The 111,998-nt window shown below is 60.2% G+C and carries 105 protein-coding genes and 3 pseudogenes; 47 read left to right on the top strand and 61 right to left on the bottom strand.

Annotated features, from left to right (window positions below; translation table 11 throughout):
* The first annotated feature begins 189 nt into the window (after positions 1–189).
* Entirely contained in the window at positions 190–2,256 is a 2,067-nt protein-coding gene (paaZ, locus tag ACJ8IN_RS02170; RefSeq protein WP_060422375.1) for a phenylacetic acid degradation bifunctional protein PaaZ, read from the top strand.
* A 41-nt stretch (positions 2,257–2,297) separates the two neighbouring features.
* Here paaZ and ACJ8IN_RS02165 read toward each other — a convergent pair whose 3' ends face one another.
* Together ACJ8IN_RS02165 and ACJ8IN_RS02160 are read right to left on the bottom strand one after the other, a co-directional pair.
* A complete protein-coding gene (locus tag ACJ8IN_RS02165) occupies positions 2,298–3,191 on the bottom strand; it encodes a Kdo hydroxylase family protein (protein WP_060422372.1) in 894 nt (297 codons plus the stop codon).
* Positions 3,192–3,669: 478 nt separating this feature from the next.
* Entirely contained in the window at positions 3,670–5,223 is a 1,554-nt protein-coding gene (locus ACJ8IN_RS02160; protein ID WP_060422369.1) for a sensor domain-containing diguanylate cyclase, read from the bottom strand.
* Between the two features lie 160 nt (positions 5,224–5,383).
* Here ACJ8IN_RS02160 and ACJ8IN_RS02155 point away from each other — a divergent pair, with 160 nt between their 5' ends.
* Complete coding sequence (locus ACJ8IN_RS02155; protein ID WP_060427371.1) at positions 5,384–5,578, top strand: hypothetical protein; 195 nt, start codon at positions 5,384–5,386, stop codon at positions 5,576–5,578.
* A 15-nt stretch (positions 5,579–5,593) separates the two neighbouring features.
* On the opposite strand, the gene ACJ8IN_RS02150 is transcribed toward ACJ8IN_RS02155, so the two are convergent.
* A complete protein-coding gene (locus tag ACJ8IN_RS02150; RefSeq protein WP_060427372.1) occupies positions 5,594–6,013 on the bottom strand; it encodes a VOC family protein in 420 nt (139 codons plus the stop codon).
* 178 nt (positions 6,014–6,191) lie between these two features.
* Positions 6,192–7,112 (bottom strand): Kdo(2)-lipid IV(A) acyltransferase, encoded by a 921-nt coding sequence (locus ACJ8IN_RS02145; protein WP_033635088.1) that lies wholly within the window; start codon positions 7,110–7,112, stop codon positions 6,192–6,194.
* A gap of 628 nt (positions 7,113–7,740) precedes the next feature.
* Between ACJ8IN_RS02145 and ACJ8IN_RS02140 the strand changes: the two genes are divergently transcribed.
* From ACJ8IN_RS02140 to ACJ8IN_RS02130, 3 genes are all read left to right on the top strand, one after another.
* The gene (locus ACJ8IN_RS02140; protein ID WP_033635087.1) at positions 7,741–7,938 is read left to right on the top strand and encodes a DUF883 family protein; all 198 of its coding nucleotides are present in this window, start codon (positions 7,741–7,743) and stop codon (positions 7,936–7,938) included.
* A 14-nt stretch (positions 7,939–7,952) separates the two neighbouring features.
* A complete protein-coding gene (locus tag ACJ8IN_RS02135; protein ID WP_033635086.1) occupies positions 7,953–8,201 on the top strand; it encodes a GlsB/YeaQ/YmgE family stress response membrane protein in 249 nt (82 codons plus the stop codon).
* 95 nt (positions 8,202–8,296) lie between these two features.
* Entirely contained in the window at positions 8,297–8,686 is a 390-nt protein-coding gene (locus ACJ8IN_RS02130; RefSeq protein ID WP_197818823.1) for a YidB family protein, read from the top strand.
* A 3-nt stretch (positions 8,687–8,689) separates the two neighbouring features.
* Here ACJ8IN_RS02130 and ACJ8IN_RS02125 read toward each other — a convergent pair whose 3' ends face one another.
* Positions 8,690–9,622, bottom strand: coding sequence for a LysR family transcriptional regulator (locus ACJ8IN_RS02125; RefSeq protein ID WP_308325854.1), 933 nt, complete (start codon positions 9,620–9,622; stop codon positions 8,690–8,692).
* Between the two features lie 110 nt (positions 9,623–9,732).
* On the opposite strand from ACJ8IN_RS02125, the gene ACJ8IN_RS02120 reads away from it, so the two are divergent.
* The gene (locus ACJ8IN_RS02120; RefSeq protein WP_308325853.1) at positions 9,733–10,785 is read left to right on the top strand and encodes an SDR family oxidoreductase; all 1,053 of its coding nucleotides are present in this window, start codon (positions 9,733–9,735) and stop codon (positions 10,783–10,785) included.
* A gap of 44 nt (positions 10,786–10,829) precedes the next feature.
* On the opposite strand, the gene ACJ8IN_RS02115 is transcribed toward ACJ8IN_RS02120, so the two are convergent.
* The 3 genes from ACJ8IN_RS02115 to ACJ8IN_RS02105 all read right to left on the bottom strand — a co-directional run bounded on the left by ACJ8IN_RS02115 (position 10,830) and on the right by ACJ8IN_RS02105 (position 13,084).
* Entirely contained in the window at positions 10,830–11,837 is a 1,008-nt protein-coding gene (locus ACJ8IN_RS02115) for an NAD(P)H-quinone oxidoreductase (protein WP_060422353.1), read from the bottom strand.
* Positions 11,838–11,990: 153 nt separating this feature from the next.
* Positions 11,991–12,200 (bottom strand): hypothetical protein, encoded by a 210-nt coding sequence (locus tag ACJ8IN_RS02110; RefSeq protein ID WP_033647847.1) that lies wholly within the window; start codon positions 12,198–12,200, stop codon positions 11,991–11,993.
* Between the two features lie 509 nt (positions 12,201–12,709).
* Complete coding sequence (locus ACJ8IN_RS02105; RefSeq protein ID WP_033635081.1) at positions 12,710–13,084, bottom strand: hypothetical protein; 375 nt, start codon at positions 13,082–13,084, stop codon at positions 12,710–12,712.
* Between the two features lie 376 nt (positions 13,085–13,460).
* Between ACJ8IN_RS02105 and cspE the strand changes: the two genes are divergently transcribed.
* A complete protein-coding gene (cspE, locus tag ACJ8IN_RS02100; protein ID WP_004935122.1) occupies positions 13,461–13,673 on the top strand; it encodes a transcription antiterminator/RNA stability regulator CspE in 213 nt (70 codons plus the stop codon).
* A gap of 319 nt (positions 13,674–13,992) precedes the next feature.
* Entirely contained in the window at positions 13,993–14,193 is a 201-nt protein-coding gene (dsrB, locus tag ACJ8IN_RS02095; protein ID WP_033635079.1) for a protein DsrB, read from the top strand.
* 217 nt (positions 14,194–14,410) lie between these two features.
* Here dsrB and rcsA read toward each other — a convergent pair whose 3' ends face one another.
* Complete coding sequence (rcsA, locus tag ACJ8IN_RS02090) at positions 14,411–15,040, bottom strand: transcriptional regulator RcsA (protein WP_033635078.1); 630 nt, start codon at positions 15,038–15,040, stop codon at positions 14,411–14,413.
* A 796-nt stretch (positions 15,041–15,836) separates the two neighbouring features.
* Between rcsA and ACJ8IN_RS02085 the strand changes: the two genes are divergently transcribed.
* Positions 15,837–16,478 carry a GNAT family N-acetyltransferase gene (locus tag ACJ8IN_RS02085; protein WP_077791457.1) on the top strand — a complete coding sequence of 214 codons (642 nt, stop codon included), beginning with the start codon at positions 15,837–15,839 and terminating at the stop codon, positions 16,476–16,478.
* A 13-nt stretch (positions 16,479–16,491) separates the two neighbouring features.
* Here the strand turns inward: ACJ8IN_RS02085 and ACJ8IN_RS02080 are convergent, their stop codons facing one another.
* Positions 16,492–17,907 (bottom strand): pyridoxal phosphate-dependent decarboxylase family protein, encoded by a 1,416-nt coding sequence (locus ACJ8IN_RS02080; protein ID WP_060422703.1) that lies wholly within the window; start codon positions 17,905–17,907, stop codon positions 16,492–16,494.
* A gap of 101 nt (positions 17,908–18,008) precedes the next feature.
* Between ACJ8IN_RS02080 and ACJ8IN_RS02075 the strand changes: the two genes are divergently transcribed.
* Positions 18,009–18,884: a LysR substrate-binding domain-containing protein gene (locus ACJ8IN_RS02075; protein WP_308325852.1), complete on the top strand. Its 876-nt coding sequence runs from the start codon at positions 18,009–18,011 to the stop codon at positions 18,882–18,884.
* Here ACJ8IN_RS02075 and ACJ8IN_RS02070 read toward each other — a convergent pair.
* Positions 18,881–20,266: a CoA transferase gene (locus ACJ8IN_RS02070; RefSeq protein WP_308325851.1), complete on the bottom strand. Its 1,386-nt coding sequence runs from the start codon at positions 20,264–20,266 to the stop codon at positions 18,881–18,883. The genes ACJ8IN_RS02075 and ACJ8IN_RS02070 overlap by 4 nt on opposite strands.
* A 61-nt stretch (positions 20,267–20,327) precedes the next feature.
* Positions 20,328–22,511: a glycoside hydrolase gene (locus ACJ8IN_RS02065; RefSeq protein WP_308325850.1), complete on the bottom strand. Its 2,184-nt coding sequence runs from the start codon at positions 22,509–22,511 to the stop codon at positions 20,328–20,330.
* A gap of 501 nt (positions 22,512–23,012) precedes the next feature.
* On the opposite strand from ACJ8IN_RS02065, the gene ACJ8IN_RS02060 reads away from it, so the two are divergent.
* Positions 23,013–23,711: an MgtC family protein gene (locus ACJ8IN_RS02060; RefSeq protein WP_025303346.1), complete on the top strand. Its 699-nt coding sequence runs from the start codon at positions 23,013–23,015 to the stop codon at positions 23,709–23,711.
* Between the two features lie 242 nt (positions 23,712–23,953).
* Positions 23,954–26,653 carry a magnesium-translocating P-type ATPase gene (gene mgtA / locus ACJ8IN_RS02055; protein WP_033653591.1) on the top strand — a complete coding sequence of 900 codons (2,700 nt, stop codon included), beginning with the start codon at positions 23,954–23,956 and terminating at the stop codon, positions 26,651–26,653.
* Positions 26,654–26,701: 48 nt separating this feature from the next.
* Here the strand turns inward: mgtA and ACJ8IN_RS02050 are convergent, their stop codons facing one another.
* The 4 genes from ACJ8IN_RS02050 to ACJ8IN_RS02035 all read right to left on the bottom strand — a co-directional run bounded on the left by ACJ8IN_RS02050 (position 26,702) and on the right by ACJ8IN_RS02035 (position 29,668).
* The gene (locus ACJ8IN_RS02050) at positions 26,702–27,475 is read right to left on the bottom strand and encodes a DUF3307 domain-containing protein (RefSeq protein WP_033635070.1); all 774 of its coding nucleotides are present in this window, start codon (positions 27,473–27,475) and stop codon (positions 26,702–26,704) included.
* Between the two features lie 2 nt (positions 27,476–27,477).
* A complete protein-coding gene (locus tag ACJ8IN_RS02045; protein ID WP_033635069.1) occupies positions 27,478–28,074 on the bottom strand; it encodes a hypothetical protein in 597 nt (198 codons plus the stop codon).
* Positions 28,075–28,283: 209 nt separating this feature from the next.
* Positions 28,284–28,463 (bottom strand): hypothetical protein, encoded by a 180-nt coding sequence (locus tag ACJ8IN_RS02040; protein WP_004935085.1) that lies wholly within the window; start codon positions 28,461–28,463, stop codon positions 28,284–28,286.
* Positions 28,464–28,558: 95 nt separating this feature from the next.
* Positions 28,559–29,668, bottom strand: a complete 1,110-nt coding sequence (locus ACJ8IN_RS02035) for a YbdK family carboxylate-amine ligase (protein WP_308325849.1) — start codon at positions 29,666–29,668, stop codon at positions 28,559–28,561.
* Between the two features lie 150 nt (positions 29,669–29,818).
* On the opposite strand from ACJ8IN_RS02035, the gene ACJ8IN_RS02030 reads away from it, so the two are divergent.
* The 3 genes from ACJ8IN_RS02030 (at position 29,819) to arsC (ending at position 31,950) form a co-directional block, all read left to right on the top strand.
* Positions 29,819–30,145 (top strand): metalloregulator ArsR/SmtB family transcription factor, encoded by a 327-nt coding sequence (locus ACJ8IN_RS02030; RefSeq protein WP_060437775.1) that lies wholly within the window; start codon positions 29,819–29,821, stop codon positions 30,143–30,145.
* A gap of 69 nt (positions 30,146–30,214) precedes the next feature.
* Positions 30,215–31,498: an arsenic transporter gene (locus ACJ8IN_RS02025; protein WP_060437776.1), complete on the top strand. Its 1,284-nt coding sequence runs from the start codon at positions 30,215–30,217 to the stop codon at positions 31,496–31,498.
* Positions 31,499–31,518: 20 nt separating this feature from the next.
* Positions 31,519–31,950, top strand: a complete 432-nt coding sequence (arsC, locus tag ACJ8IN_RS02020; protein WP_060430490.1) for a glutaredoxin-dependent arsenate reductase — start codon at positions 31,519–31,521, stop codon at positions 31,948–31,950.
* Between the two features lie 27 nt (positions 31,951–31,977).
* On the opposite strand, the gene ACJ8IN_RS02015 is transcribed toward arsC, so the two are convergent.
* Genes ACJ8IN_RS02015 through fdhD form a run of 3 tightly spaced genes read right to left on the bottom strand, consistent with a single transcriptional unit; the run spans position 31,978 to position 34,793 of the window.
* Entirely contained in the window at positions 31,978–32,940 is a 963-nt protein-coding gene (locus ACJ8IN_RS02015; RefSeq protein WP_033635063.1) for a Dyp-type peroxidase, read from the bottom strand.
* A gap of 34 nt (positions 32,941–32,974) precedes the next feature.
* Positions 32,975–33,892, bottom strand: a complete 918-nt coding sequence (locus tag ACJ8IN_RS02010; RefSeq protein WP_033635062.1) for a bestrophin family protein — start codon at positions 33,890–33,892, stop codon at positions 32,975–32,977.
* Between the two features lie 58 nt (positions 33,893–33,950).
* On the bottom strand, positions 33,951–34,793 hold the full coding sequence (fdhD, locus tag ACJ8IN_RS02005; protein ID WP_373275759.1) for a formate dehydrogenase accessory sulfurtransferase FdhD: 843 nt from the start codon (positions 34,791–34,793) through the stop codon (positions 33,951–33,953).
* A 306-nt stretch (positions 34,794–35,099) separates the two neighbouring features.
* On the opposite strand from fdhD, the pseudogene ACJ8IN_RS02000 reads away from it, so the two are divergent.
* From ACJ8IN_RS02000 to umuC, 9 genes and pseudogenes are all read left to right on the top strand, one after another.
* Positions 35,100–35,291 (top strand): annotated as a pseudogene (locus tag ACJ8IN_RS02000) (DNA polymerase V); the annotation flags it as partial.
* Between the two features lie 212 nt (positions 35,292–35,503).
* The gene (locus tag ACJ8IN_RS01995) at positions 35,504–35,875 is read left to right on the top strand and encodes a hypothetical protein (protein ID WP_126171699.1); all 372 of its coding nucleotides are present in this window, start codon (positions 35,504–35,506) and stop codon (positions 35,873–35,875) included.
* A gap of 302 nt (positions 35,876–36,177) precedes the next feature.
* A pseudogene (locus ACJ8IN_RS01990) lies at positions 36,178–36,357 on the top strand (SOS response-associated peptidase family protein); the annotation flags it as partial.
* Positions 36,358–36,545: 188 nt separating this feature from the next.
* Positions 36,546–36,980 (top strand): translesion error-prone DNA polymerase V autoproteolytic subunit, encoded by a 435-nt coding sequence (gene umuD, locus ACJ8IN_RS01985; protein ID WP_060423770.1) that lies wholly within the window; start codon positions 36,546–36,548, stop codon positions 36,978–36,980.
* Between the two features lie 95 nt (positions 36,981–37,075).
* The gene (locus tag ACJ8IN_RS01980; RefSeq protein WP_060423767.1) at positions 37,076–39,613 is read left to right on the top strand and encodes a TonB-dependent receptor; all 2,538 of its coding nucleotides are present in this window, start codon (positions 37,076–37,078) and stop codon (positions 39,611–39,613) included.
* 167 nt (positions 39,614–39,780) lie between these two features.
* Positions 39,781–40,293, top strand: coding sequence for a sigma-70 family RNA polymerase sigma factor (locus ACJ8IN_RS01975; RefSeq protein ID WP_047571520.1), 513 nt, complete (start codon positions 39,781–39,783; stop codon positions 40,291–40,293).
* Between the two features lie 17 nt (positions 40,294–40,310).
* Entirely contained in the window at positions 40,311–41,228 is a 918-nt protein-coding gene (locus ACJ8IN_RS01970; RefSeq protein ID WP_041035695.1) for a FecR domain-containing protein, read from the top strand.
* Between the two features lie 219 nt (positions 41,229–41,447).
* Positions 41,448–42,209: an energy transducer TonB gene (locus tag ACJ8IN_RS01965; RefSeq protein ID WP_052133511.1), complete on the top strand. Its 762-nt coding sequence runs from the start codon at positions 41,448–41,450 to the stop codon at positions 42,207–42,209.
* Between the two features lie 180 nt (positions 42,210–42,389).
* Positions 42,390–43,676: a translesion error-prone DNA polymerase V subunit UmuC gene (gene umuC / locus ACJ8IN_RS01960; RefSeq protein ID WP_308325848.1), complete on the top strand. Its 1,287-nt coding sequence runs from the start codon at positions 42,390–42,392 to the stop codon at positions 43,674–43,676.
* Between the two features lie 8 nt (positions 43,677–43,684).
* Here the strand turns inward: umuC and ACJ8IN_RS01955 are convergent, their stop codons facing one another.
* The 5 genes from ACJ8IN_RS01955 to ACJ8IN_RS01935 all read right to left on the bottom strand — a co-directional run bounded on the left by ACJ8IN_RS01955 (position 43,685) and on the right by ACJ8IN_RS01935 (position 48,512).
* The gene (locus tag ACJ8IN_RS01955) at positions 43,685–44,101 is read right to left on the bottom strand and encodes an RbsD/FucU domain-containing protein (RefSeq protein WP_047571523.1); all 417 of its coding nucleotides are present in this window, start codon (positions 44,099–44,101) and stop codon (positions 43,685–43,687) included.
* Between the two features lie 48 nt (positions 44,102–44,149).
* Entirely contained in the window at positions 44,150–44,911 is a 762-nt protein-coding gene (locus ACJ8IN_RS01950) for an SDR family NAD(P)-dependent oxidoreductase (RefSeq protein ID WP_308325847.1), read from the bottom strand.
* Positions 44,912–44,932: 21 nt separating this feature from the next.
* Positions 44,933–46,168, bottom strand: a complete 1,236-nt coding sequence (locus tag ACJ8IN_RS01945) for an MFS transporter (RefSeq protein ID WP_180555164.1) — start codon at positions 46,166–46,168, stop codon at positions 44,933–44,935.
* 271 nt (positions 46,169–46,439) lie between these two features.
* The gene (locus ACJ8IN_RS01940) at positions 46,440–47,477 is read right to left on the bottom strand and encodes a LacI family DNA-binding transcriptional regulator (protein ID WP_060423751.1); all 1,038 of its coding nucleotides are present in this window, start codon (positions 47,475–47,477) and stop codon (positions 46,440–46,442) included.
* Between the two features lie 159 nt (positions 47,478–47,636).
* The gene (locus ACJ8IN_RS01935; RefSeq protein ID WP_048321737.1) at positions 47,637–48,512 is read right to left on the bottom strand and encodes a cupin domain-containing protein; all 876 of its coding nucleotides are present in this window, start codon (positions 48,510–48,512) and stop codon (positions 47,637–47,639) included.
* 137 nt (positions 48,513–48,649) lie between these two features.
* Here ACJ8IN_RS01935 and rclC point away from each other — a divergent pair, with 137 nt between their 5' ends.
* The 5 genes from rclC to sbmC all read left to right on the top strand — a co-directional run bounded on the left by rclC (position 48,650) and on the right by sbmC (position 52,529).
* Positions 48,650–49,222: a reactive chlorine resistance membrane protein RclC gene (rclC, locus tag ACJ8IN_RS01930; protein ID WP_089185404.1), complete on the top strand. Its 573-nt coding sequence runs from the start codon at positions 48,650–48,652 to the stop codon at positions 49,220–49,222.
* Between the two features lie 35 nt (positions 49,223–49,257).
* Positions 49,258–49,674 carry a DUF302 domain-containing protein gene (locus ACJ8IN_RS01925; RefSeq protein ID WP_049211955.1) on the top strand — a complete coding sequence of 139 codons (417 nt, stop codon included), beginning with the start codon at positions 49,258–49,260 and terminating at the stop codon, positions 49,672–49,674.
* A 37-nt stretch (positions 49,675–49,711) separates the two neighbouring features.
* Complete coding sequence (rclA, locus tag ACJ8IN_RS01920) at positions 49,712–51,049, top strand: reactive chlorine resistance oxidoreductase RclA (RefSeq protein ID WP_060423748.1); 1,338 nt, start codon at positions 49,712–49,714, stop codon at positions 51,047–51,049.
* A gap of 147 nt (positions 51,050–51,196) precedes the next feature.
* The gene (gene kynA, locus ACJ8IN_RS01915) at positions 51,197–52,039 is read left to right on the top strand and encodes a tryptophan 2,3-dioxygenase (protein WP_033635042.1); all 843 of its coding nucleotides are present in this window, start codon (positions 51,197–51,199) and stop codon (positions 52,037–52,039) included.
* 22 nt (positions 52,040–52,061) lie between these two features.
* Positions 52,062–52,529: a DNA gyrase inhibitor SbmC gene (gene sbmC / locus ACJ8IN_RS01910; RefSeq protein WP_060423746.1), complete on the top strand. Its 468-nt coding sequence runs from the start codon at positions 52,062–52,064 to the stop codon at positions 52,527–52,529.
* A 191-nt stretch (positions 52,530–52,720) separates the two neighbouring features.
* On the opposite strand, the gene ACJ8IN_RS01905 is transcribed toward sbmC, so the two are convergent.
* The 37 genes and pseudogenes from ACJ8IN_RS01905 to ACJ8IN_RS01725 all read right to left on the bottom strand — a co-directional run bounded on the left by ACJ8IN_RS01905 (position 52,721) and on the right by ACJ8IN_RS01725 (position 92,961).
* A complete protein-coding gene (locus ACJ8IN_RS01905; protein ID WP_060423743.1) occupies positions 52,721–54,649 on the bottom strand; it encodes a type VI secretion system Vgr family protein in 1,929 nt (642 codons plus the stop codon).
* Positions 54,650–54,791: 142 nt separating this feature from the next.
* Positions 54,792–56,228 (bottom strand): serine/threonine protein kinase, encoded by a 1,437-nt coding sequence (locus ACJ8IN_RS01900; protein WP_060423740.1) that lies wholly within the window; start codon positions 56,226–56,228, stop codon positions 54,792–54,794.
* 49 nt (positions 56,229–56,277) lie between these two features.
* Positions 56,278–58,932, bottom strand: coding sequence for a type VI secretion system ATPase TssH (tssH, locus tag ACJ8IN_RS01895; RefSeq protein ID WP_060423737.1), 2,655 nt, complete (start codon positions 58,930–58,932; stop codon positions 56,278–56,280).
* Positions 58,933–58,988: 56 nt separating this feature from the next.
* Positions 58,989–60,059, bottom strand: a complete 1,071-nt coding sequence (gene tssG / locus ACJ8IN_RS01890) for a type VI secretion system baseplate subunit TssG (RefSeq protein ID WP_033647813.1) — start codon at positions 60,057–60,059, stop codon at positions 58,989–58,991.
* Positions 60,056–61,942: a type VI secretion system baseplate subunit TssF gene (gene tssF / locus ACJ8IN_RS01885; protein ID WP_308325844.1), complete on the bottom strand. Its 1,887-nt coding sequence runs from the start codon at positions 61,940–61,942 to the stop codon at positions 60,056–60,058. The genes tssG and tssF overlap by 4 nt, the downstream gene beginning before the upstream one ends.
* 4 nt (positions 61,943–61,946) lie before the next feature.
* On the bottom strand, positions 61,947–62,522 hold the full coding sequence (locus tag ACJ8IN_RS01880) for a type VI secretion system baseplate subunit TssE (protein ID WP_047571529.1): 576 nt from the start codon (positions 62,520–62,522) through the stop codon (positions 61,947–61,949).
* Positions 62,523–62,524: 2 nt separating this feature from the next.
* A complete protein-coding gene (locus ACJ8IN_RS01875; protein WP_308325843.1) occupies positions 62,525–63,346 on the bottom strand; it encodes a type VI secretion system accessory protein TagJ in 822 nt (273 codons plus the stop codon).
* Positions 63,347–63,361: 15 nt separating this feature from the next.
* Complete coding sequence (locus ACJ8IN_RS01870; RefSeq protein WP_308325842.1) at positions 63,362–64,348, bottom strand: type VI secretion system-associated protein; 987 nt, start codon at positions 64,346–64,348, stop codon at positions 63,362–63,364.
* Between the two features lie 28 nt (positions 64,349–64,376).
* A complete protein-coding gene (locus ACJ8IN_RS01865) occupies positions 64,377–65,150 on the bottom strand; it encodes a PP2C family protein-serine/threonine phosphatase (RefSeq protein ID WP_308325841.1) in 774 nt (257 codons plus the stop codon).
* On the bottom strand, positions 65,150–66,892 hold the full coding sequence (gene tagH, locus ACJ8IN_RS01860) for a type VI secretion system-associated FHA domain protein TagH (protein ID WP_308325840.1): 1,743 nt from the start codon (positions 66,890–66,892) through the stop codon (positions 65,150–65,152). Before tagH ends, ACJ8IN_RS01865 begins: the two co-directional genes overlap by 1 nt.
* Before the next feature lie 233 nt (positions 66,893–67,125).
* Complete coding sequence (locus ACJ8IN_RS01855) at positions 67,126–67,464, bottom strand: T6SS amidase immunity protein Tai4 family protein (RefSeq protein WP_223181965.1); 339 nt, start codon at positions 67,462–67,464, stop codon at positions 67,126–67,128.
* A gap of 69 nt (positions 67,465–67,533) precedes the next feature.
* Entirely contained in the window at positions 67,534–67,887 is a 354-nt protein-coding gene (locus tag ACJ8IN_RS01850) for a T6SS amidase immunity protein Tai4 family protein (RefSeq protein ID WP_223307189.1), read from the bottom strand.
* Positions 67,888–67,899: 12 nt separating this feature from the next.
* Positions 67,900–68,358 (bottom strand): T6SS amidase immunity protein Tai4 family protein, encoded by a 459-nt coding sequence (locus tag ACJ8IN_RS01845; protein WP_033653617.1) that lies wholly within the window; start codon positions 68,356–68,358, stop codon positions 67,900–67,902.
* A complete protein-coding gene (locus tag ACJ8IN_RS01840; RefSeq protein ID WP_071883819.1) occupies positions 68,355–68,858 on the bottom strand; it encodes a type VI secretion system amidase effector protein Tae4 in 504 nt (167 codons plus the stop codon). The genes ACJ8IN_RS01845 and ACJ8IN_RS01840 overlap by 4 nt, the downstream gene beginning before the upstream one ends.
* Positions 68,859–68,907: 49 nt before the next feature.
* A complete protein-coding gene (locus ACJ8IN_RS01835; protein ID WP_004961372.1) occupies positions 68,908–69,390 on the bottom strand; it encodes an Hcp family type VI secretion system effector in 483 nt (160 codons plus the stop codon).
* A gap of 298 nt (positions 69,391–69,688) precedes the next feature.
* Entirely contained in the window at positions 69,689–70,180 is a 492-nt protein-coding gene (locus tag ACJ8IN_RS01830; protein WP_033653618.1) for a T6SS effector amidase Tae4 family protein, read from the bottom strand.
* Positions 70,177–70,560: a Rap1a/Tai family immunity protein gene (locus ACJ8IN_RS01825; protein ID WP_025303292.1), complete on the bottom strand. Its 384-nt coding sequence runs from the start codon at positions 70,558–70,560 to the stop codon at positions 70,177–70,179. The genes ACJ8IN_RS01830 and ACJ8IN_RS01825 overlap by 4 nt, the downstream gene beginning before the upstream one ends.
* Before the next feature lie 67 nt (positions 70,561–70,627).
* The gene (gene tssC, locus ACJ8IN_RS01820; RefSeq protein WP_016927259.1) at positions 70,628–72,133 is read right to left on the bottom strand and encodes a type VI secretion system contractile sheath large subunit; all 1,506 of its coding nucleotides are present in this window, start codon (positions 72,131–72,133) and stop codon (positions 70,628–70,630) included.
* A 3-nt stretch (positions 72,134–72,136) separates the two neighbouring features.
* Complete coding sequence (tssB, locus tag ACJ8IN_RS01815) at positions 72,137–72,673, bottom strand: type VI secretion system contractile sheath small subunit (RefSeq protein WP_033635026.1); 537 nt, start codon at positions 72,671–72,673, stop codon at positions 72,137–72,139.
* Between the two features lie 121 nt (positions 72,674–72,794).
* Entirely contained in the window at positions 72,795–73,826 is a 1,032-nt protein-coding gene (gene tssA, locus ACJ8IN_RS01810) for a type VI secretion system protein TssA (RefSeq protein ID WP_308325839.1), read from the bottom strand.
* A 23-nt stretch (positions 73,827–73,849) separates the two neighbouring features.
* On the bottom strand, positions 73,850–74,569 hold the full coding sequence (gene tagF, locus ACJ8IN_RS01805) for a type VI secretion system-associated protein TagF (protein WP_033647808.1): 720 nt from the start codon (positions 74,567–74,569) through the stop codon (positions 73,850–73,852).
* Between the two features lie 18 nt (positions 74,570–74,587).
* A pseudogene (tssM, locus tag ACJ8IN_RS01800) lies at positions 74,588–77,980 on the bottom strand (type VI secretion system membrane subunit TssM); the annotation flags it as partial.
* Positions 77,884–79,062, bottom strand: coding sequence for a DotU family type VI secretion system protein (locus ACJ8IN_RS01795; protein WP_442519478.1), 1,179 nt, complete (start codon positions 79,060–79,062; stop codon positions 77,884–77,886). The gene ACJ8IN_RS01795 and the pseudogene tssM, both read right to left, overlap by 97 nt.
* 21 nt (positions 79,063–79,083) lie before the next feature.
* The gene (gene tssK, locus ACJ8IN_RS01790) at positions 79,084–80,430 is read right to left on the bottom strand and encodes a type VI secretion system baseplate subunit TssK (protein ID WP_033638522.1); all 1,347 of its coding nucleotides are present in this window, start codon (positions 80,428–80,430) and stop codon (positions 79,084–79,086) included.
* 40 nt (positions 80,431–80,470) lie between these two features.
* Positions 80,471–81,001 carry a type VI secretion system lipoprotein TssJ gene (gene tssJ / locus ACJ8IN_RS01785; RefSeq protein ID WP_060423719.1) on the bottom strand — a complete coding sequence of 177 codons (531 nt, stop codon included), beginning with the start codon at positions 80,999–81,001 and terminating at the stop codon, positions 80,471–80,473.
* Positions 81,002–81,030: 29 nt separating this feature from the next.
* Positions 81,031–81,531 carry a type VI secretion system accessory protein TagV gene (gene tagV, locus ACJ8IN_RS01780; protein WP_033648134.1) on the bottom strand — a complete coding sequence of 167 codons (501 nt, stop codon included), beginning with the start codon at positions 81,529–81,531 and terminating at the stop codon, positions 81,031–81,033.
* 47 nt (positions 81,532–81,578) lie between these two features.
* A complete protein-coding gene (locus ACJ8IN_RS01775) occupies positions 81,579–81,971 on the bottom strand; it encodes a DUF4150 domain-containing protein (protein ID WP_004934933.1) in 393 nt (130 codons plus the stop codon).
* A gap of 16 nt (positions 81,972–81,987) precedes the next feature.
* Positions 81,988–82,623, bottom strand: coding sequence for a DUF3540 domain-containing protein (locus ACJ8IN_RS01770; protein ID WP_308325837.1), 636 nt, complete (start codon positions 82,621–82,623; stop codon positions 81,988–81,990).
* Between the two features lie 30 nt (positions 82,624–82,653).
* Positions 82,654–83,721 carry a pentapeptide repeat-containing protein gene (locus tag ACJ8IN_RS01765; RefSeq protein ID WP_308325836.1) on the bottom strand — a complete coding sequence of 356 codons (1,068 nt, stop codon included), beginning with the start codon at positions 83,719–83,721 and terminating at the stop codon, positions 82,654–82,656.
* Positions 83,718–86,270: a DUF2169 family type VI secretion system accessory protein gene (locus ACJ8IN_RS01760; RefSeq protein ID WP_308325835.1), complete on the bottom strand. Its 2,553-nt coding sequence runs from the start codon at positions 86,268–86,270 to the stop codon at positions 83,718–83,720. The genes ACJ8IN_RS01765 and ACJ8IN_RS01760 overlap by 4 nt, the downstream gene beginning before the upstream one ends.
* Before the next feature lie 170 nt (positions 86,271–86,440).
* Positions 86,441–86,941 carry a hypothetical protein gene (locus ACJ8IN_RS01755; protein ID WP_047571538.1) on the bottom strand — a complete coding sequence of 167 codons (501 nt, stop codon included), beginning with the start codon at positions 86,939–86,941 and terminating at the stop codon, positions 86,441–86,443.
* Between the two features lie 101 nt (positions 86,942–87,042).
* Positions 87,043–87,432, bottom strand: coding sequence for a DUF3592 domain-containing protein (locus ACJ8IN_RS01750; protein ID WP_033647801.1), 390 nt, complete (start codon positions 87,430–87,432; stop codon positions 87,043–87,045).
* Between the two features lie 10 nt (positions 87,433–87,442).
* A complete protein-coding gene (locus tag ACJ8IN_RS01745; protein ID WP_033647800.1) occupies positions 87,443–89,782 on the bottom strand; it encodes a type VI secretion system Vgr family protein in 2,340 nt (779 codons plus the stop codon).
* 809 nt (positions 89,783–90,591) lie between these two features.
* Complete coding sequence (locus ACJ8IN_RS01740; RefSeq protein WP_308325834.1) at positions 90,592–91,626, bottom strand: NADP-dependent oxidoreductase; 1,035 nt, start codon at positions 91,624–91,626, stop codon at positions 90,592–90,594.
* Positions 91,627–91,711: 85 nt separating this feature from the next.
* Positions 91,712–92,131 (bottom strand): universal stress protein UspC, encoded by a 420-nt coding sequence (gene uspC / locus ACJ8IN_RS01735; RefSeq protein ID WP_033635011.1) that lies wholly within the window; start codon positions 92,129–92,131, stop codon positions 91,712–91,714.
* Between the two features lie 197 nt (positions 92,132–92,328).
* A complete protein-coding gene (ydgT, locus tag ACJ8IN_RS01730; RefSeq protein WP_033635010.1) occupies positions 92,329–92,544 on the bottom strand; it encodes a transcription modulator YdgT in 216 nt (71 codons plus the stop codon).
* 54 nt (positions 92,545–92,598) lie between these two features.
* The gene (locus ACJ8IN_RS01725) at positions 92,599–92,961 is read right to left on the bottom strand and encodes a hypothetical protein (RefSeq protein ID WP_047571540.1); all 363 of its coding nucleotides are present in this window, start codon (positions 92,959–92,961) and stop codon (positions 92,599–92,601) included.
* Positions 92,962–93,889: 928 nt separating this feature from the next.
* Between ACJ8IN_RS01725 and flhD the strand changes: the two genes are divergently transcribed.
* From flhD to ACJ8IN_RS01635, 18 genes are all read left to right on the top strand, one after another.
* Entirely contained in the window at positions 93,890–94,240 is a 351-nt protein-coding gene (flhD, locus tag ACJ8IN_RS01720) for a flagellar transcriptional regulator FlhD (RefSeq protein ID WP_033647796.1), read from the top strand.
* On the top strand, positions 94,240–94,824 hold the full coding sequence (flhC, locus tag ACJ8IN_RS01715; protein ID WP_016927281.1) for a flagellar transcriptional regulator FlhC: 585 nt from the start codon (positions 94,240–94,242) through the stop codon (positions 94,822–94,824). Before flhD ends, flhC begins: the two co-directional genes overlap by 1 nt.
* 145 nt (positions 94,825–94,969) lie before the next feature.
* Positions 94,970–95,860 (top strand): flagellar motor stator protein MotA, encoded by an 891-nt coding sequence (motA, locus tag ACJ8IN_RS01710; protein ID WP_047025446.1) that lies wholly within the window; start codon positions 94,970–94,972, stop codon positions 95,858–95,860.
* Entirely contained in the window at positions 95,857–96,927 is a 1,071-nt protein-coding gene (gene motB / locus ACJ8IN_RS01705; RefSeq protein WP_060423696.1) for a flagellar motor protein MotB, read from the top strand. Before motA ends, motB begins: the two co-directional genes overlap by 4 nt.
* Positions 96,924–98,945: a chemotaxis protein CheA gene (cheA, locus tag ACJ8IN_RS01700; RefSeq protein WP_308325833.1), complete on the top strand. Its 2,022-nt coding sequence runs from the start codon at positions 96,924–96,926 to the stop codon at positions 98,943–98,945. Before motB ends, cheA begins: the two co-directional genes overlap by 4 nt.
* A gap of 32 nt (positions 98,946–98,977) precedes the next feature.
* Positions 98,978–99,478, top strand: a complete 501-nt coding sequence (cheW, locus tag ACJ8IN_RS01695; RefSeq protein ID WP_025303271.1) for a chemotaxis protein CheW — start codon at positions 98,978–98,980, stop codon at positions 99,476–99,478.
* Between the two features lie 195 nt (positions 99,479–99,673).
* Positions 99,674–101,344, top strand: coding sequence for a methyl-accepting chemotaxis protein (gene tsr, locus ACJ8IN_RS01690; RefSeq protein WP_047571542.1), 1,671 nt, complete (start codon positions 99,674–99,676; stop codon positions 101,342–101,344).
* 76 nt (positions 101,345–101,420) lie between these two features.
* Positions 101,421–103,037, top strand: a complete 1,617-nt coding sequence (locus ACJ8IN_RS01685) for a methyl-accepting chemotaxis protein (RefSeq protein WP_033653630.1) — start codon at positions 101,421–101,423, stop codon at positions 103,035–103,037.
* Between the two features lie 37 nt (positions 103,038–103,074).
* Positions 103,075–103,947: a protein-glutamate O-methyltransferase CheR gene (gene cheR, locus ACJ8IN_RS01680; protein ID WP_025159837.1), complete on the top strand. Its 873-nt coding sequence runs from the start codon at positions 103,075–103,077 to the stop codon at positions 103,945–103,947.
* Positions 103,947–104,996, top strand: coding sequence for a protein-glutamate methylesterase/protein-glutamine glutaminase (locus ACJ8IN_RS01675; protein ID WP_033635003.1), 1,050 nt, complete (start codon positions 103,947–103,949; stop codon positions 104,994–104,996). Before cheR ends, ACJ8IN_RS01675 begins: the two co-directional genes overlap by 1 nt.
* A gap of 102 nt (positions 104,997–105,098) precedes the next feature.
* Positions 105,099–105,488 (top strand): chemotaxis response regulator CheY, encoded by a 390-nt coding sequence (cheY, locus tag ACJ8IN_RS01670; protein WP_004934862.1) that lies wholly within the window; start codon positions 105,099–105,101, stop codon positions 105,486–105,488.
* Between the two features lie 10 nt (positions 105,489–105,498).
* Positions 105,499–106,143 (top strand): protein phosphatase CheZ, encoded by a 645-nt coding sequence (gene cheZ / locus ACJ8IN_RS01665; RefSeq protein WP_004934858.1) that lies wholly within the window; start codon positions 105,499–105,501, stop codon positions 106,141–106,143.
* Between the two features lie 125 nt (positions 106,144–106,268).
* Positions 106,269–106,502, top strand: a complete 234-nt coding sequence (vapB, locus tag ACJ8IN_RS01660) for a type II toxin-antitoxin system VapB family antitoxin (protein WP_041035628.1) — start codon at positions 106,269–106,271, stop codon at positions 106,500–106,502.
* The gene (gene vapC, locus ACJ8IN_RS01655; RefSeq protein ID WP_033640020.1) at positions 106,502–106,900 is read left to right on the top strand and encodes a type II toxin-antitoxin system tRNA(fMet)-specific endonuclease VapC; all 399 of its coding nucleotides are present in this window, start codon (positions 106,502–106,504) and stop codon (positions 106,898–106,900) included. Before vapB ends, vapC begins: the two co-directional genes overlap by 1 nt.
* A 129-nt stretch (positions 106,901–107,029) precedes the next feature.
* On the top strand, positions 107,030–108,181 hold the full coding sequence (flhB, locus tag ACJ8IN_RS01650) for a flagellar biosynthesis protein FlhB (RefSeq protein WP_015378261.1): 1,152 nt from the start codon (positions 107,030–107,032) through the stop codon (positions 108,179–108,181).
* Complete coding sequence (gene flhA, locus ACJ8IN_RS01645) at positions 108,174–110,252, top strand: flagellar biosynthesis protein FlhA (protein WP_033635001.1); 2,079 nt, start codon at positions 108,174–108,176, stop codon at positions 110,250–110,252. The genes flhB and flhA overlap by 8 nt, the downstream gene beginning before the upstream one ends.
* Positions 110,252–110,656 carry a flagellar protein FlhE gene (locus tag ACJ8IN_RS01640; RefSeq protein WP_308325832.1) on the top strand — a complete coding sequence of 135 codons (405 nt, stop codon included), beginning with the start codon at positions 110,252–110,254 and terminating at the stop codon, positions 110,654–110,656. Before flhA ends, ACJ8IN_RS01640 begins: the two co-directional genes overlap by 1 nt.
* A gap of 328 nt (positions 110,657–110,984) precedes the next feature.
* Positions 110,985–111,800: a 5'-nucleotidase, lipoprotein e(P4) family gene (locus ACJ8IN_RS01635; RefSeq protein WP_060423688.1), complete on the top strand. Its 816-nt coding sequence runs from the start codon at positions 110,985–110,987 to the stop codon at positions 111,798–111,800.
* The last annotated feature ends 198 nt before the right edge of the window (positions 111,801–111,998 follow it).

The following is a 111,998-nucleotide window of genomic DNA, read 5'->3' as shown; positions in this document are numbered from 1 at the left end:
ACAAGGTTATTTGTTATTTTGTTGATTTCCTTTGATAAAGAAAGTGATTAATTACTTGTTTATGGCAGGTTAAGCGATCTGAAAACGCCTTTTGTTCTCTTTTTGTTAAAATTTGATTTGGCCTCGACTGGCATTTATATGATACGTAATTAAGCTGTATGGTGAAAATTTATGAATTTCGGAGGGCACATGCAGCAGTTACACAGTTATCTTTCTGGCGCCTGGGTGTACGGGCAGGGAGAGGCGCGCGAAATCCGCCACGCGGTGACCGGCGAAGCGCTGTACCAGGTCTGCTCCGACGGCCTGCCGTTGGCGGCGAGCCTGGACTATGCCCGCAGCCGCGGCGGCCCGGCGCTGGCGCACATGACGTTCCAGCAGCGCGCCCAGATGCTGAAAGCGGTAGCCAAACACCTGCTGGCGCATAAAGAGGCGCTGTATCAGATTTCCTATCAAACCGGGGCGACGCGCAGCGACGGCTGGGTCGATATCGAGGGCGGCATCGCCACGCTGTTCGCCTATGCCGGCATGGCCGGCCGCGAGCTGCCGGACGATACCCTGTGGCCGGAAGACGAGCTGATCCCATTGTCGAAACAGGCGCAGTTCGCCGCCCGCCACGTGCTCACTTCACGCCCCGGCGTGGCGCTGCACATCAACGCCTTCAACTTCCCGTGCTGGGGCATGCTGGAGAAACTGGCGCCGACCTGGCTGGCGGGCATGCCGGCCATCATCAAGCCGGCCACCGCCACCGCGCAGCTGACGCAGGCGATGGTCAGGCTGATCGTCGATAGCGGCCTGGTGCCGGAAGGGGCGCTGCAGCTGGTTTGCGGCGGCGTCGGCGACATGTTTGCGCACCTGGATTACCAGGATGCGGTGACTTTCACCGGTTCGGCGCAGACCGGGCAGCGGCTGCGGGCACACCCGCGCCTGCTGGATAAATCGATCGCGTTCACCATGGAGGCGGATTCGCTCAACTGCTGCGTGCTGGCGGAAGACGTGACGCCGGAAATGCCCGAGTTTGCGCTGTTCATCAAAGAAGTGTGCCGTGAAATGACCGCCAAGGCGGGGCAGAAATGCACCGCGATCCGCCGCATCATCGTGCCGGCGGCGCAGGTGGCGGCGGTGCGTCAGGCCTTGCTGCAGCGCCTGGCGGGGGTGACGGTGGGCGACCCACAGCTGGAGCAGGTGCGCATGGGGGCGTTGGTCAGCCACGAGCAGCGTGATGATGTGCAAAGCAAGGTGGAGTTCCTGCTGCGCAACGGCTGCGAACCGCTCTGTGGCGCGGCGCTGGATAAGCTGGAGGTGCTGGGCGACGGCGCGCGCGGCGGGGCGTTTTATCCGCCGACACTGCTGTATTGCGCCGATCCGTTCACCCATCAGGCGGTGCACGGCACCGAGGCCTTCGGCCCGGTGGCGACGCTGATGCCGTATGCGGATACCGAACAGGCGATCGCGCTGGCGTTGCTGGGGCAGGGCAGCCTGGCGGGCTCGCTGGTGACCGCCGATCCGGCATTGGCCACGCGCTTCATTCGCGCGGCGGCCTGCGCCCACGGCCGCATGTTGATTTTGGATGAGCGGGCGGCGGCGGAGTCCACCGGCCACGGTTCGCCGCTGCCGATGCTGGTACACGGCGGCCCGGGGCGCGCCGGCGGCGGTGAAGAGCTGGGCGGGCTGCGCGCGGTGAAACACTATATGCAGCGCACGGCGATCCAGGGCAGCCCGGCGATGCTGGCGGCCATCGGCGGCGAATGGGTGCGCGGCGCGCCGGTCGCCGAGCATCCGGTGCATCCGTTCCGGAAATACTTCGAGCAGCTGCAGCTGGGCGATAGCCTGTTGACCGCGCGCCGCACCGTGACCGAAGCGGATATCGTTAACTTCGCCTGCCTGAGCGGCGACCATTTCTACGCGCACATGGACAAGATCGGCGCCGCCGACTCGCTGTTCGGCGAGCGGGTGGCGCACGGTTACTTTGTGGTGTCCGCCGCGGCCGGGCTGTTTGTTGACGCCGCCGTCGGGCCGGTGATCGCCAACTACGGCATGGAAAATCTGCGCTTTATCGAGCCGGTGAAGATCGGCGATACCATTCAGGTGCGGTTGACCTGCAAAAAGAAAATCCGCAAGCCGCAGAAAACCGCCGAAGATCGCCCGCACGGCGTGGTGGTGTGGGATGTGCAGGTGTTGAATCAGCAACAGCAGCCGGTGGCGCTGTACAGCATTCTGACGCTGGTGGCGCGCCAACAGGGGGACTTCGAGGCGTGATGCGCGTTTGCCGCCGCCGGCTCCCGGCGGCGGTAAATCATTCAGATCAGCGGCTGACCGCGCAGCTGTTCAAGCACTTTCAGCGGTGAACGCTGCGGATCCTGCATCTTATTCACCGGCAGCAGGAAGGTCTGTTCCAGCATAAACTGGCCGCCCATCGCGGCATGCGGCGTTTGATCAGAGAAGCAAATCCAGCTGCTGCCCGGCGAGAACGTCAGCGCCAGCTGCGGCCCCCGTTGCTGATAATCACCGTCGGCCTTCATGGCGTCATGCAACTGCAGCATCAGGTGGTCATAATGGCTGCGGCGGGTTTTGGTGATGCGCACCTGGTGCTGCAGCCAACTGCCGAAGGCGGAGTAGCGAGCGAGACGCGGCATAAAGCGTGCCGCCAGCTCAGGGAACGGCTCGCCGACCCGCCATTGGCGATGCTCGCCGTGCGGGTTGATGTTGGTGAAAATGCGCAGAATGCGTTCGCCGTAGTTCGGGCGTGACGGGAAGGCGTCAATGTGCAGCCGGCTGTCGTCTTTGCGCCAGGAACTGGCCGCTCGCCAGGCGGAAACCGGATGTAAACGCAGGCTGCCGGTCGGGTGGTGCAGCGCCTCCTGATATTCGGGCAACAGCCCGGCGATCAGCTGGCGGCAGGATTGGTAATAGCGTTCCAGCAATTGCTGAACCTGCTGCCGGCGTTCCGCGACGGCGACGCCGCTCAGCTTGCCGGACAGCGGTTGGTAGCTGATGTTTTTGCGCTTCGGGTCGACCAATGTCGGATCCAGCAGCGGCATTTCCTGTTCAGACAGGGTGAAGGCCAGTTCGGGCAGAAACAGCACCTTGCCCTGTTCCAGTTCGTTGACCGCGCTGGATGCTTCCGCTGCCGCCCATTGTCGCAACGACAGCGTCAGGACGGCCTGTTCGTGCATAATATCGCCAGTAGGCATGAGATCTCCTTGCAAATCTATATCGCTTTATTCCTGCTTTTCAGGTTGCCGCGTGATTGGCTGCACTGGCTTGCGCAGTGGCTGGCTGGAGCGGCGTCAGCAGGCCGCCCAATGGCAACGTGAAATTTGTGGGTTCTATTATGGCTGTATCAGCAGGGCGCAATGCGCCGAAGCGTGCGATGGCTTCCTGATAGATAGAATAATCCTGATAAGGGTATCACCGGCAATGCCAATGAAAAGTAAACGGGGTATAAACGAGGCAAGGTATAGGCACGAATAATCAAAAAAGGCACAAATTGCCTGCTGAATAGCGTGTTTTATCTTATTGAATTGTAATGAAAATAAATATACTGCTTATTATTTCCGTTATTTTGTTCAGAGTGCAGGGTAAACCGGTGAAATAATGTTTCGTGAGGGAACTACTTCATTTTTCTGGCGAATAAATCGGGCCGCCAAATCTTGGTGACCCGATTATTGGTTAAGCGCCGTAAATGCAGTTTTTGCCTTTTTTCTTGGCCTGATACAACGCACTGTCCGCCTCATTGATAAAGCTGATCGGCGTATCGTTATACATATGCGGCACTTTGGCGCAGATGCCGATGCTGATGGTAACGATGCCGTGCGGGTTGCCCTGATGCGGAATTTTCAGATCGCGCACCGCGTTGATAACGCGCTCGGCGAAAATCAGTGCGCCTTGCACGTCGGTATCCGGCAGGATAATCCCCATCTCTTCGCCGCCGTAGCGCGCCAGGACGTCGTTGCTGCGGCAGGCCAACCCTTTGAGCGTTTGGCCGATCTGCTGCAGGCACTGGTCACCGGCGACGTGGCCGTAGCTGTCGTTGTACTGTTTGAAATAGTCGATATCCAGCATCAGCAGCGCCACGCTGCGGTAGTTGCGCGAAGCCCGCGCCAGCTCGTTCTTCAGCGCGATATCAAACTGGCGGCGGTTGGCCAGCCCGGTCAGGCCGTCCAGCAGCGCCAGCTCTTCGAGCATCTGGTTGATGCTGGTCAACTGATCGCGGGTGCGCATCAGCTCGGCTTCGGTTTGCATGCTGTGCTTGATTTGCCGCAGTAGCACCATGCCCATCGCCAACAGGATCATCAGCAGCGAGAGGCCGCCCGCGGCGAACAGACCGGCGTCGGTGCGCCAGTCCGCCAGCGCGTCGCGTTTCGACAACCCGGCGGCGATCACCAGCGGAAAGCGGTTGACCCGCGAATAGCCGTAGATGCGCTCCACTTTGTCGTACAGCGAGGTGATGGTGGCGTTGCCGAACTCCGAATGCGGTAAAATTTCGCTGAACAACACGCCCTTGGCGATGTTTTTACCGATCGACGCCGCCGAGTAAGGGCGGCGGTAAAGGATGGTGCCGTCCGCCAGCAGCAGGTTCAGTGAGGCGTCGGTGTTGAGGGCGAAGCTGTCGTAAAACTGGCGGAAATAATCGACGTACAGCGTCGCCAGCACCACGCCGCCAAAGCTGCCGTCCGAATTGTTGAAACGCCGCGAAACGGGAATGATCAGATCGCCGGTGGTGCGGCTGCGGATCACCTTGCCGATGTACAGGCCGCCGCCGTCGCGGTTTTGATGGTATTTGAAGTAATCGCGATCGGCGTTGTTGGCGTTCTTGATGAATTTGCCCGAGGAGGTCGCCAGCCAGCGGCCGCGCGCATCGTAGAGAAACAGCCCGTGCAGCTGCGGCAGGTTGCCGACCTGCGTCTGCATGACGCGCTGCAGCCGCGTTAGCTGCGATGGGCCCAACCCGTCGGTTTGGAGACGTTCGGTCAGATCGAGCAGGTTGCCGTCCACCTGCATGAAAGTATCGTCGGCATGCTGTGCCAGCGAGCGGGCGAGGTTGGCGGACTCATGCTCGGCGCTGCGCAGATCGCGCTGATGCGCGTTCCAGATTTGCCAGCTGTTAAAGAGGATCAGCGTGGCGGCAACGATGATGACAAACACGCCGGCCTGAAATAATAATGGGGAGCTTTTAGCGCTGCGCGCCGGCACGGCATCCTGTATGGGTTGCTGCTGAGTCATGTCACCCTTGTTGTTTGATTACTATTCAATTTGAGTTAAGAGCAATCTTATATTTTATGCATAAATGCGCCAGACCTCTAGCCCTTAACGTGGCGATAGCGAGAAAGGGCGTTTGCACCCCGTATCAGCGGCGGGGTGAATACTGCGGAGTGAAAGAGCCATGTCGGATTACATCATTATCGCTTTACTGACGCTGGCGGTGTATTACCCCCTTACGCTGGGGACGCTGGCGGTGATGATCTACTTCGCCTGGCGGCGGCGCCGGTCGCCCTATTGGCGGTTGGGATTGGCGCTGTTGGCGCTGCTGTTCGTGCTGTTCGCCAAGGCGGCGTATGACTGGCACCGCTATGGCTAGCGGCGCCATGACGGGTTATTCGACGTTGATCATCCAGTTGACGCCGAATTTGTCGGTCAGCATGCCAAAGCCTTTGGCCCAGAAGGTGGCTTGGTAAGGCATCGTCACCTGGCCGCCCTGCGCCAGATTGTCGAACAGTTTGCGTCCTTGCTCCGCATCGCTGGGGTTCAGCGACAGCGAGAAGCCTTTATGAGAAGCGCCGCTGCCGTCATCTTGCGGGCAGCCGTCGGAGGCCATCAGTACGCCGTCGCCGATCAGCAGGCGCGCATGCATGATCGCCTCCGGATTGACGTCCTGCGGCCCGTCTTGCCGGGCTTCTTCGGGCATGTCTTTATAGCGCATGACCATTTCAATTTTGGCATTCAACTGCTGTTCGTAGAAGTTAATCGCTTGCTCACAGTTACCGCTGAAAAACAGATAGGGTTGTACCAGCATGACATTGACCTCGGTTGTGGCTCGACAGGCAACGACCGGCCCTCGGGCAGGAAGAAATGGTTGCTGGCGGCAATAATTGCCGTCGGTGACTTATTAGTGTAGTTCCCCTGGCGCAGAATGCTTGTGCGAGGTGAGTGCGCCTTCGCCGCCGGCATGACGGGCGAAGGCGCAAGGGCGGTCAATACAGCGACGGCTCGCCGGCTGGGCGGGTTTTAAAGCGGCGGTGCAGCCACATGTACTGATCGGGGGCCAGCAGCACCTGTTCTTCCACCACGCGGTTCATCTTGGCCGCCGCGCGCGTTTCATCATCCAGCGGGAAGTCTGTCAACGGCGGCTGCACGATCAGCTCATAGCCCTGAGCATCTGGCAGGCGGCGCGGCACGAAAGGCACGATCGACGGCCGCCCCATGCGCGCCAGGATAAAGGTTCCGGTGGTCGTGGCGGCGTTTTCCACGGCGAAGAGCGGCGCGAACACGCTGCTTTGCGGCCCATAATCGTGATCCGGCGCGTACCACAGGATTTCGCCCTGTTTCAGGTTGCGGATCATGCCTTTGATATCTTTACGATCGAGCATGAATTTATTCGAGCGCAGCCGGCCGCGGGTCTGTACCCACTCCATCAGCCTGTTGTTGTGCGGGCGATGCACGCCGATGCCGGGGTTTTGCATGCCGAAAATGCGCGCGCCCAGTTCCAGCGTCAGAAAATGCAGGCCGATCAGCAGAACGCCTTTGCCGCCCTGACGCGCCAGCCGCATGTTTTCCATGCCGCTCACCTTGAACCAGCGGGCGATGCGCCAGTCGGGCCAGAACCAGGCCATGCCGACTTCGAACAGGCCCATACCGACGGACTCAAAATTTTTGACGATCAGCGCCTCGCGCTCGGCGGCGGGCATCGCGGGGAAGCAGAGCTCTAAATTGCGGCGCGCTATTTTTACCCGGCGTTTCATCAGGCGCATGGCTATTCTGCCAAGGCCGTGTCCGAGTCGATAAATGAGCGGGTAGGGCAGTAATACCAAGAGATAGAGTATTCCCAACCCTATCCACAGCAACCAATAACGAGGGCGCAAGAATTCGCGCTCAAAGCGTTGGTTAGAAAGCATTTTTCCTGTGATTCCTTGTCTTTTCCAATGGGACCTTAACCCAAATTTTCATAGGGCGAATGGTAGAACATTCTGAGCTAAATAGGATTTTCCATTAATGCTTTTTTTACGCTTTAGTTAAGCGCAGGCGAAAAACGGGGAGAGATAGGATTTTTACCGAGGGAATGGCAGATATTTGCCGCTATTTCAAACGACTGGCGAAATTGAAAAATAAAGACACAATTAAGCGCATCGCAAAAGTGACAACTGCTATGTAACCTTAATGAAACAATAACGCGGCGGAACCGTCCCAAACGGCGGCCAGTGCGTACAGTAGCGCGAGAATCAGGACAAAAGGGGCATTGAACATCGGCGTTTCCTCCAGGAGGATTTGTTTAAAGTTTAGCCTCGCGAGATGACAGCAGGATGAAATCAGATCGTTTTTTGTACGGTGAAATTCAGACGGACGGAAATGGGTAAACCGCTGATTTTTTACTATAGTCATAGTGTGAAGTTATGCGTTTGTCGCCGTACGCCTCTGCATTGAGCGGCAGCGGGCAGGTTGCCCAGAGCAAGATCGTGGAGCGGACGGCGCCTGGCGCGAAACATGTGACGAGATTCTCAGAGGGTTGGTCTGTAAGGATTTGACATGTCATATGAAAATGACGATCTAAACGGTGTTGAGCAACCGAGCGACTACGTGAAAACCACCGCCTGCGAAGTGCGCAGCGGCGTAAAGGCAGCGCTCGAGCAATCATGTGCCTGCATCAAGGATAACCCTTGGGCAGGGATAGGCGCCGGCGCCGTCGTGGGCCTGGTAATAGGATTTCTGTTAGGCAAAAGGTAATAGGGAGAGTAAAGATGGGCATCATTTCCTGGATCATTTTTGGTTTAATCGCCGGTATCCTGGCCAAGTGGATTATGCCGGGCAAAGACGGCGGCGGCTTTATTGTGACCGTTATATTGGGGGTCGTGGGCGCCGTAGTCGGCGGCTATATCAGCACCTTCTTCGGTATGGGCCGCGTTGACGGTTTTAACCTGGGCAGCTTTGTGGTGGCGGTAATCGGCGCCCTGGTGGTGCTTTTTGTCTACAGGAAGATCAAAGGCTAAGCAGCCATTGCTCAACAGGGTCGCCGCGGCGGCCCTTTTTCGTGAAATCAATCCGGCGGCGCGGCGCAGTCCGCACTCGCTGAAAGGGGAATATCATGGGTCTGTTCGATAGCGTATTGGGTAACATTCTGGGCGGCGGCGCCAACGGCAAAGGCATCGACTACATCGCCATTATGCAGTGGGTCGAGCAACAAGGCGGCCTGCAGGCTATTTTGGACAAATTCCGTCAGGGGCAGTTCGGCGATATCGTCGGTTCCTGGCTCGGCAATGGCGAAAATCAGCCGATTACCGGCGATCAAGTACAGCAGGCGTTGGGTAGCGACGCCATCAACCAACTGGCTGAAAAGCTGGGTATCGATCCGGCTCAGGCGTCCAGCACCATTGCACAGTTCTTGCCAACGGTCACCGATGCCGCCTCGCCAAACGGTGAAGTGCAGCAAGACAGCAACGAGCTGGGCGACATGGTCGGTAAACTGTTCAAATAATGATTAGGCTCCCGGCGTCTGGCCGGGGGCATTCACTCCGCTGATCCCCTCGATCGTCGTCAACGCCTGCTGCAGATGCGCCACCCAGGCGCGCACTTTCTCCGGAATAAAACGCAAGGCGGGATAGACCGCGTGCAGCGCCATGGGCGGGTAGCGGTATTCCGGCAAAACGGGCACCAATGCCCCCGTCGCCAGCTGTTCGGCGATTAAAGGCCGTTGAGCGCCGCCGATGCCGGCCCCAGCCTCAATGGCTGCCAGCAGCGATAGCGTATTGTTGGCGCGGAACGTGGGCCGCAGATCAACCGTCTCGGGGCCGTGCGGGCCGAACAGGGTGAGCGTATCGCCGTCGTTCAGGCCGCTGTAACGAATGTGCGCATGTTTCGCCAACTCCGCCGGGGAACGCGGCGCGCCATGCCTGGCCAGATAGGCCGGTGACGCCACCAGCAGGCGTTGCAGCTCGCCCAAACGTTTCGCCACCATGCCGGGCGCATGCAGTTCACCGAAACGCAGCGCTACGTCGATGCCTTCGCCGATCACGTCGGCGAGGCGATCGTCCAGCAGCAGCTCGATGGCGAGGTTCGGATGACGTCGCTGGAAAGCGATGGCCAGCGGTGTGACGTGCAACTGCCCGAACCCGGTCGGGGCGTGAATGCGCAGATTGCCCTGCAACTGGTGGCGCTGGCCGTGCAGCGCTTCTTCCGCTTCGTCGACCGCCGCCAGAATCGGTTTGAGGCGCTGATAATAACCGCTGCCGGCATCGGTCAGGGTGACCGCCCGGGTGCTGCGAAACAGCAGCTGGGCCCCCAGTCGCTGCTCCAGGCCGGCGATTTGCTGACTGACCGCCGGCTGCGTCAAACGCAGATCGCGAGCGGCGGCCGACAGGCTGCCCAGCTCCGCCACCCGCATAAAGGTTTTCATTGCGTTCAGTTTATCCATGTCGATCTTGCCTATAGATTTTTCTTATAAGTGTTAGTGCCAATACTGCTCTAACGCAAGCATCGCTAATCAATAACACTCAGGGCATCAACAACCCGAGGAGTGGCAAGATGAATGCAAAGCGACAGGCATTGGTGATCGGCGCCAATGGCGTGATTGGGCGCCGATTGATTGAGGAGCTGACCGGCCAGGGCTGGCAAGTGGTGGGCGTCTCGCGCCGGGGTGGGCAACCGGCGCCGGGGGTGCGCCACCTGCAGGTTGATCTGCTGGATGCGGCGGCGACGCGCGACGCGCTGCGGCCGCTGAGCGCGATTAGCCACGTTTTCTATGCCGCCTATCAGGATGCGCCGGACTGGGCGGGGCTGGTGGTGCCGAACCTGCAGATGTTGCAACACGTCGTCGAAGGGCTGGAGCCGGCCGCACCGGCGTTGGAGCACATCAGTCTGATGCAGGGCTATAAGGTGTATGGCGCGCATTTGGGGCCGTTTAAAACGCCGGCGCGCGAAAGCGACGCCGGGCATATGCCGCCGGAGTTTAACGTGGCGCAGCAACAGTATCTGGCGCAGCGGCAGGTCGGCAAGCGCTGGCGCTGGAGCGCCATTCGCCCGAGCGTGGTGGGGGGCTTCTCCCTCGGCAATCCGATGAATCTGGCGTTAAGCATCGCGGTTTACGCGTCGATCAGCAAAGCGCTCGGGTTGCCGCTGCGCTTCCCCGGTAAACCGGGCGCTTACCACAGCCTGCTGGAAATGACCGACGCCGGGCTGTTGGCGCGCGCCACGCTGTGGGCGGCGACCGAGCCGACGGCGGCCAATCAGGCGTTTAATATCAACAACGGCGATCTGTTTCGCTGGAGCGAGATGTGGCCGAAAATCGCCGCTTACTTTGGGCTGGAATGTGCGCCGCCGCTGCCGATGCCGCTGGAGAGCATGATGGCGGACAAAGCGCCGCTGTGGCGCGAGCTGGTGCAGCGGCACCAATTGGCCGAACCGGACTATCACGCGGTGGCCGGCTGGCGCTTCGCCGATTTCGTCTTTTCCTGGGACTATGACATGTTCGCGGACGGCAGCAAGGCGCGGCGCTTCGGTTTCCATCAGTTCGTCGAAACCGAAGCCATGTTTTTCTCGCTGTTCGATGAGTTCCGCCGTCGCGGCATCATCCCCTGAGCGTGGCATCGGTTTCCCCGCAGCACCGGCCGCGGGGAATGGGGTCAGAACGTCAGCATGATCTTGCCGATGTGCTCGCTGGACTCCATCAGCGCATGCGCGGCGGCGGCCTGCTCAAGCGGGAAGGTTTTAAAAATTTGCGGCTTCAGCACGCCGCGCTCCAGCAGCGGCCAAACCTTCTCGCGCAGCTCGGCGGCGATCTGCGCTTTGTCCGCCACGCTGCGCGAACGCAGCGTCGAACCGGTATGGGTCAGGCGTTTCAACAGCAGCGGCATCAGATTGAGCTCTTTCACCACGCCGTTTTGCGTGCCGATTTGCACGATGCGGCCTTCCATCGCCGCGGCCTGATAGTTTTTGGCTACATAATCGCCGGCGATCAGGTCGACGATCACGTCGGCGCCTTTACCGTTGGTGGCGTCTTTGGTGCGTGCGACAAAGTCTTCGCTGCGGTAATTAATCGCCACGTCGGCGCCCAGCGCCAGGCTGGCCTGACGTTTCTCTTCGGAGCCGACGGTGGTGATCACCTGAGCGCAGAAGGCCTTCGCCAGCATGGTGGCGACCGTGCCGATGCCGGAGGTGCCGCCATGGATCAACACGGTCTCGCCGGCTTTGAGGTGACCGCGCTGGAACACGTTGACCCAGACGGTAAAGAAGGTTTCCGGCAGCGCGGCGGCCTCGGTCAGGCTCAGGCCCGTAGGAACGGGCAGCGCATTGCTTTCATGCACGGTGCAGTATTCGGCATAGCCGCCGCCGGCGATGAGGGCGCAAACCCGATCGCCGGGCGCGAAGCGGGTCACGCCTTCCCCAGTGGCCACCACTTCGCCGGCAATTTCCAGGCCGGGGATATCCGAGGCGCCGGGCGGCGGCGCATAGTTCCCCTGGCGCTGCAGCACGTCGGGGCGGTTAACGCCGGCGGCGGCGATTTTCACCAGAAGTTGGCCCGCTTGCGGAACCGGCACCGGGCGTTCAGCGACGACCAGAACCTCGGGGGCGCCCGGCTGGCTGATTTCAATCGCTTTCATCGTGCCGGGCAGCGCTGCATTTGTTGACATGGTCACTCTCCTCATCGTGGCGGACGTGGCTATCGGGCGAAACGTCCGCAATAAAGTCTGCTGTTAGCTTAGCGAAATCGAATGAGGCGCGCGTGGTCGAATAGAGCGGTTTTGCGAGGAAGGGGCGAAGCCGCCGCGATGGGCGGCAGGGCATCAATCGTTAGGTGGGATGCGGAACCCTTTCAACGAGACGATGAAGTGGTCTTTTCCTTTGGAGATCTTGGCGCCTTTATCGCACCACAGGCTGGCAAGCTGGAAGAAGTCGTCGCTGCCGATATCGTAGGCCAGTTCGATTTTCTTGGCGGTGCCGGCGCGGATGAGTTTTTCTGCTTCCTGATGGTTTGCAGCTTTAATTATGGTCATGGGCGAAATCCTTGGTGTTAAGCCAGAGCGGATAAACGCGAATTATCATATGGCCATAGTGTGACAATTTTGTGATGAAAGCATGACAGCCCGCGAAGGCGCGGCGTGCGTTGTGCCGGGCCTTCGCGGTGAAAGCGCGTTGTTGGTTACCGATCGTACGGGCGGATGAGTGTGCTTTTTTTCTGAGATTTTAAATGTTTATAGAGGGCGAAGCCCGCAATGCCGGCCAAGACGGCCAGGAGGGCAAGGGATCCTGTGGCCATGAACGTTACCTCCGAATAAGAATGGCAAGGAGGCGTATTTGTGACATTGATCACTCTGCGGGGCAATGAGAGCAATCTGTAATCGGGAAGACGCTGTGAGGGCGAGGCAAAAAAAAGCGCCTATAGGGAGGCGCATAAAGATTTGCAACACAGCTTGTTGTGTTCAACACCAGGAGGAGTGGTGAACTGACGCTATTCTATGCAGCGGCAAAGGCGGCTGATATAGGTATTACTCCGAAAGCGCCGCTACCACTCATAGCCCAACTGAATGTTGTAATCGGGATCCTGATTGGTGGAATAAGGATCGGACTGGCGGCGGCGATCGGTTTTCTTCACCGGGCCTTCATACGCGGGATAAGGTTTGGCGCGCGGTTTGCTGCAGCCTGGATGATCGCACTCGATATCGACGCGAAAACCGCTTTTATCTCTCGCCTCTGCCCAGGCAATCGGCGGTTTTTCTGCTTTGGGGGCCGGCCCCGGCTCCGGCGCAGTTTTGGGGGCGGGGGAGATACTGGGTTCAGGCGGATGATAATTCAGCTCCAGCGCGCCCAACGGGGCGCTGCAAGCGGCAAAGGCCAGCAGAATGGCACTGGCGGCCGGCAATGTAAGCCATCTCGGCATGGTGACTCTCCCTGAATGATTTCGTCAGGCAACTATAAAACAGCAGAACGAGAATTACTATCATTTGCCTTGGGCGTTACGGGCGAGCCAGGCGGCGATTCCATCGGCAGACGGGGTCAAATCCTGTGCGTTTAGCCGAGATTAGCGCCCCATCGCGGCGAAAAAGGTTGCTATTGCCGCGCGCTCGTGAGTTAATGATGTCGGCCTGTGGTACAGACCTATTTATGCACGACATTTTGAGTAAAGTAGTTCAAATTTAAAGCGTTATCCCGGATAGCCCTTCTCTGACGAATTTCCTTTCCAGTGCCTCCATAAGTAACTGATGACCGGCTACCTCGCCCATGGCGGCTTACATTTATTATTGAAGGAATTAGACATGTCTAACATGATCAAAGGTCAAGTGAAGTGGTTCAACGAAGCTAAAGGTTTTGGTTTCATCACCCCAGCAGACGGCAGCAAAGACGTATTCGTACACTTCTCTGCTATCCAGGATCAAGGCTTCAAGACCCTGGCTGAAGGCCAGAACGTACAGTTCTCTATCGAGAACGGTGCGAAAGGTCCATCTGCGGCTAACGTTACCGCTATCTAATTGGCGCCTGGCGCTGATTGAAAAAAACCCGCTGCGGCGGGTTTTTTTGTGTCTGAAATTCGGCGGTGCGAAAAAAAGCCCGCAAGTCTGCGGGCAAAAGTTCCTTGTTACTTCTTCATTTGCGAGCGCTTCTCTGGGGGGGGAAACGCCTGAAGACAGGCTACGCGAGACTGGTTTAAGATTCTGCGGCCAAACCGTTAAGAAAGTGAAAATCCAGGCGGCTGCTACGCTGATAGCAGAGGCCGGCAGGGCTAGGGCGGTGTCCATCGCCCTCGGTTTTGTAATACACTGACGGCAATCGCAAATAATGGGGAATGGTATGCAGGTTAACGATCGAGTGACGGTAAAAACAGACGGCGGCCCGCGGCGTGAAGGCATCATTTTGGCCGTAGAGGTGTTCAACGAAGGCACCATGTATCTGGTTTCTCTTGACGACTACCCGGCGGGCGTATGGTTTTTTAATGAAATCGACAGCCGTGACGGCACGTTTGTGGAGCCCTGTCGCGAGCATGGGCAGTAACTTCGGCTAATCTCATTAATTTGCTAATGAAATTGTCCGTTTTGAGATTATTTCATAGCGGTAAGATTCTTTTTATCGATGACAAAAAAATACCCGTTGCGCTAGCGGGGGATAACGCAGCAGGTATTCTTTTAAGGGCGCCAGCATCTGATATCCAGATGACATTATCACCAGGTATTTAACGGCTGGCAAACAGAGTGGGGGCGTTCTCTGTGGTTTAACGGCTATTGACAAATATTCCACTGGTCAAGGTATCGGTCAAACGAACAACGTGGTAAATGATCTGCTTGTTGTGCGTCTTTATTTTCCGCTTGATGTTTCCTTTGTGGGAAGAGACCGTTTTGGCCTTTATTTGCATCTGGTCTGATATCTGGATGGTGCCTTGACCGGACATCCACATGCGTAACATGTTCGATTCGGTCTGGCTCAGCGTTACCGGCGTTTGATCCAGAGAGGATTTCTCCGCCCGTAGGGACGTTCTCTCGAGATAGTGACTAAGTAGCTGATTCATAGTCTCTGGTTTGATGGATTTTGACGATATGATGACGTTCTTGCGAACATATAAATAATCGTCGAAATGTACGTTGGTAATGGCCATGAAGATGAAGAATAACGTATCCGGGTGCAGTGAAATCACCCGTTTTATTCGCTCGGTGGCGTTCGCTTCGTGGATGAAGCAGTCCTCGTTAATAAACACCAGGCTGGGATTCAACTTGCTGCATTTTTCGTGCAGGCTGTCAATGTCCTCGATGGCATTAATATGGCGTTTCTTCACGCCATGCGAAGTCAGATAGTCGGTTAATCCCAATCTGGTATAGCTACATGAATCCATGATGATCGTTGGCATATCGCACCCCCACTTAAATCCGTTTTACTGCGGTAATATGAGAAAAAGCCTAAAAAGCCGAAAGGCAAAATGGAGCAATAATTCAGTGTAGCGAGTGTTCTATCAATAAACACGACGTCACTCAATGATATTTTCATACTAAACTTATTAATTGCATGAATCTATAAGTTTGGCTTAAGTCAGGGCGATCTGCTGTTCGTCCAGCTTCGGCATGTTGAGCCTGATTTGCGCTTGGCGCCCGAGCCTGTCTGCATTGCTTGCCGTGAATCTGTTCATCATGTCACGAAACAAAATTTTAGTTTGCTAGGAAAAGTCTTAAAAAAAATTCATGTGTCGTTTTTTTGAGGTCTTTCAGTGCGTTTCTTGAACGGTGAAAAAACACTCGCCCTGAATGCTTTGGATTTTTACATATAAAAATCATTATTTTGCGGTGTTTTTTTCTTTTCACGCAAATGATAAGCACGCCTTTTTTTATCATAACAACAAACAGAAGTTAACATTCTGGCTGGAATGTGTAGCTTAATTGTTGCTATAAATCACCGTTTTACAATGAGTTATCTGGATATTTATTTCACATGAAATAGTTTTCGTGAATGTTTAACGGTGATTGAGTGATTTTTCTAAACTATCATCCTGCTGCCCGATCCCCGGGGAGGAATGGCAGGTCGGAGTTGTCTCTGGCCCGCGTTGGTTTTAACTTGCCTCTCCACCTTTCAAAAAACAGGATGCCGCGGTGAGACGGAATCAGTATGGGCAGCCGATAGGTGAAGCCCTCCCTCATTGGCAGCCGGCAGGCATGCCCGGCCACACGCCACTGCAAGGGCGGTTTTGCCGCCTGGAACCGCTTAACCTCGAGCGCTGGGGGGATGCGCTTTATCAGGCTTATCAAACCGCCGAGGACGATCGCGACTGGACCTATCTGTTTTGGGAACGCCCGCAGTCGCGCGCAGATTTCCAACGTTATCTCCAGGCGCAGGCGTCCAGCGCAGACAGAAACACGATGGTGGTGATCGATCGGGCGAACGGGCGCGCGGTAGGAACCTGCGCTTTTTTGCGCATCGATCCCGCCAACGGCGTGGCCGAACTGGGCACCATCAACTGGTCGCCGCTGATGAAGCGCAGTGCGCTGGGCAGCGAGGCGATCTTCCTGATGCTGCGGCACCTGTTCGACGATCTTGGTTACCGGCGTTGCGAATGGAAATGCGATAGCCTCAATCTGCCTTCACGTCAGGCCGCCGAGCGCCTGGGATTCCGCTATGAAGGCACGTTCCGCCAGGCCGTCGTCGTCAAAGGACGCACACGCGACACCGACTGGCTGTCGATCGTCGACGGGGAATGGCCGGCGCGGCGCGCGGCGTTTGCCGCCTGGCTATCGCCGGATAACATCGGCGATGACGGGCGGCAAGCACGGCAATTGCAGGCCTTCCGACGCGAGTAATGCGCCGCGTGCATTAGGCCGCTTCCGCCAGGCAATGGCGCAGCGAGTCCAGCGCCAGTTTGATGTCCTGTTCCTCTGTCATCCAGTTGACCAGCGCGGCGCGGATCCCCGGCTGATGGCGATAGCTCGTCGGGGTGCAACGCACCACGCCGTGCCGGTTAAGGCGATCGAGAAAGCGATCGCGCGCCGCTTCGCTGTCGCCTTGCGGGTGACTGAGCGCGAAACACACCACGTTCAAATTCACCGGCGCCAGCAGATGGAAGCCGTCGTCGGCCGCTAACGCCGCGCCCAGCGCCTGCGCCAATCGGACATTGCGCTCGACGATATCCCGTATGCCGCTGCGGCCATAGGCTTTCAGCGTCAGCCAAAGCGGCAGGGCGCGGAAGCGGCGCGAATTTTCCGGCGTCAGGTGCAGATAGTTGTCCGGCCGCGGCGTCGGCGCTTCCAGGTAAGCCGAATGGTTCTGAAATACCTGCATCTGCAGATCCAGGTGGCGGGTAAATTGGATCGCGCTGTCATAAGGCACGTTCAGCCATTTGTGCGCATCGACGGTGATGGAATCGGCATGCTGCCAGCCCTCGAGCCTTGGGGCGTATAGCGGCGAGCAGGCCGCCACGCCGCCGAATGCCGCATCGACATGCAGCCAGAACGGGTAGCGCTCCCGCAGCGCCAGCAGACGCGGCAGATCGTCGAAAGCGACGGTGTTGACCGTGCCGGCGCTGGCCAGCACCAGCGTGGGACGGCCTGCGCCGGCGGCGAGCTGTCGCTCCAGCGCCGCCATATCCATGGCTTCTGAGTCCGGCAGGCTGGCGACGGTCGTCAGCGCGTCGCGGCCGATGCCGAGCATGCTGAGCGCCTTCACGCTGCTGGAATGCGGGTTGGCCGCCAGCACCCGGATGGGGCCGAGCGCCGCCAGGCCCTGTTGGGCGATATCCACGCCGTGCTGTTGCCCCAGCCACTGCCGGCCAATGGCCAGCCCGGCGAAATTGGCCATGGTGGCGCCGCTGACCAGGCTGCCGCTGAACGCTTCCGGCAGGCCCAGCAGGGATTTCAACTGCGTCACCGCGGCCAGCTCGATCGCCGCAGCGATCGTATCATGGCTGAGCTGGCTATTTTGGTCTGTCACGCTAACCAGCCAGTCTGCCGCGATCGCCGCCGGCGTGCCCCCGCCGGTGACGAAGCCAAAATAACGCGGGCCGGCGCTGGCGGAAATGCCCGCCTGATAACGTTGCCAAAAGTCATCCAGCGCCGCCAGGGCGCCTTCGCCGTTTTCCGCCAGCCGATCGTCACCGGGTTGCAGCTGCTGTTGCGCGAGCGGTGGGCAGACTGAGCGTTGCTGCAGCCCGGCCAGAAAATCTTCCGCCAACTGGCGGGTGTGATCGAGGATCTGCGGAAACTGTGCAAGATCCTGTTGTAAACGTGGGTGCATGGCGGCTCCGAAAGCGTCAGGGATGATGGGGTAAACATAGAACATTTGCCTGCGGGCCAAAATCGATGAAAAATAGCCTTTTTGGCTAGCCTGGTTAACCAATGATGAATGAACGTCTCCCGCTGCATGTCTTGCCGACCTTTGCTATCGCCGCCAGGTTGGAGAATTTGCGCGCCACGGCGCAGCAGGTGCATTTGACGCATGGCGCGGTCAGTCAGCAAATTCAGCTGCTGGAGCAGGCGGTGGGCTACCCGCTGTTTGAACGGCGCGGGCGCGGTGTGCGCCTGAATGCCGCCGGGAAAGAGTTGCTGGCGGCGGTAGAGCCGGCGCTGCAGGCGCTGCAGCAGGGCGTCGCCCGCGCCCGGCGCTCGGCGGCGAGCCAGACGCTGCGCATCAGCGTGCTGCCGTCTTTTGCCCATTACTGGCTGTTGCCGCGTTTGCCGGCATTTCATGCAGCCTGCGCCGATATTGCGCTGGATATCGATGCCTCGCTGGCGTTGCAGGATCTGTCGCAGCGCGGGTTCGATGCGGCGATCCGCATCGGCAGCGGCCAGTGGGCGGGGCTGAAGGCGCAGCGCATCGCGTCGGGCGACGTGCTGCCGGTCGCCTCGCCGGATATGGCGCGTCAGTGGGGAACGGCATTCGAGAACGGCGGCGACGTTCCCTTGCTGGAGCACGACGTCAGCCCGTGGCGCGACTGGTTCAATGCGCAAGGGCGCTCGCGGTGCGGGCGGCAACAGGCGGTGTTCAACGATGCCGGGTTGTTGATTCGCGCCGCGGAGCAGGGGTTCGGCATCGCGCTGGCGAAAAAGCTGCTGGTGCAGGATGCGATCGACGCGGGGCGGCTGGTGGCGCTGGCTGCGCCCTGTCGCCTGAGCGAGGACGACGTTTATCTGGTGTGGCCGCAGACCGCCGGGCTGACGCCGGCGGTCACACGCTTGCTGCAGTGGCTGCAGCAACAGTTGGCGGCGGTTTAACGGCGTAGCCACTCCGGCTGTGAGGTGCTGAGCGTGGTCGCCGGCAACGCCCATTGCAGCGCCGTACCCTGCAGGCTTAACGGGGCGCGCAGGCGTTGCGCGGCGCCCCAGTAAGTCAGTTCCGTTTCCGGGTTCTCGTCGGCGGTTCCGGCCGGCGCCAGCGGCTCCGGCCGATAATCTGCCGAACAGGGATGCGCCAGCAGCAGTTGCGCCGTGCGCGCCAGCGACAGCCGCGCGTGGTAGCCGGTGCCGCGGCTCAGGCGCTGCCCCATACCGGTCAGCACCGCCGCCGCCATCAAATAGCCGGTGGCGTGGTCCAGCGCCTGTACCGGCAGCGGTACCGGCAAACTGGCGCTGCGCCAAACCATGCCCGCCTCCGCCAGCCCGCAGCTCATCTGCACCAGGCTGTCGAAACCGCGCCGGGTGCGCCACGGTCCGCTCCAGCCGTAGGCATTCAGGCAGACGTCTATCAGGCCCGGCGCCAGCGCGCGCCTTTCCTCCGCGCCATAGCCCAACTTCTCCAGCGCACCGGCACGGTAGCCGTGCACGATCACGTCGGCGTTCCTCAGCAGATGTTCAAACGTGTGGCGATCGTGCGCATTGGTCAGGTTGAGGCGCGCGCTGCGTTTGCCCAGCATTACCTCGTGCTCGACGCCGGGCTCATCCCAACCGTAGGGATCGATGCGCAGCACGTCGGCGCCCAAACCGGCGAGAAAACGGGTGGCGATCGGCCCGGCGAGAATGCGCGTCAGATCCAGCACCCGCACGCCGTGCAGCGGCCGGGCGACGGGCAACGTCCAGCCCGGCGGCGGTGCTTCCGGCTGCAGCGAGGCGTGGATCAGCGGTTCGAGCGCCACGCTCTTGCCCTGAATATGTTGTCGCCACGCGGCCGCCGAGCGCATTTGAGCCGCGCAGCCGCCGGCCTCGATCACCGCTTCCTCCAGCTCGCTTTTTTTCCAGCCCAGCACGCGTTCCGCCAGCGCGCCTTTGTCCGATGCCGGGCCCAGCACCTGTTCCACCGCCCGCCGATGGTGCGGTGCATTGGTGTGCAGGCGTATCCAGCCGTCCGCCGTCGCGTAGTCGCCGGCCAGGGCGTCCCAGGCCGCAGGCAGCGTCCAACCCAGCGGGCGCAGCGTCCAGCCGAACCAGAGCGAGGCCAGGCGTTGATCGATCCAGACCTGCGGCGCATCGGCAGCCTCGCGGCGAAGCAACTCGGCGCAGGCCAAACCGGCGGCGCTCCAGGCGGCGGTAGCCAATTCGGTCACGGGAAAAGCCGAAGGCAATGCGCCGGTACCGCTTACGGTTAACCGGTCGCAGGGCGCGGGGCGTTGCCCCAGGCTTTGCCAAATCTCGTCGAGCAGAGTGTGGATCAGAGGCGTCATCAGCCACTCCTTGCGGGTCGTCGGAAATATAGCCTAGCGTAGCCCATCGCCGGCGACCTTGCTAAGGCGCAACGTCGAACGTGCGGCCGTCGGCCAGTTTGGCGCGCAGGCTGTGGGCCGCTACGCCGGCGAACGGCTGCGCGCTGAAGTTGGCGGTCAGCGTCGAACCGTCGCTGAAGGTCGTCTGCTGCACCCAGCCGTCCCGATCGAGCCAGCGGAAGTCGGTCAGCGCTTTGTCCCAGAGGGCCTGATGCAACGGCCGGAAGGCGGCGTCGGCGCGTTTGATCGCCGGCAGGCGGGCCGCCAGGGTGGCGCGGCTCAGATGGAACATCGGCGCGGTGTTGTACAGCTGGCTGAGCAGACTGCGGGTGGTCTGAACGTCGCTGAACTTCAGATTGTCGTAATTCCAGTGGTGGCTGCTGACGATCGCATCGTGGAAAACGGCTTGGTACAGCGGCAGGCGATAGCGCGGATCGAATTCGACGGTGCGGTAGGGCTGCTTCACCTTGGCGGGGTGGAAGAAAAACGCCGGTTGAGCGTTGGGCCACCAGGCGCCGAGATAATAGGGCGAGGATTTATCCTGATTCATCTGCTTGTCGCCCCAGCCGAATCCCCAGGTTTCCATGCCGTGGGCGAACATCAGGCTGCGGGCGGTCACCGCATTGCCGTCCTCCGAGCCGAGCGGCAGCTTAAGGGTGGCGCTGAACCAGGCCAGCCGGGCGTTGCGCGCCTCGGCCATCTGCGCCGCGCCGGTCGGGTGGCCGGGCTGATAGTCGTCGGAGACCATGCCGGTGCCGTCCACGTCGAGGAACAGGCTGTTCAACCCGGCCAGTTGCACCAGCTCGCGCATGCGCCGTTGAGAATAGGGCAGGACGCAGCCCGGGTTGAGGTAGTAACCCTGTTTGCCGAAGCCGGGTTTCTTGCTGCCGTCGGCGCGCACGATGGCGCAACTTTCCCGCAGCGCCGTCGGCAGTTGCGCAGTGAGCCAGCTGTCGTTCACGCCGCGCGCAATGGCGGTATCGTAGGAGTCGTAGCTGGCGATCAGATAGCCGGCCGCTTTGGCTGCGCCCACCGCCTGCGGGTGCAGGAAGGCGGCGGTCCAGTTATCGGTGCCTAACCACAGGCGCGGCAAGCCGGCCTGGCGCAGCGCGTCGATCACCGGTTCGGCCAGCCCTTGCCCCCAACGGTCTGCCGGGGTTAGCCAGCGCCCCAGTTCCTGTTGCGCCCGCTCCTGAACCGCAGCGGCCTGGCGCTGCTGCGCCTGCAGAAAGTCGGCGTCATCCGGCGTGGCGCCCAGCGGAATTTGCGCCGTCAACGCCTGGTTGATGCCGTCGATCAGGGGCTGTTGCTGCCAGCCCTCCGGTGTTTTGCCCGCCAGCTGCAGCAGGAGCTTTCTGCTCTCGGCATCCATCTTCTGCCGCAGCCCTTCGGCGGCGGGAGAGGCGAGGTAGTGCAGCAACCCCGGCCAATCTTTGACATCTTCCGCCGCCAGCAATTTATCGCCCCACAGGTAGACATGGGTGGCGCCGATCAGCTTTTCGCCTTCGGACGCCTGCTTTATCTTCTCGCGCAGGCTGCTGAACTGGCCGCTTTGTTGCAAATAGTCGCGGTAGCGGCGGGCGCCGGACAGCGGGGTGTCGCCGACGTGCAGCAGCACCTCGAATGCCTGCTGTTGGTTGAAGCGGTTGAACTGATGCTCGGCGCGCATCTCCAGCTTTTCCTGCGCGGCGACGAAGGTGATCCTGTTGCTGAACGGCGTCAACATCAGCCAGCTGTAGACCTTGCCCTGGTATTGCTGGCTCCACAGCGGCAGCTTCAGATCCCAGTTGGTATCCAGCGGCGTCATTTCCGCCGTCAGGTAATGGCGCCAGACGGCGTTGTCGAGCGGAATGCGGCTGCCTTCGCCGATCGGCAACAGCAGCGTTTCTGTTTGTGGCGGCAGGCGATACCAGTTCAGAAGCTGTGGCCGGTCGCTGCTGAAGCTCAGGCGCAGATCGCCGCCTTCCAGACGGGCGCTAACCTTGACCGCGCTCTGCGGCCAGCGCCAACTGGCGCGTTGTGGCGACGCGGTGAGATCTTCCACCTGTTGCGCGGGCTGCGCCAGATTGACCGGCACAGCGCCGGCGGCAATGCGCAGCGTGGCGGGATCGAGTTCAAACTGCGCGTCGCCTTGCTGCAGCAGCAGGGCATCGGCGGGATAGCTGACGAGCAGCGCGAGCGCGAGCGGGGAAAGCCGGTGTTTCATCGGGGGCGTCCTTGAAAGATGAAGGGGAGCAGTTTACCGATAAGCGCACTGCCGCCCAACGCTGTCGCTGCCGATTTGTGACATCGAAATATCATCGCGGTATTTCAGTTTATTTTTCGTTTAATAAATTAGCCTTTACTTCATTACCCGACGTCACTATACTCAGCCAAAATTTCAGTGGAGAAACCCAATTGGACAGTTGTAGTTGTAATAAAACAAATAAGGCAAGCTGACCAATTCTCTTCTGATTTGTTGCTTGCCGTTATCGGCGGGCAGCACCCCTCTCCAGTTATTCCTGAGCTGTGCATACCCGAATATAAAACGTTTCCTGAGGCCTGATGGTTTCAGGTGAATTGAGTTGGACGTTATTATGGTATTCTGCAGCCACAGCCTTTTCCCTCCAGGCACAGTACGCTGATTCGCTGATTTATTTTCGGCGCAATTTTGCGTGTGCTAAACAGCACATGATTTTATCTCCTGAGGTTAATTAAGGGGACAGTCATGGCTATGACTCCTTTCGTTTTAAATTTATTGCTGGCGATGTGCCTGGGCGCGGTAATTGGCGCCGAGCGCCAGTGGCGCCAACGCATGGCCGGCCTGCGCACCAATGCGCTGGTGGCGACCGGCGCGGCGGTCTTTATTCTCAGCTCCATGTCCACCGATCCGGCCAGCGCCGGCCGCGTGGCTGCGCAGATCGTATCCGGTATCGGCTTCCTCGGCGCCGGGGTTATCATGCGTGAAGGGCTGAACATTCGCGGCCTCAACACCGCCGCCACGCTGTGGTGTTCGGCGGGGATCGGCGTCCTGTGCGGCCTGGGCCAGCATTGGGATGCGGTGGTCGCCACGCTGGTGATCCTGTGCGCCAATATCCTGCTGCGCGAGGCCGCCCAGCGCATCAATCTGCAGCCGCACCAGCAGGCGACCGATCTGGAACTGTGCTATCGCATTCAGGTGACCTGTGGCGAGCAGGATGAAATTCTGGTGCGTACCCTCATTCTGCAGGCGCTGAACGGCGTCGCCTTGCGGCTGCAATCTTTGCGCAGCGCCGATATTTCCAGCCCGGGGCAATTGGAAGTGTGCGCGGAAATTACCGCCACGCCGGCCGCACAAAAAGAAATTGAGGGTATTGTCTGCCGCGTCAGCCTGGAAAAAAGCGTGAGCGCCGTTCGTTGGCGCGTTGCGTCCGAATTACCGGTCTGAGTAATGATATAAATATTTATTAACTTGATTATATGTTCGTGTTTATTCAGGTAGGCCTGAATAACGCGAGCATTAAGGAGGCGTTATGGACGATGACCCCGGAAGGGAAATGATTCTTGCGTGGCTGACAGGGTAATCACGCTATTCAGTCACGCTAATTAGAAAATTCCACTCTGCGCAGAGTCACCTGTTTATCGGGCGGGATATCCCTGTGCGCAGAACGAAAATAAGAGAATAGCGTTATGACTCAGATTAATGAAAGAACGCGTCGCCGTGATAAAGACGCGGTGACCTACGCCATTGCGGAAGAAGCGACCAACAGCATCGCCCAAACGCTGGCGAACCTGAAGTGCAACCGCAACGGTTTGACCCAGGACGACGCCGATGAGCGGCTGGAGCAGTTCGGCGCCAATCAGGTCGCCCACGACAAGGCGCCGCATGCCTTGATCCAGCTGATCAAGGCTTTCAACAACCCGTTTATCTTCGTGCTGATGGTGCTGGCTGCGATCAGTTTCTTTACCGATTATTGGCTGCCGCGCCAGAGCGGTGAAGAAACTGAACTCACCGGCGTCATTATCATTCTCATCATGGTCACGCTGAGCGGGCTGCTGCGTTTCTGGCAGGAATACCGCACCAACAAAGCGGCGGAAGCGCTGAAGTCGATGGTGCGCACCACCGCCACGGTGCTGCGCCGCAGCAGCTACAGCGCGCATCCGCTGACGCTGGAAGTGCCGATCCGCGAACTGGTGCCGGGGGATATCATTCAGCTCTCCGCCGGCGACATGGTGCCGGCCGACGTGCGCCTTATCGCCTCGCGCGATCTGTTCATCAGCCAGGCGATATTGACCGGCGAAGCGATCCCTATCGAAAAATACGATGCCATGGGCAGCGTGGCGCAGAAGTCGAGCGAAGGGGAAGTGTCCAGCGAGAACGCGCTGCTTGAGCTCTCCAACGTCTGCCTGATGGGCACCAACGTCGCCAGCGGCACCGCCACGGCGGTGGTGGTGGCGACCGGCGGGCGCACCTACTTCGGCTCGTTGGCCAAGTCGATCGTCGGTTCGCGGGCGCAAACCGCATTCGATCGCGGGGTGAACAGCGTCAGCTGGCTGCTGATTCGCTTCATGCTGGTGATGGTGCCGGTGGTGTTGCTGATCAACGGTTTCACCAAAGGCGACTGGAGCGAGGCGGCGCTGTTCGCACTGGCGGTGGCGGTCGGCCTGACGCCGGAAATGCTGCCGATGATCGTCAGCTCCAACCTGGCGAAAGGGGCGATCGCCATGTCGCGCCGCAAGGTGGTGGTGAAGCGCCTGAACGCCATTCAGAACTTCGGCGCCATGGACGTGCTCTGCACCGACAAGACCGGCACGCTGACCCAGGACCGCATCATTCTCGAGCACCATATCGACGTCAACGGCGCCAGGGATAACGAGGTGCTGCACCTGGCCTGGCTGAACAGCTTCCATCAGAGCGGCATGAAGAACCTGATGGATCAGGCGGTGATCCGCTTCGGGCGCGGCAAACCGGGGATCGAAGCCCTGGGGCGTTTCAGCAAGGTGGATGAGCTGCCGTTCGATTTCGTGCGCCGCCGCTTGTCGATCGTGGTGGCGGACGAAAATGGCAAGCAGCAGCTGATCTGTAAGGGCGCGGTAGAGGAGATGCTGGAGATCGCCACTCACGTGCGTGAAGGCGACAAGACGCTGGAACTGGACGACGCGCGCCGTGCGGCGCTGCAGGCGCTGGCCCGCGAGTATAACGAAGACGGTTTCCGCGTGCTGGTGCTGGCGACGCGCGAGCTGGATGCGCAACGCCCGGCCGACCCGCTGAGCGTGGCCGACGAGCGCGACATGGTGGTGCAAGGGTTGCTGACCTTCCTCGATCCGCCGAAGGAGAGCGCGCAGCAGGCGATCGCCGCACTGCAGGAAAACGGCGTGACGGTGAAGGTGCTGACCGGCGACAACCCGGTGATCACCTGCAAGATTTGCCGCGACGTCGGGCTGGAGCCGGGTGAACCGCTCTCCGGGTTGCAGATTGAACAGATGGATGATGAAACGCTGGCGCGCGAAGTGGAGCAGCGCACGGTCTTCACCAAGCTGACACCGCTGCAAAAATCGCGGGTGCTGAAAATGCTGCAGGCCAACGGCCATACCGTCGGCTTCCTCGGCGACGGCATCAACGATGCGCCGGCGCTGCGCGATGCCGACGTCGGCATTTCGGTCGACACCGGCACCGACATCGCCAAGGAGTCGGCGGACATCATCCTGTTGGAAAAGAACCTGATGGTGCTGGAAGAGGGGGTGATCAAAGGGCGCGAGACCTTCGGCAATATCATCAAGTACCTGAACATGACCGCCAGCTCCAACTTCGGCAACGTGTTCTCGGTGCTGGTGGCCAGCGCCTTCATTCCGTTCCTGCCGATGCTGGCGATCCACCTGTTGATTCAAAACCTGATGTACGATATTTCCCAGCTGTCGCTGCCGTGGGACAAGATGGACAAAGAGTTCCTGCGCAAGCCGCGCAAGTGGGACTCCAAAAACATCGGGCGCTTTATGCTGTGGATTGGGCCGACCTCGTCAATCTTCGATATCACGACGTATGCGCTGATGTGGTACGTGTTCGCTGCCAACAGCGTGGAACACCAGGCGCTGTTCCAGTCCGGCTGGTTCATTGAGGGGCTGCTGTCGCAAACGCTGGTGGTGCATATGCTGCGCACCCAGAAGATCCCGTTCATTCAGAGCACCGCGGCGCTGCCGGTGTTGCTGACCACCGGGTTGGTGATGGCGCTCGGCATCTACATTCCGTTCTCGCCGCTCGGCGCCCTGGTTGGCCTGCAGCCGCTGCCGTGGGAATACTTCCCGTGGTTGGCCGCTACGCTGGTCAGCTACTGCGTGGTCGCGCAGTTGATGAAGCGTTTCTACATCCGCCGCTTCGGCGAGTGGCTGTAAGCCGCTTCGGCACTCACTTCGGGGGCGAAATTCTTCGCCCCCGCTCCGCTACAGCAGTTTGTTGACCAGCAGGCCGAGCATGATGGTCAGCGTGAAGGAAAACAGCGTGCCGAGCAGCACATACTCGGTGCGCATCTTATCGTCGCTCTGGCGCAGATCGCCGAAACGGAAGATAGATTTGGCCGCCAGCAAAAAGCCGATCGCCGGGATTTGCCCCAGCAGCACAAAGGTCAGGATCAGCGTTCTCTCCAGATAGCCAATCTGTTTGCCCGCGCGCAGCAGCGAGTCGTTGTCGGCCTTGGCCGAAGGCGGCATTTGCGGCGTCCAGTGCGCCAGCAGTTGCCCGATCAGCAGGCTCATCGGCAGATAAATCAGGCTGTAGGCCACCAGCACCAGGCCGGTTTGCCAACGCCCCAGTTGCCGCCCCAGCGCGGCGAGCAGTTCACCGGCATTCGGCGTCAGCCCCAGCCACAGCAAGGCGATTACCGCCAGATGCAATCCCTGATCGAGCAGGAAACTGCGGGCCGGGCTCAGGCGGTTCATCGCGGTGACCTTCAGTAAATCGATCAGGTAGTGGCTGACGGCGATGATCAGCAGGCTGGCCAGCACCTGAAGTGAAGAAAGCCCGCCGTGCAGCAGGCCGAAACCGGCCACCACCCAGGCGGCCAGCACCCCGTGCAGCAACGCGTGCAACACCAGAAAACGTGAACGCGCGCGATGCTGGATTTTATCTTCCACCCAACTCAGCGGCTGCAGCGGAAAATCCGCCAGCAGATGGACGAGTAACAGCCAGGCCAGCAAAGGCGCATAGGTCAGATCCATAGTCAGACGATCCTGTTAATGGCGTGAATAAACCGCATGATTTCCTCGTAGGCCGCGCGTTTCAGCGCGGCGGAGACCGTGGAGGCGGCTTTTTGCAGCTGATCCGCCACGGCAGCGCCGCTGTCGGCGAACATTCTCGCCTGGACGATGCGCGCTTCGGTCTGCGACAGGCGGCCAATCACATGATCTAACATCGGCAGCAGATCGCTGACAATGGCGTTTGTCCGATCGTTGTCGGTTTTCAGAGCCAGCCGGCAATTTTTCGCCATGGCGTCCAACGCGCTGCCGGAATTGATAAAGGCGCTGCCATAGCCGGCGGCGTCGGGCCGTTGGCTGCCCAGCCCGACGGCGACGCGCGCATCCCAGTGCGCGGCGCCCGTCGCCCGCAGCGCGAGGCGAATATACACCGCCAGCAGCAGCCCGTCCTCCGGGGCGGCCTGCGCCTGGAAGGCGTCGCCGCGAAAGATTTCCACCTGATGCAGCCGCCCGTCGCGCCGCAGCCGATCGAGCAGGCTGTGCAGCTCATTGAGGTAGTTGACGGTGTCTGATCGGCGGGAATCGACCAGATCGCCGCTGATTACGCTGATTGGCGTCGGCATGACATGTTCCGATGTTTATAGAGGGATGACTATAAATTCGCACCTGGATACGAATATGTCAATAATTCGCCTTTAGGGGCGAATTTATCGAATTTTCGCCTGTGAGGACGAATTGAGGCAGGGTGAGGAGGGGAATGAATGGCCGGGAATGCGCGGGCTGCAGGCTCGCCACCGGCGGCGTAAACGGAAAGTGGCCGGCAACCGGCCGTTCAGAAGCTTTTAACCAGCACGTCACGCGGCATTTCGCTGCCGTGTTTCAGCAGGTGCTCAAACGATCGCTCGCTGCTTTTCAGCTGCTGCAAAAATTCCTGCGGCGACAGATCGTGTTTTTTGCCGCTCATGTAAGCCAGCGCCAGTTCTTTTGCCTGATAGCGGGAGAAGTTGTACATGGTGTCCTCGATACGATGAATGTCAGTGCTCACGATTGTAGCGAAAGAGCACATAATGAACAGCGGCTTTGGCGTATGGAATCGATAGCCGAAACTTAACTTGCCGGTTGCAACAGCTCATCGCACAGGCGCTTGATCACCTGAGCCTGCGGCAGGCCGTTGTGCAACATCTGGCGGATATGCTCCGAATCGCTGATGCCCTGGCGGACATGGCGCTCGACCGCCTGTAGCACGGCCCGATCCTCCCGTCGCTCGGCGAAACCGCTCAGCGCGTCGAGAGTGTGCAGGATATGGGCGGTCAGGCTGCTGCGGCGCAGCGTCGCGGGATCGACGTATTCGGCGGCGAAACCGCTGCGATAGGCGTTGATCTTGTTGTAATTGGTGAAGGCATCGTATTCCGGCGCGATCGGCGTGCGGTGTTGCAACAGGAAATCAGCCAGCAGACGGCAGTAACCGACCAGCAGCACGGCATGCGCGAGGCGCAGCGGCGTATCGCAGATGCGGATCTCCACCGTGCCCAGCTCCGGTTTGGGCCGCGCATCCCAGTAAATATCCTTGATGCTTTCAATCACGCCGGCGGCGTTCAGCCGTTCGTAGTAGGCGTTGAATTCGCGCCAGCTGTAGATGTGTTCCAGGCATCCGTAGTTGGGGAAGGAATTCTGCGCGCTGAAACGGGAGCTGGCAAAGCGCGTATCGACGCCCTGGTACAGCGGTGACGATGCGCTGAGTGCGATCAGCTGCGGAAAGTAGGGCGTCAGCGCATGGCACAGGTACATCGCTTCGTCCCCGTCGTTGACGCCGAGGTGGATGTGTTGGCCGAACACGCAGGCCAGCTTGGAAAGATAGCCAAAGCGGCTGGCCAGCTGCCTGTAGCGCGCGTTGTCGCTGATGACCTGCTTGCGCCAGTCGTTGCTCAGATGGCGGCCGCCGCCGCAGACGTCACAGCCCAGGCGCTGCGCGCTGCGCCGGACGGTATGGGTCAGGGCGCGCAGCTCGGCGTGCAGCTCATTGAGATCGCGGTGCACCGAGCTGTTCAGCTCCACCATCGATTTGGTGAGCTCATGTTTGACGCGCCGGCGGTCGCCGACCGCGCTGACCACCCGGTCGGCCCGATCCGTAAGATCGTAGTGCTTGTCATCGACCAGCTGCAGCTCTATTTCGGTGCCGATGGAGAGCCTTTCCGAACGTTTGAATGTGAGCGGCATGGTGCCTCCTTCCTGCAAGAACAGCATAAAGATAAGTATATGCCTCGGCGAGGGGGACAACGTTTTGTGTTTTATATTTGTTTTTCCGAATATGAAGATGGTATCTTCATGAGCGATTTGCGGAGACGATAAGGTTAACGGGAGTGCGACATGACGTCATTGACGCCGCTGAAGCTGTTTAAAAACCTGTCGGACGAGACGCGTCTGACGCTGGTGCTGTTGCTGCGCCACGCCGGCGAGCTGTGCGTGTGCGAGTTGTCGGGCGCATTGGTACTGCCGCAACCCAAAATCTCAAGGCATTTGGCGATGCTGCGTGAAAGCGGGCTGTTGCTCGATCGGCGCGATGGCAAGTGGATATATTATCGCCTGTCGCCGCATATGCCGGCTTGGGCGGCGGGGATTATTGAGCAAGCTTATCAGTGTCGGGCAGAACAGATGATGGAGTTGGGGCAACGTGTAGCGAAAGGCTGCCCGTAACGGTAAAAAATTTGCGCAAACACATACGAAAAATCGAATATGTAGATGTGAAGAGGCGGTGAGACGGCGATGATAGTGGCAGGAGCGATCTTTATTCTGACGTTGGCCTTGGTTATCTGGCAACCGAGAGGACTGGGCATTGGCTGGAGCGCGGCGTTCGGCGCGGGATTGGCATTACTGAGCGGCGTGGTGCACGTCGGCGATATTCCCGTGGTGTGGCAGATAGTCTGGAATGCGACCGCGACCTTTATCGCCGTCATCATCATCAGCCTGCTGCTGGATGAGAGCGGCTTCTTTGCCTGGACTGCTCTGCACGTCGCGCGCTGGGGCAACGGCAAAGGCCGATGGCTGTTTACCTACATGCTGCTGCTGGGGGCCGTGGTGGCGGCGCTGTTTGCGAACGACGGCGCTGCGTTAATCCTTACGCCAATCGTGATCGCCATGCTGTCGGCGCTCGGCTTTCGCCCTGCGGCGGTACTGGCTTTCGTGATGGCGGCGGGCTTTATCGCCGATGCCGCCAGCCTGCCGCTGGTGGTGTCCAATCTGGTGAATATCGTTTCGGCGGATTTCTTCCGGCTGGGCTTTACGGAGTATGCGGCGGTGATGGTGCCGGTCAACCTTGCCGCAGTGGCGGCGGCACTGGTGATGTTGCATCTGTTCTTTCGCAAGGATATTCCGCGGCGCTACGCGTTGACGCGTTTACCGATACCCCAAGAAGCGATTCGCGATCGTGCGACTTTCCGAGCCGGCTGGGCGGTATTGGCGCTGTTGCTGATTGGCTTCTTCGCTCTGGAGCCGCTCGGCGTGCCGGTGAGTTTGGTCGCTGCCTGCGGCGCGCTGGTTCTGCTGGCGGTGGCGAAACGTGGGCGCGCGATCGACACCGGCAAAGTGCTGCGCGGTGCGCCCTGGCAGATCGTGATTTTCTCGCTGGGCATGTATCTGGTGGTCTACGGGCTGCGCAATGCCGGCTTGACCGAGCTGCTTTCCGGCGTGTTGGACGCGCTGGCGCGGCAGGGGCTGTGGGCGGCGACGCTCGGCACCGGCTTCCTGAGCGCGTTTCTCTCTTCCGTCATGAATAATATGCCGACGGTACTGGTGGGGGCGTTGTCAATCGACGGCAGCGGCGCGGAAGGCGTCATCAAGCAGGCGATGATTTACGCCAACGTCATCGGCAGCGATCTCGGCCCCAAAATCACCCCGATCGGCAGCCTGGCCACGTTGCTGTGGCTGCATGTGTTGGCAAGGAAGAACATCGTCATTACCTGGGGCTATTATTTTCGCGTGGGGCTGGTGATGACGCTGCCGATCCTGTTCGTCACCTTGGCTGCGCTGGCGCTGCGGCTGTCCGTTTGATCCTGATAGGAGAAACCGTCATGAGCAGTATCAAGATTTATCACAACCCGGCTTGCGGCACGTCGCGCAATACGTTGGCGCTGATCCGCAACAGCGGCGTTGAGCCGGAGGTGATTTTGTATCTGGAAACACCGCCCAGCCGTGAACGGTTGATTGCGCTGCTGGCCGAAATGGGGATGACGCCGCGCGCGCTGCTGCGTAAAAACGTCGAGCCCTACGCCGAGCTGAAACTGGATGAGACCGGCTGGAACGATGAGCAACTGATTGACTTCATGCTGCAACAGCCGATTTTGATCAATCGACCCATTGTGGTGACACCGCTCGGCACGCGCCTGTGCCGGCCGTCGGAGGTGGTGTTGGATATTCTGCCGGATCCGCAGCGCGGGGCTTTCAGCAAAGAGGATGGGGAGCCGGTGATCGATGCGCAGGGCTGCAGGATAACCAAAGGTTGATCGCTGCGGCCCTGCGCCCAGGCAAAATCAGTGCAGTTCGGCGCCGCTGCGATCGGCCAGCGCTTCCAGCAGCGGGGCGGACGGCACGAAGAACAGGGTGCCGGTCACCGCGTGGCTGAAATCGAGCAGCCGATCGTAGTTGCCGGCCGGGCGGCCGATAAACATGTTTTCCAGCATCTGCTCGATTGGCTGCGGGGAGCGCGCATAGCCGATAAAGTAGGTGCCGAATTCGCGCAGGCCGGGGCGGCCGAACGGCATGTTGTCGCGCAGAATTTTCACCTCGTTGCCTTGCTCGTCGGTGATGGTGGTCAGCGAACTGTGCGATGACGACGGTTTGACCGCTTCATCCAGTTCGATGTTGGACTGCTTATGGCGGCCGATGATCTTCTCCTGCGTTTCCACGCTGAGCGAATTCCAGCCCTGCATATCGTGCAGGTATTTTTGCACCAGCACATAGCTGCCGCCGCTGAACGCCGCGTCTTCGTCGCCGATCACCGTGTAGTCGAAGGCTTCGTGCCCCTCCGGGTTCTCCGTGCCGTCGACGAAGCCGATCATGGCGCGCTGATCGAAGTAACGGAAGCCGTGCACCTCTTCGACCACCGTCACGGCATCGCCGAGCTTGCCGACCAACTGCGAGGCCAGTTCGAAACACAGATCCATTTCATCGGCGCGGATATGCAGCAGGATGTCGCCGGGCGTGGCGACGGCGACGCGTTCCCCGCTGCCGATCGGGCTGAACGGATGCAGCTGGCGAGGGCGCGGGGCGCCAAACAGCGTATCCCAGGCTTCGGAGCCGAAGCCGCAAACGCAGGTGAGGTTGCCTGCCGGCGCGCGTTTGCCGACCGAACGCACCACGGCGGCGATGTCGCCGCACCAGGCGCGCACCGCCGCCAGATGGGCGGGAACGGGCGACAGGGTGGCGACGATGAAGATGGCATGGCGCGTCACCGGCGTGAATACGGCTTGTGGCGGGTTGTTGTTTGCATTCATTGCATTCGGCTCCAGTGTGTTCGGGTGAAATCGATCAGATCAAATTAAAGTGCTCGTCGGGTTTCATCGGCGGCGGCAGCGGGCTTTGGTCGTTCATTTCCAGCAGGTTGCGCTCGATGGTGTTGCAGATGGCGTTTAACGGCAGATGGTTGGCCGACACGCCGAACGGATCTTCCAGCTCTTCGGCCAGTGAGTCCCAGGATAAGAAGGTATAGGAAATGAACACCGAAACAAACGGTGTCATGTAATGCAGATCGGTCACCAGGGCAAAAGGCAACAGGCTGCAGAACAGGTAAACGGTGCGCTGCAGGATCAGGGTATAGGCGAACGGCACCGGCGTGCTGGCGAGCCGTTCACAGCCGCCGAGGGCGTGGGACAGCTCGCTCAGCTTGTTGTCGAGCAGCTCGAAGGTGATGTCGCTCAGCAGCCCCCGTCGGCGCAGCTTGCCGATCTCCTGGCCCAGCATCAGCAGGATGCGGTTGGTCGGCATCGGGCTGGCGATCACCTCCGCCAGCTCTTTGCTGCTGAGGTTGTGGTACAGATCGGCGGTCGGATCGGTGGCGCGCAGCTGATGCTTCAGGCTCCAGCTGAAGGCGATCAGCAGCTTGGCGACCTTCTGGTGCACCGCCGGTTCGTCCGGCAGCAGGCTTTTGATCTGGCGCAGCAGGGAGCGCTCGGTAATCAGCAGCGAGCCCCACAGGTTGCGCGCTTCGACAAAGCGGCTGTAGCCGGCGTTATTGCGAAAGCCGAGAAAAATCGCGATGGCGATGCCCAGCAGGCTGAACGGCGCGATGGTCAGATGCACGCCGAGCTGTTCGTACCATTGATAGCTGATCACCGCCACTATCGACATCAGCACGTTCAGCGACAGGCGAAAGGTGATCTTTGACAGCACGGAACCGTGCCAGGCGAACAGGCGAAAAAACCAGTTCTGGTTCGGGCGAATTATCATGACGTGGGTGCTTCCTGGTGTCCTGCTATTGAGAATAGTCGATTCTTATCCGGCGGCGTTAGGCCGCCGTCGTCGTTTGCCAGAGCCGTTGCGGGTGCGTATAGACGGTGGCGCGCCCCGGTTTGCTGAAGCCCACCAGCGTCAGGTTGCTGCGCTCGGCCACCTCGACCGCCAGGCGGGTGGCGGCGGAAACGGCGAACAGGATCTCGACGCCGCACATGGCGGATTTTTGCACCATTTCATAGCTGGCGCGGCTCGACACCAGCGCCGCCCCCTGTAGCCACGCCTGTTGGCTGCGGTAGCCCAGCAGTTTGTCGAGCGCCACGTGGCGGCCGACGTCTTCACACCCGCCGCTGAGCGCGCCATCTGGCTGGATCCAGGCCGCCGCGTGGGTGCAGCCGGTCAGTTTCCCCACCGTTTGCACCTCCTGCAGCTGCGCCAACGCCCGGTCGAGCAGGGCCAAATCGAAGCGTTGCGTGAAGGGCAGCGGCGCGATGGGCTGGGCGACCTCCTGCAGCTGCTCCACCCCGCAGACGCCGCAGCCGGTGCGGCCGGCCAGGCTGCGGCGCTTCTCTTTCAGCTGCATAAAGCGGCGGCTAGAGAGTTCCACATGCACTTCAATGCCGTTGCAGGCCGGCTGTTGGCGGATGTCGTAGATATCGTCAGAGGAGGCGATGATGCCTTCGGACAGCGAAAAACCGATGGCGAAGGCCGCCAGATCTTTCGGCGTTGCCATCATCACCACGTGGGAAATGCCGTTGTACACCAGGGCGACCGGCACTTCTTCCGCCAGCCAATCCTGTTGCGCCTGGGCCAGATCGTTGCGCTGCCAGACCGCGTGGCGCGACAGGCATTCCTGTTCGATATCGTCGGTTTCTGCGAGGAGTAGGTGCTTATTCATAACGTTCTCGTGACCGTCGGTGACGAGGCGCCGACGGGGATGAATTCTTATTAGCAGGTGTGGGGATTATACAGGATTCTGATCCCGCTCGCGCAGGGAATGACGTCTGCCGGCGCCCCCTGCAGGTTATCCACAGTTTTAGTGGATAACGTGTGTGCAAGGGGCGGTGAAACGCTTAGCAGGCGTAAGAAAAAATCACTCAGAAAATTATTATATTACGCGGGAAAGCGCGATCCGCAGGGGGATTGGGGGTTGCACGCGTTCGCGTTTTGTTTATGCTATACTGTATAAATATACAGCTTGGTTATGATTATGCTGAGCAATTCAAGGTTGTATGCTTTTTCACCAGGTGAACCCCTAACGTTACCGCTGTTTGCCGATCGCGTGGCCTGCGGCTTTCCTTCCCCGGCGCAGGACTATGTCGAGAGCAGGCTGGATATCGGCAAGCTGCTGGTGCGGCACCCCAACGCCACCTACTTCGTGCGCGCCAGCGGCGAGATGGAGCGTGCAGGATGGATCAGGCACTACCGACAGATTAAGAAACTGAGCATCCGAGAAACAGCAGACGCGACAGGCTACAGTACTTCCCAAGTTTGTCGCATTCAGGCCTTCTATAAAGAAGTTGAGACTGATTAAAAAGCAGCCTTAATGTACAATAATTTTCGATATCCAAACTGACCCCATGAACAATCAATGAGTAGAGGTGAAAGATGATTTCATACAAAAAAACCATACCTGCTCTTGTCATATTCGCTTTATCTAATGCTGTGGCATATGCGAATGATTTCGACAAATCAAATGAAGCGATGGCAATTTCAGCAATAGGTTTTTCTGGCTCAAATGCTCGTGTTGCACATGATGTTTGTGGGGCAACCAATGAGAAAATTGATAAATATAAAAAACAAATAAAAGACTCATTAACTAGAACATTAAAGTATGAACAGTCAGGATTCGATACGCATTGGGATAATGGTTGGAAAAATGCTGATTTTTTGGTTAAGTCATTAAGTAATGATGAAGCCTATAAAAAAGAATATTGCCGAGAGGTTTTAGATGGAATTAATAATCCTGAAATGAATTAAGGATTATTCCTTATTCGGGGTTCTACGCCGGAACCCCAGATTTTTCCGTCCGCTAAAATTATCCCCGGTTGAGCAGCTTTATACCGTCAGCTCGCAGTGGACCATCAGGGGAAATGTGGCGGTACAGCGTTTGTCGGGTTATCCCAAGCTCCTGGCATAACGTACTGACTTTCGTCTCTGGCCGTCCCATTGATGCCATTGCCAGTCGCAATTTTATTGGCGTCATTTTGTAAGGCCGTCCGCCGTTCCTCCCGTGAGGCAAGGCCTGCCGCTGTTCTTTGCGGCGCTGTACGCAGCAGAGACCGACGACCGCGCGCGACGGGCTTGACACCCGCTTAGTCCCGCCCTCTGGTCAAATGCAGGCTGACGTGTACAGCCTGCAGGCAGAGGATTTCGTCTGGCAACCGGTATCGCCCGCCGTCGGCGCCGTTCGCAATGACAATCCCTCACTCATCCTGCCCATCGATACGCCAACGGTCTGAGTGCCGCATTATCCACAGTTTTGGTGGGTATCATGTGTGTAAACACACGCGAAGAACGCCAAAAGCTGCAGGAAAAATCACTCAGAAAATTATTATATTACGCGGGAAAGCGCGATCCGCAGGGGGATTGGGGGTTGCACGCGTTCGCGTTTTGTTTATGCTTTACTGTATAAATATACAGTTTGGTTATGATTATGCTGAGCAATTCAAGGTTGTATGCTTTTTCACCAGGTGAACCCCTAACGTTACCGCTGTTTGCCGATCGCGTGGCCTGCGGATTTCCTTCCCCGGCGCAGGACTATGTCGAGAGCAGGCTGGACATCGGCAAGCTGCTGGTGCAGCACCCCAACGCCACCTACTTCGTGCGCGCCAGCGGCGAGTCTATGATCGACGGCAATATCCAGGATGGCGATCTGCTGATCGTCGACAGCGCCCTGACGCCGGAGCACGGCAATATCGTGATCGCCGCGGTGGACGGCGAATTCACCGTCAAAAAACTGCAGCGCCACCCCGACGTGCGGCTGTTGCCGATGAATCCCGCCTACGCGCCGATCGTGTTCGACGACGAGGCGCAACTGGAGATCTTCGGCGTGGTGACCTTTATCGTCTACGCGGCGCGGTAACTTCGGCCCTTTTTTTCATTTTTTTCTGCCCGATCTTTTCGTTGGCGTGACCTCTCTACTGAGTTTCCAGTTCAATACACTCAGGGGAATCCTTCATGGCCATAAAAAACAAGAACGGCGCAGGGCGTACGTTCACATCAGCCAAACGCATTACCGGGAAACGCGTCGCTATCGGGATAGGATGCGCACTAACGGGCATGCTAACCTCCGCGATGGCGGCGCCCGGTGCGTCGGCACCCCCCTCGGCGGTCGAACAGCCCGCTATCCTTTCCTTCGCCATTCCCGCCGGTGATCTGGCGCCCGCCTTGCAGACGGCGGCCGCTAAGGCCGGCGTGATAGTGATTTTCACGCCCGAACAGACGCGTGGAAAAAGCACCGCGGGCCTGCAGGGACATTATCGCCTCACCGACGCGTTCAATACGCTGTTGGCGGGCAGCGGATTGCGCGCTCAACAAACCGCACAGGGATATCGGTTGGTCGACGCCGGGCCGGTTCAGCCGTTGACGATACCGGAGCTGTCGGTGGTCGGCGGTTTGTCCGACAGCGTCGCCGCCGGCCGTTCGGTGCTGGATAAAGAAGATATCGAACGCGTGCAGGCAGACAATATCGCCAGTTTGCTTGATCGCTTGCCCGGCGTAGGGATGGCGGGATCGCCGCGCCCGGGTGGCCAAAGCCTGAATATCTGGGGCATGGGCGACATGGAAGATGTGAAGGTGGTGCTGGACGGGGCGCCGAAGGGATTTGAGAAATATCGGCAGGGTTCGGTATTCATTGAACCCGAATTGCTGAAAAAGGTTGAGGTCGATAAGGGGCCGCACAATCTGTTGAACGGCAATGGCGGCTTTGGCGGAACCATTACGCTGGAGACCAAAGATGCCGGAGATATGCTGCTGCCGGGCGAAGATTTTGGCGGCTTGCTGAAATACAGCTACCACACCAACGATCGCCAGGGCATTTACAGCGGTGCGTTGTACGGCCGTACGCCGGAAGGATTCGCCGACGGTTTGATCTACATGAGCAAGCGTGACGGCGGCAACCTGAAGCGGCCGGACGGCACGCGCTTTGCCTATTCCGCCAACGATCAGGCTTCCTACCTGTTAAAAACCAATATTTATCTGAGCGAGGCGCAAACGCTGACGCTGTCGGCGATGCGCTCCGATTCCGATGGCTGGCAGCCTTTTGCCGCCAAGCGGGACGATATCGCCGCGCCCAGCCAGGCGGATATCGATAAATATGGCCGGGAAGAAGCGTGGCGCCGCATTCTGGTGTATCGCGACCAGACGGACACCAATTACTCGGTGAAATGGAATCTGGCGCCGGAAGCGCAGCCGTTGCTGAATCTGACGCTGTCTTATGCCTATTCGAAGACAGAGCAGCATGACAAGCGGCCGGATTCCGCTTCAAAGTTCAGCTATCTCGGTACGTTGGGCAATGAAAGCTGGGTGAACTATACCGATCGGCAGTTTGACGTCAGCAATGAAAGCCGTTTCGCCAGCGGGCCGCTGGAGCACAAGCTGTTGCTCGGCGCGCGTTGGCATAAACATCAGCGCGATACCCTGATGTATTACCCCTCGCAGGTGAAAAACGCCAGTTACAACTACGGCTATTTCCAGCCGTATTACATGCCGGCGGGCGAACAGGAAACCCGCAGCGTTTATCTGCAGGATGCGGTCAGTTTCGGCAGCCTGACCGTGACGCCGGGCGTGCGTTACGATCATGTGACCAATACCGGGCAACCGAACCGGGCGCCGCGCTATAACGACAGCGATCCGCTCGTGGGTCATGATTACAGCAGCGTGACCTATACCGGCTGGTCGCCGCATTTGGGCGTGATGTGGAAAGCGACGTCGAATCTGTCCCTGTTTGCCGACGTTAGCCGCACCTGGCGCGCCCCGGTGATCGACGAACAGTACGAAGTGCAATACGCCGCTTCCAGCGTGCCCGGCACCAGCCGCGGCCTGCAGGTGGAACGCATGACGGGCGTTCGTCTCGGCGCGGTGCTGGACTTCAACGATGTGTTGATGGCGCGAGACAGTCTGCAGATCCGCACTACGCTGTTCCGCAATCGCGGCAAGGACGAGATTTTCTATCGTCGCGGCGTAGTGTGCGACGCCGCACGGCATGGGGGCCAATGTGGGCAACCGTTGTCGAACTATCGCAACTTGCCGGGCTATACCATTGAGGGCGTGGAGCTCGAATCGTTTTATGACAGCGAAAGCCTGTTCGGCAGCCTGTCGTTCTCCTCGATTCGCGGCAAACGCGACGCTTCACCGCGCGATCCGTGGGGCAACGAAACCTGGATTGCCGAAATTCCACCCGTTACGGCACACGCGATGCTGGGCATGAAAGTACCGCAGTGGGACATGGCCTTCGGCTGGACCGGCGATTTTGTGCGTAAACAGGATCGTTCACCGGCCGACGGCGATCCGATGGCCGTTGTCTGGGCGCTGCCGAAAACGTCGGGTTATGCATTGCACGGCCTGTTCGCCTCGTGGCAGCCCAGCGGTTTGCAGGGCTTCGAAGCTCGCGTCGCGGTGGACAATCTGTTCAACCGCGATTATTACCCTTACCTGGGCGAATCGGTGTCCGGCGTAGGGCGCAACATCAAGTTTAGCGTCAGTCAACGTTTCTGAATATCCTGCTGACAGGGGCCATTTCGGCCCCTTTTCACGTTTTCTCTCCCGTATTTCCCTACTTTTTCGCCGTTTATAAATCATCAGCAATCGCTTGACACAGAAGTTACAATTTTAAAATAATAATAATTATCATTTTCAATCTCATTATCAATTGGTGTCACCGAATGGCAAGGAAAGAGGCCGCGGCAGCCAACGGGTTTGCTCAACAGCTTTACCTTGAGCACCACAGTTGGCTATGCCATTGGCTGAGACAGAAGGTCGGGTGCGCGCATCACGCCGAAGACCTGGCGCAGGATACGTTCATCAGTATTTTACTGAGCCCGCAGTTGCTCGCCATTCGGCAACCACGCCCCTTCCTGGCGACCGTGGCGCGCCGGCTGGTGGCGAATTATTACCGGCGTAAAACAATCGAAGAGAGCTATCTGCAGGCCTTGAGCGAGCTGCCGGCGATCGAGGCGCCCTCGCCGGAAGTTCGTCAACAAACCCTCGAAATGCTCGAACAGTTGGATCAGGCGTTGGACGGATTGCCGGCGCACGTCCGCGAGGCTTTCCTGTTGGCGCACCTGCAGGGCATGCGTTATTGCGACATCGCTGAACGTTTGCGAGTGTCGAGCAGCTCGGTGAAACAATATCTGCAGCGCGCCAATTTGCACTGTTTCTTTGCATTGGCGGCGTAACGGCAGGTGCGGAACCCATGATGGAATCGGATATCGATCGGCAGAGCGCGCGTGAGGCCGCCGCCTGGTTAACCCAGCTGATGTCGGAAGAGGCAAGCGACGCGGATAGGGAAAACTGGCGGCGTTGGTATCAGGCGAAACCGGAAAATGAACGCGCCTGGCGGCATATCGCCGCGTTTTCATCCCGTTTTTCTCTGCTTAACGGGGCGGCGGCGCAGCGTAGTCTGTCGCAGTTGCCAAACCCGCAACGCCGCCGGTTGCTGAGAAGCCTGGCGGCCATCGGCGTGGTAGGGTCGGTTGGCATCGGTTCTGGCGCGCTGCCATGGCGCCCCTGGCTGGCGGATTACCGCACGGCGGTGGGGGAGCAGCAAACCGTCGCGTTGGCGGATGGCGCGCAGTTGATGCTGAACACGCAAACGGCGGTCAACGTCAGCCGTCAGCAGGCCGCATTGCTGGAAGGTGAAATGATGGTGAATCTGCCGCCGGAAAGCGGCGCGTTGACGGTGAGGCTGCCGCAGGGCGAGATCGTGGCGCAGGCTGCTCGCTTCAGCGTTCGCCTGTGGGAAACCTACAGTGATATCGCCGTTTATCTTGGCAGGGTCACGATCCTTTCGCCGGCGCATCGGAACGCGGTGCTCAACGCCGGTCAGGGCGGCAGATTAAGCCGGCAAGGCATTGGCGATCCGTACCGCGTGACGCAAGAGCCCGGTTGGCGGCAAGGCATGCTGTTGGCCGACAACATGCGGCTGGACGACTTCCTGATGGAGCTGGGGCGTTATCGTCAGGGCGTTATTCGTTGCCGGCCGGAGGTCGCCGGCCTGCGGCTCTCCGGCGCGTTCCCGCTGGCTGACCCCGAACGCGTCATTGCGGCACTGCCCGGCGCGCTGCCGGTTAGGGTAAATATGCTGTCAAAATACTTCATTACCGTATCCTAAAGTTTTTTACTCTGCCATTAGGGTATTTCCTTTTCGTTTGGCCTGTTCTTTCTCGTTCCCTGCCCGGTGCCGCGTGCCTAAACGACCTTTCTGACATACCCCGACCGCCGTGACCGTTGCGTACGTTGGTCTGTTTCACGCTTAACCTGAGTATCGTTTTCCATGTTGAATCACAACGTATTACCTGCCGATTTATCTTCACCGCCTACAGGCGGGCGATTGCGCTGGGCTACCGCCAATGTGTTGGCGTTGGGTCTGCATGGTGCGTTGTTGCTTGGCCTTGGTTATCACCTGGTGCCACCGTTGCTGCCCGCGGCGCAACCGATGGTGTTGATGATGGTTGCCGAGCAGGCGGAATCGACCCCCAACGCAGAGCCGATGCCAACCGGCGTGCGCCAGGTGCAGGCGGTGGCGCAACGGCAGGCCAACCGGGAACCGGAGGCGGCGATGCCTCCGCTGATTCATGCACCGCGTGCGACGGAGCGGCAGAGCAAGGCCAAAGGGCAACGGAACGACCCCATCAGACCGAAGACGGAACCGCCGCGCCCAAGGCAAAAGGAACAGGAAAAAATAGCGTCTGCAAGCTCAATAGCATCAAGCACCAGCGCGCCGCCGTCTCTGGATGGAAAGCGTGTTGCCGCGCCGCAAACCAGCGTGGCGTCGCAGCCGAGCCAGGATGCCTCGGTCTGGAGCGGCCTGCTGTTGGCGCATTTGAGCCGTTTCAAACGCTACCCGGCCCTGGCGGTACGCCAACAGCGCCAGGGGGTTGTTCAGGTTGCCGTGACGTTGGATCGGCAGGGGAACGTGCTGGGCGTGAAGCTATTGAGATCGAGTGGGGTTGCTTCGCTGGATCGGGAGGCGCTTCAGTTACCGCAGCGCGCTTCTCCACTGCCCACGCCCGGCAACGAGATCGCAGCGGGGCAGGCGGAATTCAGCGTGACCATTCCGATTCGTTTCGATCTGCGGGAAGTTCGCCGTTAATGAAAAACTCGGCTCCAGGTAAACGGAGGCCGAGTTAAAAGCCAAAGCGCATCAAACGGATAGCAGCGATGGGGTGGTTTCTACTTGATCGTCGCCAGAAAAATACAAATACTGTATGCATGAACAGCAATCTGGTGCCGTTATGAATAACAACCCACTGACGATGAAAGGTCGGTAACCATGTTCGCCCTGGTAGACGTCAACAGCTTCTATGCCTCCTGCGAGACCATCTTTCGGCCCGATCTGCGCGGGCGGCCGGTGATCGTGCTGTCCAACAACGACGGCTGCGTGATCGCCCGCAGCGCCGAGGCGAAGGCGCTGGGCGTGCCGATGGGCGCGCCTTATTTCAAGATCAAAGAGGAGATGCGCCGCCGCAACGTCGCGGTGTTCTCCTCTAACTACGCGCTGTACGCCGATATGTCCCGTCGGGTGATGGACACGCTGGAAGAGATGGCGCCGGCGGTGGAGATCTACTCGCTGGACGAAGCCTTTCTGCGGCTGGACGGCGTGGCGCATTGCGAAGCGCTGGAGCCGTTCGGCCAGCGGGTGCGCGATCGCATCCGGCGCGAGCTGCATTTAACGGTCGGGGTCGGCATTGCGCCGAGCAAAACGCTGGCCAAACTGGCCAACTTCGCCGCCAAGAAATGGCGCGGCACCGGCGGCGTGGTGGATTTATCCGATCCGGCGCGCCAGCGCAAGCTGCTGGCGCTGATCCCGGTGGAAGAGGTATGGGGCGTGGGGCGCCGCCTGACTCGCCAGCTGCAGGCGATGGGCATTCACACCGCGCTGCAGCTGGCGGACTGCGATACCCGGCTGGCGCGTAAAACCTTCAGCGTGGTGCTGGAGCGCACGATACGCGAGCTGCGCGGCGAGTCGTGCCTGCAATGGGAAGATGAGGCGGCGGCGAAAGAACAGATCATCTGTTCCCGCTCGTTCGGCCAGCGGTTGACGCACTACCCGCACATGCGCGAGGCGATCTGCAGCTACGCCGAACGCGCCGCCGAAAAGCTGCGGCAGGAAAAGCGCTACTGCCGCAACGTGTCGGTGTTTATCAAAACCAGCCCGCATTCGGCGGGCGAAGGGTATTACAGCAATATGGGCACCGCCCGGCTGCAAACCCCGAGCAACGACAGCCGCGACATCATCGCCATGGCGGTGCGTGCGCTGGAAAGTATCTGGCAGGAAGGGCGACGTTACCTGAAGGGCGGCGTGGTGCTGGGGGATTTCAGCGCCGCCGCCATGGCGCAGATCGATCTGTTCGACGACTGCCCGCCGCGCCGCAACAGCGAGCGGTTGATGGCGACCCTCGATCGCCTGAATCAGGAAGGGCGCGGGCGCGTGTGGTTCGCCGGGCAGGGGATCGTCAAGCCGTGGCAAATGAAGCGCGAAATGCTGTCGCCGGCCTACACCACCCGGCTGGCAGACATACCGGTGGTGCGGCTGGGGGCGTTTTCAGATGGAAAATAATTCGCGTGTCACCCCCCCGGCGCCACCGTCAGCAGCAGGTTGGCGAAGCGGCGCTGTTCGCCGGAGGCGATCACCAGCAGCGTCCGATCCGATTTGACCGCGGCGTAAAACGCCTCGCGCGGCAGATGTTCGACCGGGCACTGCGCCGGCAGCAGCTGCCGGTATTCGGCTTCGATGGTGTTGGTGAAGTCCGGCGGGCAGGCCATCATCGTGGCGCTTTCCACGTTGATGCAGGCCAGCAGCTTTTCCAGGACCGGCGGGGCGGCGAGCGTGCCGGGCGCCAGGTTCAGATAGACCACGGTGGCGTCTTTCGGCGCGTGGGTCACGCAGGCATAGTTGCCGTCGGCGATCAGCACCTGGGTCTTATGCCCGCATTGCGCCAGCGCGGCGAGCAGCGGCGGGTGGGTGATGGCGGATTTAATCATAAAGCGATACCTGAATAGGGGGCGGCAGTCTTGCCGCCCGCGGTTGAACTACATGCGGTAGATGCCGCCGTTGATGTCGAGGGTAGCGCCGGAGATGAAGCCATCGTATTCCGCCGCCAGGAAGGCGATGGCGCGCGCCACGTCGTCCGGCGTGCCTGCACGGCCCAGCGGGATGGCGCGAACGGTTTCCTCCGCCGATTCTTGGGTGGTGTGGCGATTATGGAAACGGGTGCCGAGGATCAGGCCGGGCGCCACCGCGTTCACCCGGATGCCGTGCTCGCCCAGTTCCGCCGCCAGCGAGCGCGTCCAGGTGAGCACCGCACCCTTGGTGGCGGAATAGACCAGCGAGCCGGAGTGCCCGCCGGCGCGGCCGGCCTGCGAGGCCAGGTTGACGATGCTGGCGCCGTTTGCCGCCTTCAGGAACGGCAGTGCGCTCTGGGTCACGTTCAGCATGGTGGTCATGTTCACGTCGATCACGGTTTGCCAGAAGGCGCGGTCGATCTCGCCCAGCCATTTGCGCCCGACGATGCCGCCGACGTTATTGACCAGAATGTCGATGCCGCCGAGAAACTCGGCGCCGGCCGAAACGCAGCGCCGCGTTTCGTCGCTATCGATGAGATCGGCGTAGCCGTAAGCGGCCTTTTGCCCCAATGAATGGGCCAGTGCCACCAGCGCTTTGGGGCCGCTTTCGTCGCTGTGATAGTGAAAATAGATGTCGCAACCGGCCTTGATCAGCCGCTCTGCGGTGGCGCGGCCGATGCCCTGTTCCGCCCCGGTGATAAACACCTTTTTGCCCGCAAGATCGCCCATGATTGACTCCTTATTGGTTCGTTAAGTATTGATGACGCCTTCACGCTGTTTCGCGCAGTAGAAAATGCAGATCAACCCGGTGGCCAGCAGGCACGAGGCCAGGAAAAACAGCCCCGGCGCGCTGCTGCCGGTCAGATCGTTCAACACGCCCACCGCATAAGGCGCGACGAAGCCGCCGATATTGCCGATGCAGCTGACCACCGCCAGCCCGGCTGCCGCGGCCGCGCCGGTGGAAATATTGGCGGGCATGGATAAAAACGGCGGTACGGCGGTGTAGATGCCGATGGCGGCGATGCACAGGAACGACAGCGCGACGAGCGGATCGTATTTAAAAAATGTCACCGCCCCCATCAGGCCGATGGCGGCGAGCACCATGCTGAGGCCGGCGAACACGCCGAGCTTTTTGGTTTTGCTGGCCCACAGGCTCCACGGATACACCAGCAGCGCGGCCAGGCCGTAGGGAATGAGCGCCAGCAGGCTGACGCGGAAGATATCGCCGCCGGAGAGGGCGGTAATGATCGACGGCAGCCAGGTGCCGAAGCCGTAAATGCCGCACACCATGCCGAAGTTGAGCAGTGCGTAGAGCAGGTATTTCTTGTTTTTCATCCCTTTCAGGAAGTCGCCCAGCGTGATTTTAGAGCCGGATTTGGAGCGGCCGGCGTTGCTCATCAGCCAGGCCTTTTCCTCCACGTTCAGATAGCCGATGTCCTTGGGCGAGTTCTTGATCAGGAACGGGATCAGCAGGCCGATGACGATCGGCGGCAGCCCTTCGAGGATAAACAGCAGCTGCCAGGGAGCGAACCCGAACCAGTCATGCTGAATATTGAGAATAAAGCCGGAAATCGGCGAGCCGACGGCGTTGGACAGCGGCTGGACGATGATGAACATGCCGAGAATTTTGGTGCGGTATTTTTCCGGGAAGAACACCGTAAAGTAATACACCACCGAGGGAAAGAATCCGGCTTCGCATACGCCCAGCATAAAACGGCAGATATACAGCTCCAGCGGCGTGTGCGCAAAGCCGAGCAGGGTCGCGAAGATGCCCCAGGAAATTAATATTCTGGCGAACCAGATGCGCGGGCCGAATTTAATGGTGCCGGCGTTGCTGGGTATTTCAAACAGGAAATAGCCGATAAAGAAAATCCCGGAGGCGAAGCCGAAGGCCGAGGCGGTCAGGCCCAGGTTATCTTCCAGCGCTTTGGCGGCGTAGGCCATGTTATTGCGATCGAGAAACGCCAGGAAATACAATAAAATCATGAGGGGGACAATATGCAGCGTCAATTTCCTGATAGCGCTGCGTTCAATATCCTGCGGCTTGCTTATTTTCATTTTGATATTTCCAATGTGGTTAATCGGAATAATAGAGGCCCGGCCCATAATCCTGAGCTGAACGTTAAATAACGGCATGACGCTGATTCATTGAGGCGCGGGCATCCCTTAAGCGCGACGGCCTTTTCCTTTGTTTTTGGCTGACACCGATCCGGACGATGCCGCGGCGCATCGCCTGGGGAAGACGCTGTTATTTCATTTAGCCGGCGGCTTTGACCGAGCGCCGGCTGATGACCGTCGGCGGGAAGAGAAACTCGCCGGGCGGTTGCGCATCATCGTTGATGCGGCCGATCAGGCGCTCGACCATCAGCTGCGCCATCTCCGCCAGCGGCGGCCTGACGGACGTCAGCCCCGGTTCGGCCAGGCCGGCCAGCGCGATATTGTCGATGCCGATTACCGAGATGTCTGCGGGTACCTGGACGCCGGCGGCGCGCAGCCCCACCATCAGCCCGATGCCCAGCGCATCGTTAATCGCCACGATGCCGTCCGGGCGCGGCGTCAACGCGAGCACGCGCGGCGCCAGCGTCAGCCCCAACTCGAACATTTCCGTGTCGCCGTAGGCGCTGTTGGCTTTGCCTTCGATCACCCGTTGGCGTTCGCTCAGGCTGTGCCCCTGCGCACTTAGAAAACCGTCGATCTTGTGGCTGCGCCCGACGGTCAGCGTCGCTTCGGTGGCGAACACAATGTGTCGGCAGCCGCGTTCGAGCAGGTGCTGCGCGGCCAGGCGCCCGGCAGCGATATTATCCATCGATACGCTGTCGAACAGCCGGGTATCGGTGGCCATCTGCTCGGCGAACGGGCTGTCGTAGCTGACAATCTTCATGCCTCGCTCGGCGGCCCGAACAAAATGGGTCTGGCGAATGTCGCTCGCCGCCACGATGATGCCGCGCACGCCATGCAGGAACATATCGTCGATAAACGCGGCCTCTTCCTGTTCCTGGCGGTAGGCGTTGCCGAGCAGGACGCGGTAGCGATAAGCCCGCGCCGCGCCGTCGACCGCATGCGCCAGCGCTGAAAAGCTCGGGTTGACGATCGATGGCAGCAGCAGGCCGATGATCTTCGCCTGCGGCGCGGGCACCGCCGCCGTTCGGGCCGGCCGATACCCCAGGGTCGCCATCGCTTGTTCGATGCGCTCACGGGTCTGCGCGCTCATCTGGTGGCTGCGGTTATTCAGCAGGTTCGACACGCTGCTGATGGACACGCCGGCCAACCGCGCGACATCTCGAATATTTGCCATTTGCCGATACCTTGCTGCCTGCCGTTAGCCTGCAATCTATAAGGGAAGACAGGCGCAGGCAAGCCGCAACCGGGGCGAAACCCGCATGGGATCGCGCATTTGTGAGAGTTGTCAGGCGGCGGCCGAGTTGTTTACTAAACAGTAAGGCGGGGTGGGAGGTTACGCCGGGATCGGGCAAGCGTCCGGCGGCGCATCGGCGGCCTGCTGGCGGAATTTTCCCGGCGTCAGGCCGAAGTGGCGGGTGAAGGCTTTGTGCAGCGCCACCTCCGACGAATAGCCGGCCTGTTCGGCGATACGGCTCAGCGGCAACGCCTGGCGCGCCAGCAGCCGGGCCGCCAGCTGCATGCGGATGGCGGTAAGGGCCTGCAGCGGCGTTTGCTGCGTGACCTGACGAAAGACGCGGGCGAAGTTGGCGCGCGACATGTGGGCCTGTTTGCTCAGTTCAACCAGCGTCCAGGGATGTTGCGGGCGGCGCAGCATCTGTTCAACCACGTTGCCCAACTGCGGATGCAGCAACGCGGCGACCAGATTGCCGCTCTGATTTGGCTGGGCCAGCCAGGCGCGGATCGCCAGCGCGAACAGCAGCGCCATGGTCTGGCTGACAATGGCGTTGTGCCCCTGGCCCTGTTGGCTGAACTCATCGCTCAGCAGCTGGCCGGTCGCCTGCAGCAGCGCCAGCCGCCCCTGTTGGCGGCTGTTGAACAGCAAACATTCCGGCAGGCTCGCCAGCAGCGGCGACGCGCTGTGCGGCAAGATTTGCACGCCGCACAGCAGGTGCGTGGCGCTGTCGGCCCTCTCCGGCAGCAGGCGGTGGGCGGAGTTGTGCGGCAAGAACAGCAGGCTGCCTTGCTCCAGCGGCACCGGCCGGCCGCCGGGGATCTCCAGCCGACAGCTGCCCGCCAGCACCATGTGCCAGCGGATCTGACTCCACTCCCCGGCGGCATGCGGCGAGCGCCACTCGCCGCTGAAATGGCAATCGCGCGCCACATAACCGCGCATGTCGTTAAGCATCAACAGTTGGCTGAGCGGATCCATTTTGAGACTCCTGGCTAAGAAGTTGATTGTTTCGGCAATGGGCCGGCGTAATGCGAAACACTAAGATCGGTTCGATAGTGCAGCGATGCGGAGGGCGCCGCTGCGATGCATGAGTTATCAATGACATGGAGCCGGTAATGAAAATACTATTCTTTCTGAGCAAGGGCGACAAGCTGGGATTAACGCTGATTCGCCTCAGCATCGCCATCGTTTTCTTATGGATTGGCCTGCTCAAATTCATCCCTTACGAAGCGGACAGCATCACGCCGTTCGTCGCCAACAGCCCGCTGATGTCGTTTTTCTATGACATGCCGCAGGACTATCAGGCGCACCTGACGCACGAAGGCGAACTGAACCTCGCCGCCCGCGCCTGGCAGCAGGCCAACAATACCTATGGCTTCTCCAACGGCCTGGGCGTGGTGGAGGTGGCGATCGCGCTGCTGGTGCTGGCCAACCCGTTCTCCAAATGGCTGGGGCTATTGGGCGGCATGCTCTCCTTTTGCACGCCGCTGGTGACGCTGACCTTTTTGATCACCACCCCGGAGGCCTGGGTGCCCGCGCTGGGCGATGCGCATCACGGTTTCCCTTATCTCTCCGGCGCCGGGCGCCTGGTGCTGAAGGACACGCTGATGCTGGCGGGCGCGGTGATGATCATGGCGGATTCGGCGCGCAGTTTGCTCGAGAAACAGTGGCGGGGGAAGGTCGCATGAGCGTCATGAACCGGGCTGTGGCCGGCAGCCTGATGATGCTGGCCTGTTCTGCCGTGGCGGAGGGGACGATGGGGCAAGAAACCCGAACGGTAGAGAGCGCCTACGCTTATCAGCAAACGCGTCAGCGCATTATCAGCACGGCCGAGCAGAAGGGCGTGACGCTGTTCGCCGAGTTCGATCACGCGAAAGCGGCGCGTGAGCATCATCTGACGATGCCGCCCACCACGGTGCTGGTGCTGGGCAACCCGCTGGCGGGCACGCCGCTGATGCTGGCGCGGCCGGCGTTGGCGCTGGATCTGCCGTTCAGGGTGCTGATTGCGCAAGACGAACGGGGCAAAACGCAGGTCAGCTACCACCCGGCGGAAAGTCTGAAGCGGAGCGCCGGGGCCGACGAACGACAGATTGCGGCGCTGAGGCCGCTGGAGCGGTTAGTTGAGGCCGCAATACGCTGATTGACCGGCGATGAACATCACGAGACGAGGCGACACAATGTACGATTATCAGGCGATTATCATCGGTTTTGGCAAGGCCGGCAAAACGTTGGCGGCCTTTCTGGTCGGGCAGGGATGGCGCGTGGCGATGGTGGAGGCGTCGGCGCAGATGTATGGAGGCACCTGCATCAACATCGGCTGCATCCCGACCAAAACGCTGGTGCATGATGCCGAGCTTCACGGGCCGGGCGAACAGGCGTTCAGCCAGGCGATGGCGCGCAAGCGGCAGGTGACCGGCCTGCTGCGGGAGAAAAATTATCAAAACCTGGCAGGGCTTGAACAGGTCACGGTGATCGACGGACGGGCGGAGTTTATCGATTCGCATCGCATCAGCGTGCAGGGCGCGGCGGGAACGCAGGTGCTGAGCGGCGAGCGCATCTTCATCAACACCGGGGCCGTCAGCCGCTGGCCGGCGATCGACGGGTTGGATCGCTCGCAGCGGAGTTACGACAGCACCGGCCTGCTGCAGTTGACGCAGCGGCCCGCGCGGTTGGGCATTATTGGCGGCGGTTATATCGGGCTGGAGTTCGCTTCGATGTTCGCGCAGTTCGGCAGCGCCGTGACGGTATTCGAAGAGGCGGATGCGTTGCTCGGCCGGGAAGACCGCGATATGGCGCAGGCGATACAGCAAATCCTGAGCGACGCCGGGGTCAGCTTCACGTTTAACGCCGGCGTGAAGCAGGTGCGCGATGTGGAAGGGGGCGTTGAGGTAGTGCATCAGGGCGGCGTGCAGTCGTTCGATGCGCTGCTGGTGGCGGCCGGGCGCGCGCCGAACACCGCAGGTTTGCAGCTGGCGCGCGCCGGCGTTGAGACGGATGAGCGCGGCGCCGTGCGGGTGGACGCGCAGCTGCGCAGCAGCGTGCCGCATATTTGGGCGCTGGGGGACGTCAACGGCGGGCCGCAGTTTACCTATATCTCGCTGGACGATTTCCGCATTGTGCGCGACAGCCTGTTCGGCGCGGATAAACGCAGCACGGCCGATCGCGGCGCGGTGCCTTACTCGGTGTTCATCACCCCCAGCTTCTCGCGTATCGGCCTCAGCGAAGATCAGGCCCGGCAGCAGGGGCGCGACATTAAGGTCGCCACGCTGCCGGCGGCGGCGATCCCGCGCGCCCGCGTGCTGGGCGACACGCGCGGCCTGCTGAAGGCGGTGGTCGATGCGCAGACCGGGCAGATCCTCGGCGTGGCGCTGCTGTGCCGCGATGCCCACGAGATGATCAACATCGTCAAAACGGCGATGGACGCCGGGCTGCCCTATACCCGGCTGCGCGATCAGCTGTTCACCCACCCGACCATGAGCGAGTCGCTCAATGACCTGTTTGGGCTGATAGGGTAAAGCGGGGCGAGAGGGGCGGCGCAGATGAGTGAGATCTGCGAAGCACCTCTCGTTTATCGCCCTTCGGGGCGGCGGGTTCTGTACTATTGTTTTCTCTTTGCGGCACGTTCCAGGCCGATGGGGCGCTGGGCGCAACGGAGATCACAGATGAACAAACGGGAATTAGAAAGCGCGATTGTCACCGATTTTTCCAAACGCATGAGCTACGGCGACTACCTGTGCCTGGACCAACTGCTGGACTGCCAGCACCCGCTCTCCAACCCGCCGCATCATGATGAAATGCTGTTCGTGATACAGCACCAAACCTCCGAGCTGTGGATGAAGCTGATGCTGCATGAGCTGCAGGCGGCGCTGCGGCTGGTGCAGCAGGACAAACTCAGCCACTGCTTCAAAATCCTGGCGCGCGTCAAACAGATCCAGCGGCTGCTGTTCGAACAGTGGGCGGTGCTGGAAACGCTGACGCCGTCGGAGTACGTCGAGTTTCGCGACGTGCTGGGCAGCTCGTCGGGCTTCCAGTCGCACCAATATCGCTCGATCGAGTTCCTGCTCGGCAACAAGAATGCGGCGATGCTGGCGGTGTTCAGCAGCGACGCGGAAAAACACGCCGCGTTGAAGGCGATCCTCGAAGCGCCAAGCCTGTACGACGAATACTTGCTGTACCTGGCGCGCCACGGTTTGCCGATCCCGCAGGAGTGCCTCGAGCGCGACTGGACGCAGCCCTACCAACGCAACCCGGATCTGCTGCCGGCGTTCAAAGTGATCTACGACAACCCGCAAACCTACTGGGAAGCTTATGAAATGGCGGAGAAGCTGGTGGATATCGAAGAGAGCTTCCACCTGTGGCGCTTCCGCCATATGAAAACGGTGGAGCGGATCATCGGCTTTAAGTCGGGCACCGGCGGTTCCAGCGGCGTCAGCTTCCTGAAAAAGGCGTTGGATCTGACCTTTTTCCCCGAGCTGCTGGACGTGCGCACCGAAATCGGCGCCTGAGACAATGTGAGGGGGAAGGGCGATGAGCGTGAGGATTATCGATAAGGCGGCGGAGAAGGTGGTGGGGGTGAGAGTCGTGGGGCCGTATCCGCAGACGATCCCCCAGGGCTCGCGGCAACTGCTGGCATGGCGGCAGCGCCACGGCGTGCCGTTCGGCAAATGGCTGGTGCTGTATTGGGACGATCCGGCGGAAGTGGCGCCGGAAAAGCTGCGCGCCGACGTGGTGATGAGCGTGGCGGACGATTTCGCGCTGCCGGCGGGCAGCGAGGCCGTTACCGTGCAGACGCTGCCCGCCGGGCAGTACGCGGTTTACCACGTACGCATCAGCGATGGCGACTTCGAGCGGGTGTGGGGCGAGTTCTACCAGAAGCTGTTGCCGGCCAGCGGCTATCAGCCGGTTGAGGGGGTAAGCTATGAGCACTATCTCAACGACTGCGAAGCCGACGGCTATTTCGACCTCGATATTTACCAGACGGTGAAGAAGTGGTGAGGGGGCGTTGATGATAAGGAAGGCTGAAGCGATGAACGGGACAGCTTCAGCCCGTTGTTTTGGCTAAACGTCGGTGACCTTGCCGCCAGCGCATTCACCTCCTTGCCAAAAGGGGTTACAGCGGCAGCCGGTTTTGCCGGCGCCGCCGCCCGAAAGCCGGCGTTAACCGGCTTTCCCTGCGTGCCACTTGGCTACTCTTTAGGGAACAGCTGATCGACGGCGCTCTGGATCGCCGCCTGATGGCCGCCGCCCGGCGCGGCGGTGCGCGCGGCGCCGCCGGGCTGGTTGAGATCCAGCTGGCCGCCGGTATTGATCTCCCCGTCCTCTTTCACCGTGATATTGAAGCTGGTGCCGGTGATGTTGATTTGGCCGTTCGCCAGCAGCTCGATCACGCTTTCGCCGCACTCCAGCCGCAGCGATTCGCCGGAGCCGAGGGTAAAGGCGTTGACCACGGCGTCGCTGCGCGTTTTGCCGGTCAGCGCGGAGGCCTCGCCTTTGACGCCGCTGGCCTGATTGAACACCACCCGTTTGATCTGGTTGCCGCCCACCAGGTGGGTGTGGTCGTTAGCGATGCTGTGGCTCTCATCGTTTTTGACCTGGGTGTCCATGTTGCGTTCTGCCTGGATCCACACCTGTTCGGCGCCGGCCTTGTCTTCGAAACGCAGGGCGTTGGCGTTGTCGGCGGTGCCATCCTTGGAGCGGCTCATAAAGCCCATTTGGGTGGCGGCGGCCGGCAGCGCCCACGGCGGCATGCTGGCTTCGTTATAAACGCGTCCGGTGACGATCGGCCGATCCGGATCGCCGTTGATAAAGTCCACCACCACTTCGTCGTTGACGCGCGGGATCTGCACGCCGCCGTAGCCCTGGCCAGCCCAGGCGCTGGAGACGCGCACCCAGCAGGAGCTGCCGTCGTCCTTCGGCCCGAAGCGGTCCCAGTGGAATTTCACCTTGATGCGGCCGTATTTGTCGGTCCAGATTGACTCGCCGGCCGGGCCGACCACCCGGGCAGTCTGCGGCCCGTGGGTTTTCGGCCAGGTGGCCTGCTGCGGCGGGTGCCAGGGCACGTCCGCCGGCAGCACGGTGAAGTCGATACGGTGTTCGCTGCTCTGATCGTCGCCGCTGGCGTAGCGGTTCTCTTTCAGATGGTAGTTGGCCTGCAGCGTCAGGTACTCGCGGTTGTCGTCGGCGTGCGGGGCGTTATACAGCGTAAAGGTGCTGCCGGGAGCGATGCCCCTCGCGGTGGCGGTGCCCCGGATCTGCTGATGCTCTGCCTGCCAGGCTTCCTGGCGCACGCGGGCGTAGAACTCCCCCTGCTGATGCTCGGTGTAGCGGCCCGGCCAGTCGTAGACATCGATCTGCCCCGGCGTCGGCGAGACCGGGTTTTGCCGCGCCTGGAACAGCCAGGCGTTCGGCTTGCGGAAATCGTAGTCGTCCAGGCTGTAGATGCCCGGCGTGACGCGATCGGACAACGTCCACTGGCTGATGCCTTCCTCGCTGGTGCTGCCGCCGGACGGCGTCAGGTGGTAGGGGATCATCTCGTAGCCGGGATAGGGCTGGTGGTGGTGGGGCGCATCCCCGAGCACCAGCGTGTGTTTGCCCATCTCGTGTTTGAAATAGTAATAGATGCCCTCCAACTCCATCAGGCGGCTGATGAAGTTGAAGCTGCTTTCGTTGTACTGCACGCAGTAGCCCCACAGGCGATAGTCGCCGGTCAGCTGATCTTCCAACTGCACGTTGTGCTCCGCCAGCAGAGTCTTGACGATCTGCGGCACCGTTTGTTCCTGGAAGATGCGGAAGTTGCGATCCTTGGTCATTGGCCACAGATCCGGCTGTACGTGCAGGTTATACACCGCGTAGCGCGTACCGCCGATCTCTTCGCTGCTGACGGCGATGGCGGTGATCTTGCCATTCAGGTAGCGCGGGGCGCTGAGAAAGCCCTGAGTCGGGATCTCCAGCGTCAGCGGTTGGCCGAGCAGCGCTTTGCGATCGAGCCGCGCGTCGGTGCTCAGCAATTCAATAGAGAAGTCGAAAGGGGTGGAAAGCGCCTCGATACCGTCCAGCGAGCGGAACAGCAGCTGCTCCTGGCCCAGCGGCGTGTGCGCAATAATGCGATCCAACATGAGAACATCCTCTGTGATTGACGTCGTGCCCTGCATACCCCGACGTTGCAGCGGCCTTGCCGCGCGGCCAATGATGGTGGGCAGTGGTGCGTCAGTCTCATGAAAAAGGGGAACCCCCGCGGCGGCGGGGGGCAGAACGGGATTAACCGGCGGTGGCCGGATTGACCAGCCAGGTGCCGGCGTTGTCGATGCTGAGTTGCTGCTGGCGGAGCCGATCGTTGTGGCGGATCTCCAGCTGATAACGGCCCGGCGCCAGATTCAGGCTGGCGAAGCCGTTTTCGCCCGGCGTCACTTGTTGCGGCTTGCCGTCGAGGCTGACCTGTTCGCCCGGCTGCAGTTTGAAGTACACCAGCGCCACCGGCTGCGCCGCCTTTTGCGGTTCCACCGGCGCAGATGGCGCGATTTGCGGCGCGCTCGGCTGCTCCGTCAGGGTTTTCTGCGCCGGTGACGTCTCGGTGTTTTGCGCTACGGCCGGGGTATCATCCTGGCCGCCGCTCAGCCAGGCGACGGCGCCGATCGCCAGCAGCGCCGCGACGCCGGCGCCGGCCATCATCGGCCGCGAGAATTGGGTGCTGCGCGCGGTAACGGCGCCGGCGGCTGCGGCGGCGGCAGCCGGGTTGGCGGCCACCAGCAGGTTCTCCGGCGCGGCGGCCGGGGTGCTGATGATTTCGTTCTCATCGGCGATCGGCAGATGCAACAGCTCGGCCATTTCATCGATGGTCTGCGGGCGGTCTTCCGGTTTCAGCGCCAGCGCGCGGTCGACGGTGCGCAGCAGCTCCGGCGAGTAGCCGGCGGGGCGGCGCTCGGCCAGCGGCTGATAGCTGTCTTCGATGCTGCGCACCACGCTGACCGGCGGCGGCGAACCGACGATCAGCGTGTGCAGCACGGCGCCCAGCGCATAAATATCGGTCCAGGGCCCCTGTTCGCCGTCGCTGTTCTCGGTGTACTGCTCGATCGGCGCGAAACCCGGTTTCAGCATGATTTCCGTTTCGTCCGACAGGTTGCCGATCTCTTTGCGCGCCGACCCGAAGTCCAGCAGCACCGGCAGCTGGCTCTCCTGAATTTGGATGTTATCCAGCGAGATGTCGCGGTGCAGGTAGCCTTCCTGATGGATGGTGTTGATGGCGCTGAACAGCGGCGGCAGCAGCCGCCGGATCCACGCCTCGTCGATTTTCTCCGGCTGCTGCGCCTGCAGGTTCTTCAGCGTGGTGCCGCTGTAAAACTGGGTGCCCATGTAGGCGGTGCCGTTCTCTTCCCAGAAGCGCAGCACGTGCAGCAGGCCGGGGTGCGAGAAGCGCGCCAGCAGGCGCGCCTCCTGAATAAAGCTGTTCAGCCCGGCCTGGAAGGTTTTGCCGAAGCGCTCGCCGCGCAGCCCGATGCTGAGATCGTCGTTGCGTTTCGCCAGCGAGGTCGGCATGTATTCTTTGATGGCGATGGTGCGTTCCAGTTGGTGATCGTAGGCGCGGTAGACGATGCCGAAGCCGCCTTCGCCGATCGCTTCCTGGATCTCGAATTCGTTGAATCGATAGCCGCTCGGCAGGCTGTTCGAATTCGGTTTGGTTATCCCGGTTCCCGACATAGTGATGACTCTCTGTGTTCAAAGGGCCGCCGCCTCGGCGGCCGTGGCGTTATGCCTGAAATTGACAAATGAATTCGTTGTTGTGCAGCGCGATATGCAGCTGGCGATAGCGCTGGTCGTTGGCGCTGCCGGTCAGCAGGGTGTGGCTGATCTGCGGCAGCAGGGTGTTGGTCAGGATGGCGTCGACCATGCGGCCGCCGGACTCCACCTCGGTGCAGCGGCTGACGATCTGCTCGATGACCGCGTCGTCGAAGGTGCAGACGATGTCGTGATTCTCCGCCAGGCGACGCTGGATGCGGCCCAGCTGCAGGCGCACGATGTTGCCCAGCGTGGCGTCGGTCAGCGGGTAATACGGCACCACCAGCAGGCGGCCGAGCAAGGCGGCCGGGAACACCGACAGCAGCGGCTGGCGCAGCGCGCTGCTCAGCGCATCCGGCTCAGGCAGCAGCTCCGGATCGCTGCACAGTCCGGCGATCAGATCGGTGCCGACGTTGGAGGTCAGGATGATGATGGTGTTGCGGAAATCGATATGGCGGCCTTCGCCGTCCTCCATCCAGCCCTTGTCGAACACCTGGAAGAAGATTTCATGCACGTCCGGGTGCGCCTTCTCGATTTCGTCCAGCAGCACCACGCTGTAAGGACGGCGGCGCACCGCCTCGGTCAGCACGCCGCCTTCGCCGTAGCCGACATAGCCCGGGGGCGCGCCTTTCAGCGTCGAAACGGTGTGCGACTCCTGGAATTCGCTCATGTTGATGGTGATGACGTTCTGCTCGCCGCCGTACAGGGTTTCCGCCAGCGCCAGCGCGGTTTCGGTCTTGCCGACGCCGGACGGCCCGGCCAGCAGGAACACCCCGACCGGCTTGTTCGGATCGTCCAGCCGCGCCCGCGAAGTGCGCACCCGGCGGGCGATCAGATCCAGCGCATGGCGTTGGCCGATCACGCGCTGGTTCAGGGTGTCGGAGAGTTGCAGCACCGCCTCAATCTCGTTTTTCACCATGCGGCCCAGCGGGATGCCGGTCCAGTCGGCCACTACCGCCGCCACGATGTTGGCGTCGACGGCGGCGAAGATCAGCGGCGCTTCGCCCTGCAGCGCGCTCAACTGCTGCTGCAGTTCGCCCAACTGGGCACGCAGCGCGTCGGCGTCAGGGCCAGCCTGCGTCTCTTCGTCGGCAGGCTCCGCTTCCTGTTGGTGCAGCTGTGCGCGCAGTGTGATGATCTCTTGGATCAGCGCCAGCTCCTGCTGCCAGCGGTCGGTCAGCTGTTCCAATTCCTGGCGCAGCGCGGTCAGCTGGGCTTCAATCTCCTGCGGGCGCAGGGGATCGCCGATGCCGACCTTGGCCTCGCGGCGGGCGATATCCAACTCTATCTGCAGCGCATCGATGCGGTGGCGGCAGTCTTCGACCTGAGCAGGCTCGGCATGCTGGCTGACCGCCACGCGCGCGCAGGCGGTATCCAGCAGCGCCACCGCCTTGTCCGGCAACTGGCGGGCAGGAATATAGCGATGCGAAAGCCGCACCGCGGCGTCCACCGCTTCATCCAGCAGCAGCACGCGGTGGTGTTGCTCCAGCGGGCTGACGGTGCTGCGCAGCATCAGCAGCGCTTTGTCTTCGCTCGGTTCATGCACCTGCACCACCTGGAAACGGCGGGTGAGCGCCGGATCCTTCTCGATGTATTTCTTGTATTCCGACCAGGTGGTGGCGCCGAGGGTGCGCAGCTGGCCGCGCGCCAGCGCCGGTTTCAGCAGGTTGGCGGCGTCGCCGGTACCCTGGGCGCCGCCGGCGCCGATCAGGGTGTGAATTTCGTCGATAAACAGGATGATCGGCGTCGGGCTGGACTGCACTTCGTCGATCACCGCCTGCAGCCGTTTTTCAAACTCGCCTTTGACGCCGGCGCCGGCCTGCAGCATGCCGATGTCCAGCAGGCACAGTTTCACGTCGCGCAGCTGCGGCGGCACGTCGCCGGCCACGATGCGCAGCGCCAGGCCTTCCACCACCGCGGTTTTCCCGACGCCGGCCTCGCCGGTCAGCAGCGGGTTGTTCTGGCGGCGGCGCATCAGGATATCGATGATTTGCCGGATCTCCTCATCGCGGCCGGCCACCGGGTCGATCTCGCCGTTGCGCGCTCTGGCGGTCAGATCCTGGGCATACTGCGCCAGCACGCTTTCACCGCTGCGCGCCGCGCCGGATACGTTCTCGGCGCTGCTTTCCGCCGGCGCATCCTGGGCGTTTTCCGCCGAGTGAGCGGTGATGGCGGCGAACTGCTCCATCAACAGATCGGCGTTGATGCGCTCGAACTGCGGGGAAATGGCCTTCAGCAGATGGCGCAGGCTGTAGGTTTTCAGGATGCCGAGCAGCAGGTGGCCGCCGCGGATGCGCGCCGCGCCGAATTTCAATGAGCCATAGACCCAGGCGCGTTCTACCGCGCTGTCGATGTGCTCGGACAGATCGGAAATGGCGCTGGCGCCGCGGGGCAGGCGATCGAGCGCCTCGACGATATCGCGCGCCAGCTGCGCCTCGTCCAGCGCGAAGTGGCGGACGATCTGCTGCAGATCGCCGTCCGGCGATTGCATCAGCTGATGCAGCCAGTGCGCCAGTTCGACGTAGGGGTTACCGCGCAGCTTGCAAAACGCCGTCGCACTTTCCAGAGAGGTGAATAACAGGCTATCCAGTTTGCCAAATAATACCGAGCGGCTGATTTCAGACATGGTTTTCCTCAGGTCTCAGAGTGGCCTGGCGCCGCAGGGCGCCGGCCGAAATAGGGTCAGAACGGATTTTCCAGCGGTTCAGGGCTGAAGATCAGATCGTCGAGATCGCGTTGCCGCCGATCGTCGGCCAGCCAGCTGCTCAGGCCCAGTCGCTGCGCGCCGCCGAGCTGGATGCCGTGCGCCTGTTCCTTCGCCAGGATCAGGCGCACTTCCCAGACGAACTCGATGCCCAGATATTGGCGCACCCAGTCGCGCAGCTGCCGGCACAGGTCGGCGCCGGGCAGGAAGCGGTCATAGTCTTGCTGCGGCATCGGGCCCAGCTCGATGCGGAATTTGTGCTGAATATCGCGCACCGCGATGCCGAGAAAGGCCGACTCGCCGAGCCGCGGCGCACCGCGCCCGGCCTTGAGCCGAGCTTGTTCGCGCGGTTCCACCCGCAGCCAGTGCGGCACGTTTTCGACGATGCGCACCGGCACCTTGAAATACTGCTGCAAAATCTTGCTCAGGCCTTCCGGATCGCGGCTGTGGCGAATCAGATGACCGGCCATAAAATGTTTAGCGTGGGCGTTGATGCTGTCGCGTTCCTGCTGCGCCGGCTGGCCGATGCCGATCAGGCTCGACAGGTATTCGTCGAAGCGCCGGTTGTCCGGGCGATCCAGCGACACCGTCGGCTGCGCGTCGGCCCAGGCGCGGTAAAACAGCAGCGTCAGCCGGTGATGGAACAGGTTGGTGAACGCCAGCAGGGTGGTGTCCTGGTGGTGGTACACCCGTTCGCGCACGTATTCGGTCAGGTGCAGCGGCAGCGGCCCGTTGGGGCCGAACAGACCGAAGCTGAAGATCGAGACGTCGTGCAGCGGGCTGTTGGCGCGCGGCGCCACCTGCGCCAGCGTGGAGGGCGCGAACGACAGCGACGGCTCCTGGCCCAGGCGCAGCATCTCGTGGCGCGGCAGCGGCGCGCGCCCCAGCAGGTAAGGCTGGCCGCCCTGGGCGTCGATGCGGCGCAGCAGCTGAAACAGATCGTGCTTGTAAGGCGCGCTGCGCAGCCGCGGCCAGAAGTCGTCCGGCAGGCGATACAGCGCGTTGATCTGCGGCGGCGCCAGTTCGGTGGCAATCATCTCCGCACTCATATCAGCGTCCTTTTGCCCATGCGCGCCTGCCAGTGGGCGATTTCGCCGCGCTGCTGGCTGGAGAGCGTCATCTCGGTGAAGGTGTTCATCGCCACCAGGCGCGAGAACAGGCGCTCCAGCACGCTGCCGAGTAGATAAGGGCTGTTGCCGGAGAACGCCTGCTCATCGACCGTCAGATCGATGGCGATGCCGCGCGCGAACACGATGGGGCCCGGCTCCGGCACTCGCCGATAGACCGGCCGCAGGTTGCAGTGGCGCACGCCCTGGATCTGTTTGGCGATCGCCGGCTCGCTCAGGTTGCCGTACAGCCCCAGCAGCTGGCGCAGGCTGGCGGCGCCCTGTTCCGGATCGCCGTCCATCATGCTGAGGTAGTTCAGCTGCAGCTGGCTGATCAGCCGCCAGGTGATCATGCCTTCGGCCAGCGCCGGGCGCGGCGGGGTGGGGCCTTTGCGCAGCGAGACCTGCTTGATCGGGATCGAATCGGGCATCACGAAGTTGCCCTGATCCTGTTGCAGCAACATCAACGGCAGGTCGCGGCTGGTGCACAGCACGTCGGCGGTGAGGTATTTCAGATCGCTGTGCCACGGCGATTGCCGCTCGTCCACCAGCGACACGAACACTTCCGAACCGGCATAGCCGGTGCGGGTGCCGTAGCGGCGGGCGTGCTCCGACAGCGTGCGCTGTTCGCGCCGCAGCGAGAAGTAGGCGCCATAGTTGCCGTCGTCCGCGCTCAGGGTGCTGTAAAACGGCCGAAACTCTTGCTCGTAGCGTTTTTCGCTGGCGCTGCCGCCGAGCCGCTGCACCGAGAACACTTCGTAATCCAGCGGCCGGATATTGTCGACCACCAGATGGTATTCGTGGTTTTTTTCGTTGATCGCGATGCGTTCGGCGACCTTCGGAAACAGGTTGATCACCGGCGTGCAGTGCAGCGCCAAATGGGCGGCGTCGACCACTCGCTCCAGCGCGGCGTCGTGCCGATCCAGCAGCACCACGATTTCGAACTGGCGCAGCGCCTTTTTCCCTTCGCGCACGCTCTGCAGCAGCGGGCGCAGGCCGTTGACGCTGAAGAACTGGAAGCGCGCCGGGAAGGCGAAGTACTCCTGCAGCAGCCGGTAGCCTTCGAAGTTGCGCAGGTCGTTGGGCAGCAGCGCCTGTTCGGCGGCGAAGCCCTCCTGCCGCAGCCCGTCCAGCGCCAGCGCCCGCCGCTGCGGCTGCGCCTCCACCGTTTGGCAGACAAGCCCGACGCTGTGCTGCATCAGCAGTTCCAGCAGCTGCTGCGCCTGCATGTCCGGCCCGGCCAGGTAAAACATCAGCTGGTCTAGCTGCAGGTTGTTGAGCGTCACGCTTTCGTAGCACTCGAGACGAATGCGCAGCGCGCTGACGCAGCCGCTGTGCTGCAGCCCCAGCGAGGCCAACGGGATATCGGCCGGAATGCCGCCCAGCTCGACGCCGGCGATGCGCACCGGCTGCAGCGTGACGTCATGGGCGGTGGCGTAGCTGCAGGTGATGCCGCTTTTCTTCAGCGTCTGGCTGTCCATCATGGTGCCGCGCGGCACCACGAAACCGTTGCTGATGTCACCTTTGCTGCTGTCCGGCTGCAGTTCGGCGATCGCCATCGACGGCGTCGGCGACAGGTAGTTGGGGTAGATGATCTCCAGCAAGCGCTGAGAAAAGCGCGGGAACTCGGCGTCCATTTTCAGCTGCACGCGCGAGGTGAGGAAGGCGAAGCCCTCCATCAGGCGCTCGATATAAGGATCCGCCACGTCGATGCCGCGCATGCCGAGACGGCCCGCGACCTTCGGGTACTGTTCGGCGAACTCGGCGCCCATCTCGCGCAGATAGGCCAGCTCGCGGTTGTAATAGTCTAAAAGTTTACTGTCCATCGCCTTACCCTATGTCTTTCAGATCGAAGTGGCCGTTTTCCAGATCCACATCGGTACGGAACAGAAACTCCAGCGGATAGGGCACGCACCACAGGCGGCCCTTGATTTCGATCGACAACACGTTGTGCAGCTCCAGCGAGCCGGTGTCCGAGATGCAGCGCACCTGCAGCCCCTCGGGCAAAATGCGCGGCTCGAAATGGAGAATGGACTCGGTCAGCGCGCGCTGAATGTCGAGCCATTCGATGTCCGACATGCGCTTGCCCGCCAGCGAGGCGATGCCGTAATTCAGGGTGGAGCGCCGCACCTGCGGAAAATCGCCGAGATCCAGATTGGATTCGCTGTTGACGCAGTTGAACAGCCACTGCAGATCGCGCAGCACCCGGCGGCGCAGTTCGCTGTGCGACACCAGGTTGCGCACCTGCGCCTCCTGTTTTTTCTGCGGCTCGTCGTCGGTCAGCATGTCGAGCAGCACCGGCTGCATTTTGTCGCGCGACGTCAGGCGCTCGCTGTCCTGACGATAGCGATAGCCCTGGCGGTGCAGATCGCCGCCGTCGTAGTGGGGGGGGCGCTTGTCGTTCATGGTCAGGCGCTCGCGTCGAAGCTCAGCTGCCGCAGGCTGTGCAGCGGGAATTCGTCGCTTTCGCTGAGCCAGGTCTTCAAGCCCAGCCCCGTATAGTGGGTGCCGTCGCCCAGCGGTTGCCATTCGGTGCGTTTGCCCAGCAGCAGCGCGTCGTCGCTGTCTTCGGCCAGCGGGTAGCGGGCGGGCAGTTGGCACACCTGTTCGCGGCCGTCGGTCAGGCGCACCAGCGCATGGCTCCACACCAGATCGATGGCGCTCTGCGGCGCCTGGAACTGGATCGCGGCGATGTCGGCGAACGGCAGCCAGTAGTAAACGCCGTTCAGCGCCAGCTCGCACACCGGGCCGAGGCGGCCGTCACCGTCGGTCAGCCAGTCGAAACGCAGCTGCCGTTCTTGGTCGCCTTCGGCCAGCGTTAACCGCCCGGCGCCGGCCGGGGCGGCCTCCAGCGCTTCATCGCGCAGCGCCTGGGCCTGTTCGGTCGCCCCTTGCGCATCCTGATGCAGCGCCTGCACCATCAGTTTCAGCCAGGGCTGATCCTGCCGCAGCAGCGCCGGCGCGGCCGTGCCGGCGAACACCGCCTGGCGTTGCAGCTCGGCGTTGACCGACTGCATCAGCAGCAGCGTGGTCGGTTGAGCTATCGGTTTCAGCGCCTGCCAGGATTTCAGCTGCGCGTTGGCGCGCGTCCAGTTGCCGCTCAGGCACAGCAGTTGCACCAGCGCGGCGCGCAGGTCGGCATCCGCCGGTTTCGCCTTGATATCGTTTTCGACGGCGGTGATGGCCGCGCCGATCGACTGACCTTGCAGCATGCTTGCTAATGATTTCACAGGCTTTCCTTATAATCAGTGAGTGGCGCCGTTAACCGACAGGTAGCTGCCGCTAGCGGGATCGACCCGGTCTGCGGCCAGCTTTTCCACCAGCTTGAAGGTCAGCGGAGCGGGGGCGCTCAGCAGCGGTTGCCAGGCGGTTTGCGCCTGCTGCAGGCGCTGTTTGATCTTGTTCTCGTCTGCGGCGTCGACGCGCGGCATTTCAACGATCGCTTCGCCGTTGAACGCCCACGCGTGCAGCTTCGGTTCGAAGCTCAGCAGCAGGAAGCTGCCCGGTGCCTGCGGGTTGCCGCCCAGAACCAGCCGCTGGGCGTTGGCGCTGATGACGGTCAGCGCGCGATCGCCGCCGTTGATCTGCGCCAGCGGATAGCCTTGCAGGAACCACAGCGTCGGCGAGAGGGTTTGGCCGCCCTGTTGCAGCGTGACCGCGCCGCTGCCCTGCAGCCAGCCGTCCTCGCCGCAGCGCAGCGCGTCGCCGGCGGGAATGAACAGCGCGCCGCCGTTGGCTTCGTCACGCCAGAAGGTGCGGAAGTGGCAGCCCTGCGGCAGGCTGAAACGCTGAGCCGGCGCGGTGTCCGCTTGCGGAGAGGTCACGGCTACCGCCGCAGGGATCGCCGGCTGCGGCGGGGTCTGCGGCTGCTCGACGGCCTCCTGTTTGACCACCGGTTTCCAGCCGCGCGCTTTGGCGGCCTCGCCGCTGGCCAGCTTCTCACCGCGCTTGTCGGTCAGCGTCCAGGGCAGGTGGCCGGTTTTCGGGCACTGCTTTTCCAGCAGATTGCCGACGCGCGGCAGGAAGTCGTTCAGCACCGCCGGATCCTGGCTTTGCGCCGAGACGATGCGCAGCGGGATGCTTTTGCCGCACCAGCTTGCCGGATTGCTGTTTTTGACGTCATCGATAAACACTTCCAGCTTCTGGCTGGGGGAGTAAACCAGGCGATAGTTCATCGCCTGCGCGGTCGGCACCGCCATCAGGGCGACGAGCCCCGGCATCCAATATTTCATAGTGAACCTTGCTGTGAATGTGCGCTGCTCAGTCGCGGCTCAGAAACCGCTCCGCATCCGCCAGCGAATGCAGCAGGGTGGTTTCCTGCGGTGAGCCAATCCAGACGGCGATAGCGCTGTAGTTATCGCTGTTATTGTTTTTCTTCCATGCCTGCTGCATCAGAGCGATCCACTCGCTGGGGGAGTTGACCATGTGCAGCGACTGTTCCAGTTCGGCCTGGCTGAAGCTGTGCCAGAAGCCGTCGGTGCACAGCAGGAAAACGTCGCCGTCTTCCAGCTGCAGCACGTCGCTGTAGGTGGCGTCGCGCTCTTCATTGAGCCCCAGCGCGAAATACAGCAGGTTGCTGTTGATGCCGTTGGTCTGATAACCGGCGTCCTGCATCTGTTGGATCAGGCTGTGGTCGGTGGTAACGGCATGCATGTAGCCGCGGCGGAAGAGATACAGGCGGCTGTCGCCGGCGTGCGCCCAGTAGGCCAGCTGATAATCGCGATCGATAAACAGGCTGACCAGCGTGGTGCCCATCTTGCTGTATTCGTCCGACTGCCGCTGCTGCTGGTGGATGGCGGCGTTGGCGCGCGTAATGTGCTGGCGAATGCTCTGGGCGTTCAGGTGCTTTTCGCCGTCGAAGTTTTGCAAAATGGTGTCGCGCGCCAGTTTGGCGGCGATATCGCCGCCCGGAAAGCCGGCGATGCCGTCGCACACCACGAAGCAGGCGGCGCGGTTGCCGAGCACCTCGCCGGTCTGATCCTGGTTGGAGGCGCGGCCGCCCTGGTTGGAGGTAGAGGCTATGGTGATATTCATTACGCGTCCGGTTTGGTCTGTGAGTCTTTGTATTGATTCACTTCAACGTCATAGGCGTGCAGGAAGGCTTCGCCGAACAGGGTGTGGAAATCGTCCTCGATCTCGCCGGAGGTTTGCTGATAGTTCTTCACGAAGTAGTCCCACAGCGCAGCCTTGCGGTTGGCGGGCAGCGACAGGCGCGGCGCCACGCCTTCCTTGCGCGCTTCCTCTTCGAGGCGCTCTGGGTTGAACGACTGAAGCATGGCGGCGATGATGGCGCGGATGCCGGCGATCATCCCCAGCTGGTGCGCCTGCAGGTCGATCAGCGCGTCGCGCACCGCCTGCTCCGGCGGCATAAAGCCCGGCATCTGGCTGCCGAACATCTGCATCAGCACCGTTTTGCCCGAAGGGAGCAGCTTGAACGGGTTGTTGGCTTCGTCGAGGATCATGGTCATTTCGGCCTTCACGCCGCGCTTGAGGATAGAGCGGGATGAGAGCAGGGCGACGGTGCCTTGCGAGAACAGGCTCAGCAGGCGGCCGGCCTGGCGAATCTGTTGTTCGTCGAAGTGCGGCTGCGGCTGCAGATCGTCGAGGCCGATGCCTTGCAGCAGCGCCGCCAGCAACGGCCCTTCCAATGTGTCGCCATTCGGCGCGGCGGCATGTTGCCGCTGGGCGGACTGGTAGGCAACCGGATCGATGCCCAGGCGGTTGCCCTGGCGCGGGCGCGGCGGCTGCACGGGTGGTTCCTGCTGGCTGAACTGCGGCGTGGGTTGGGGCAGTGGCTCGGGGATTTGCACAGGTGGCGGCGTCGGCTGTGGGCGCGGCGCTTGCGGTTGTGCGGCGATCGGCGGCGGAGACGGCGGCGCGGGCGGCTGTACCGGTTCCTCCGGCTGGGCCAGCGGCACGGCGCCGCCCATCAGCAGCCCCAGCGGATCGTTGCTGTTCAACGCTTCTGGCGAAGCGGGCGCGGATGAACCGCCGAACAGCGCCAGCGGATCCAGCTCTTGCTCCGGTTGCTGCGTTTTTTGGGTGGGAGCCGCCGGGCGCGGCGGCGCAGCCTGCTCCGCCAGCAGCGCGCTGGGGGTGGTATCGGCCAGGATGTGTTCGCGCTCAAAGGTGGTGTCGGTGTTGAACAGCGCCGCCGGATCGGTTTGCTGCTGCTGCAGCTGGCGCAGATCGACATCGCCCGCGAGCTGAGCCAGCGGATCGGCCGGGTTCAGCTCGCGAGCGGGGGTATCCAGCAGCGGGTGGTTGCCTGGATTGGCGACCGGCGGCGGTGTGACTGTGGCGGCGGCCGGCGCATTCGGCGTGAATTCTTCCACCAGGCTGTCCCAGATTTCGTTGGGGATTGGCGCGGCGGATTTTTCTTTGGCGGCGGCTGCAGGGGCCGCAGCAGCGGCAACGGCGGCGGCCTTGGCCACCGGTTGAGCCTGTGGCGCGGCGTGCTGTTGCAGCGCGCTGACTTCAATCTGGTAATCGTCGATGCCGAGCACGTCGCCGTCCTGCAGTTCAACCTGGCGGCCACGTTCCAGCGGAATGTCGTTCAGCAGCACGCGGGTAACGTTGCCGCGGTTGGTGATGCGGCATTCGCCGTCAGCGGAAATATGCACGATCGCCTGCAGGCGAGAAATGGCGCGCTCTTCGTCCGGCAGCACCAGGTTGTTGTCCACGCTGCGGCCGATGGTGCCGCCCGGCGGCAGAAAATCGCAACTGCTCTGCGGCGGAACCTGGCCGCTTTTATTTTTTACAATGGAAAATCGCATAAGGCATTCCTGCTGATTAGGAGGTAGTGCAATAATTAATGATTCGATCTGTGGCTTGCCAAAATTGGCGGGTATTTTGGCAAGCCGTTAAGTTGTTTCTTAACTCGTTCACTAAGGCTTGTTGTGGTCTTAATTTTACGAAATGCTTTTGTTATTAATTGAAGGCTTGTTGATTAGAGAATTGAAATTAGATTTCTTGATTATCCCAAGGTAACTACCCTCTTATAACTAATTTACTGATTAGAGTAGCGAGAAAAGATGACGTTAGCTTCACTGGCGCTCTGCAGTGAAAGACAATCTAAAGTATGGTAAGTCCCTTGAACTGAGCCTTGGCTATTTTTATTTGCGTACTGTTCAGCCAGTTTTTCACCTTGTTCAAATGCATCCATCGGCAGTTTACTCAATTCTAAATAGGCGGAAGCGGAACGGAAGGCGTCTTGTTTGGTTCTTTCTGAGTCAGTGGATTTCCCAATGCAGCGGCTGGTTAACCAATTTTTATATAGTGCCTCTTGCGATAAAGCATTGAGCGAGTTTTCAGCAAGGACTACATGGCTTCCGAGCAGCAGAGACATTAAAAAGTACGTGTATCTTCTCATCCGAGATAACCTTTGATATGAGCCGTCGTTTGAGCAACTCTGATATCAGTTGTCGTCTTTCCCTTGGTACTTCTTGATGATGGCTTGCAACGCTTGGCTATGTACAAGATCGATGCACTTTGCCATCGTCATCGTCTCCCCAGACATGCTGTCATAGGGCTTTGCCAGAAATTCTTTTGCTAGCGCCCTGACAGCGGTATGCGCTTCCAGAGAATAATCGCCGAACTCCATGTAACCCCTGGCGGCAGCGGCGGCATCGTTTTTGACTTCTTTTGCTGAGTACCCCTCGGCAATACAAACGCTAAGCGCGTAGTTTTTGAGGTACTCGGCAGGGGAGTAGTCAATTTTTGTCGCTGCATTAGCGTTCAACGTTGCGGCGATGGCCACAGTCAGTAAGATTCTTTTCACTGATTATTTCCGAGGAGGATTTTCATTTATTCTATCCGGATTGTCTTTCACCCAATTATCATTAGGGCGCTGTACATAGTCTTTCGCAAGTTTGTCAAGATCTTTACTATGGTACATATCCATGCACTTCATTAAGTCTAAGCGACTTTTCCCATCCTTAGCATTGTAATTCTTTTGCAAGTACTGCTTTGTCAGCGCAATTATAGGGGATTCTTCATCACGAATTGCATAGTATGACCACGCATCGATTCCATTCGATGAGGCAATTGCATCTTTGCTGGCTTCTGGTGATGTCTTATAAGCGACTGAAATGCAGTAGGTTAGAGCGATATCTTTATAGTTTTGCAAATAGTTTCTGTATGCTGCCTGCGGTGGCCACTTTTCAATAGGTTCTTCTTGATTTTTCTGTGCTATAGCACAAGTGGCATATAGACAAAAAAAGGAGATAAGGATTTTTTTCATCTCAATACCCAAAAGTTAGCGTAATTTGTTGTATAGCGAGCTTCTGGTTCATTGAAATAACAATGATCATAACAATCGCCGTTCCCATTCCAGAGCGTGGCATGTCCTCCGGCATCGCTCCAACCTGCAATTTCAAACAATATGATCCCCTTCTTTCCTGCTAATTCACCACCACCTGGAGGAGGGAACTTGACTCGAAGGTCGGGTTTGCCCCAGATCTTTGTCAAATAAGCGATAAGATCTTTAACTCTAAAAAAATACCATTGACGATCGGCACCTGATACGGTCTGATCTTTTACATAAGGAATGGGAAAGCCAGATTTATTCAAGATGTAGCTCATGCGTACAGCGCAGGTGTTTTCCCACTTTCCATTAGGCGCAATATTCATGGCTACACGCCCACCGATAATCTCGGCAACATTCTGAGCTGAATATTGCGCGTTATATATTTTAGTGCTTGCAGCCCATGCGGCTGAAAAAATGGGGCGGTTATTATTCATTGTTATTTCCCTATATTAGACCCCCGGCCGTAACCGGGGGGCATACAAATTAAGCTTCGCGGTTTTCCTTGATGTTCCAACCTGCGCTGCTTTCGGCGCCTTTGCCGCCTTTGTCGCTCTGCTCCCAGTATTGCTGTTTCACTTTCGCCGCCTGGAAGGAGTAGGTGACGCCCACGGTGTCTTCGCCGCCTGCGCCGGTGTACTGCACTGCAGTGACCAGCACGTCGTCCAGGGTGATTTTAACGTACTCAACCTGAGTACCGCCCGCCTTGCAGACAGACAACTCAACCTTGGTCAGGTGCTTACCGCTGGAGCAGTGCTTCAGCAGCGCCGGGGTTGACTTGTCGACCAGCGCGTTAACGTGCAGATCGTTGAAGCACACTTTGCCAGCGCCACCGCCGCCGCCAACGCCCATATTGCCCGGTTGAGAAGCGCCCCAGGAGAAAGAAGTAATGTCGGTCCAGCCTTTGTGATTCGAATCTTTAGATTCGCCGCTGGCACCTTCAACTTTCAGGAACATATCAATAGCCATAGTTTCTTCACTCTTTATTAAGGGTTAACAGTAGTATTAACGTTACGTTGAAAAACTCAGGTAATAGCAGCAGGAATTGCAAGTGTGGTAATGCATTACCAATTTATATCCTTGTGCCATGCACCTTATTAAATACCGAAAACTATCGGTACGGGTTACCGAGCCACTATTAAGTGCTAATGGCTCAATGCTTAATTATTTCGCGTTATCTTGGTCCATGTGCGTTCTGGATTGCCTGCTATGAGCAAGCATGCAGTTAAACCAAACCTCATGCTTTTACTGGTCAGCTGATGGAACACTAGCTTAATTCCCAAAACCAGACTTCTTTGCAGTTAAAATAGCAATGGGAATGGCAGGTCAATAGCGAGTTTTCTGGTTCAATAAGATCAATGTGTCCGCCATCATAGTTGGTTATTTTATTGAAGAACACGACGCCTTTTTTATTACCGATACCCTTCTCTGCATCTGGAGCATTAAAGAAAATGTTGGCTTTGCCAAAACTACTGGAGCGATGCAACTGATCGGCCAGCAGTTTGGCTCCAGGTTCAATCGTTTTACCCTTATAGGCGCCTTTTTTGATTGGCAGGCGGCCTTTGAAGCTGATGCCGGCTTTCAACAGCGCCAGGCTCATGCGGACGGCACAGGTATTGGCATAACCAGGGTTTTGCTTTAGAAGCGTATCAAGCTCATAACCAATCTCAGCGTAAACGGCTTCTGCTGCCAAATATCCCGGGCTAGAGTAATCAGAGGAGTAATGGCTGCTTTTTAGCTGACGATATAAAGGTTTCATGCTTTGCCTCCTTTGCACGGGAAGCGAGTTGCAAGAGCCTCTTCAATCAGGGGGGCAGCCCTTTCGTGCAGGCGCGCAGCGGGAAGTTTATTAAAGAATTCGAACACAAACTCCTGCAGAGTGACGGTTTGTAGCTGGCTGTATTGGCACCAGCTTTTGCCTTCCGTCGCGTCCAACACGCCCAGCAAATAAATCCGCGCTTTCTCTTTTTCCTGTTTATCTGCACTGCGATAGAAACGGAAAAAGTCACTGCCCGGCAGATTGACATCATCGGACGTCAAATGTGCTATCGATGTCTGCTCTGCGAAAGCTGGCGGCGCGGCGGAGAGCGAGCAGACGACCGCCAACAGCGATGCCAGATAAAACCGTTTTGTCTTCATCTTTCTTTCCCTGTGATGAGGTTAATGTATCAGCCAGGCCGCACTATCGCGGCCTGACTTCAGCCCATCAGGACGCGTCGTTTTGCTTCAGCGAAGGCAGCTTCGACACCAGACGCAGGGAGACGGTCAGGCCTTCCAGCTGGTAGTGCGGGCGCAGGAAGAACTTGGCGCTGTAATAGCCCGGGTTGTCTTCGATCTCTTCCACCTGCACTTCCGCCGCGGCCAGCGGTTTGCGCGACTTGGTTTCCTGCGAGGAGTTGGCCGGATCGCCGTCCACGTAGTTCATGATCCAGTCGTTCAGCCAGCGTTCCATGTCGTCGCGCTCGCGGAAGGAGCCAATTTTGTCGCGCACGATGCACTTCAGGTAGTGCGCGAAGCGGCAGCAGGCGAACAGGTACGGCAGGCGCGCGGAAAGCTGGGCGTTGGCGGAGGCGTCGGCATCGTAGTATTCCGCCGGCTTCTGCAGCGACTGCGCGCCGATAAAGGCGGCGAAGTCGGAGTTTTTGCGGTGCACCAGCGGCATAAAGCCGTTTTTGGCCAGCTCGGCTTCGCGGCGATCGCTGATGGCGATCTCGGTCGGGCACTTCATGTCCACGCCGCCGTCGTCGCTCGGGAAGGTGTGGCACGGCAGGTTTTCCACCGCGCCGCCGGATTCCACCCCGCGAATGGCGGTGCACCAGCCGAACTCTTTGAACGAACGGTTGATGTTGGCGGCCATGGCGTAGGCGGCGTTGGTCCAGGTGTAGTTGCCGTGGGTCGCGCCGTCGGTGTCTTCTTCGAAGTCAAACTCGTCCACCGGGTTGGTGCGGATGCCGTACGGCAGGCGCGCCAGGAAGCGCGGCATCACCAGGCCCAGGTAGCGCGCGTCTTCCGACTCGCGCAGGCTGCGCCAGGCGGCGTACTCGGTGTTCTGGAAAATCTTGGTCAGATCGCGCGGGTTGGAGAGCTCCTGCCAGGACTCCATCTGCATTACGCTTGGCGCGGTGCCGGCGATGAACGGGCAGTGCGAGGCGGCGCCGATCTTGGCCATTTCGCCCAGCAGCTCCACGTCCTGCGGGCTGTGATCGAAGTAGTAGTCGCCCACCAGACAGCCGAACGGTTCGCCGCCGAACTGGCCATACTCTTCTTCGTAGACTTTCTTGAAGATCGGGCTTTGGTCCCAACCCACGCCTTTATAACGCTTCAGCGTGCGGCCCAGCTCCTGCTTGGAAATGCTCATGAAGCGGATCTTCAGCATCTCGTCGGTTTCGGAGTTGTTGACCAGATAATGCAGGCCGTGCCAGGCGCCTTCCAGCTTCTGGAAGTCGTCGTGGTGAATGATCTGGTTGATCTGCTGCGACAGCTTTTCGTCAATTTCCGCAATCAGCGCCTGAATGGTACGGTAGGCGTCGGAAGAAACGGTGACGGTGTTTTCCAGCGCCTGCTGCGCCAGGGTTTTCACCGCGTTCTCGACCGCTTCTTTGGCCTGATCGGTCTTCGGCCGGAACTCTTTGTTCAGCAGCGCGCTGAATTCATCGCTGGAAAAAGTCTCGGTGGTCTGCAACGCATTTTGTTGCTGAGGCGAGTTGCTCATCGATTAATCCTCACGCTCGTTGTTTTCGTCGTTAACCGCCGGCTTCGGCGCGTCGGTCAGGGATTGCAGCAGCGCCGGATTTTGCAGGATCTTGGAGATCAGCTCTTCGGCGCCGTTCTTGCCGTCCATGTAGGACAACAGGTTGGAAAGCTGGGTGCGGGCGTCCAGCAGATTGTCCAGCGCGTCGACCTTGCGGGCGATGGCGGCGGGGGAGAAGTCTTCCATGCTTTCGAAGGTCAGATCGATGTTCAGCTTGCCTTCGCCGGTCAGGGTGTTGTCGACCTGATAAGCGACGCGCGGCTTCAGCGATTTCATGCGCTCGTCGAAGTTGTCGACGTCGATCTCCATGAACTTGCGCTCTTCCACGCTGGCTTGCGGATCGACCGCTTTCCCCACCAGATCCGCCATCACGCCCATCACGAACGGCAGCTGGATTTTGCGCTCTGCGCCATAAATTTCGACATCGTATTCAATCTGTACGCGCGGCGCGCGGTTGCGGGCGATGAATTTCTGCCCGCTGCGGGATTTCGAGTTTGACATGATTTACTCCATCTAATGGCGATTGGGAACGCGCCTCGTCCGGCTGGGAGAGTCAGGTTCTGATTCGGGTCTGCGCAGGGGCAGACGGTATCGGATGCGTCAAGAGAACAAAGGTCGGCGGCTAGCTGTTCTCCTCGTTGTCGGGGCGACCGAGAATGGTCTCCAGTTGGTTAAGCCCATCGGGCGCCAAATCGCGGACGATTTGCATAAAGTCCAGCGTAATCAACCGCTGGACCCGATCGATCATCAGCGGCGCCGGGTGGCTCGGCTCATGAAGACGAAAATAGTTTTTCACCTTGTCCAGCATCAGTTGGGCGTCGTCGCGCGACTGGATCTGCGCGCTGCGCCAGTTGAGCGGGGCGGTGGCGCTCTGCACGGCGGCCGGTGGCTGCACGGCGGCGGCTTCCGGCAAAGCGTCCGGTTTGGCGGCGGTCTGGGCATCGCTCTGGCCGGCGAGCGCCACCAGCGAAAAGACCTTGGTGAGCGCGCTCATTTCCGGCAGCGCGCTTTCCCCCAGATGACGGGTCACTTCGCCGCGAATGGCGCTCAGGGTGTTGGCGATGCGCGCCACCAGGGCGCCTTCGGGGCGATCCTGTTGCGCCAGTTCATCCTGCAGCCGTGCGCGGCCGCCGGGAAAGTTGGGGCACTCCTGCTTGCTGCCGTCGAGCAGGGCGCCGGCATCGCGCAGCGAGATTTCACCGGCGGCGCTTTTCAGCAGCGGCGCGGCGCGCACGCTGGCGGCCAGCGCGGCTTTGTCGCCAAGGTCGGCCAGCGCGTTGATGCGAAACAGCGGGTCGGCCTCGCCGTCGAACTCCAGCGGCGGCTGCAGGGCGTCCCAGTAACGGGCCATCGACTGGTGGATCAGCGTCAGCCCGTCGGCGTAGCCCGGCAACCCGCGCAGCTGGGTCCAGGCGCGGGTGAGATACAGCATGACGCGCAGGTCTTTGGTGCGCGCCAGCAGCGAGGTCGCGAGGCGTTCGACCTGCACCCAATCCGGCGCTTCTTCCGGGATGATGGTGCTGCCGAACTGTTGTTCGGCCTTGCCGGTGGCGGCTTGTTCCATTGCCAGAAAGTCGGCGTCGTATTCCAGGTTGTCGCCGCAGGGATTGTCCGCGTCGACCGGTGCCAGCAGGGTATCGGTGTCGATAGCCATAAAATTTCCTTCAACGAGCGATGTTAATCAAACATTTGCGGGTACTGGCCGCCGCGGCCGGGGCGCGCCCAGCCGTTGGGCTCGAACAGCAGTGAAAACAGCTGCACGGTGAGGTTGCCGCTGTGCACGTGGGTGTAGAGCGGGTGTCCGTCGGCCTGATTGGTCCACCAGAAACTGGTGTACTGCGCCGGGTCGAAACAGTCGGCGGCCTGTTGCCAGCCGAGGCCCGGCACGTCCGGATGCTGGAAACCGATAATTGACAATATCTCGGAATCCGCTTCCGCCGGCGGGCTGGGCAGCGCCGGGATCGCCTGCAACGTGCGGTCGATCTGCTCGGCGGAGAAACCGTTGCGCACGCCGTTCAGCAGGGTATAACCGAGCTGTTGGTACCAGCTCGCCGCCATGTTCAGCTGTTGCGGCCGCCAATCCTGTTGGCTGAACAGGCGCAGCGCGCAGATCGGGTAGCGTCGCCCGACGCGATCGCGCGCCGGCAACAGGCAACCCATCTGCACGTACGGGCTGCCGAGCGTGGCGGGGATCACGAAGTTCCACACCGGTGCGTTGCTGAACGGGTGGCCGTTCGGCCCCTGCGCATCGCGCTGCAAATTCACCAGGCCGTTATGGAACCAGTGGGCCCAGTTGTTGACCACCGGATCGGGCAGGCGGCGTTGCAGGAAGTCGCCGGCGGAAGGGAGTTTGCCGTACCAGCCGATGCTCGTCGGGGCGCTTGAATCAGTGCTCATGGTCATGTCCTTTCGGGGCTACGGGCACGAGAAGGCCGGCAGTTGGAACGGATTGCGAATGCTGTTGGGCGTGAACTCCAGCGTGACGCGGTGGCCGTCGAGATTGAAGGTCGCCTGGCGGCCGAGGCCGCCGGTGCCCGAAGACTGCGCCATATCCACCAGGCGGTTCAGCGCCCACGGCCCGCTGGTCACCAGGCTGGCGGTGGTGCCGTTGGCCAGCGCCAGCTGCAGATGCACCTGGTTGGTATTGCGGGTGCCCGGCCAGCTGACCACCAGCGGCACCTGCGGGCCGTGGCTGTATTTGAACAGCTGCCCGTCTATATCCAGCGTCAGGTTGAGGATGTCGTTATCCATCCGCACTGGCCGCACGGTCACGCGGTACGAGGGCGTCGCGGTGCCGTTGGCGAAAAAGGCGTCGCGGATGCGCTGCGCCTGTTGGAACGACCGCAGGATGCCCTCGCCGCCGGGCAGCGTCTTGCCGTCCACGCCGGGGGTAAAGCGCCAGTTGGCGCGGGTGGTGTCGACCTTGCCCTGCAGGTTGTCGCGGAAGAAGCTGTCCATCAGCCCGCTGTTCGGCGCGAACATGCGCGCCAGATCGTCCGGCGTCACTTCCTGGCGCGCCCGGGCCACCAGCGGATAACGGCCGGCGATCGCCTGGCGGCAGAAACTGCCGACCTCGAAGCTGATGCGCTTTTTCACGTTCTCCATCTCTTTGCGCTGGGTGTCGCTGCTGGCGCCGATCGCCAGCGACAGCAGCATCTGTTTGAACGGCACCGGCAAGCGGCCGGATTCGGCCTGCAGACGCGGGATGATGTCGCTCGGTGGCGCCGACATGCCGCTGTTGGCCGCGCCCTGAACCGCCGTCAGATAGCTGTACAGCTCATCGACCTGCTTGAGCACGCTGTCGAAAGGGATCGCCTTATTGCCTTCGCCCTGGCTTTGCGCCAGCTCCAGCAGCGGCGCGAAGTGCGCCATCACCAGCTGTTCCGGCTGGGCGGATACGTCGCCGTCGGCGTTGGCCGGCCGGTTGGTGAACAGCGCTTCCAGCGTGCGGTTGGCGTTTTGATTCAGTCTGTCTTCGGTTTTGGCCAGCAGCGAGCGGGAGTCGGCGTCGCTTTTCTCGTCGCGCAGGGTGACGTTTTTGCTGACGTTGACCAGCAGGTTACGCATCGGCGACGGGTTGCCGGACAACAGGCGCGCGCTGCTGATGCGCTGGGTCAGGTTGCCGATGTTGGCCAGCTGGATATCCCCCAGCAGCTCATCCCAGGCGCTGATGAAGTCCTGCATGTACAGCTGGCGGATGGTCTTGGTCAGGTCGGCGCTCTTCTGCTCCGGCGTCTGGCTGTTCAACACCCAGACGTCTTCCTTGCGCAGGGTGTCGGTCACCGGATCGATGTTGTCGTTGAACGCTTTCCAATACCCCTGCGAGGTAAACAGGCCCGGCACGCCGTCGGTCACCGGTTTGCCGCTTTTGCGGCTGAATGCCAGCTCGGTCTGCGGGCCGGCCAAATCGACCAGGCTGACCGGCTTGATGTCGGTCTGCTTCAGCAGCAGGCGCTTGAGGCGGCCGTAGACGCGCTGCGACAGCGGCGCCCGGTTGATGGCGGCCTGCGCCTGCGCCACCAGCGGGTCGTCTTTGGCGTAAGGCGAGGCCTGGATCTGCGCATCCAGCAGCTGGCCCAAATGCCATTCGATCTGCTGCAGCTGTTTCTGGGTGCTGCCCTGCGGCAGGTTGCGCTGCAGGTTGAGCATCACCCAGGCGCGCAGGAATTTGCCGTCGTACTGCTTTGGCAGATACAGCATCTGGTAGGCCTTCAGCGCTTCGTAGCTGAAGTCCGCATCGCCGTGGTTGTCGTTGCGCAGCGTGGCGGCGATCTGTTGCGCCACCTGCGGCAGCAGCAGCTCTTTCAGCGCTTTTTGGTACAGCGCATTGCCGGCGTCGCCCACCTGATCGCCGCGGAACAGCCCCATGCGGTAGGTGAACGGCGGATCGTCCAACGAAAAGTTTTGGCTGTCCGGCAGGTGCAGCAGGCTGTTGAGGAACGGCAGCAGCGAGAACATGTCGCCGTTGCCCAACTGCGTCAGGTTTTGCCCCTGGCGCTCGACGCCGGGCACCTTGGCGGCCACTTCTGCCAGATAGGCCTTGTTGTTGCCGTAGCTGGTGAACCAGAGCATCGCCAGCACCGCCAGGATCACCGCCAGCGCGATGTAACCCGCCCAGTGCAGGGCGCGGTTGCGGTATTCCCACCAGCGGTTGCTGCCCGCCAGCCCGGATTCCTGGAAGACCACCGATTCCAACGTCTCTTTCAGGAAGAAGCTTTGGCCCTTGGCCGCCGGGATTGGCGCTTCCTGGCCCACGCTGTCCCAGGCCGCGTTGGCCTGCGCCCCTGAGTTTGCCGTCGGGAGCTGCAGATAGCGGTTCAGCTCGCCCATCACCCGGTCGAACGGCAGGCCTTCCTGCGTGCCGCTGGTGAAATAGATGCCGCGCGGGGTAAAGCGGGTTTCAAAACTGGAGGTGGCGAACACCTGTTCCAGGTATTGGCTCAGCAGCGGGCGCAGGGCAGCGAACTCCTGCGGGAACAGATAACTTTCAGCGCGCTGGCGCGCGTCGTGCTCCATCAGCAGCGTATCCGGCAGCGCCGCGTCCAGCCGCTGTTGCAGCAGGGCGTATTGCTGTTCGAAAGCGGCATTCAGGTTGAAGTCCGGCTGCCGCGAGCGCTCGTAAGGGAAGGTGAACCCCCAGATCTGGTCGCGCTGTGCTTTGTCGAAGCTGCCGAAGTAGGCCATAAAGCCGTTGAGCAGGTCGGTTTTGGTGACCAGCACATAGACCGGGAAATGAATGCCCAGCTGCTCGTGCAGTTCGATCAGGCGTTTGCGCAGCGCGCTGGCCTGGGCGGCGCGCGCTTCGGCGCTGTCGCTCAGCAGATCGGCGACGCTGATGGTCACCATCACGCCGTTGATCGGCTGACGGGTGCGGTATTTTTTCAACAGCGCGACGAAGCTTTGCCACTCGCCGGCGTCTTCTTCGCGCTGGCTTTCCTGCGTGGTGTAGCGGCCGGCGGTGTCGAGCAGCACGGCGTCGTTGGTAAACCACCAGTCGCAGTTGCGGGTGCCGCCCACGCCGCGCAGCGCGGATTTGCCGAAGCGATCCGCCAGCGGGAAGTGCAGGCCGGAGTTGACCAGCGCGGTGGTCTTGCCGGCGCCGGGCGCGCCGATGATCACATACCACGGCAGCTGGTACAGGTACTGGCGGCTGAAACGGGTCATCCAGCGGTGTTTGCCGTCGCCCTGGCCCGGTGTGAAGCGCGCCTTTTTCAGCAGCTGCGCCGCTTCGTCGAAGCGCTGCGCCAACTGATCGTCTTGTTTGACCTCTGGCTTGCCGTCTTCCGCCGGCACCGCTTCGGCGGCGCGACGGGATTGCTCTCGCCGCGGCCCTCGGCCTTGACACGCTGCGGGTTGGCGAGGTGCTTTTGCAACCGGGCGCTGACCGCTTCGGCGCGCGCCAGCGACAGCTCCCAGTTGGAGGCGAAACGGGCGCTGCGGATCGGCACGTTGTCGCTGTAGCCGGTGACCAGGATTTTGCCGCTGACGCCGTTCATGGCGGCGGCAATGCGGTCGATAACCGGAATATAGTTGGCGCGCACCGTGGTGGCGGCGGAGTCGAACAGCCCGTCGCCTTTGAGGATTACCACGCTTTGCTGCGCTTCGTCGCGCACCACCACCAGCCCTTCGGCGATCTCTTTGCGCAGGAAGCTTTTCAGGCTCAGCGTCGGCGGTGCGGCCGGCGCCGGGTTACCGATCGCCACCTGCGGCAGATTGGTTTGGTAAATCGCCGCCAGCACCGGGCTGGTGTTGTCGCCCAGCCGCCAGTTGAGGGCGATGAACAGCAGCGAAGCCAGGAAGCCGGTCAGCGCCACGCAGGCCCACAGCGGCACCAGCGGGCGCCACAGTTTCTGCTGTACCGGCAGATCCAGCGCATGGGGCGACAGCGGCGGGGCATAGCCGCCGCGCACCGACCGGATCAGCTGCAGCAGGCGCTGCTTCATGGTTTCCAGCTGCGAGCGGCCGTTTTCCATCACCCGGTAGCGGCCTTCAAAGCCCAGCAGCAGGCAATAATTGATCAGCTCCAGCAGGTTGATGTGCTCGCGCGGGCTTTGCGACAGCTTGGCCAGCAGCTGGAAGAATTTCTCGCCGCCCCAGGTTTCGTTATGGAAGGTCACCAGCAGCCCGCTGCCGGACCACACGCTGTTGCTGCCCCACGGGGTCAGCGCCGCCGCTTCATCCAGCGCGGTGCACAGGCAATAACGCGCGCCGATGATCACCTCGTACGGCAGGTTGGCGCGTTGGCCGCGGATCTCGAAGCGGCGCATTTCGTCGATCAGCTGTTGGCGCAGCTGCGCCGGGTTGGCGTGCGTGGCCGACTGGCGGATCTGCGAAATGGCGTTCAGCAGCGGGTTGGCGGCGTCCACCAGCGGGTTGGCCGCCGGCGCCATGCTATTTTCCTGAGTCATAGGTTACCGGTCCGTATGGCTGCGAATCGCCCAAAATTCCATGTCCAGCCCCGGGAATTCGCCCGCCAGGTGCAGAGCGAAGGCGCTGGATTTTTCCATCTGTTTCCACAGGTCGCCGCCTTTTTCCAGCTCGAAGTAGGTGTAGCCGGCGTGATAGGGGATCTGGCGCGGCGCGGCGGGCATGGTGCGCAAACCGATGCCCGGCAGCTGCAGCTGCACCAAATCGCGGATGCGCGTGACCGGGGCGATCTTCATCTGCGCCGGGAAATGGGTCAGCAACACCTCGGCGGCCACGTCGGCGCGCACCGCCAGCACGAAGCCGAAGTCGCGCATCATTTTGGCGTCCTGCACGGTGGCGACGTTCAGCCCGTGGGAGCGTTCGACCAGCGTCAGCTGAATGGCGTTGTCTTCCAGCACCACCGACAGCCCCTGGCGCAGCAACAGCATCAGCTTGCCGAAGCACAGCGCCAGGTTGTCGTGGTCATACACCGGCAGACGGCCTTCCGGGGTGCGCTGCGCCGAGAAGCTGGCGAGCTCGGTGGCGAACTGCAGCCAATCGGCGAACAGGCGCTCCGGGTGCAGATGGTCGAGGTGGTAGGCGTGGCTCACCTGGCCGAGGTGGCGGTTGATCAGCTGCAGCAGCATGAAATCGACCATTTCGGAACTGCCGCCGCGGCCCGGCTGCAGCAGGCGCTGGCTCATCTGCTGGCTGCGCTGTTGCAGCAGGCCCTGCAGATCGTTGATGAAGGTTTTCAGTACCGGGTTGCCCTGGCAGTTCAGCATCGGCGGGATCTGCGCGGTATCGAGACGCAGGCTGTTGTCGCCGCGTTTTTCCAGCACGCGGGTCACGCCGAGCGCCGTCCATTCGGCGTTGAGCTCGCTCTCCAGCATCAGCCGCAGGCGCAGGCGGCCAAACTGCAGCGCCGCGCTGCCCACCGAGACGGCGTTGAGATCGTCGACTTCATTCTCGTAAGCCAGATAGCGCGCCAGCGCCTCCGGGCTTTCCTGAAAGATCACGTCTTCACGCCCCGCGCGGTAGGTCGGCAGGGCCAGCACCACGTTTTCGCCGGTCTTGTTTTCGGCGATGGTCAGCGGCGCGGGCGCCTGCTGGGCGCCGGCGAAGCGAAACGGCGTGCCGTCCGGCATGATGCCGCTGGCGGCGTTGAGGGCAATCTTGCCCTGGCGCAGCAGCGTTTGGTCCAGATCCAGGGTGAGGAAACCCCAGAAACAGCCGCTGTGGGCCTGGCCCCAGTTGCGCATATAACCTTCGAGATAGTTTTCCGCCTGCTGGAAATGGTGGGGGCGCAAAAACATCCCCTCAGTCCAGACAACCTTATGAGCATCTTTCATCATCACACCTATAGTTACTTCGCTTCAGCGCAGCGGTAGGTCAGTCGACCTTTTTTACGGGGCGCAGGCCACTCACGCCCGCGACGATATGCGCTTCCAGCTCATCCGGCGAGAATTGCCATACCTTGTAGAAATTGGTTTCGGTGGGTTCCGGCAGCGGCAGTGAAAGGCGCCAGGTTTTGCCGTCCAGATTTTGATATTCGGCGATCACGCCGATGTAGCGCGCATCCAACGCGCTTTGCCCACCGAGTTTTTTGCCGGTCTGGCCCGGCGTCAGGAAGAACTGATCGCTGTCCAGCAGGCTGTTGCCGAGCACGCTTTTGGCGTCGTTTTGCAGACTGAAGAAGTCGGCATCCATGAATTCCGCATCCGAACGCAGCAGCAGCACGCGAATTTTTATCGGCGCCGGTTGCGCGCCGGCGGCGGCGTTGACCTGGCGATCGGCATCGAACACCAGGCTGTAACGCGACGGCACGCTTTTGGCGGAAGACATGCAGCCGCCGAGCGCCAGTGCGCCCAGCAGTAGAAAAAGCATCCCGCACCAGCGGAAAGCGATAGGGGTCGTCATCATGGGAATCTCGTCGCCCGCAGGCGTGCTGACTACTGGAGGATCCAGGTGGCTGAGCCGGCGTTTTTACACGCCTTGCTGTCGCCGCCGACTTTGACGCAGTCCTGTTTGGCGGCGCGCGCGCGGCGCGGCAGATCTTTACGCAGCGTCGATTTGTAGCGCGCTTCCGGTACGCCGGCGTTGGCCTGGATGTAACCCACCAGGTCGCCGCCCCGGATGGCGGAGATCGCCAGCCAGTTGTTTTCCACTTCGCCCAGCGCGTAGAACGCGGCGGCGTTGTCCAGGCTGCCGACGGCGGTGCCGGTATAATTCGGGCTGCTCATGATGCTGGCGGCGTACAGGCTGCGGTACTCCTCACCGATCGGCTTGAACTGTTTCGGCGCGCTTACCGCGGCGCGGTGCTTTAGCGTGACGCCGTTGACCTCACTGCTGACGATGGCGTCGTTATTGAGCGCCGGCGGCGGTGGCGGCGGCGTGGAACAACCGGCAAGCGTCAGGGCGGTCAGCAGCGTCAGGGTAATCCGTGTTTTCACAATATCCTCTTTTCTTGTTTGAATGGCTGTGTAATAAGGCGCCGTCATCAGGGCGCAAGCAGCAACACTTTTAATTGGCTCGGCACGATGCGCATGCCGAGCGCGTTGGTGGAATTCTGCAGGCTGAGGCTGGTCAGCCGGGTGGCCGGGGTGCCTTTGAGCAGCACGGTAAAGGCGCCGGTCAGGTGGCGGGACGGCCCCATCACCGTCCCGGAAGCGACGCCGGTGGCCACGCCGGGGTTGTCGCCGTTGGTCAGTGGCGTCACCGTCGCCATGTTGTGCGCCGGGGTGCCGACGAACAGAATGTTGAACGCGTTCGGGATGGCGGTCGGCGCCAGGGCGATATCCGGGTAGGGCACGGGCACCGGCGCCGGGCTTGGCGTCAGACAGACGTCGGGAAACGCCAGGTCCACGCCGATCATTTGGCTGTTGGCAAACATAAAAGGCCTCCGCAGGTTATCCGACGTGGATTTGTTCCGAATCCAGCTTGGTGATGTCTTTTGAAGTAATGAGCGTGTTGCGGGCATGAATGCGGGCGTAATCTTCCGCCTGGTAATCCAACTGCCCGGCGCGCACGTGCTCGGTCTGGCGCACTTTGCGGAACAGCGAATGGCTGATCTGGCTGACCGAATGCCACAGCGACTCGCAGCGTTTGCCGACCAGGCGGCTGATGCTGACGAAGGCCGACAGCTCTTCGCCGCTGTATTTCATCTTGTCGACCTGGCAGTCGCCGCTGTTCGCCTGCAGCGTCATGGCGTCGCCGCTCAGTTTCAGCGCCTGCGCGCCGTGCAGCGACAGCGAGCCGCTCGGCGTTTCAATGTGCAGATCGCCCGCAACGCTCAGCCGCGCCGCGCTTTGCGGTTCCGCGCGCTCAAGGAGGGCGATCGCCCACAGCTGGTGGCCGCAGCCGGCGACTAGCACGCTATCGCCGAGGGCCGGCGTCAGCAGGCAGCTCGCCGCCCGGCGGCAATGCCAGCCGCGGCCTTCGCACTCCACCACCAGACTGCCGTCCGGCAACAGGTTGACGACCTGGCCGGCGGCCTGCTGGGGCGGTGCGATGTTGACGGCGCGGGTTGTGTTGGCAACGCTCATGGTGATCCCCTCGTGAAGTGGTCAATGCATTCAGATTCGGCTCTGGCGCTGTGCGCTCCAGGTTTCGGCGGCGTACAGCTCTTCGTCGCGCTCGAGAATTCCGCTGCGATCGCCCCAGCGCGTTTGCTGCTGATGGGCGCGGTGCATGCGGGTGCGCATAAAGCGCGCGCGGCGGAAATCGGCGGCGCCGATGTCGGCATAACAAAAGTCGGCGTAGGTCAGGTCGCTGTCGCTGAAATCACAGCGCGCCGCGCGGCTGTGCTGGAATACGCATTGATACAGGCGCGCCTGGCTGAAGTTGGCGGCGTCCAACGTCGCTTCGCTGAAGATCGCCTGATCGAACTGCCCGCCGCGGCACTGCGCGTGGGTCAGATTGGCCTCCAGCCACAGTGACTGCTGCGCCTGCACGCCCGCCAGGTTGGCGCGCCGCAGCGAAGCGCCCTTGAAGTTGCTTTGACGCAGCGTCGCCTGGCTGAAATCGACGTCGTCCAGTTGGTTATCGGTAAACTGGCAGGCGATCAGGCGCTGCCCGGCGTAACTTTTGCCGCGGTGGTCACATTCGAAAAACGTGACGCGGTCGAAATCTGCCCCTTCAAACCGTGTGTCACGGAGGTTTAATCGGAAGAACGTGACAAGAGATAACCGCGCCTGATTCAACGCAGCGCCGTCGAGCGGGCTTTCGTAAAAGGTGGTGCGATCGTGCTGAGTGGCGGAAAAATTCGCGCCGGCCAATTGGCATGACATCCAGTGGCTTTGGTTGAGCGCCAGCCGGCTGAAGTCGCCCTGTTCAAGCCGGCAGTCGTTGAACATCGTCAGTTCGATATGGCTCTCGCTGAAGCGGCCGCCCGACATGGCGCACTGGTTGAAGGCCGTTTGCTTCAGGTTCGCCCGTGCAAATTGCGCCTGTTCAAGCCGGCAATTGCTGAAGACGCTGTCGCGCAGATCGCAATCGGAGAAGTTCACGCCGTTCAGGTTCAGTTCGTTGAACATGCCGCCGGCCAAATCCATACCGGCGAATGACAGGCCGTGCAAATCCTCACCGGCAATCAGCTCGCCGCGTTTCACGCGCTGGCGTATTTGCTCTGGCTCTGAGGTCATACTTCCTTCCCGTTGTGGCGAGGCAATGTTTTCACCCTGGCGGTATAGGCGCCCTCGAGCCGGGTCGCCTGATCCACTTGCGACTGCGACAGGTCGGCCCGGAACAGATTGGCGCCCTGCAGGTCGGCGCCCGCCAGCACGCATTTTTGCAGGATCGCCGCAATGAAATTGGCGTCGCGCAGGTTGGCGCGAGACAGATCGCTGCGAATGAACAGGCTGCCGCTGCCGTTGGCCTGACGGAAATCGGCCTCGTTCAACCGGGTTTCCGACAGGTCGCAATTATTGAGACGCGCTCGGCTGAAATTGGCCCGCTGCAACGGCATCTGGCGTAAATTGCACTGGTTTAGCGTCGCGTCGCTGAAATCCGCCTGCGGCAGCAGCGTCTTTGCCGCGAAGGCGCAGGCCGTGAGGCGTGCGGCGCGGAAACTGAGGTTTTGCGTCTCGGTATCAACCCAGGCGCAGCTTTCCAGCCGCGCCCGATCGAAGTTCACCGCCTGCAAGCGGCATTTGACGAAGCTGACTTTGTCGAGCCGGGCGTGGCTGAATGTCAGCTGCTCCAGTTGCAACTCCATCAGCGTAATGTTGGCCAGCGTGGCGCGGCTGAAATCACACTGCCCGAGCAAGGTTTCGTATCCCAGCAAATCGCGTAATGAGGCCCTCGTGAAATCGCAGCGTTGAAACAACGTTTGCTGAATGTTGGTTTCGTGCAGCTGCGCGCCGCCGAAATCCGTCGCTTCGCATTTCGCCAGGGCCAAAGAGGCGTGGCTCAGATCGGCCTGCTGCAAGACGGCGCCGCTGAGATCGGCGCGCGCCAGCATCGCCTCGCGAAGGTCGCAACCCACCAGTTGGGTTTGGCGCAGATTGGCGTTTTCCAGCAAAGCGCCGCGCAAGTTAGCCTGGCAGAGATCCATGCCGGACAGATCGGCGCCGGTGAGATCAAGACCGCTGAGATCCTTATCGCGCAGCATGGCGGCGGTGACGCGTTGGCGAATGATTTGCGCCAGATCGCCGCTTAAACGCAGCGCAGGGCTTTGCGCCTGTGCCGACATTAAATACATTTGGTGCAGCGCGCGCTCGCTTTCCCCCAGCTGTTTTTCGCTGAACGCGTCGGGATGCCGGCGCGCCTCCTGGAACAGCAGATCGCGCTGCTGCTGGTAGCTTTCCGCACCGGATGGCGGCACGTGATCCCCACCGGGATTGCGCGGATCGATACCCTCGGCTTGCGCCAGCTTGAGCATGTCCTGATACTGCGCCTCGGCCTGGCTTTCCAGACGCTCGACGAATTCGGCGAGTTGGTCCAGCTTCGGCGGCGCGTCTTGCGACGGCAGCGGGAACAGTTCATCGATGTCCTGGCCTTCACGCAGCAGGCGCTGGCGGTGCTCTTCGCGCTGCCGGTGCTCGTAGGCGGCGATATTTTCCGCCATCGGGCTTTGCTGCGTCGGCGTTTCCGTATCCAGCCAGGCGCCGATGCACGCTTCCGGCAACAACTCTTGCTCACGAAACGCGTGCAGAGCCCCCCGTTCCTTATCCAGCCGCTGGGTCAACACCTGCCGATAATGCGCGGTGGAGCGGGGCTCGCCTTCGATTTCCAAAGCCGGCATCAGCTGCATTACGTCGGCGGCATCGTCTTCATTGATGCGTGTGCTGCCCTGATAAATCAGCAGCATCTGTTCCCTATGCGGGAAGAACCAGACGGTGGTGTGGCGCATCGCGATTTCTTCGAAATGCGTTTCGTCGCCGCGCAGCCGGTTGATGAAACAGCGTGTGCGCCACGGCGGCAAATGACCTTGCTGCACCGGTTCTGAAGGGTGCATGTTCCAAATTCGATAGGCGGCGCGGGGCGGCAAGCTGTCGTGTTGAGGAAACTGCTGATCGCTTTCCGCCATGTTGAACAGGCGCCAGTCGATATCGTTGGCGAAGCCGGGAAAGCCGTTTTTCAACCAGTCGGCGTCGTAGTTTTTACCGATGCGGGAGAAGCGGCGTGGCCAGGTGATATCCAACGCGTCAAAGCTTGCCGGTTGCGCGCTTTGCCGAGGAGACGCGAGGCGCCCCTGCAGCGGTTCAACATTGGGTAGGCGATGGATACGGCCTTGCGGAAATGTTTCTGGAGTGGCGCCGATGCCGTGCGGATTATCGGCGAACTGGGTGCCGCCGTAAGCCCGGCGCCAGTCCAGACGCATTTCTGCAAAAGGGAGGGGAGTGGAGGGACGATCGTTGATCCAATGGCGATCGCCGAAAACCACCAGCGTTTTTTCCAGAGAATCCAGCTGGATCTTCACGGCGCAAGCGGTTTTGTCTTGTTGATGGTGGGTGTAGGCGTTGCCGGTAGCGAGAAACTCCGCGCAGGCTTTGGGAATAGCCAAATCGAGCACGCCGCCGCTCAGCGTAAGTTCTTCGGCGGCCAACTGCCACAGCTCCGGTTCGGGGCGCAGGCGCGGGGAAGCCCCCATATCGGCCAAGGCCAAAACGGAAACGCCCAGATGGTTTTGCCCTTGCCAAGAGAAGGGGCGATGAAGCGCGCTGAGGCGCAGAGGTTTTACGACTTTCATTGTGTGTGTAAAGCTTCCTGTGGATATCAGCTGGCAGCCAGGCTGCTGCTCAAAAACAATCCGTTTTTCGGTTTAATAGATATCAGGCTATGTCACAACAGATGAAGAAAACGATGCGGCGTTCAGCGCCGATCGTTAATGCGGGGAGGGCCCCGCTTCGAAAGGGATGATCAAGAGGACAGTGCGCCGTCCTTCCCGTTTATTCCGCGAGCCAACAGCACGACGGCGACGGACAATGCCGCGGCGATCGCCTTGGCGATAAATTGGCCGGCGCTCTCCAGGTGATAGGGGGCAAAAAACTCGACGTCGGCGGTGCCCAGAATCAGCAGCGCGGCGAGCGCCGCAAAACAGGGCAGCTCTATCGCCAGCGCCAGTCTGCCGGTGGGCGCCGCACCCAGGTAACCCATCAAAAAGCCGGGCAAAATCAGGAACCCGATCAATTCTGCGGGGGCATTCACCGCAGACATCACCTGCTGGTTGTATTTCAGCAGCGCCAGCATCAGCGCGACAAAGATCAGCAACCGCGCAGGCAACGCGGCCGCTCGGCTGGCCGACAAAAAGGTTTTGCCGATCGCGGCGAGCAAGACGCAGCCAACCAGGATGCCAAAGAAGGTAAACAGGATTTGTCCCCAGAGGCTGTCCTGCGTCGAAAAGGCAATGAACGCGCCCATCGTGACACTTCCTTATGCAAGGTGAGTTAGCGAACCGATGAACGATAAGCCGTTGGCAGAGCGTTGCAATCGGATAGCGTGATTGAAAGGAGCCTTTTCGCTCAAAGCCGGGAAAGCTCTTCGATCACCGCTTTTTTGGGGTTCTTCGGGTCGTACTTGATCGCGGTGAAATGGCCCGGCTGATAACGCGGCAGATCCACGACGCTGATCGGGCCCTTCGCCACGGCCGTATGGTTTTTTCCGTCTTGGGCGATGTATTTGACTTCGACTTCGCAGACCGGCCGATTCCCGTCCCACAGGTTGGTCTGGCGAATGCTGACGATTTGCCCGGAGGCGGAAATACCGTTCTCCATCACGCTGAGGGAAGAACCGATATGTTTGAAATAACCCCAGATATCGACCGTGATGAATTTGAAAAAACCCACCAGGCTGAGGATAGGAGCCAATAAAATCAACCCGATAACGGTGAGAACATTTTTGGCCTTCGACATGGGAGTCCCTTTATAAAAAGATCGCCAGCGCCTTGGTGCTCAACCGTAAGGCGCCGTTGGTCACCAGCGCGCCAAGCTGAGTGAACGTCATGGGATCGTTACTGAGCTTGAAATTGGTTTTGCTGATCGCCAGCGGATTGTGCGAGATATCCAGCATCGTGTGTTTCAGGCTGGCTCCTGTCAACGCAAGATTGGAGCCGTAGAAGGCGAAGTTGGCCCCGGTCGCCACCCATTTCCAACCGTGGCAGTTATCTTTCCAGCTCGGTGTCTGCACCGACACGCCGTCCGCGCTGGTGATGTTGATCGTTTTCGCTTTGATGGTCAGCGTGCCGGTGATCGTCGTGCTCTGATCGTTTTTGTAGGTCTCGGTGACATTCCCGGTGACGGTAGCGGTTTGGCCGCCGCCTTTAACCGTCAATTCCTGCCCGCCGGCGGTGATGGTGGTGTGCTGCCCGCCGGAGGTGATGTTGACCGTTTGCCCTTGCTTGATGGTGCTGGTTTGTTGCCCTTCGGTAATGTCGAGGGTCTGATTGCCCTTCACCGTGACGTGTTGGGTCTGCGTAATGTTTTGCGTCTGCGCGCCGTCAAGCTTGAAGGACTGATTGCCGGTGATGTCGATTTTATCGCCGCCGTCGATAATCGTCAGGTCGCGGCCGCCTTTGATGTTCACCGTCTGGTGGGCGTTCAGGTTGGCGGTTTCCAGCCCATCGACGGTGGTAGTGCGTTTCGCTTTGTACAGGAACGTGGCGTCGCCGGTGACGGTGTCGTCCTGCTTGCGGCCGATGGTGGTGGTGCGGCTGCCGTCAATATTGACGTTCTTGTCGTTTTCCACCGTCATGTTCATGTTGCGTTCGGCGTGCATGTCGAAAGATTCGTTGCCGGGCGAGTCTTCCAGGAACAGGAAGCTGGCGTTGTCGGCGCCGCCGCCTTTGCTGCGGCTCATAAAGCCCATTTTGGTGGCGTCGCCGGGCAGATCCCACGGCGGCATGCTGTCTTCGTTGTAAACGCGGCCGGTGATGATAGGGCGATCCGGATCGCCGTTGATAAAGTCGACCACCACTTCTTCGCCCACGCGCGGGATCTGGATCCCGCCGTATTTCCAGCCGGCCCAGGCGCTGGAGACGCGCACCCAGCAGGAACTGGTTTCATTGCCGCTGCCGTGGCGATCCCAACGGAATTTGAGTTTCACCCGGCCATATTTATCGGTCCAGATGCTTTCGCCTTCCGGCCCCACCACTTCGGCAGTTTGCGGGCCGTGGGTTTTCGGCCAGGGCGTGATGCGCGCCGGGCGCCAATTGATGTCCGCCGGAACGACCTGAAATTCGGTACGCTGCTCGCCGACGTCGTTATCATTGCTGGCGTAGCTGTTTTCCTGCATGAAGTAATGCGCGCTGACCACCAGGTAGGCGCGGTTGTCCTCCATACGCGGCGCCTGGATCAGTTGAAAACGGTAGCCGGGCGCAATGCCCTGCGAACTGCCTTCGCCGCTCATCTGCTCGTGCTGCGCTTCGAACTCCTGCTGGCGAACCTTGACGTAAAACTGGCCGTGGGCGTGATCGGTATAACGCCCGGGCCAGTCGAACACCTCGGCTTTGTCCTGCGCGAACGAGGCGGGATTCTGCCGCGCCTCCAGCAACCGCGCGCGCGGCTTGCGAAAATCGTAGTCATCCAGGCTATACAGGCTGGGCGTGATGGCGTCCGAAACGCTCCAGCTGTTGATGCTGTCTTTGTTTTCCACCAGGCCGCCTTCCGCGAGCTGATAGGGAATGCTGGCGTAGCCGGCGAGTTCCTGATGCGCCGACGGCGCGTCAGCCAGCACCAGCGTATGGCCGTCTTGCTGGTGCGTGAAATAGTAATAGATGCCTTCGTGCTCCATCAGGCGACTGATGAAATCGAAATCGCTCTCCTGGTACTGCACGCAGTACCCCCAGATGCGGTAGTCGTAACTCAGGCGGTTATCGATTTTCACCTGATACTGCCCCAGCACCTGAGTCAGGATGTCGGGAACGGTCTTTTCCTGGTAGATGCGAAAATCGCGGTTTTGCGTCAGATACCACAGCGTGGGGCGCAGCACGGCGCGGTAGATATAGTAACGGTTGCCGCCGGCTTCCCTTCCGGAGAGGGTCATACGCGTGATATTGCCGTTGAGATAGCGCGGCGCCAGCGGATTGCCCCGCAGCTCCAACGTGATTTTTTGTCCCAGCAGCGCTTTCAGATCGAGCCGATTGTCGGGGCTGAGCAGCTCGACGTCGAATTCGAACAATCCGGCCAGTTTTTCCTCACCGGAAAGGCTTCTGAACAACAGCTGATGGGAGGGCAAAGGCGTGTGCGCAATGATAAGGCGATCCATACTATTCCTCGCTTTAGGCATAGCTACCGCACGAGAATTGACGCGCGATCCCGATGGCGTATCTGTCACGAATGGAGACAGGAACTGACGAAAGATTTAACAAAGTTTACACAAAGGCACGATTTGTGCAGTCTACAATAGAGCTCTGCATTTGCAAAATAGCCTTGTGGATCAATGCTCAATTCGTTAACTTGCTCACGATCTTGGTTTTAATCATCTAAAACATATACATGCGAGTAGATCATTTTTTATCTCAAATTATTGGATAATTGGTAATACCAAAAAATAAATCTGTAACACTTAAGTCAACATGCTTATAAAACAACTCTTTTTTTACGTAAAAAAAGTCACTGACTGTTTTTTATCCTTACCATTTGCCACTTAAAGATGTTCAAATATATAAATTTTACGAATGTTAATTCGGATGATTCCTATTTGGTGGGCGTGGAAAGCCCCCTCTGCAGGCCGTTGGTCGAGGGGTTGAACGATTGATAATGCAGCAATTATTAATGTGGACAGGGAGCGAAGGCGATTTGGCTTATCAGGCCGCAGAGCCAGATTAAGACCGAGTCGCGCTGCGCCTGCCGGCCGGCGATCGGCTCAATGGGGAAAGACGTGATGGCCAATTCGTCAGGCAGCGGGAGAATGAGTACGCGTTGCGCGTTTGCCGGCGGCGGCGCATCCGGGCAAGCCGCTGGCGGCGAGGGTGGAAGCGGTGCGCACTATCGTGCAGGTGACGCTGACGGTAGAGGAGGATGTGCGATTCGGCGACTAAAAGCAGGGCGTGGTGTACCACGCCCTGCTAGAGGTTATTCGTCGGCGACGCGGATCACCAATTTGCCGAAGTTTTTACCCTGCAGCAGGCCGATAAACGCCTGCGGCGCCTGCTCCAGCCCGTCGACGATGTCCTCGCGGAACTTGATTTTTCCCTGTTCGACCCAACTGCTCATTTGTTGCAAGAACTCGTCAAAGCGTGAGCCGTAGTCGTCGAAGATGATAAAGCCCTGCATACGGATGCGTTTGCGCAGGATCAGCCCCTCCAGCAGCGGCAAGCGGTCCGGCCCCGCAGGCAACCCGGTGGCATTGTAATGGGCGATGATGCCGCACACCGGAATGCGCGCTTTGGTGTTCAACAGCGGCAGTACGGCGTCGAACACCGCCCCGCCGACGTTTTCGTAATAGATGTCGATGCCTTTAGGGCAGGCGGCCGCCAGCTGTTCGGCAAAGTCAGGGGCGCGGTGATCGATGCAGGCGTCGAAACCCAACTCTTCCACCACATAGCGGCATTTTTCCGCCCCGCCGGCGACGCCGACGACGCGGCAGCCTTTCAGCTTACCGATTTGGCCGACCACCGAACCGACCGCACCGCTGGCGGCGGCCACCACCAGCGTTTCCCCCGCCTGCGGTTGGCCGATGTCGAGCAGCCCCATGTAAGCGGTAAATCCCGGCATGCCCAGCACGCCCAACAGGCGGGAAGGATGCGGCAGGTGCGGGCCGAGGTTGCGCAGGCCGCTGCCGTCAGACAGGGCGTAATCCTGCCAGCCGTCATAACCCAACACCCAATCGCCGACGTTGAAATCGGGATGCTGTGAAGCCGCTACGCGCGATACCGTGCCGCCCACCATCACCTGACCGATCTCCACCGGCGGCGCGTAAGAGGGGGCATCGCTCATGCGCCCGCGCATATAAGGATCCAGCGACAGATAAACGGTGCGCAGCACCAGCTGTCCGGCGCCGGGCTGCGGTGCGGGGACGGTATCGAGTCGGAAGTTGGTCGCCGTCGGTTCACCGTGCGGACGCGAGGCCAGCAGGAAGCGGCGGTTCTGTTGAGAAGAAGGGGACATCGAAAGCTCCTTTGCGTTGCGACAAACAAGATGCGTTAAGCCTAGTCCAGGGGCGGCAAGGCAACGTTACCGAATGTGCTTAGCCTTAGAGCGGAACGATCAGCACGTCGATATGGCTGATATTGATAAAGCGGGCGGCGGAACAAGAGACCTTATTCATCATGCCGTCGCGATGATTGCCGCAGATCAGCAGGTCGAACGGCTGACGGCGGCTGGCGTATTCCAGGCTGTCACCCAGCTCGCCGTGCACGATCAGCGCATCGGCGATCGGGTAACCGGCGCGTTGACGCAGTTCCTCCATAAACAGCCGGGTTTCCTCCTCCATCAACGAGCGCAAATCACCCAGCATCGGCCCGGCGAAATTATTGTACATTTCCGGGTTGGCGAGGGTGCTTAACAAGGTGATGCTGCCGCCGTAAGGGCGGACGATGGAGACGGCTTTTTCCACCAGGCGGTGGCTGTCAGGGGCAACGGCGACGGTGACCAGAACGTTTTGATACCCCATATCCCACTCCTTGTTGTATCCATCGCATTTCAGGCTGCCGCATCGGCGGCCTTGGCGGAGGTACTGCGTCGGATAAAGGGTAGAGCCTGGCGGGGGGAATAAATGTGTTTCGCATCACGCGCGGCAATAAAAGCCGAATTTACCCCGGTTATATAGCAATAAAAGATAAAACCGTTGCCGCACGTAATTTCACTGAATTAAAGCACCTGCGCCCACAGCGTTTTCGGCACCTTGCCCAGATCGAACAATTTACCGGCAACCAGCTCGGCGCGACGGTGGTCGGCGGCGCGGTACATGTTGCTCATTTCTTTATCATTTTCAATGGAGTAGTTCAGTTTGTCGTACACCTTCTCCAGGCTGTCCAAAGAGGAGCATTTACGGAATGTCAGCAGATATTCGAGCGTATCGGTCATGATTAAAATATAGCCTGTTAATAGTTAAAGCCGGGTGAATAACACATCGGCGGCTCACGGCGACGCCGTCGAGGCAGCGATGTACGACCTGACAAAAATCATTTCAAGTAGATAAATTGCACCGGGTAATGATGTCACGCCGCACGTAGCGGCGCTTTGATAAATCATAATATGCCAGTGCGCCGTCAGCAATCTCATCCTGCTGATAAACGGATAAATAGGGAAAGTCTCAGGGCGGCTGACGGCCGACGCGTCGTCGTTCTTGCCGTGCACAAGCTCGCGGCGCCGCGCCAGGCCATCTTTTGCGGTGATTTTTTCACCGTCCGTGGTGCCGCTGCGGCATTGGGCGGTGTTTGTCGTCGTCGCTTGCGCTGAAAAGCCGTTTTTCTCGATGGGGAAATATGAAGAGTAAAACAAAACTGCGTTTTATTTTATGACAATGAAGTGATGAAAACGTAAGCCATGTAAATAATCTCTGGGGGAGAGAGAATTATCACGGCGACAGAAAAAGAAATAAAAGGCATTAAAGTTTTATGGATTGCTGCCGATATGTCGTTTTGGGGAACTCTAATGTAGAAAAAGCATTCTTGCATCGCGCTAATACGGAAACATATCGTTACGTCTGTTAGCTTGTTCACTACGCCTGCGAATCATTGATAAGCCATAATCACCTGATGCGGAAAATTAGAACAGCTTCAGGCTGAGGGCTTAAGTCAAATCCGATAGCTAATAACCTTATAGTTTACGCAGGTTATTTTTCAGCTTGGATATTTTTTAGTAACTCAAATGGTTATTTATACTGAGTTTGTCGCCTATATACAGATTTTTGTTCTGTTATTTTGGTTTGGTGATGCTTTTGTTCGAATTGATCTAAAAAAGATAATTTTTTGGCGGATAAACATTGTTTTTAAGACGTTTTTTTACCTATGGCTGTTTTGTGAACAAAATGGCGGTTAATAAGTGAGCGTATTTGGGTGTATTTGGCTTAATTATTTTTTATTTTTGTGATCTATGTCACATTGTATTTAAAATTGCCTCTCACTTACATTGTGTGTGCTAATGGTTCGGGGGTAGAGTTGCGCTGCTTTAGGAATAATCTTATTAAATTTGTAAAAATAGTTTCATGGTGACTAAACACTATCGAAGCAGAATGCTGTACATCCATACACGTTGGTTTACGCTCGTAGCAAATACTGAACAGTGGTCAAATTTAGCGATTGTTGAAAATTATAGCAGTCGTTTTTGAGAGATTAATTTGCCAGCTTTGGGAAACAACCCAGGTCACGGGCGATAAAATTTATCACCCAGCGTATGTTTTTAAACATAGTCTGTCGGGATGGGGAATATGGGTACGTCTGAATTACTTAAGCATATTTATGACATCAATCTGTCATATTTACTTTTAGCACAGCGTTTGATCAACGATGAAAAAGCCTCCGCGATGTTCCGTCTTGGTATTGATGAAGCCATGGCCGATGCGCTGGCGCAGCTGACTTTGCCGCAAATGGTGAAACTGGCCGAGACCAACCAGCTGGTTTGCCACTTCCGCTTTAACGAAAGCCAGACCATCGAACGCCTGACCAAAGAGTCGCGCGTCGACGATCTGCAACAAATCCATACCGGCATTTTGCTATCAAGCCATTTACTGCAAGAGCTATCGAGTAAAGACGCTAGCCCGACGAAGAAAAGAGCCTGATGATGGTTGAGAAAAGTATCGTTCAAGAAGCCAAGGACATTCAGCTCGCCATGGAGCTGATTTCGCTGGGAGCCCGATTGCAAATGCTGGAGAGCGAAACCCAGCTTAGCCGCGGGCGCTTGATTAAACTTTACAAGGAGTTACGCGGCAGCCCGCCGCCAAAAGGAATGTTACCGTTCTCAACCGACTGGTTTATGACCTGGGAACAAAATATTCACTCGTCGATGTTTTACAACGCCTACCTGTTTCTGATGAAAAGCGGGCAGTGCAGCGGAGTGGAGGCGGTGATCAAAGCCTATCGCCTCTACCTGGAGCAGTGTCCTCAGCAGGCCGGCGAGGCGCCGTTGCTGGCGCTGACCCGTGCCTGGACGCTGGTGCGTTTCGTCGACAGCGGCATGCTGCAGCTCTCTGCCTGCAGCTGCTGCGGCGGCGCATTTATCACCCACGCGCACCAGCCGCTGAACGGTTTCATCTGCAGTTTATGCCAACCCCCATCCCGCGCCGTAAAAAGACGTAAACTTTCGCCGCAACTGGCCGATATTATTCCTCAACTGCTGGACGAGCAGGTCAAACGCGCCATTTGAGCCGCCACATTGCCGGCTCTCGGCAATGAATACCGACGTGTGATACGCAGGGGCGGCATGCCGCCCCCAGACACGCAGCCTGGTCTGTCGCGCCAGGGCGCGTTTGCCCCACCTTCCATCCACTTTGTTAATTTAAGGAATGCGTGTGCTAGTTATTTTGGGTTATCTGGTGGTATTGGGTGCGGTGTTTGGCGGCTACCTGATCGTGGGCGGCCATCTCGGTGCGTTGTATCAGCCGGCGGAGTTTCTGATTATCGGCGGGGCGGGGGTCGGCGCTTTCATCGTCGGCAACAACGGCAAGGCAATCAAAGCCACGCTGCGCGCGCTGCCGCGGCTGATGCGCCGTTCCAAATACAACAAAGATCTGTACATGGATCTGATGGCGCTGCTGTTCCGCCTGCTGGCCAAATCGCGCCAGCAGGGCATGCTGTCGCTCGAGTTCGATATCGATAATCCGCAAGAAAGTGAAATTTTTTCTAATTATCCGCGCATCCTTGCCGATAACACCCTGGTGGAGTTCATTACCGACTATTTACGGCTGATGGTGAGCGGCAATATGAATGCGTTCGAGATCGAAGCGCTGATGGACGAAGAGATCGAAACCTACGAGCAGGAAAGCGAAGTGCCCGCCGGCAGCCTGGCGATGGTGGGCGACTCCTTGCCGGCGTTCGGTATCGTCGCGGCGGTGATGGGGGTGGTGCACGCCCTGGCTTCGGCCGATCGGCCGGCCGCGGAACTGGGCGCGCTGATCGCCAACGCCATGGTCGGTACTTTCCTCGGCATTTTGCTGGCCTACGGCTTCATCTCGCCGCTGGCCACGTTGCTGCGCCAGAAGAGCGCCGAAAACGTCAAGATGATGCAGTGCATCAAGGTCACGCTGCTGTCGAGCCTGAACGGTTACGCGCCGCAGATCGCCGTCGAGTTTGGCCGCAAAACGCTGTATACCACCGAACGTCCTTCTTTCGTTGAGCTGGAAGAACACGTGCGCCGCGTGAAAGCGCCAGCGCAGCAGGTGACGGAAGAAGAAGAAGCATGAAACAGAATCATCCGGTCGTTCTGGTCAGAAAGCGCAAGTCGCATCATGCCGCCCATCACGGCGGCTCCTGGAAGATCGCCTATGCCGACTTTATGACGGCGATGATGGCGTTCTTCCTGGTGATGTGGCTGCTGGCGATCGCCAGCCCGCAGGAGCTGACGCAAATCGCCGAATATTTCCGCACGCCGCTCAAGGTGGCCCTGACCAGCGGTGACAAGAGCAGCTCCGAAAGCAGCCCGATCCCGGGCGGCGGCGACGATCCTACGCAGCAGCACGGCCTGGTGAGAAAGCAGGTCGATTCGCCGGACAAGCGCGCCGAAGAGCTGCGCCTGAACAAGCTGCGCGAAAAGCTGGATGAGTTGATTGAGTCCGATCCGCGCCTGAAGGCGCTGCGCCCGCATCTGCTGATCAACATGATGGACGAAGGGCTGCGCATCCAGATTATCGATAGCCAAAACCGGCCGATGTTCAAAACCGGCAGCGCGCAGGTCGAGAGCTACATGCGCGATATTCTGCGGGCGATAGCGCCGATCCTCAACGATTTGCCCAACAAGATCAGCCTGTCCGGCCACACCGATGATATCCCTTACGCCAGCGGCGAGCGCGGCTACAGCAACTGGGAACTGTCGGCCGATCGCGCCAACGCCTCCCGGCGCGAGCTGATCGCCGGCGGCCTGGCGGAAGGCAAGGTGCTGCGGGTGGTGGGCATGGCGGCCACCATGAGCCTGAAACAGCACGGCGCCGATGACGCGATTAACCGTCGCATCACCGTGCTGGTGCTGAATAAGCAAACGCAAGAAGGCATCGAACATGAAAATGCCGAAAGCAACGCGATGGATATCGCCCAGCCGGACAGCCTGAAACAGCTGGCGCCGTCGGCGACTGCGCCGGCCAGCCAAACGCCGGAACCCTCGGCGGCAGCCCCGGAGCCGGCGGCGTCAACGCCAGCGCCGAGCGTCACAGCGCAGGCATCCCCGGCGATAGCCCCGGCCGATCAGGCGCCGGAACAACCGGCGGCCGCACCCGCACCGACTAACCGCGACTCACAGCCAGAGGTGACCCCGTGAGCATGGACATTAGCGATTTTTATCAGACCTTCTTTGATGAGGCGGACGAGTTGCTGGCCGACATGGAGCAACATCTGCTGGAGCTGGATCCGCTGGCCCCCGATATCGAGCCGTTGAACGCCATCTTCCGCGCGGCGCACTCGATCAAGGGCGGCGCGGCGACCTTTGGCTTTTCGGTGCTGCAGGAAACCACCCACCTGCTGGAGAACCTGCTGGACGGTGCAAGACGCCAGGAAATGAGCCTGAGCACCGAGATTATCAACCTGTTTCTGGAAACCAAAGACATTATGCAGGAGCAACTGGACGCCTATAAAACCTCGCAACAGCCTGACGCCGAAAGCTTTGAATACATTTGCCAGGCGCTGCGCCAGCTGGCGTTGGAAGCGCAACAGCAGCAGGCGGCGCCCGCGGCTCAACCGGCCGTTCAGCAGCCTGTCGTGAAGCCGGCGGCCGCGCCGGCGGCGATCGAAGGCGGCATGCGCATCAGCCTGAACGGGCTGAAAGCCAGTGAAATCCCCTTGATGTTGGAAGAGCTGGGCAACCTCGGTGAGGTTAAAGACCCTCATCAGACGGAACACAGTCTGGACGTGACGTTGCTCACCTCCGCTAGCGAAGACGACATCAGCGCCGTGCTGTGCTTCGTGCTGGAACCGGAACAAATCAGCTTCTCGACGCCGACGCCGAGCGAACCGGCCGTCGCAGAAGCTAGCTTACCGGCAGCGGTCGCCGTGTCGGAACCTGCGCCAGCGCCGGTCGCCAGCGCCGCGCCGCCTGCCGCTAAACCGGCCGCCGCAGCGGCGGAAGCGCCGAAAGCGCGCGCCAAGGCGAGCGAGTCCACCAGCATTCGTGTGGCGGTGGAAAAGGTGGATCAGCTGATCAACCTGGTGGGCGAGCTGGTGATCACCCAGTCGATGCTGGCGCAGCGCTCCGGCACGCTCGATCCGGTCAACCACGGCGATCTGCTGAACAGCATGAGCCAGCTGGAGCGTAACGCGCGCGATCTGCAGGAGTCGGTGATGTCGATCCGCATGATGCCGATGGAATACGTCTTCAGCCGCTACCCGCGCCTGGTGCGCGATCTGGCCGGCAAGCTGAACAAGCAGGTGGAGCTGACGCTGCAGGGCAGCTCGACCGAACTGGACAAGAGCCTGATCGAACGCATCATCGATCCGTTGACGCACCTGGTGCGCAACAGCCTCGATCACGGTATCGAAGAGCCGGCCACCCGCATCGCCGCCGGCAAATCGGCGGTGGGCAATCTGGTGCTGTCGGCCGAACATCAGGGCGGCAACATCTGTATTGAGGTTATCGACGACGGCGCCGGCCTGAACCGCGAAAAAATTCTCGCCAAGGCCGCGTCGCAAGGGCTGGCGGTGAGCGAAAGCATGAGCGACGAAGAAGTCGGCATGCTGATCTTCGCGCCGGGCTTCTCCACCGCCGAGCAGGTGACCGACGTTTCCGGCCGCGGCGTCGGCATGGACGTGGTGAAACGGAATATTCAGGAGATGGGCGGCCACGTCGAGATCCGTTCGCAGGCCGGCAAAGGCACCACCATCCGCATCCTGCTGCCGCTGACGCTGGCGATCCTCGACGGCATGTCGGTCAAGGTGAACGACGAAGTCTTTATCCTGCCGCTGAACGCGGTGATGGAGTCGCTGCAGCCGCAGGCGGAAGATCTGCATCCGCTGGCCGGGGGCGAACGCGTGCTGCAGGTGCGCGGCGAATACCTGCCGCTGGTGGAGCTGTATCGGGTATTCGAAGTGGACGGCGCCAAAACCGACGCCACGCAGGGCATCGTCGTTATCCTGCAAAGCGCCGGCCGCCGCTATGCGTTGCTGGTGGATCAACTGATCGGCCAGCACCAGGTGGTGGTGAAGAATCTGGAAAGCAACTACCGCAAAGTGCCGGGCATCTCCGCCGCGACCATTTTGGGCGACGGCAGCGTGGCCTTGATCGTCGATGTCTCGGCGTTGCAAACCTTGAACCGTGAAAAGCGTCTGACGGACGCCGCCGCATAATAATGAGTTTATTGATTTAAAAGGTGAATGATATGGCAGGATTGGCAGCCGTCAGCAAATTGGCTGGCGAAACGGTAGGGCAAGAGTTTCTGATTTTCACCCTGGGCAATGAGGAGTACGGCATCGATATCCTCAAGGTGCAGGAAATTCGCGGCTACGATCAGGTGACCCGCATCGCCAACACGCCGGCGTTCATCAAGGGTGTCACCAACCTGCGCGGCGTGATTGTCCCGATCATCGATCTGCGGGTGAAATTCTCGCAGCAAAGCGTGTCTTACGATGAAAACACCGTGGTGATCGTGCTGAACTTTGGTCAGCGCGTGGTGGGCATCGTGGTCGACGGCGTTTCCGACGTGCTGTCGCTGACCGCCGAGCAGATCCGCCCGGCGCCGGAGTTCGCGGTGACGCTGGCGACCGAATACCTCACCGGTCTCGGTTCGCTGGGCGAGCGCATGCTGATCCTGGTGGATATCGAAAAGCTGCTGAGCAGCGAAGAGATGTCGCTGGTCGACAGCGTGGCGAAAAGCGTCTGATTCATGACCCCAGGGGGCAGGGCGCTGCCCCCTTCATCCATCACTCTTCCTGACCTGTCGCGGCGCCGCAGACCGCGCCCGGAACCCCCACTAAAAATAGTTACTTTCCCGCATAAAGTTTTGCCGCACGGCGCCGATAACTCTCACATTCAACGTCATCAGAGCCTGTCTGCGCGGGCTTCAACAAGGGAAATCATGTTAAATCGTATGAAGGTGGTCACCAGCCTGTTGCTGGTGTTGGTGCTGTTTGGCGCCTTGCAGTTGATTTCGGGCGGACTCTTTTTCTCCTCGCTGAAAAGCGATAAGGAAAACTTTACCGTCCTGCAAACGATCCGCCAGCAGCAGTCTGAATTGAACGAAAGCTGGGTCAACCTGCTGCAGACTCGTAATACCCTGAACCGAGCGGGTATTCGTTACATGATGGATACCAACAAAATCGGCAGCGGTGCCACCGTCACCGATCTGTTGACTTCGGCGAAGAGCATGCTGACGGTCGCGGAACAGCATTACGCCGCCTATGAAAAAATTCCTCTCGATCCGCGTCAGGACGTGCAGTCCGCGGAAAAACTCAAGCAACAGTATGACATCTTGCACGGTGCTTTGACCGAACTGATTCAGCTGTTGGGCGAAGGCAAAATCAATGCCTTCTTCGATCAACCGACACAAAGCTATCAGGATGGCTTCGAGCAGATCTACAACACCTACCTGGCACAAAACGACAAGCTGTACCAAGGCGCGGTAGAAGACAGCAACAAGTCGTTCTCCTCGGCCATTTGGACGCTGGTGATCGTGTTGCTGGTCGTGTTGGCCGTGATCGTGCTCGTTTGGACCGGCATCCATCATATCCTGGTGCGCCCGCTGAACCGCATGATTGACCACATCAAACAGATCGCCGCCGGCGACCTGACTCAGCAGATCGTCGTCACCAGCCGCAACGAAATGGGCGTGCTGGCGGCCAGCCTGAAACACATGCAAAGCGAACTGATCGAAACCGTCAGCGGCGTGCGTCAGGGCGCGGACGCCATCTACAGCGGCGCGTCTGAAATCGCCGCGGGCAACAACGATCTCTCCTCCCGCACCGAGCAGCAGGCCGCTTCGCTGGAAGAGACCGCTGCCAGCATGGAACAGCTGACCGCGACGGTGAAACAGAACGCCGAAAACGCCCGTCAGGCTTCACAGCTGGCGCTGAGCGCCTCCGAAACCGCGCAGAAGGGCGGCAAGGTGGTGGCCAACGTGGTGCAGACCATGCACGACATCGCCGGCAGCTCGCAGAAAATCGCCGATATCACCGGCGTGATCGACGGCATCGCCTTCCAGACCAACATCCTGGCGTTGAACGCCGCGGTGGAAGCGGCGCGCGCCGGCGAGCAGGGCCGCGGCTTCGCGGTGGTGGCCGGTGAAGTGCGCAACCTGGCGCAGCGTAGCGCACAGGCGGCCAAAGAGATCAAAGGCCTGATCGAAGACTCGGTCAGCCGCGTCGATATGGGTTCCGTATTGGTCGAGAGCGCCGGCGAAACCATGGGCGACATCGTCAACGCCGTTACCCGCGTGACCGACATCATGGGCGAAATCGCCTCGGCTTCGGACGAACAGAGCCGCGGGATCGATCAGGTTGGCCAGGCGGTAGCGGAAATGGACCGCGTGACCCAGCAGAACGCCTCGTTGGTGGAAGAATCCGCCTCGGCGGCGGCGGCGCTGGAAGAACAGGCCAGCATGCTGACCCAATCGGTGGCGGTATTCCGCCTGAGGCCGGAAGGCCAGGAAGAGTTTAAAGCGCCTGTCACCAGCAAGGCGACGGTAACACCGGTAATCAATCATAAGAAAATGAACGCCAGCGATCTGCAGGATAACTGGGAAACGTTCTGACCGGTATCGGGCCTCTCTCGCAGCGGCCCTTTTCCCTACGTAGGCCGGTCGCCGGCCGGCTGCAAGGAGGTTCACAGTGTTTAACCGAATCCGTATCTCTACCAGCTTGTTCCTGTTGTTGATGACCTTCTGCGTTCTGCAACTGGCCAGCAGCGGCCTGTCGTATTCCGCGTTTCGTTCCGATAACCACAACCTCGACATCATCACCCTCGGCAGCCAGCAGCGCGATTCGCTCAGCCTGAGCTGGGTGTCGCTGTTGCAGGCGCGCAATACGCTGAACCGCGCCGGCACCCGTGCGGCGCTGAAACTGCCGCAGGAGCAGGTGAACGAATTGATGAGCAGCGCCCGCAGTTCGCTGCAGAAGGCCGATCTCTATTTCAATCAGTTCATGGCGGTTGAGCGCAGCAGTGAGCAACAGAGTCAGCAGACGGCAACCACCAAGGCCAGCTACGAGCGGCTGCGCGGCGCGCTGCGTGAGCTGATCGGCTTTCTGGAGAAAGGGGAGCTGCAGGCGTTTATGGACCAGCCGACGCAGAAAACCCAGGACTTGTTCGAAGCCGACTTCGTGCAGTACCTGCAGTTGGTCAACGGCGACATCAGCGAAGCCAGAGACGCCAACCAGTTCTCCTTCACGCTGGCGGGCCTGATGCTGGCGGGGGCGGTCTTGATGCTGATCGTGGTGACCGGCAGCGCCATGTGGTGGTTACGCACCATGCTGGTACAGCCGCTGAACCAGATCCGCAGCCACTTTGAACGCATCGCCGCCGGCGATTTGGCGACGCCGATTCAGGTGTATGGCCGCAATGAAATCAGCATGCTGTTCGCCAGCCTGCAACGCACGCAGCAGTCGCTGATCGGCACCGTCGGCGCGGTGCGCGACGGGGCGGAGTCGATTCTGATCGGCCTGCAGGAGATCGCCGAAGGCAACAACGATCTCTCTTCCCGCACCGAGCAGCAGGCCGCGTCGCTGGAAGAAACCGCCGCCAGCATGGAACAGCTGACCGCCACGGTGAAACAGAACGCCGACAATGCGCGGCAGGCTTCTCAGCTGGCGCGCGACGCCTCGGCCACCGCGGCCAAGGGCGGCGAACTGGCCGGCGACGTGGTGACCACCATGCACGATATCGCCAACAGTTCGCAGAAAATCGGCGCCATCACCAGCGTGATTGACGGCATCGCCTTCCAGACCAACATTCTGGCGCTCAATGCGGCGGTGGAAGCGGCGCGCGCCGGTGAACAGGGGCGCGGTTTCGCCGTGGTCGCCGGCGAAGTGCGCAACCTGGCGAGCCGCAGCGCGCAGGCGGCGAAAGAGATCAAGGTGCTGATCGACGAATCGGTCAGCCGCGTCAAACACGGCTCGGTGCTGGTGGAAAACTCCGGCGCCACCATGCAGGACATCGTGCGTTCGGTGACCCGCGTGACCGACATCATGGGCGAGATCGCGTCGGCTTCGGATGAACAGAGCCGCGGCATCGAGCAGGTGACGCAGGCGGTGACTCAGATGGATCAGGTCACCCAGCAGAACGCCGCGCTGGTGGAAGAGTCCGCTTCTGCCGCCACCGCGCTGGAAGAGCAGGCCATTACCCTGGCTGATGCGGTCGCAGTATTCCGTCTGGCGGACGATAACTTCGTCGCGCCAGGTAACAGCAACAACGCAGTTTCACCCGTGGTAAAGGAAGCCCAAGATTGTTAAACCGCATAAGCAGCACGTGTTTCCCCGGTGAGGTGGCATGAAACAGGCGCCGTCAACTTCTAACCGGGATACTGCGTCGATGTTGACGCAAATGGTGCAGCGCCTGCCGCTGTCGGACGTGCATTTTCGCCGTATCAGCCAGTTGATTTATCAACGCGCCGGCATCGTGCTGGCGGAGCATAAGCGCGAGATGGTTTACAACCGTCTGGTGCGCCGGCTGCGGCTGTTGGGATTGCACGATTTCGGCGACTACCTGGCGCTGCTGGAAAGCGATCCGAACAGCGCGGAGTGGCAGGCGTTTATCAACGCGCTGACCACCAACCTGACGGCCTTTTTCCGCGAGGCGCACCACTTCCCGATCCTGGCGGAACACGCGCGCTCGCGGCCGAACGGCTACAGCGTCTGGAGCACCGCGGCCTCGACTGGCGAAGAGCCGTATTCGATCGCCATCACGTTGAGCGATGCATTGGGCCAGCGGGCCGGCAGTTGCCAGGTCTGGGCCAGCGACATCGATACGCAGGTGCTGGAAAAAGCGGAAGCGGGCGTTTACCGCCAGGAAGATCTGCGCACCCTGACGCCGACCCAAATGCAGCGCTATTTCCTGCGCGGCACCGGGCCGCATCAGGGGCTGGTGCGCGTGCGGCCGGAGCTGGCGGCGCGGGTGAACTTTCAGCCGCTGAACCTGCTGGCGCCGGAGTGGGCGCTGCCGGGGCAATTCGACGCCATTTTTTGCCGCAACGTCATGATCTATTTCGATAAGGCGACGCAGGAGCGCATCCTGCGCCGCTTCGTTCCCTTGCTTAAGCCGGGGGGGCTGATGTTCGCCGGCCACTCCGAGAATTTCAGCCAGATCAGCCGGGATTTCTACTTGCGTGGGCAGACCGTGTATGGGCTGACCAAGGAGAGGTAATGAGTAAAATCAGAGTGTTATGCGTAGACGATTCGGCACTGATGCGTCAGCTGATGACGGAAATCGTGAACGGCCACGCCGACATGGAAATGGTGGCGACCGCGCCGGATCCGCTGGTGGCGCGCGATCTGATCAAAAAATTTAATCCCCAGGTGCTGACGCTGGACGTCGAGATGCCGCGCATGGACGGGCTGGATTTCCTCGAGAAGCTGATGCGCCTGCGGCCGATGCCGGTGGTGATGGTCTCTTCGCTGACCGGCAAAGGCTCGGAAATCACGCTGCGCGCGCTGGAGCTGGGCGCGGTGGACTTCGTGACCAAACCGCAGCTCGGCATTCGCGAAGGCATGTTGGCCTACAGCGAGCTGATTGCCGAGAAGATCCGCACCGCCGCCAGGGCGCGCCTGCCGCAGCGTTCCAACAGCCCGGCGCCGGCGATCCTCAGCCACGCGCCGCTGCTGAGCAGTGAAAAACTGATCGCCATCGGCGCTTCCACCGGCGGCACCGAAGCGATCCGCCAGGTGCTGCAGCCGCTGCCTGCCACCAGTCCGGCGCTGCTGATCACCCAGCACATGCCGCCCGGTTTCACCCGTTCGTTCGCCGAGCGGCTGAACAAGCTGTGCCAGATCACGGTGAAAGAAGCGGAAGACGGCGAGCGCGTGCTGCCGGGCCATGCCTACATCGCGCCGGGGGACCGCCACCTGGAGCTGGCGCGCAGCGGCGCCAACTATCAGGTGAAGCTGCATGACGGCCCGGCGGTCAACCGCCATCGTCCGTCGGTCGACGTGCTGTTCCGCTCGGTGGCGCAATATGCCGGCCGCAATGCGGTGGGCGTTATCCTCACCGGCATGGGCAACGACGGGGCGGCGGGGATGCTGGAGATGCACCGCGCCGGGGCCTATACCCTGGCGCAAAACGAGGCGAGCTGCGTGGTGTTCGGCATGCCGCGCGAGGCGATCGCCGGCGGCGGCGTCAGCGAAGTGGTCGAGCTGGACAGGATGAGCCAGCGCATGTTGGCGCAGATCGCCGGCGGCCAGGCATTGCGCATTTGATTTTAGTCCGCAGGGTCTACCCGGCGGCGATATGACCCAGGTTTGCCGCGCGGCGGTCTGCGGTTTTGCATCATTAAACGGTTAACTATTTCAGGAGTAACAATGGCAGACAAGAACCTCAGATTTCTGGTTGTGGACGATTTTTCCACCATGCGTCGCATCGTCAGAAATCTGCTCAAAGAGCTGGGCTTCAACAACGTCGAAGAAGCTGAAGACGGCGCGGATGCGCTGAACAAGCTGCGCGCCGGCGGTTTCGACTTCGTGGTGTCCGACTGGAACATGCCGAACATGGACGGGCTGGAGCTGCTGCAAACCATCCGCGCCGATAGCGCGCTGGCCGCGATGCCGGTATTGATGGTGACGGCGGAAGCCAAGAAAGAAAATATCATCGCGGCGGCGCAGGCCGGCGCCAGCGGTTATGTAGTGAAACCATTTACGGCGGCGACGCTGGAAGAAAAGCTCAACAAGATTTTTGAAAAATTGGGCATGTAAGGAGAGGGCGATGAGAGACATTCCAATGCCTGCCAGCGATGCAGCGACCGCGGGAGAGATCATCTCCCGCATCGGCCAACTGACCCGAATGCTGCGCGACAGCATGCGCGAACTGGGGCTCGATCAGGCGATCGCCCAGGCGGCAGAGGCGATCCCGGATGCGCGCGACCGTCTTGACTATGTCGTAACCATGACGGCGCAGGCGGCGGAACGGGCGTTGAACTGCGTGGAGGCGGCGCAACCGCGCCAGGCGGAGCTGGAATCCGGCGCCAACGCGTTGAAGGGGCGCTGGGACGAGTGGTTCGCCAATCCTATCGAACTGGACGACGCGCGTTCTCTGGTCAACGACACGCGCCAGTATCTGGATCAGGTGCCGGGCCATACGGCCTTCACCAACGCCCAGCTGCTGGAGATCATGATGGCGCAGGACTTCCAGGATCTGACCGGTCAGGTGATCAAGCGCATGATGGACGTGGTGCAGGAGATCGAAAAGCAGCTGCTGATGGTGCTGATGGAAAACATGCCGGAGCAGCCGGTGAAGGAAAAACGGCCGAACGACAGCCTGCTGAACGGCCCGCAGCTCGATCAGAACGGCGTCGGCGTGATCGCCAACCAGGCGCAGGTCGACGATCTGCTCGACAGCCTCGGTTTCTGAGGCTTATCTGGGCGCGCAGCGGCGCGCCCCGAAAGTTGCGCTGTGCCCCGCAAAGATTGATGTATATAGCGTTGCTATATACATCATGGCGGTTATAATTTGTACTCCAGTTAAAGGAGGTTGCCATGACGTTAGGTTCTGTCTTTACCAATAATCGGACACAGGCTGTACGCTTGCCTGCAGAGGTGCGTTTCCCTGATACCGTTTCTAAAGTGACCGTCCGCGTAGTGGGCAAAGAGCGCATTCTTGCCCCCCTGGAGAATACCTGGGACAGTTTCTTCTGTGCGGAAAATGAGGTGAGCGATGATTTCCTCAATGAACGTGCCGGGCAGCACCAGCGCGAGCGGGAAGATTTTTGATGTTCAGTCATATGCTGGACACCAACATTGTTATCTATGTCATTAAGCGCCGGCCGCTGGAAGTGCTGGAGGCATTCAATCGCTATGCAGGTAAAATGGTCATTTCGTCAATCACCTATGGCGAATTGGTTCACGGGGTGGAGAAAAGCGCTCGCCCAGCGGTGAACGCCAGAGTGGTTGAGGATTTTGTCTCCCGATTGGACATTCTCGATTACAGCGCCAAAGCGGCATCGCACTACGGCAACATCCGGGCTGCGCTGGAACGCCAGGGAACGCCTATTGGCGTAAACGATCTACATATCGCCGGGCATGCGCGCAGCGAAGGATTGATCCTGGTGACCAATAATCGACGCGAATTTGAGCGCGTTGAGGGTTTGCGGCTGGAAAATTGGTTGTAATGTCTCCCCCTTGATTGTCTCATCCCCTAAATAACCCGCCTTTTCCCCCGTTGTTCCGTCAATGACATCGCCAATTTTTTGGCATGCTGACCGCCATTCTTTACCCTCCCGACACAGGAACGGCGTTTCGTGGCTGAAGACAGCGATCTGGAAAAAAGCGAGGCCCCCACGCCCCACAGGCTGGAGAAGGCGCGTGAAGACGGCCAGATCCCGCGTTCCCGCGAACTGACCTCGGTACTGATGCTGCTCTCGGGCCTGGCGATCATCCTGATGTCCGGCAGCAACATGGCGCAACAGCTGGCGGCGATGCTCACGCAGGGCTTGAACTTCGACCACGGCATGGTCAGCAACGATAAACAGATGCTGCGCCAGCTGGGTATGTTGCTGCGCCAGGCGGTGCTGGCGCTGTTGCCAATCATGGCGGGGCTGGTGCTGGTGGCGCTCGCCGCGCCGATGCTGTTGGGGGGCATCCTGTTCAGCGGCAAGTCGATCAAATTCGACTTGAAACGGCTGAACCCGTTGTCCGGGTTGAAGCGTATTTTTTCCAGCCAGGTGCTGGCCGAGCTGCTGAAAGGGATCCTGAAAGCGACGCTGGTCGGCTGGGTGACCGGCCTCTATCTGTGGCACAACTGGGCGGCGATGTTGCATCTGATGACCCAGCAGCCGCTCGACGCGTTGGGCAATGCGCTGCAGATGATTCTGTTCTGCGGTTTTCTGGTGGTGCTGGGATTGACGCCGATGGTGGCGTTCGACGTGTTCTACCAGCTGTGGAGCCACTTCAAAAAGCTGAAGATGACCAAGCAGGATATTCGCGACGAATTCAAGGATCAGGAGGGGGATCCGCACGTCAAGGGGCGCATTCGTCAGCAGCAGCGGGCGATCGCCCGGCGCCGCATGATGGCCGATGTGCCCAAGGCGGACGTGATCGTCACCAACCCGACGCACTACGCCGTCGCGTTGCAGTACAACGATAAAAAAATGAGTGCGCCGAAAGTGCTGGCCAAGGGCGCCGGTGAAATCGCCTTGCGCATCCGCGAGCTCGGCGCGGAACACCGCATCCCGATGCTGGAAGCGCCGCCGCTGGCGCGTGCGCTGTATCGACACAGCGAGATTGGGCAACATATTCCGGCCACCCTGTATGCCGCGGTCGCCGAAGTGCTGGCCTGGGTGTACCAGCTACGCCGCTGGCGGCGCGAGGGCGGCCTGATCCCGAAAAAACCTGAACGTTTACCGGTGCCGGAAGCACTGGATTTTGCAAAAGAGAGTGACTCTGATGGCTAATTTGGCCTCCCTGCTTCGTTTGCCGGGCAATTTTAAAGATACGCAGTGGCAGGTGTTGGCCGGCCCGGTGTTGATCCTGCTGATCCTGTCGATGATGGTGCTGCCGTTGCCGGCGTTTATCCTCGACCTGCTGTTTACCTTCAACATCGCGCTGTCGATCATGGTGCTGCTGGTGGCGATGTTCACCCAGCGCACGCTCGAATTCGCCGCCTTCCCGACCATTCTGCTGTTCTCAACGTTGCTGCGTTTGTCGCTCAACGTCGCGTCGACGCGCATCATCTTGCTGGAAGGGCACACCGGTTCCGCCGCCGCCGGCCGCGTGGTGGAGGCCTTCGGCCATTTCCTGGTGGGCGGCAACTTCGCCATCGGTATCGTGGTGTTCATCATCCTGGTGTTGATCAACTTCATGGTGATCACCAAGGGGGCGGGGCGTATCGCCGAAGTGGGCGCGCGCTTCGTGCTGGACGGCATGCCGGGTAAGCAGATGGCGATCGACGCAGACCTGAACGCCGGGTTGATCGGCGAGGACGAAGCGAAGAAACGCCGCGCCGAAGTCACCCAGGAGGCCGATTTCTACGGCTCGATGGACGGCGCCAGTAAATTCGTGCGCGGCGACGCCATCGCCGGCCTGATGATCATGGTGCTGAACGTGGTCGGCGGCCTGTTGGTCGGCGTGGTGCAACACGGTATGGAGCTGGGGGCGGCGGCGGAAAGTTATACGCTGCTGACCATCGGCGACGGCCTGGTGGCGCAGATCCCGGCGCTGGTGATCTCCACCGCCGCCGGCGTTATCGTCACCCGCGTCGCGACCGATCAGGACGTCGGCGAGCAGATGGTGGGCCAGCTGTTCAACAATCCGCGCGTGATGCTGTTGAGCGCCGGGGTGCTCGGGCTGTTGGGCCTGGTGCCGGGCATGCCGAACCTGGTGTTCCTGCTGTTTACCGCCGCTTTGCTGGGCCTGGCCTGGTGGCTGCGCGGCCGTGAACAACAGGCGCCGAGAGCGGTTGAAGAGCCAGTGATGCCGGACAACCCGCAGGCCGCCGAGGCCAGCTGGGCCGACGTGCAGTTGGAAGATCCGCTGGGGATGGAGGTGGGCTATCGGTTGATTCCGATGGTCGATTTTCAACAGAACGGCGAGCTGCTGGGCCGTATTCGCGGTATCCGCAAGAAATTCGCGCAGGACATGGGCTATCTGCCGCCGGTGGTACACATTCGCGACAACCTGGAACTGCCGCCAGCCAGCTACCGCATCCTGATGAAAGGCGTCGAAATCGGCAGCGGTGAAGCGCAGCCGGGCCGCTGGCTGGCGATCAACCCCGGCAATGCCGTGGGCGAGCTGGCGGGAGACAAAACCGTCGATCCGGCCTTTGGGCTCGAGGCGGTGTGGATCGACAGTGCCTTGCGCGAGCAGGCGCAGATCCAGGGCTTTACCGTGGTGGAAGCCAGCACCGTGGTGGCGACACACCTCAACCACCTGATCGGCCAGTTCGCCAGCGAGCTGTTTGGCCGCCAGGAAACCCAACAGTTGCTGGATCGCGTGTCGCAGGAAATGCCGAAGCTGACCGAAGACTTCGTGCCGGGCGTGGTATCACTGACCACGCTGCACAAGGTGCTGCAAAACCTGCTGGCCGAGCGCGTCTCCATCCGCGATATGCGCACCATTGTCGAAACGTTGGCGGAGCACGCTCCGGCGCAGAGCGATCCTTATGAACTGACCACCGTGGTGCGAGTGGCGCTGGGCCGGGCGATCACGCAGCAGTGGTTCCCGGGCAACGGCGAGATTCAGGTCATCGGTCTGGATACCCAACTGGAGCGTCTGTTGTTGCAGGCGTTGCAGGGCGGCGGCGGTCTGGAGCCGGGGCTGGCCGATCGCCTGCTGGAGCAGGCGCGCCAGGCGCTGCAGCGGCAAGAGATGCTCAGCGCGCCGCCGGTGCTGTTGGTTAACCATGCGCTGCGGCCTTTACTGGCGCGCTTCCTGCGTCGCAGCCTGCCGCAGCTCGTGGTGCTGTCCAACCTCGAGATCAACGACGATCGCCAGATTCGCATGACCTCGACCATCGGAGCCGCTTGATGAAACGCTGTCTGTTCGTGCTGTGTTTGCTGGCCCCGTTGACTGCCGGCGCGGTGTCCGGCTCTTGGGTGGCCGAAGGGGCGGGCGTGACGTTGGAACAGGGCGGCATGCGCGATGAGTCCGCCGCTTTGCGGCCGCCGAACGCGCTGCCGGACGCCAATGCGCGCATCACCCGCGTCAGCTGGCGCTACCGTTTGCTGGGGCCGGAGCCGGCCGGGCTGCAGGCCCAGCTCTGCACGGTAAACCGCTGCATTCCGCTCGGCGGCGGCAGCGGCAGCAGCAACGGTCTGCAGGGCGAACCGGCCAATGCGGAATTGCGCTTTGTCTATTACGTGCAGTCACAAGGCGGGCTGAACCCGCCGCTGCGGGTGATTGGCAATCAGGTGATCGTCAATTACGAATAGATCGCCGCCCGGTTCGGTGGGGTAGTTTGGCGCCGGCCGGCGTTATGCTTAAGCGATAAAATGAGCCTGGAAATTCAAGACTCACGGCCGCCTTTGTCGCGCGGCACAATCTGGAGCCTGTTTGTGTGACAACAGTCATAATCCTATTTTTATACGTTGTTTCTCTCTTTGTTTTATTGTAATTTTCGCTTAATCTTCAAATTTATGAAGATTAAACGTGCGTGAAGGGCGTTAATTTACCCGTCCCTCAGTTAATTATGCGCAATGTATTAACTATATAAATAATCCTCGCCGTACTCTCATAAAATTAAACTTATATGGAGTATCTATGAAAATTTTAAAATCATACATGCCATTATTACTTTTATGCGTGGCTTTCACCGCTTCGTCAAATAATCACTGCGATCCTTCCCGGACTGAACTGCCCGCAAGTTGCCTCACGGAACAATTCACCATGTCGGTATTGTGGTATCAGAATGCGGCAGAGGCACGGGCGGCTTTTTATCAAGGGTATCAGTTGGGCAAGCTCCGACTTGAGCAGGAATTAAAGAATAAATCGGAGAAGCCGCGTGCCGTCGTGCTGGATCTTGATGAGACCGTGCTGGATGACAGCCCGCACCAGGCCTGGTTGATAAAGAACCAGTCGTTTTTGCTTGACGGTTGGGATGAATGGGTCGACATGGCAGCGGCGGAAGCCGTGCCCGGCGCTATCGATTTCCTGAGGTTTGCCGATGAAAACGGCGTTACCATTTTCTACCTGAGTGACAGAAAGCAGTCGCAGATTGACGTGACGCTAAAAAATTTACGCCGTATTAATTTGCCTCAGGCGAAAAAAGAAAATCTGTTGTTAAAAACACCGGAGATGCAGGGTAAACAGAGTCGTCGCGACGCGTTGGAAAGCCAGTATGACGTCGTGCTGTATTTTGGCGACAATCTGGCTGACTTTATTGATTCAAAAGGTAAAAGCCAGGCTGAAAGGAATAAAATGATGGAGGATGTGCAGCAAGAATTTGGCCAGCGTTTTATTATCTTCCCGAATCCGATGTATGGCGATTGGTATGGCGGTATTATCGATGGGCAGTTTAAAGCGAAAAACAATGAGCTTTATAAGCTGCGAGCGTCTAAATTGACGCCGTTTAAGTAACAAAAACAGGTAAGGTAAATGTAAGCTACGGGCATTTATGGTATGAATATAAATACCCTGAAGCGTTTTATTCAATAGGCCGATTCGCTGGCTCTCGATATGAAGCAATTAATAGAATCGATAATATACATCGGATAGTTCCTTGTTGTATCGAGGGCTGTTGAATGTGTTCTGATTTCAACATCGATTGTCTGTCCG

Origin of the sequence: Serratia sp. CY31944, assembly GCF_052169175.1 — a bacterium.
Lineage (GTDB): Bacteria > Pseudomonadota > Gammaproteobacteria > Enterobacterales > Enterobacteriaceae > Serratia > Serratia sarumanii.
The sequence above is the reverse complement of the archived record's forward strand: the minus strand, read 5'-3'. Positions and strand labels throughout refer to the sequence as shown.

What these genes read in the sequence shown, in the direction of transcription:
- paaZ (WP_060422375.1), top strand. Translation starts at nt 190, where the DNA reads ATGCAGCAGTTACACAGTTATCTTTCTGGCGCCTGGGTGTACGGGCAG.
- ACJ8IN_RS02165 (WP_060422372.1), bottom strand. Translation starts at nt 3,191, where the DNA reads ATGCCTACTGGCGATATTATGCACGAACAGGCCGTCCTGACGCTGTCG.
- ACJ8IN_RS02160 (WP_060422369.1), bottom strand. Translation starts at nt 5,223, where the DNA reads ATGACTCAGCAGCAACCCATACAGGATGCCGTGCCGGCGCGCAGCGCT.
- ACJ8IN_RS02155 (WP_060427371.1), top strand. Translation starts at nt 5,384, where the DNA reads ATGTCGGATTACATCATTATCGCTTTACTGACGCTGGCGGTGTATTAC.
- ACJ8IN_RS02150 (WP_060427372.1), bottom strand. Translation starts at nt 6,013, where the DNA reads ATGCTGGTACAACCCTATCTGTTTTTCAGCGGTAACTGTGAGCAAGCG.
- ACJ8IN_RS02145 (WP_033635088.1), bottom strand. Translation starts at nt 7,112, where the DNA reads ATGCTTTCTAACCAACGCTTTGAGCGCGAATTCTTGCGCCCTCGTTAT.
- ACJ8IN_RS02140 (WP_033635087.1), top strand. Translation starts at nt 7,741, where the DNA reads ATGTCATATGAAAATGACGATCTAAACGGTGTTGAGCAACCGAGCGAC.
- ACJ8IN_RS02135 (WP_033635086.1), top strand. Translation starts at nt 7,953, where the DNA reads ATGGGCATCATTTCCTGGATCATTTTTGGTTTAATCGCCGGTATCCTG.
- ACJ8IN_RS02130 (WP_197818823.1), top strand. Translation starts at nt 8,297, where the DNA reads ATGGGTCTGTTCGATAGCGTATTGGGTAACATTCTGGGCGGCGGCGCC.
- ACJ8IN_RS02125 (WP_308325854.1), bottom strand. Translation starts at nt 9,622, where the DNA reads ATGGATAAACTGAACGCAATGAAAACCTTTATGCGGGTGGCGGAGCTG.
- ACJ8IN_RS02120 (WP_308325853.1), top strand. Translation starts at nt 9,733, where the DNA reads ATGAATGCAAAGCGACAGGCATTGGTGATCGGCGCCAATGGCGTGATT.
- ACJ8IN_RS02115 (WP_060422353.1), bottom strand. Translation starts at nt 11,837, where the DNA reads ATGTCAACAAATGCAGCGCTGCCCGGCACGATGAAAGCGATTGAAATC.
- ACJ8IN_RS02110 (WP_033647847.1), bottom strand. Translation starts at nt 12,200, where the DNA reads ATGACCATAATTAAAGCTGCAAACCATCAGGAAGCAGAAAAACTCATC.
- ACJ8IN_RS02105 (WP_033635081.1), bottom strand. Translation starts at nt 13,084, where the DNA reads ATGCCGAGATGGCTTACATTGCCGGCCGCCAGTGCCATTCTGCTGGCC.
- cspE (WP_004935122.1), top strand. Translation starts at nt 13,461, where the DNA reads ATGTCTAACATGATCAAAGGTCAAGTGAAGTGGTTCAACGAAGCTAAA.
- dsrB (WP_033635079.1), top strand. Translation starts at nt 13,993, where the DNA reads ATGCAGGTTAACGATCGAGTGACGGTAAAAACAGACGGCGGCCCGCGG.
- rcsA (WP_033635078.1), bottom strand. Translation starts at nt 15,040, where the DNA reads ATGCCAACGATCATCATGGATTCATGTAGCTATACCAGATTGGGATTA.
- ACJ8IN_RS02085 (WP_077791457.1), top strand. Translation starts at nt 15,837, where the DNA reads ATGCCCGGCCACACGCCACTGCAAGGGCGGTTTTGCCGCCTGGAACCG.
- ACJ8IN_RS02080 (WP_060422703.1), bottom strand. Translation starts at nt 17,907, where the DNA reads ATGCACCCACGTTTACAACAGGATCTTGCACAGTTTCCGCAGATCCTC.
- ACJ8IN_RS02075 (WP_308325852.1), top strand. Translation starts at nt 18,009, where the DNA reads ATGATGAATGAACGTCTCCCGCTGCATGTCTTGCCGACCTTTGCTATC.
- ACJ8IN_RS02070 (WP_308325851.1), bottom strand. Translation starts at nt 20,266, where the DNA reads ATGACGCCTCTGATCCACACTCTGCTCGACGAGATTTGGCAAAGCCTG.
- ACJ8IN_RS02065 (WP_308325850.1), bottom strand. Translation starts at nt 22,511, where the DNA reads ATGAAACACCGGCTTTCCCCGCTCGCGCTCGCGCTGCTCGTCAGCTAT.
- ACJ8IN_RS02060 (WP_025303346.1), top strand. Translation starts at nt 23,013, where the DNA reads ATGGCTATGACTCCTTTCGTTTTAAATTTATTGCTGGCGATGTGCCTG.
- mgtA (WP_033653591.1), top strand. Translation starts at nt 23,954, where the DNA reads ATGACTCAGATTAATGAAAGAACGCGTCGCCGTGATAAAGACGCGGTG.
- ACJ8IN_RS02050 (WP_033635070.1), bottom strand. Translation starts at nt 27,475, where the DNA reads ATGGATCTGACCTATGCGCCTTTGCTGGCCTGGCTGTTACTCGTCCAT.
- ACJ8IN_RS02045 (WP_033635069.1), bottom strand. Translation starts at nt 28,074, where the DNA reads ATGCCGACGCCAATCAGCGTAATCAGCGGCGATCTGGTCGATTCCCGC.
- ACJ8IN_RS02040 (WP_004935085.1), bottom strand. Translation starts at nt 28,463, where the DNA reads ATGTACAACTTCTCCCGCTATCAGGCAAAAGAACTGGCGCTGGCTTAC.
- ACJ8IN_RS02035 (WP_308325849.1), bottom strand. Translation starts at nt 29,668, where the DNA reads ATGCCGCTCACATTCAAACGTTCGGAAAGGCTCTCCATCGGCACCGAA.
- ACJ8IN_RS02030 (WP_060437775.1), top strand. Translation starts at nt 29,819, where the DNA reads ATGACGTCATTGACGCCGCTGAAGCTGTTTAAAAACCTGTCGGACGAG.
- ACJ8IN_RS02025 (WP_060437776.1), top strand. Translation starts at nt 30,215, where the DNA reads ATGATAGTGGCAGGAGCGATCTTTATTCTGACGTTGGCCTTGGTTATC.
- arsC (WP_060430490.1), top strand. Translation starts at nt 31,519, where the DNA reads ATGAGCAGTATCAAGATTTATCACAACCCGGCTTGCGGCACGTCGCGC.
- ACJ8IN_RS02015 (WP_033635063.1), bottom strand. Translation starts at nt 32,940, where the DNA reads ATGAATGCAAACAACAACCCGCCACAAGCCGTATTCACGCCGGTGACG.
- ACJ8IN_RS02010 (WP_033635062.1), bottom strand. Translation starts at nt 33,892, where the DNA reads ATGATAATTCGCCCGAACCAGAACTGGTTTTTTCGCCTGTTCGCCTGG.
- fdhD (WP_373275759.1), bottom strand. Translation starts at nt 34,793, where the DNA reads ATGAATAAGCACCTACTCCTCGCAGAAACCGACGATATCGAACAGGAA.
- ACJ8IN_RS01995 (WP_126171699.1), top strand. Translation starts at nt 35,504, where the DNA reads ATGATTTCATACAAAAAAACCATACCTGCTCTTGTCATATTCGCTTTA.
- umuD (WP_060423770.1), top strand. Translation starts at nt 36,546, where the DNA reads ATGATTATGCTGAGCAATTCAAGGTTGTATGCTTTTTCACCAGGTGAA.
- ACJ8IN_RS01980 (WP_060423767.1), top strand. Translation starts at nt 37,076, where the DNA reads ATGGCCATAAAAAACAAGAACGGCGCAGGGCGTACGTTCACATCAGCC.
- ACJ8IN_RS01975 (WP_047571520.1), top strand. Translation starts at nt 39,781, where the DNA reads ATGGCAAGGAAAGAGGCCGCGGCAGCCAACGGGTTTGCTCAACAGCTT.
- ACJ8IN_RS01970 (WP_041035695.1), top strand. Translation starts at nt 40,311, where the DNA reads ATGATGGAATCGGATATCGATCGGCAGAGCGCGCGTGAGGCCGCCGCC.
- umuC (WP_308325848.1), top strand. Translation starts at nt 42,390, where the DNA reads ATGTTCGCCCTGGTAGACGTCAACAGCTTCTATGCCTCCTGCGAGACC.
- ACJ8IN_RS01955 (WP_047571523.1), bottom strand. Translation starts at nt 44,101, where the DNA reads ATGATTAAATCCGCCATCACCCACCCGCCGCTGCTCGCCGCGCTGGCG.
- ACJ8IN_RS01950 (WP_308325847.1), bottom strand. Translation starts at nt 44,911, where the DNA reads ATGGGCGATCTTGCGGGCAAAAAGGTGTTTATCACCGGGGCGGAACAG.
- ACJ8IN_RS01945 (WP_180555164.1), bottom strand. Translation starts at nt 46,168, where the DNA reads ATGATTTTATTGTATTTCCTGGCGTTTCTCGATCGCAATAACATGGCC.
- ACJ8IN_RS01940 (WP_060423751.1), bottom strand. Translation starts at nt 47,477, where the DNA reads ATGGCAAATATTCGAGATGTCGCGCGGTTGGCCGGCGTGTCCATCAGC.
- ACJ8IN_RS01935 (WP_048321737.1), bottom strand. Translation starts at nt 48,512, where the DNA reads ATGGATCCGCTCAGCCAACTGTTGATGCTTAACGACATGCGCGGTTAT.
- rclC (WP_089185404.1), top strand. Translation starts at nt 48,650, where the DNA reads ATGAAAATACTATTCTTTCTGAGCAAGGGCGACAAGCTGGGATTAACG.
- ACJ8IN_RS01925 (WP_049211955.1), top strand. Translation starts at nt 49,258, where the DNA reads ATGCTGGCCTGTTCTGCCGTGGCGGAGGGGACGATGGGGCAAGAAACC.
- rclA (WP_060423748.1), top strand. Translation starts at nt 49,712, where the DNA reads ATGTACGATTATCAGGCGATTATCATCGGTTTTGGCAAGGCCGGCAAA.
- kynA (WP_033635042.1), top strand. Translation starts at nt 51,197, where the DNA reads ATGAACAAACGGGAATTAGAAAGCGCGATTGTCACCGATTTTTCCAAA.
- sbmC (WP_060423746.1), top strand. Translation starts at nt 52,062, where the DNA reads ATGAGCGTGAGGATTATCGATAAGGCGGCGGAGAAGGTGGTGGGGGTG.
- ACJ8IN_RS01905 (WP_060423743.1), bottom strand. Translation starts at nt 54,649, where the DNA reads ATGTTGGATCGCATTATTGCGCACACGCCGCTGGGCCAGGAGCAGCTG.
- ACJ8IN_RS01900 (WP_060423740.1), bottom strand. Translation starts at nt 56,228, where the DNA reads ATGTCGGGAACCGGGATAACCAAACCGAATTCGAACAGCCTGCCGAGC.
- tssH (WP_060423737.1), bottom strand. Translation starts at nt 58,932, where the DNA reads ATGTCTGAAATCAGCCGCTCGGTATTATTTGGCAAACTGGATAGCCTG.
- tssG (WP_033647813.1), bottom strand. Translation starts at nt 60,059, where the DNA reads ATGAGTGCGGAGATGATTGCCACCGAACTGGCGCCGCCGCAGATCAAC.
- tssF (WP_308325844.1), bottom strand. Translation starts at nt 61,942, where the DNA reads ATGGACAGTAAACTTTTAGACTATTACAACCGCGAGCTGGCCTATCTG.
- ACJ8IN_RS01880 (WP_047571529.1), bottom strand. Translation starts at nt 62,522, where the DNA reads ATGAACGACAAGCGCCCCCCCCACTACGACGGCGGCGATCTGCACCGC.
- ACJ8IN_RS01870 (WP_308325842.1), bottom strand. Translation starts at nt 64,348, where the DNA reads ATGAAATATTGGATGCCGGGGCTCGTCGCCCTGATGGCGGTGCCGACC.
- ACJ8IN_RS01865 (WP_308325841.1), bottom strand. Translation starts at nt 65,150, where the DNA reads ATGAATATCACCATAGCCTCTACCTCCAACCAGGGCGGCCGCGCCTCC.
- tagH (WP_308325840.1), bottom strand. Translation starts at nt 66,892, where the DNA reads ATGCGATTTTCCATTGTAAAAAATAAAAGCGGCCAGGTTCCGCCGCAG.
- ACJ8IN_RS01855 (WP_223181965.1), bottom strand. Translation starts at nt 67,464, where the DNA reads ATGTCTCTGCTGCTCGGAAGCCATGTAGTCCTTGCTGAAAACTCGCTC.
- ACJ8IN_RS01845 (WP_033653617.1), bottom strand. Translation starts at nt 68,358, where the DNA reads ATGAAAAAAATCCTTATCTCCTTTTTTTGTCTATATGCCACTTGTGCT.
- ACJ8IN_RS01840 (WP_071883819.1), bottom strand. Translation starts at nt 68,858, where the DNA reads ATGAATAATAACCGCCCCATTTTTTCAGCCGCATGGGCTGCAAGCACT.
- ACJ8IN_RS01835 (WP_004961372.1), bottom strand. Translation starts at nt 69,390, where the DNA reads ATGGCTATTGATATGTTCCTGAAAGTTGAAGGTGCCAGCGGCGAATCT.
- ACJ8IN_RS01830 (WP_033653618.1), bottom strand. Translation starts at nt 70,180, where the DNA reads ATGAAACCTTTATATCGTCAGCTAAAAAGCAGCCATTACTCCTCTGAT.
- ACJ8IN_RS01825 (WP_025303292.1), bottom strand. Translation starts at nt 70,560, where the DNA reads ATGAAGACAAAACGGTTTTATCTGGCATCGCTGTTGGCGGTCGTCTGC.
- tssC (WP_016927259.1), bottom strand. Translation starts at nt 72,133, where the DNA reads ATGAGCAACTCGCCTCAGCAACAAAATGCGTTGCAGACCACCGAGACT.
- tssB (WP_033635026.1), bottom strand. Translation starts at nt 72,673, where the DNA reads ATGTCAAACTCGAAATCCCGCAGCGGGCAGAAATTCATCGCCCGCAAC.
- tssA (WP_308325839.1), bottom strand. Translation starts at nt 73,826, where the DNA reads ATGGCTATCGACACCGATACCCTGCTGGCACCGGTCGACGCGGACAAT.
- tagF (WP_033647808.1), bottom strand. Translation starts at nt 74,569, where the DNA reads ATGAGCACTGATTCAAGCGCCCCGACGAGCATCGGCTGGTACGGCAAA.
- ACJ8IN_RS01795 (WP_442519478.1), bottom strand. Translation starts at nt 79,062, where the DNA reads ATGGCGCCGGCGGCCAACCCGCTGGTGGACGCCGCCAACCCGCTGCTG.
- tssK (WP_033638522.1), bottom strand. Translation starts at nt 80,430, where the DNA reads ATGAAAGATGCTCATAAGGTTGTCTGGACTGAGGGGATGTTTTTGCGC.
- tssJ (WP_060423719.1), bottom strand. Translation starts at nt 81,001, where the DNA reads ATGATGACGACCCCTATCGCTTTCCGCTGGTGCGGGATGCTTTTTCTA.
- ACJ8IN_RS01775 (WP_004934933.1), bottom strand. Translation starts at nt 81,971, where the DNA reads ATGTTTGCCAACAGCCAAATGATCGGCGTGGACCTGGCGTTTCCCGAC.
- ACJ8IN_RS01770 (WP_308325837.1), bottom strand. Translation starts at nt 82,623, where the DNA reads ATGAGCGTTGCCAACACAACCCGCGCCGTCAACATCGCACCGCCCCAG.
- ACJ8IN_RS01765 (WP_308325836.1), bottom strand. Translation starts at nt 83,721, where the DNA reads ATGACCTCAGAGCCAGAGCAAATACGCCAGCGCGTGAAACGCGGCGAG.
- ACJ8IN_RS01760 (WP_308325835.1), bottom strand. Translation starts at nt 86,270, where the DNA reads ATGAAAGTCGTAAAACCTCTGCGCCTCAGCGCGCTTCATCGCCCCTTC.
- ACJ8IN_RS01755 (WP_047571538.1), bottom strand. Translation starts at nt 86,941, where the DNA reads ATGGGCGCGTTCATTGCCTTTTCGACGCAGGACAGCCTCTGGGGACAA.
- ACJ8IN_RS01750 (WP_033647801.1), bottom strand. Translation starts at nt 87,432, where the DNA reads ATGTCGAAGGCCAAAAATGTTCTCACCGTTATCGGGTTGATTTTATTG.
- ACJ8IN_RS01745 (WP_033647800.1), bottom strand. Translation starts at nt 89,782, where the DNA reads ATGGATCGCCTTATCATTGCGCACACGCCTTTGCCCTCCCATCAGCTG.
- ACJ8IN_RS01740 (WP_308325834.1), bottom strand. Translation starts at nt 91,626, where the DNA reads ATGTCCCCTTCTTCTCAACAGAACCGCCGCTTCCTGCTGGCCTCGCGT.
- uspC (WP_033635011.1), bottom strand. Translation starts at nt 92,131, where the DNA reads ATGGGGTATCAAAACGTTCTGGTCACCGTCGCCGTTGCCCCTGACAGC.
- ydgT (WP_033635010.1), bottom strand. Translation starts at nt 92,544, where the DNA reads ATGACCGATACGCTCGAATATCTGCTGACATTCCGTAAATGCTCCTCT.
- flhD (WP_033647796.1), top strand. Translation starts at nt 93,890, where the DNA reads ATGGGTACGTCTGAATTACTTAAGCATATTTATGACATCAATCTGTCA.
- flhC (WP_016927281.1), top strand. Translation starts at nt 94,240, where the DNA reads ATGATGGTTGAGAAAAGTATCGTTCAAGAAGCCAAGGACATTCAGCTC.
- motB (WP_060423696.1), top strand. Translation starts at nt 95,857, where the DNA reads ATGAAACAGAATCATCCGGTCGTTCTGGTCAGAAAGCGCAAGTCGCAT.
- cheW (WP_025303271.1), top strand. Translation starts at nt 98,978, where the DNA reads ATGGCAGGATTGGCAGCCGTCAGCAAATTGGCTGGCGAAACGGTAGGG.
- tsr (WP_047571542.1), top strand. Translation starts at nt 99,674, where the DNA reads ATGTTAAATCGTATGAAGGTGGTCACCAGCCTGTTGCTGGTGTTGGTG.
- cheR (WP_025159837.1), top strand. Translation starts at nt 103,075, where the DNA reads ATGAAACAGGCGCCGTCAACTTCTAACCGGGATACTGCGTCGATGTTG.
- ACJ8IN_RS01675 (WP_033635003.1), top strand. Translation starts at nt 103,947, where the DNA reads ATGAGTAAAATCAGAGTGTTATGCGTAGACGATTCGGCACTGATGCGT.
- cheY (WP_004934862.1), top strand. Translation starts at nt 105,099, where the DNA reads ATGGCAGACAAGAACCTCAGATTTCTGGTTGTGGACGATTTTTCCACC.
- cheZ (WP_004934858.1), top strand. Translation starts at nt 105,499, where the DNA reads ATGAGAGACATTCCAATGCCTGCCAGCGATGCAGCGACCGCGGGAGAG.
- vapB (WP_041035628.1), top strand. Translation starts at nt 106,269, where the DNA reads ATGACGTTAGGTTCTGTCTTTACCAATAATCGGACACAGGCTGTACGC.
- vapC (WP_033640020.1), top strand. Translation starts at nt 106,502, where the DNA reads ATGTTCAGTCATATGCTGGACACCAACATTGTTATCTATGTCATTAAG.
- flhA (WP_033635001.1), top strand. Translation starts at nt 108,174, where the DNA reads ATGGCTAATTTGGCCTCCCTGCTTCGTTTGCCGGGCAATTTTAAAGAT.
- ACJ8IN_RS01640 (WP_308325832.1), top strand. Translation starts at nt 110,252, where the DNA reads ATGAAACGCTGTCTGTTCGTGCTGTGTTTGCTGGCCCCGTTGACTGCC.
- ACJ8IN_RS01635 (WP_060423688.1), top strand. Translation starts at nt 110,985, where the DNA reads ATGAAAATTTTAAAATCATACATGCCATTATTACTTTTATGCGTGGCT.